The organism is candidate division WOR-3 bacterium, from assembly GCA_039801085.1.
GTDB lineage: Bacteria > Hydrothermota > Tepidihabitantia > Tepidihabitantales > Tepidihabitantaceae > JAOABP01.
This window is the reverse complement of the sequence record JBDRTY010000002.1, coordinates 115,343-230,685: the sequence shown is the minus strand read 5'-3', so window position 1 is coordinate 230,685 and position 115,343 is coordinate 115,343. Positions and strand designations below refer to the sequence as shown.

Annotated in this window: 104 protein-coding genes, 1 tRNA gene, 1 rRNA gene and 1 CRISPR repeat array (2 of these 107 running past the window's edge); of the genes, 44 read left to right on the top strand and 62 right to left on the bottom strand. The window is 56.6% G+C overall.

Annotation, left to right across the window (positions count from 1 at the left end):
• Together ABIK48_05355 and ABIK48_05350 are read right to left on the bottom strand one after the other, a co-directional pair.
• A protein-coding gene (locus tag ABIK48_05355) for a ribokinase (protein MEO0021583.1) crosses the window boundary here: on the bottom strand, positions 1 to 362 show its 5' end (the start). 562 nt of this gene lie to the left of the window's left edge; the window shows 362 of its 924 coding nt (coding positions 1-362); its start codon is at positions 360 to 362; its stop codon lies off the left edge, out of view.
• Between the two features lie 48 nt (positions 363 to 410).
• Positions 411 to 1,406, bottom strand: a complete 996-nt coding sequence (locus ABIK48_05350; protein MEO0021582.1) for a hypothetical protein — start codon at positions 1,404 to 1,406, stop codon at positions 411 to 413.
• Positions 1,407 to 1,646: 240 nt separating this feature from the next.
• On the opposite strand from ABIK48_05350, the gene ABIK48_05345 reads away from it, so the two are divergent.
• Complete coding sequence (locus tag ABIK48_05345) at positions 1,647 to 2,132, top strand: hypothetical protein (protein MEO0021581.1); 486 nt, start codon at positions 1,647 to 1,649, stop codon at positions 2,130 to 2,132.
• Between the two features lie 349 nt (positions 2,133 to 2,481).
• Here ABIK48_05345 and ABIK48_05340 read toward each other — a convergent pair whose 3' ends face one another.
• The 12 genes from ABIK48_05340 to nfi all read right to left on the bottom strand — a co-directional run bounded on the left by ABIK48_05340 (position 2,482) and on the right by nfi (position 14,140).
• Complete coding sequence (locus ABIK48_05340; protein ID MEO0021580.1) at positions 2,482 to 3,207, bottom strand: tetratricopeptide repeat protein; 726 nt, start codon at positions 3,205 to 3,207, stop codon at positions 2,482 to 2,484.
• Complete coding sequence (locus tag ABIK48_05335; GenBank protein MEO0021579.1) at positions 3,204 to 5,024, bottom strand: BatD family protein; 1,821 nt, start codon at positions 5,022 to 5,024, stop codon at positions 3,204 to 3,206. The genes ABIK48_05340 and ABIK48_05335 overlap by 4 nt, the downstream gene beginning before the upstream one ends.
• A gap of 2 nt (positions 5,025 to 5,026) precedes the next feature.
• A complete protein-coding gene (locus tag ABIK48_05330) occupies positions 5,027 to 5,692 on the bottom strand; it encodes a tetratricopeptide repeat protein (GenBank protein MEO0021578.1) in 666 nt (221 codons plus the stop codon).
• Positions 5,689 to 6,690 (bottom strand): VWA domain-containing protein, encoded by a 1,002-nt coding sequence (locus ABIK48_05325; protein ID MEO0021577.1) that lies wholly within the window; start codon positions 6,688 to 6,690, stop codon positions 5,689 to 5,691. The genes ABIK48_05330 and ABIK48_05325 overlap by 4 nt, the downstream gene beginning before the upstream one ends.
• Positions 6,687 to 7,667 carry a VWA domain-containing protein gene (locus ABIK48_05320; protein MEO0021576.1) on the bottom strand — a complete coding sequence of 327 codons (981 nt, stop codon included), beginning with the start codon at positions 7,665 to 7,667 and terminating at the stop codon, positions 6,687 to 6,689. Before ABIK48_05320 ends, ABIK48_05325 begins: the two co-directional genes overlap by 4 nt.
• On the bottom strand, positions 7,664 to 8,614 hold the full coding sequence (locus tag ABIK48_05315) for a hypothetical protein (GenBank protein MEO0021575.1): 951 nt from the start codon (positions 8,612 to 8,614) through the stop codon (positions 7,664 to 7,666). Before ABIK48_05315 ends, ABIK48_05320 begins: the two co-directional genes overlap by 4 nt.
• Complete coding sequence (locus ABIK48_05310; protein MEO0021574.1) at positions 8,614 to 9,516, bottom strand: DUF58 domain-containing protein; 903 nt, start codon at positions 9,514 to 9,516, stop codon at positions 8,614 to 8,616. Before ABIK48_05310 ends, ABIK48_05315 begins: the two co-directional genes overlap by 1 nt.
• 32 nt (positions 9,517 to 9,548) lie before the next feature.
• Positions 9,549 to 10,538, bottom strand: a complete 990-nt coding sequence (locus ABIK48_05305; GenBank protein MEO0021573.1) for a MoxR family ATPase — start codon at positions 10,536 to 10,538, stop codon at positions 9,549 to 9,551.
• Between the two features lie 176 nt (positions 10,539 to 10,714).
• A complete protein-coding gene (locus ABIK48_05300; protein ID MEO0021572.1) occupies positions 10,715 to 11,137 on the bottom strand; it encodes a hypothetical protein in 423 nt (140 codons plus the stop codon).
• A gap of 60 nt (positions 11,138 to 11,197) precedes the next feature.
• A complete protein-coding gene (locus tag ABIK48_05295; GenBank protein ID MEO0021571.1) occupies positions 11,198 to 11,782 on the bottom strand; it encodes a hypothetical protein in 585 nt (194 codons plus the stop codon).
• 12 nt (positions 11,783 to 11,794) lie between these two features.
• Complete coding sequence (locus tag ABIK48_05290) at positions 11,795 to 13,408, bottom strand: DNA methyltransferase (GenBank protein ID MEO0021570.1); 1,614 nt, start codon at positions 13,406 to 13,408, stop codon at positions 11,795 to 11,797.
• A 36-nt stretch (positions 13,409 to 13,444) separates the two neighbouring features.
• Positions 13,445 to 14,140, bottom strand: coding sequence for a deoxyribonuclease V (gene nfi, locus ABIK48_05285; GenBank protein MEO0021569.1), 696 nt, complete (start codon positions 14,138 to 14,140; stop codon positions 13,445 to 13,447).
• A gap of 416 nt (positions 14,141 to 14,556) precedes the next feature.
• Between nfi and ABIK48_05280 the strand changes: the two genes are divergently transcribed.
• Positions 14,557 to 15,138 carry a MarC family protein gene (locus ABIK48_05280; protein MEO0021568.1) on the top strand — a complete coding sequence of 194 codons (582 nt, stop codon included), beginning with the start codon at positions 14,557 to 14,559 and terminating at the stop codon, positions 15,136 to 15,138.
• Positions 15,139 to 15,170: 32 nt separating this feature from the next.
• Here ABIK48_05280 and ABIK48_05275 read toward each other — a convergent pair whose 3' ends face one another.
• Entirely contained in the window at positions 15,171 to 17,909 is a 2,739-nt protein-coding gene (locus ABIK48_05275) for a T9SS type A sorting domain-containing protein (GenBank protein ID MEO0021567.1), read from the bottom strand.
• Positions 17,910 to 18,030: 121 nt separating this feature from the next.
• Here ABIK48_05275 and ABIK48_05270 point away from each other — a divergent pair, with 121 nt between their 5' ends.
• The 15 genes from ABIK48_05270 to ABIK48_05200 are packed head-to-tail and all read left to right on the top strand — an operon-like array spanning position 18,031 to position 31,981.
• The gene (locus ABIK48_05270; protein ID MEO0021566.1) at positions 18,031 to 18,720 is read left to right on the top strand and encodes a hypothetical protein; all 690 of its coding nucleotides are present in this window, start codon (positions 18,031 to 18,033) and stop codon (positions 18,718 to 18,720) included.
• 9 nt (positions 18,721 to 18,729) lie between these two features.
• On the top strand, positions 18,730 to 19,206 hold the full coding sequence (locus ABIK48_05265) for a cyclic nucleotide-binding domain-containing protein (protein MEO0021565.1): 477 nt from the start codon (positions 18,730 to 18,732) through the stop codon (positions 19,204 to 19,206).
• Positions 19,203 to 19,886, top strand: a complete 684-nt coding sequence (cmk, locus tag ABIK48_05260; protein MEO0021564.1) for a (d)CMP kinase — start codon at positions 19,203 to 19,205, stop codon at positions 19,884 to 19,886. The genes ABIK48_05265 and cmk overlap by 4 nt, the downstream gene beginning before the upstream one ends.
• A gap of 1 nt (position 19,887) precedes the next feature.
• Positions 19,888 to 20,532 (top strand): lysophospholipid acyltransferase family protein, encoded by a 645-nt coding sequence (locus tag ABIK48_05255; GenBank protein ID MEO0021563.1) that lies wholly within the window; start codon positions 19,888 to 19,890, stop codon positions 20,530 to 20,532.
• Position 20,533: 1 nt separating this feature from the next.
• Positions 20,534 to 21,379 (top strand): 4-hydroxy-3-methylbut-2-enyl diphosphate reductase, encoded by an 846-nt coding sequence (gene ispH, locus ABIK48_05250; protein ID MEO0021562.1) that lies wholly within the window; start codon positions 20,534 to 20,536, stop codon positions 21,377 to 21,379.
• Complete coding sequence (gene rpsA, locus ABIK48_05245; protein MEO0021561.1) at positions 21,372 to 23,054, top strand: 30S ribosomal protein S1; 1,683 nt, start codon at positions 21,372 to 21,374, stop codon at positions 23,052 to 23,054. Before ispH ends, rpsA begins: the two co-directional genes overlap by 8 nt.
• Positions 23,055 to 23,060: 6 nt before the next feature.
• Complete coding sequence (locus tag ABIK48_05240; GenBank protein MEO0021560.1) at positions 23,061 to 24,302, top strand: radical SAM protein; 1,242 nt, start codon at positions 23,061 to 23,063, stop codon at positions 24,300 to 24,302.
• A 42-nt stretch (positions 24,303 to 24,344) separates the two neighbouring features.
• Entirely contained in the window at positions 24,345 to 25,307 is a 963-nt protein-coding gene (locus tag ABIK48_05235) for an OmpH family outer membrane protein (GenBank protein ID MEO0021559.1), read from the top strand.
• Entirely contained in the window at positions 25,308 to 25,955 is a 648-nt protein-coding gene (locus ABIK48_05230; protein ID MEO0021558.1) for a UDP-3-O-(3-hydroxymyristoyl)glucosamine N-acyltransferase, read from the top strand. It abuts the gene before it with no gap.
• Positions 25,952 to 26,713, top strand: coding sequence for a UDP-3-O-acyl-N-acetylglucosamine deacetylase (locus tag ABIK48_05225; GenBank protein MEO0021557.1), 762 nt, complete (start codon positions 25,952 to 25,954; stop codon positions 26,711 to 26,713). The genes ABIK48_05230 and ABIK48_05225 overlap by 4 nt, the downstream gene beginning before the upstream one ends.
• Positions 26,710 to 27,132, top strand: coding sequence for a 3-hydroxyacyl-ACP dehydratase FabZ (gene fabZ / locus ABIK48_05220; protein MEO0021556.1), 423 nt, complete (start codon positions 26,710 to 26,712; stop codon positions 27,130 to 27,132). Before ABIK48_05225 ends, fabZ begins: the two co-directional genes overlap by 4 nt.
• Complete coding sequence (lpxA, locus tag ABIK48_05215) at positions 27,099 to 27,878, top strand: acyl-ACP--UDP-N-acetylglucosamine O-acyltransferase (GenBank protein MEO0021555.1); 780 nt, start codon at positions 27,099 to 27,101, stop codon at positions 27,876 to 27,878. Before fabZ ends, lpxA begins: the two co-directional genes overlap by 34 nt.
• Positions 27,875 to 29,176, top strand: a complete 1,302-nt coding sequence (locus ABIK48_05210) for a folylpolyglutamate synthase/dihydrofolate synthase family protein (protein MEO0021554.1) — start codon at positions 27,875 to 27,877, stop codon at positions 29,174 to 29,176. Before lpxA ends, ABIK48_05210 begins: the two co-directional genes overlap by 4 nt.
• Positions 29,177 to 29,232: 56 nt before the next feature.
• Complete coding sequence (locus ABIK48_05205; GenBank protein ID MEO0021553.1) at positions 29,233 to 30,618, top strand: hypothetical protein; 1,386 nt, start codon at positions 29,233 to 29,235, stop codon at positions 30,616 to 30,618.
• The gene (locus tag ABIK48_05200) at positions 30,605 to 31,981 is read left to right on the top strand and encodes an MFS transporter (GenBank protein MEO0021552.1); all 1,377 of its coding nucleotides are present in this window, start codon (positions 30,605 to 30,607) and stop codon (positions 31,979 to 31,981) included. Before ABIK48_05205 ends, ABIK48_05200 begins: the two co-directional genes overlap by 14 nt.
• Positions 31,982 to 31,985: 4 nt before the next feature.
• Here ABIK48_05200 and ABIK48_05195 read toward each other — a convergent pair whose 3' ends face one another.
• A complete protein-coding gene (locus tag ABIK48_05195) occupies positions 31,986 to 33,245 on the bottom strand; it encodes an ABC transporter permease (protein MEO0021551.1) in 1,260 nt (419 codons plus the stop codon).
• Entirely contained in the window at positions 33,242 to 33,964 is a 723-nt protein-coding gene (locus ABIK48_05190; protein ID MEO0021550.1) for an ABC transporter ATP-binding protein, read from the bottom strand. The genes ABIK48_05195 and ABIK48_05190 overlap by 4 nt, the downstream gene beginning before the upstream one ends.
• Positions 33,965 to 34,599: 635 nt before the next feature.
• Here ABIK48_05190 and ABIK48_05185 point away from each other — a divergent pair.
• On the top strand, positions 34,600 to 36,564 hold the full coding sequence (locus ABIK48_05185) for a tetratricopeptide repeat protein (GenBank protein MEO0021549.1): 1,965 nt from the start codon (positions 34,600 to 34,602) through the stop codon (positions 36,562 to 36,564).
• Between the two features lie 13 nt (positions 36,565 to 36,577).
• On the opposite strand, the gene ABIK48_05180 is transcribed toward ABIK48_05185, so the two are convergent.
• Both ABIK48_05180 and ABIK48_05175 read right to left on the bottom strand, forming a co-directional pair.
• Positions 36,578 to 36,958 (bottom strand): hypothetical protein, encoded by a 381-nt coding sequence (locus ABIK48_05180; GenBank protein MEO0021548.1) that lies wholly within the window; start codon positions 36,956 to 36,958, stop codon positions 36,578 to 36,580.
• Between the two features lie 99 nt (positions 36,959 to 37,057).
• Positions 37,058 to 37,195 (bottom strand): hypothetical protein, encoded by a 138-nt coding sequence (locus ABIK48_05175; protein ID MEO0021547.1) that lies wholly within the window; start codon positions 37,193 to 37,195, stop codon positions 37,058 to 37,060.
• A gap of 25 nt (positions 37,196 to 37,220) precedes the next feature.
• Between ABIK48_05175 and ABIK48_05170 the strand changes: the two genes are divergently transcribed.
• The 5 genes from ABIK48_05170 to ABIK48_05150 all read left to right on the top strand — a co-directional run bounded on the left by ABIK48_05170 (position 37,221) and on the right by ABIK48_05150 (position 41,469).
• Positions 37,221 to 37,294, top strand: a tRNA-Val gene (locus tag ABIK48_05170).
• Positions 37,295 to 37,435: 141 nt separating this feature from the next.
• Positions 37,436 to 37,732 (top strand): co-chaperone GroES, encoded by a 297-nt coding sequence (groES, locus tag ABIK48_05165; GenBank protein ID MEO0021546.1) that lies wholly within the window; start codon positions 37,436 to 37,438, stop codon positions 37,730 to 37,732.
• A 12-nt stretch (positions 37,733 to 37,744) separates the two neighbouring features.
• Positions 37,745 to 39,388: a chaperonin GroEL gene (gene groL / locus ABIK48_05160; protein MEO0021545.1), complete on the top strand. Its 1,644-nt coding sequence runs from the start codon at positions 37,745 to 37,747 to the stop codon at positions 39,386 to 39,388.
• Between the two features lie 71 nt (positions 39,389 to 39,459).
• Positions 39,460 to 39,732 carry a zinc ribbon domain-containing protein gene (locus tag ABIK48_05155; protein MEO0021544.1) on the top strand — a complete coding sequence of 91 codons (273 nt, stop codon included), beginning with the start codon at positions 39,460 to 39,462 and terminating at the stop codon, positions 39,730 to 39,732.
• Positions 39,733 to 39,933: 201 nt separating this feature from the next.
• Positions 39,934 to 41,469, top strand: a 16S ribosomal RNA gene (locus ABIK48_05150).
• 118 nt (positions 41,470 to 41,587) lie between these two features.
• On the opposite strand, the gene rsmG is transcribed toward ABIK48_05150, so the two are convergent.
• Genes rsmG through ABIK48_05135 form a run of 3 tightly spaced genes read right to left on the bottom strand, consistent with a single transcriptional unit; the run spans position 41,588 to position 44,131 of the window.
• Positions 41,588 to 42,268, bottom strand: coding sequence for a 16S rRNA (guanine(527)-N(7))-methyltransferase RsmG (gene rsmG, locus ABIK48_05145; GenBank protein MEO0021543.1), 681 nt, complete (start codon positions 42,266 to 42,268; stop codon positions 41,588 to 41,590).
• Complete coding sequence (locus ABIK48_05140; protein ID MEO0021542.1) at positions 42,265 to 43,224, bottom strand: HD domain-containing protein; 960 nt, start codon at positions 43,222 to 43,224, stop codon at positions 42,265 to 42,267. The genes rsmG and ABIK48_05140 overlap by 4 nt, the downstream gene beginning before the upstream one ends.
• Before the next feature lie 7 nt (positions 43,225 to 43,231).
• Positions 43,232 to 44,131 (bottom strand): PorV/PorQ family protein, encoded by a 900-nt coding sequence (locus ABIK48_05135; GenBank protein MEO0021541.1) that lies wholly within the window; start codon positions 44,129 to 44,131, stop codon positions 43,232 to 43,234.
• Positions 44,132 to 44,248: 117 nt separating this feature from the next.
• Here ABIK48_05135 and ABIK48_05130 point away from each other — a divergent pair, with 117 nt between their 5' ends.
• The 7 genes from ABIK48_05130 (at position 44,249) to ABIK48_05100 (ending at position 52,502) form a co-directional block, all read left to right on the top strand.
• Positions 44,249 to 45,265 (top strand): V-type ATPase subunit, encoded by a 1,017-nt coding sequence (locus ABIK48_05130; GenBank protein MEO0021540.1) that lies wholly within the window; start codon positions 44,249 to 44,251, stop codon positions 45,263 to 45,265.
• Positions 45,255 to 45,629: a V-type ATP synthase subunit F gene (locus ABIK48_05125; GenBank protein ID MEO0021539.1), complete on the top strand. Its 375-nt coding sequence runs from the start codon at positions 45,255 to 45,257 to the stop codon at positions 45,627 to 45,629. Before ABIK48_05130 ends, ABIK48_05125 begins: the two co-directional genes overlap by 11 nt.
• Complete coding sequence (locus tag ABIK48_05120) at positions 45,622 to 47,412, top strand: V-type ATP synthase subunit A (protein ID MEO0021538.1); 1,791 nt, start codon at positions 45,622 to 45,624, stop codon at positions 47,410 to 47,412. The genes ABIK48_05125 and ABIK48_05120 overlap by 8 nt, the downstream gene beginning before the upstream one ends.
• A complete protein-coding gene (locus tag ABIK48_05115) occupies positions 47,409 to 48,779 on the top strand; it encodes a V-type ATP synthase subunit B (protein ID MEO0021537.1) in 1,371 nt (456 codons plus the stop codon). Before ABIK48_05120 ends, ABIK48_05115 begins: the two co-directional genes overlap by 4 nt.
• Positions 48,780 to 48,862: 83 nt before the next feature.
• Entirely contained in the window at positions 48,863 to 51,070 is a 2,208-nt protein-coding gene (locus tag ABIK48_05110) for a PAS domain S-box protein (protein MEO0021536.1), read from the top strand.
• Between the two features lie 273 nt (positions 51,071 to 51,343).
• Positions 51,344 to 51,922 carry a hypothetical protein gene (locus ABIK48_05105; GenBank protein ID MEO0021535.1) on the top strand — a complete coding sequence of 193 codons (579 nt, stop codon included), beginning with the start codon at positions 51,344 to 51,346 and terminating at the stop codon, positions 51,920 to 51,922.
• The gene (locus tag ABIK48_05100; GenBank protein MEO0021534.1) at positions 51,870 to 52,502 is read left to right on the top strand and encodes a hypothetical protein; all 633 of its coding nucleotides are present in this window, start codon (positions 51,870 to 51,872) and stop codon (positions 52,500 to 52,502) included. The genes ABIK48_05105 and ABIK48_05100 overlap by 53 nt, the downstream gene beginning before the upstream one ends.
• A gap of 2 nt (positions 52,503 to 52,504) precedes the next feature.
• On the opposite strand, the gene guaA is transcribed toward ABIK48_05100, so the two are convergent.
• The 16 genes from guaA to aspS all read right to left on the bottom strand — a co-directional run bounded on the left by guaA (position 52,505) and on the right by aspS (position 69,521).
• Positions 52,505 to 54,031 carry a glutamine-hydrolyzing GMP synthase gene (gene guaA, locus ABIK48_05095; GenBank protein ID MEO0021533.1) on the bottom strand — a complete coding sequence of 509 codons (1,527 nt, stop codon included), beginning with the start codon at positions 54,029 to 54,031 and terminating at the stop codon, positions 52,505 to 52,507.
• A gap of 1 nt (position 54,032) precedes the next feature.
• Positions 54,033 to 54,452: a hypothetical protein gene (locus ABIK48_05090; protein ID MEO0021532.1), complete on the bottom strand. Its 420-nt coding sequence runs from the start codon at positions 54,450 to 54,452 to the stop codon at positions 54,033 to 54,035.
• A 21-nt stretch (positions 54,453 to 54,473) separates the two neighbouring features.
• Positions 54,474 to 56,972 carry a leucine--tRNA ligase gene (gene leuS / locus ABIK48_05085; GenBank protein MEO0021531.1) on the bottom strand — a complete coding sequence of 833 codons (2,499 nt, stop codon included), beginning with the start codon at positions 56,970 to 56,972 and terminating at the stop codon, positions 54,474 to 54,476.
• Positions 56,973 to 57,006: 34 nt separating this feature from the next.
• Positions 57,007 to 58,047 (bottom strand): hypothetical protein, encoded by a 1,041-nt coding sequence (locus ABIK48_05080; protein ID MEO0021530.1) that lies wholly within the window; start codon positions 58,045 to 58,047, stop codon positions 57,007 to 57,009.
• A gap of 16 nt (positions 58,048 to 58,063) precedes the next feature.
• Entirely contained in the window at positions 58,064 to 58,792 is a 729-nt protein-coding gene (locus ABIK48_05075; GenBank protein ID MEO0021529.1) for a lysophospholipid acyltransferase family protein, read from the bottom strand.
• 46 nt (positions 58,793 to 58,838) lie between these two features.
• A complete protein-coding gene (locus ABIK48_05070; GenBank protein ID MEO0021528.1) occupies positions 58,839 to 60,125 on the bottom strand; it encodes an ABC transporter permease in 1,287 nt (428 codons plus the stop codon).
• Complete coding sequence (locus ABIK48_05065) at positions 60,085 to 60,768, bottom strand: ABC transporter ATP-binding protein (GenBank protein ID MEO0021527.1); 684 nt, start codon at positions 60,766 to 60,768, stop codon at positions 60,085 to 60,087. The genes ABIK48_05070 and ABIK48_05065 overlap by 41 nt, the downstream gene beginning before the upstream one ends.
• 30 nt (positions 60,769 to 60,798) lie before the next feature.
• Positions 60,799 to 61,902, bottom strand: a complete 1,104-nt coding sequence (locus ABIK48_05060) for an efflux RND transporter periplasmic adaptor subunit (protein ID MEO0021526.1) — start codon at positions 61,900 to 61,902, stop codon at positions 60,799 to 60,801.
• A 13-nt stretch (positions 61,903 to 61,915) separates the two neighbouring features.
• A complete protein-coding gene (locus ABIK48_05055; protein MEO0021525.1) occupies positions 61,916 to 63,184 on the bottom strand; it encodes a TolC family protein in 1,269 nt (422 codons plus the stop codon).
• Positions 63,185 to 63,189: 5 nt separating this feature from the next.
• Entirely contained in the window at positions 63,190 to 63,948 is a 759-nt protein-coding gene (locus tag ABIK48_05050; protein ID MEO0021524.1) for a Yip1 family protein, read from the bottom strand.
• Positions 63,949 to 63,951: 3 nt separating this feature from the next.
• Positions 63,952 to 65,331, bottom strand: a complete 1,380-nt coding sequence (locus tag ABIK48_05045) for a PQQ-binding-like beta-propeller repeat protein (protein MEO0021523.1) — start codon at positions 65,329 to 65,331, stop codon at positions 63,952 to 63,954.
• Positions 65,332 to 65,389: 58 nt separating this feature from the next.
• Entirely contained in the window at positions 65,390 to 66,298 is a 909-nt protein-coding gene (ribF, locus tag ABIK48_05040) for a riboflavin biosynthesis protein RibF (GenBank protein ID MEO0021522.1), read from the bottom strand.
• Positions 66,288 to 67,166, bottom strand: a complete 879-nt coding sequence (gene truB / locus ABIK48_05035) for a tRNA pseudouridine(55) synthase TruB (protein ID MEO0021521.1) — start codon at positions 67,164 to 67,166, stop codon at positions 66,288 to 66,290. The genes ribF and truB overlap by 11 nt, the downstream gene beginning before the upstream one ends.
• Positions 67,167 to 67,186: 20 nt before the next feature.
• Positions 67,187 to 67,552, bottom strand: a complete 366-nt coding sequence (gene rbfA / locus ABIK48_05030; GenBank protein ID MEO0021520.1) for a 30S ribosome-binding factor RbfA — start codon at positions 67,550 to 67,552, stop codon at positions 67,187 to 67,189.
• A gap of 29 nt (positions 67,553 to 67,581) precedes the next feature.
• A complete protein-coding gene (locus tag ABIK48_05025; protein MEO0021519.1) occupies positions 67,582 to 67,959 on the bottom strand; it encodes a carbonic anhydrase in 378 nt (125 codons plus the stop codon).
• A gap of 257 nt (positions 67,960 to 68,216) precedes the next feature.
• Positions 68,217 to 69,521, bottom strand: coding sequence for an aspartate--tRNA(Asn) ligase (aspS, locus tag ABIK48_05020; protein MEO0021518.1), 1,305 nt, complete (start codon positions 69,519 to 69,521; stop codon positions 68,217 to 68,219).
• 91 nt (positions 69,522 to 69,612) lie between these two features.
• On the opposite strand from aspS, the gene ABIK48_05015 reads away from it, so the two are divergent.
• Positions 69,613 to 72,624, top strand: coding sequence for a YCF48-related protein (locus ABIK48_05015; protein MEO0021517.1), 3,012 nt, complete (start codon positions 69,613 to 69,615; stop codon positions 72,622 to 72,624).
• Here ABIK48_05015 and ABIK48_05010 read toward each other — a convergent pair whose 3' ends face one another.
• Positions 72,625 to 73,269, bottom strand: a complete 645-nt coding sequence (locus ABIK48_05010; protein MEO0021516.1) for a queuosine precursor transporter — start codon at positions 73,267 to 73,269, stop codon at positions 72,625 to 72,627.
• A gap of 83 nt (positions 73,270 to 73,352) precedes the next feature.
• On the opposite strand from ABIK48_05010, the gene hslU reads away from it, so the two are divergent.
• Genes hslU through ABIK48_04990 form a run of 4 tightly spaced genes read left to right on the top strand, consistent with a single transcriptional unit; the run spans position 73,353 to position 77,315 of the window.
• Complete coding sequence (gene hslU / locus ABIK48_05005; protein MEO0021515.1) at positions 73,353 to 74,720, top strand: ATP-dependent protease ATPase subunit HslU; 1,368 nt, start codon at positions 73,353 to 73,355, stop codon at positions 74,718 to 74,720.
• Between the two features lie 2 nt (positions 74,721 to 74,722).
• A complete protein-coding gene (gene argF, locus ABIK48_05000) occupies positions 74,723 to 75,649 on the top strand; it encodes an ornithine carbamoyltransferase (GenBank protein MEO0021514.1) in 927 nt (308 codons plus the stop codon).
• Positions 75,642 to 76,562 (top strand): thioredoxin-disulfide reductase, encoded by a 921-nt coding sequence (gene trxB / locus ABIK48_04995; GenBank protein ID MEO0021513.1) that lies wholly within the window; start codon positions 75,642 to 75,644, stop codon positions 76,560 to 76,562. The genes argF and trxB overlap by 8 nt, the downstream gene beginning before the upstream one ends.
• Before the next feature lie 45 nt (positions 76,563 to 76,607).
• Positions 76,608 to 77,315, top strand: coding sequence for an anaerobic ribonucleoside-triphosphate reductase activating protein (locus ABIK48_04990; protein ID MEO0021512.1), 708 nt, complete (start codon positions 76,608 to 76,610; stop codon positions 77,313 to 77,315).
• Here the strand turns inward: ABIK48_04990 and lipB are convergent.
• From lipB to ABIK48_04940, 10 genes are all read right to left on the bottom strand, one after another.
• Complete coding sequence (gene lipB, locus ABIK48_04985) at positions 77,243 to 77,965, bottom strand: lipoyl(octanoyl) transferase LipB (protein ID MEO0021511.1); 723 nt, start codon at positions 77,963 to 77,965, stop codon at positions 77,243 to 77,245. The two genes, ABIK48_04990 and lipB, sit on opposite strands and share 73 nt — an antisense overlap.
• A 10-nt stretch (positions 77,966 to 77,975) precedes the next feature.
• Complete coding sequence (gene lpdA / locus ABIK48_04980; GenBank protein MEO0021510.1) at positions 77,976 to 79,382, bottom strand: dihydrolipoyl dehydrogenase; 1,407 nt, start codon at positions 79,380 to 79,382, stop codon at positions 77,976 to 77,978.
• Positions 79,376 to 80,527: an acyl-CoA dehydrogenase family protein gene (locus ABIK48_04975; GenBank protein MEO0021509.1), complete on the bottom strand. Its 1,152-nt coding sequence runs from the start codon at positions 80,525 to 80,527 to the stop codon at positions 79,376 to 79,378. The genes lpdA and ABIK48_04975 overlap by 7 nt, the downstream gene beginning before the upstream one ends.
• A complete protein-coding gene (locus ABIK48_04970; GenBank protein ID MEO0021508.1) occupies positions 80,527 to 81,015 on the bottom strand; it encodes a low molecular weight phosphotyrosine protein phosphatase in 489 nt (162 codons plus the stop codon). The genes ABIK48_04975 and ABIK48_04970 overlap by 1 nt, the downstream gene beginning before the upstream one ends.
• 8 nt (positions 81,016 to 81,023) lie before the next feature.
• Positions 81,024 to 82,301, bottom strand: coding sequence for a phosphoribosylamine--glycine ligase (gene purD / locus ABIK48_04965; protein ID MEO0021507.1), 1,278 nt, complete (start codon positions 82,299 to 82,301; stop codon positions 81,024 to 81,026).
• Between the two features lie 149 nt (positions 82,302 to 82,450).
• Positions 82,451 to 84,583: a PQQ-binding-like beta-propeller repeat protein gene (locus tag ABIK48_04960; protein MEO0021506.1), complete on the bottom strand. Its 2,133-nt coding sequence runs from the start codon at positions 84,581 to 84,583 to the stop codon at positions 82,451 to 82,453.
• Positions 84,584 to 84,611: 28 nt separating this feature from the next.
• Positions 84,612 to 85,904 (bottom strand): peptidylprolyl isomerase, encoded by a 1,293-nt coding sequence (locus ABIK48_04955; protein ID MEO0021505.1) that lies wholly within the window; start codon positions 85,902 to 85,904, stop codon positions 84,612 to 84,614.
• 32 nt (positions 85,905 to 85,936) lie between these two features.
• Complete coding sequence (locus ABIK48_04950) at positions 85,937 to 86,776, bottom strand: peptidyl-prolyl cis-trans isomerase (GenBank protein ID MEO0021504.1); 840 nt, start codon at positions 86,774 to 86,776, stop codon at positions 85,937 to 85,939.
• A complete protein-coding gene (locus tag ABIK48_04945; GenBank protein MEO0021503.1) occupies positions 86,776 to 88,119 on the bottom strand; it encodes a peptidylprolyl isomerase in 1,344 nt (447 codons plus the stop codon). Before ABIK48_04945 ends, ABIK48_04950 begins: the two co-directional genes overlap by 1 nt.
• Before the next feature lie 126 nt (positions 88,120 to 88,245).
• Positions 88,246 to 90,141 (bottom strand): M1 family metallopeptidase, encoded by a 1,896-nt coding sequence (locus ABIK48_04940; GenBank protein ID MEO0021502.1) that lies wholly within the window; start codon positions 90,139 to 90,141, stop codon positions 88,246 to 88,248.
• Between the two features lie 162 nt (positions 90,142 to 90,303).
• Here ABIK48_04940 and ABIK48_04935 point away from each other — a divergent pair, with 162 nt between their 5' ends.
• Positions 90,304 to 91,662 carry a metallophosphoesterase gene (locus ABIK48_04935; GenBank protein ID MEO0021501.1) on the top strand — a complete coding sequence of 453 codons (1,359 nt, stop codon included), beginning with the start codon at positions 90,304 to 90,306 and terminating at the stop codon, positions 91,660 to 91,662.
• An 11-nt stretch (positions 91,663 to 91,673) separates the two neighbouring features.
• Here the strand turns inward: ABIK48_04935 and ABIK48_04930 are convergent, their stop codons facing one another.
• Positions 91,674 to 92,663, bottom strand: coding sequence for an aspartate-semialdehyde dehydrogenase (locus ABIK48_04930; protein MEO0021500.1), 990 nt, complete (start codon positions 92,661 to 92,663; stop codon positions 91,674 to 91,676).
• A 100-nt stretch (positions 92,664 to 92,763) separates the two neighbouring features.
• On the opposite strand from ABIK48_04930, the gene chrA reads away from it, so the two are divergent.
• Both chrA and ABIK48_04920 read left to right on the top strand, forming a co-directional pair.
• Complete coding sequence (gene chrA, locus ABIK48_04925) at positions 92,764 to 93,903, top strand: chromate efflux transporter (protein ID MEO0021499.1); 1,140 nt, start codon at positions 92,764 to 92,766, stop codon at positions 93,901 to 93,903.
• 31 nt (positions 93,904 to 93,934) lie between these two features.
• The gene (locus ABIK48_04920) at positions 93,935 to 97,732 is read left to right on the top strand and encodes a C25 family cysteine peptidase (protein ID MEO0021498.1); all 3,798 of its coding nucleotides are present in this window, start codon (positions 93,935 to 93,937) and stop codon (positions 97,730 to 97,732) included.
• On the opposite strand, the gene ABIK48_04915 is transcribed toward ABIK48_04920, so the two are convergent.
• The 4 genes from ABIK48_04915 to ABIK48_04900 are packed head-to-tail and all read right to left on the bottom strand — an operon-like array spanning position 97,729 to position 101,559.
• The gene (locus tag ABIK48_04915; GenBank protein ID MEO0021497.1) at positions 97,729 to 98,982 is read right to left on the bottom strand and encodes an ATP-binding protein; all 1,254 of its coding nucleotides are present in this window, start codon (positions 98,980 to 98,982) and stop codon (positions 97,729 to 97,731) included. The two genes, ABIK48_04920 and ABIK48_04915, sit on opposite strands and share 4 nt — an antisense overlap.
• A 1-nt stretch (position 98,983) precedes the next feature.
• Positions 98,984 to 99,976: a dTDP-glucose 4,6-dehydratase gene (gene rfbB / locus ABIK48_04910; GenBank protein ID MEO0021496.1), complete on the bottom strand. Its 993-nt coding sequence runs from the start codon at positions 99,974 to 99,976 to the stop codon at positions 98,984 to 98,986.
• 12 nt (positions 99,977 to 99,988) lie between these two features.
• Positions 99,989 to 100,480: a dTDP-4-dehydrorhamnose 3,5-epimerase family protein gene (locus ABIK48_04905; protein ID MEO0021495.1), complete on the bottom strand. Its 492-nt coding sequence runs from the start codon at positions 100,478 to 100,480 to the stop codon at positions 99,989 to 99,991.
• Positions 100,477 to 101,559, bottom strand: coding sequence for a glucose-1-phosphate thymidylyltransferase (locus ABIK48_04900; protein MEO0021494.1), 1,083 nt, complete (start codon positions 101,557 to 101,559; stop codon positions 100,477 to 100,479). Before ABIK48_04900 ends, ABIK48_04905 begins: the two co-directional genes overlap by 4 nt.
• 89 nt (positions 101,560 to 101,648) lie before the next feature.
• Between ABIK48_04900 and ABIK48_04895 the strand changes: the two genes are divergently transcribed.
• The 4 genes from ABIK48_04895 (at position 101,649) to ABIK48_04880 (ending at position 104,694) form a co-directional block, all read left to right on the top strand.
• Positions 101,649 to 101,870 carry a zinc ribbon domain-containing protein gene (locus ABIK48_04895; GenBank protein ID MEO0021493.1) on the top strand — a complete coding sequence of 74 codons (222 nt, stop codon included), beginning with the start codon at positions 101,649 to 101,651 and terminating at the stop codon, positions 101,868 to 101,870.
• An 11-nt stretch (positions 101,871 to 101,881) separates the two neighbouring features.
• Positions 101,882 to 102,178, top strand: coding sequence for an HU family DNA-binding protein (locus ABIK48_04890; GenBank protein ID MEO0021492.1), 297 nt, complete (start codon positions 101,882 to 101,884; stop codon positions 102,176 to 102,178).
• 233 nt (positions 102,179 to 102,411) lie between these two features.
• Positions 102,412 to 103,725 (top strand): exopolysaccharide biosynthesis polyprenyl glycosylphosphotransferase, encoded by a 1,314-nt coding sequence (locus tag ABIK48_04885; GenBank protein ID MEO0021491.1) that lies wholly within the window; start codon positions 102,412 to 102,414, stop codon positions 103,723 to 103,725.
• Positions 103,726 to 103,782: 57 nt separating this feature from the next.
• Positions 103,783 to 104,694 carry a hypothetical protein gene (locus tag ABIK48_04880; GenBank protein MEO0021490.1) on the top strand — a complete coding sequence of 304 codons (912 nt, stop codon included), beginning with the start codon at positions 103,783 to 103,785 and terminating at the stop codon, positions 104,692 to 104,694.
• Positions 104,695 to 104,857: 163 nt separating this feature from the next.
• Here the strand turns inward: ABIK48_04880 and ABIK48_04875 are convergent, their stop codons facing one another.
• The gene (locus ABIK48_04875) at positions 104,858 to 105,475 is read right to left on the bottom strand and encodes a hypothetical protein (GenBank protein ID MEO0021489.1); all 618 of its coding nucleotides are present in this window, start codon (positions 105,473 to 105,475) and stop codon (positions 104,858 to 104,860) included.
• A gap of 433 nt (positions 105,476 to 105,908) precedes the next feature.
• Here ABIK48_04875 and ABIK48_04870 point away from each other — a divergent pair, with 433 nt between their 5' ends.
• Positions 105,909 to 106,505 carry a type IV toxin-antitoxin system AbiEi family antitoxin domain-containing protein gene (locus tag ABIK48_04870; GenBank protein ID MEO0021488.1) on the top strand — a complete coding sequence of 199 codons (597 nt, stop codon included), beginning with the start codon at positions 105,909 to 105,911 and terminating at the stop codon, positions 106,503 to 106,505.
• Entirely contained in the window at positions 106,493 to 107,161 is a 669-nt protein-coding gene (locus ABIK48_04865) for a nucleotidyl transferase AbiEii/AbiGii toxin family protein (GenBank protein MEO0021487.1), read from the top strand. The genes ABIK48_04870 and ABIK48_04865 overlap by 13 nt, the downstream gene beginning before the upstream one ends.
• A gap of 53 nt (positions 107,162 to 107,214) precedes the next feature.
• On the opposite strand, the gene ABIK48_04860 is transcribed toward ABIK48_04865, so the two are convergent.
• The 7 genes from ABIK48_04860 to cas5b all read right to left on the bottom strand — a co-directional run.
• Positions 107,215 to 107,343 carry a hypothetical protein gene (locus ABIK48_04860; protein ID MEO0021486.1) on the bottom strand — a complete coding sequence of 43 codons (129 nt, stop codon included), beginning with the start codon at positions 107,341 to 107,343 and terminating at the stop codon, positions 107,215 to 107,217.
• Positions 107,344 to 107,646: 303 nt separating this feature from the next.
• A CRISPR array of direct repeats spans positions 107,647 to 109,729; the repeat unit is 37 nt; unit sequence GTTTCAATCCTTGTTTTGCTGGAAGTGGTGTCATAAC.
• Positions 109,730 to 109,900: 171 nt separating this feature from the next.
• Complete coding sequence (cas4, locus tag ABIK48_04855; protein MEO0021485.1) at positions 109,901 to 110,524, bottom strand: CRISPR-associated protein Cas4; 624 nt, start codon at positions 110,522 to 110,524, stop codon at positions 109,901 to 109,903.
• Positions 110,521 to 110,823 carry a CRISPR-associated endonuclease Cas2 gene (gene cas2, locus ABIK48_04850; protein ID MEO0021484.1) on the bottom strand — a complete coding sequence of 101 codons (303 nt, stop codon included), beginning with the start codon at positions 110,821 to 110,823 and terminating at the stop codon, positions 110,521 to 110,523. The genes cas4 and cas2 overlap by 4 nt, the downstream gene beginning before the upstream one ends.
• Positions 110,810 to 111,796, bottom strand: a complete 987-nt coding sequence (gene cas1 / locus ABIK48_04845; GenBank protein MEO0021483.1) for a CRISPR-associated endonuclease Cas1 — start codon at positions 111,794 to 111,796, stop codon at positions 110,810 to 110,812. The genes cas2 and cas1 overlap by 14 nt, the downstream gene beginning before the upstream one ends.
• On the bottom strand, positions 111,797 to 112,459 hold the full coding sequence (locus ABIK48_04840; GenBank protein MEO0021482.1) for a CRISPR-associated endonuclease Cas6: 663 nt from the start codon (positions 112,457 to 112,459) through the stop codon (positions 111,797 to 111,799).
• Between the two features lie 10 nt (positions 112,460 to 112,469).
• Positions 112,470 to 114,815: a CRISPR-associated helicase Cas3' gene (cas3, locus tag ABIK48_04835; protein ID MEO0021481.1), complete on the bottom strand. Its 2,346-nt coding sequence runs from the start codon at positions 114,813 to 114,815 to the stop codon at positions 112,470 to 112,472.
• Positions 114,760 to 115,343 carry the 3' portion of a type I-B CRISPR-associated protein Cas5b gene (gene cas5b, locus ABIK48_04830; GenBank protein MEO0021480.1) on the bottom strand. The gene runs 151 nt beyond the window's last position, so 584 of the gene's 735 nt are visible here — the last part of the coding sequence; its start codon lies beyond the right edge, outside the window; the stop codon is at positions 114,760 to 114,762. Before cas5b ends, cas3 begins: the two co-directional genes overlap by 56 nt.

Genomic DNA, 115,343 nt, shown 5'->3' with positions numbered 1-115,343 from the left:
ATCCGCATATTCGCTCTGCCAATCCCGATGATCGCATTCTGACCCGAGTCATCAATAATCGGACAGGCAACACCGGTCCCAGCCTCCTTATCCTGCAGAATGAAATCAGCTTTCATCCCCTCTTCCGTCAGTTTCTGGAAAAACAGTTCAGCAAAATAGTCCTTTCCCACCCTGCCCACCATCGTAACCTCCGCACCCAGCCGGTGACAGGCGAGCGCCTGATTAAACCCCTTGCCCCCCAGAAACAGTCCGAACTCCTTTCCGGGCATTGACTCGCCCGGCCTGGGCAGGCGCTCCACCCGGAACACCAGATCCGTCATCAGTGAGCCGACAACGCAGATCTTCGGTTTTGCCGACTTCATGGAATGAAAATTCTAACCGCCAAATTCCCGACCGTCAAAATCTGCGGTTCAACCACCCAGATTCTGAAAGTAGAATATAAAGAAAACCACCGCCCAGATGCACACCCCGACCATCAGCAGCACCGCAATCAGACCCAGCAGACCGACGAGCACCCGCACCACACCACCCGCCCGGATGTACATGATCCGGGAAAGCACCGGCTCCGGCTCCTCAGGAGCAAACCCCGCACCCTGCTTGACCGCAGTTACCACCTCATCCGCCCGGCCCAGGATGGTAACTGGTTGCTCAATAACCGGCTGCACCGCGCCACACTTCGGGCAGTCGGGAAACCGTTCCCGAAACACACCCTCGAACGCCCAGCCGGAAATAAGCACCTTACCCTCATCTATCACCTCAAGAAAAAAGGGCTCGGGCAGTTCAATCCGGACCGGTACCAGCTCCTCCCGGCAGCGCACACACCGCCACTCCCGCCGGATTCGCACCTCATCACCTGCCGCCTCCTTTACCTCTTCAGAAAGCACCGCCTCAGGAAAAAGAAAAACCAGCTGTCTTGCCCCGCTGCTGTCCGTCCCCAGCCCGATTGTCAGCCAGACCTGTGCCAGAACCGGCTCATCACTCCTGATCTGCCGGGTCCGGCGCCTTTTCTCCTCACCACTCAGAAGCTCCCTTCTGCGCCTGACCCGGCGTGCCACATCCTGCTCATATTTTCTTCTCGTCTCCTGATAAAGCCGGCGCTGGTCCAGGATCTGCTTCAGCTCACCCTCCTGCTCCCGGTTTTTCGGCTCCAGCCATTCCCAGAAAAGTCTGATACTGTGCAGCGCACCCCGGTCAAAAAAAAGCACCACGGGCCAGGCAAAAAAATAGAGCGGGACCCGGACCGCAGTAAAGGCTAAATCCAGAAGCAGCTCATCCGGATTGTGAAACTCACCCCAGACAAAAAACAGACTGAGATGATACAACACGGTGATGAAAAAGCCGATGACAAACCAGGCATACATGATCGGCAGGACAAACCGGACCAGCTGCACTGCAGCTTCATTCATCTCTTTCTCCCTTCCGGACAAACCCGTTTCCGCTCCACCATATTAATCCGGAACCTGAACAAGTCAAAACCCGGACACCGCAACCCCTTCCCGCACCGCACTCACCACCCTTAACCCCACGGTCAGGGGAACTGCCCGGGGTATATGGTTTCAAGGGGTGCAATTGCGCAGGTCTATGAAAATTTTAAACTTATAAAATCGGATAAATCTGCCATATCTGTTGCCAGCTGCAGCTCCCTGGTGCTCTTCGCCACGGAAGAAGAAAGTCTGTATATGGTCGATATTGCCAATCCCAACCAGCCACAGGTAGTGGGCGTGTTGCGCACGAGGGGAGTTGCTTTGGCGATCGCGGCCCAGGAGAGCTTCGCTTATATCGGCACCGATGACGGTGTTCTTCAGATTATCAGTATCGCCGATCCTGCCAACCCGCAGCCGGTCGGCTTATGTGAACTACCGGACTGGGGCTATTCGCTTACAGTCCGGGAGGGGTATGCCTGTATTGCAGCAGGCGAATTCGGACTTGCAATAATTGACATCTCCAACCCCCAGAAACCGGAAATGGTCAGCCACCTGCCGACGCCAAACTGGGCGGTTGGAGTAACCCTGGCTGGCAATTATGCCTATCTGACTGATGCAGACTGGCTGATGCTGGATGTTATTGATATCTCCAGCCCTGAATATCCACAGGAGGCGGGCTGGTATGATTATGAGATGGAAACGACCTAGGGCGAACCTACCGCCTTCACAGTTGCCACGAGCAACGGCTGTGCCCTGCTTGCTGCGGGTGAACAGGGTCTGCGTATCGTTCAGTTCTACGGCGGTCCCGGGGTTGAAGAACAGACCGCGCTGTCGCCGGGCCGTCAGATTGCACCCGGCGTAACCATCACCCGCAATCTGCTCTATCTCCGCTCCACCGGACCGGCATCACTCCTTGACATCACCGGCAGGAAGGTGATGGAACTCCTGCCCGGGGTAAACAGCATCCGGGAATTGGTACCCGGTATCTATTTTGTCTGGCAGGAATCAGCTGCGAACAGAGCCGGTAAAATTGTAATTACCAGATAGCTTTTACCGCCTACTGAAATACCCGCTCCAGCGCCGAACGCTCAATCCAGCCGCCGAGTCCACCCGGAATCTGAACCAGCACCCACTCAGGTCTGTGCTCAACAATCCTCACCTCCAGCCCGTCATGGACCGCTGCAATCTCCCGGTATTCACCACCCGGACCGGCACGGAGGACCGCCTCCGGCACCACCACGACCGCCAGATTGCGGTCGGTTGCCCCGCGCCAGTACAGCACCGAGCCCAGACCGAAAAGAAACAGCACCGTCAGCACCAGCCCGATAATCAGGAGTGCGGACCGGTGCCAGAGAAAATAGCCGGCAAGAAAGAGTGCACTCAGAAAGAAACTGAATGCGGTAAGAATTCTGGTAATCGGCGGGTTGAACAGGGTAAAAATGGTCCGGAACAACCGTGACCATACTCCTTCCGGAGCGGGATTTTTGTCCACCCGGAACTGCCGGGCAAAGTTGAGGTTATAGTTGATATCCGGATCCCGGGGCGCCATACGCCAGGCACGGAGATAGTCGGCGACCGCCAGTCCGATCCGGTTTGCCCGGAAATGGGCATTACCGCGGTTATAGTAAACCGTTGGCGACTGAACGCCCAGCAGCGTTGAGTCGTAAAGCCGGATCGCCTCATCATAACTGCCTGCCTCATAAGCCGCGTTTGCCCGCAAAAAACAGTCTGAAACCCACCCCGGCTGGGCCAGGAGAATAAGAATGAAAACCAGACTGCTCATCTGCCACCTGCCACTGAAAATCTGCCCAGCAGTTTTTCCGCCTGACTCAGCAGTGCAGCCGGGTCACACGCCACCGCCCCGGGTGAAAACCGGGCGATCTCACACCGATTAATCAGCTCAAGAATTTCTTTTACCAGCTCCGGATCAACCCCCAACCGGTTCATCTCGGCCTGGAGCTCAGCGCCGGTGAGCGCACCGGCTTCGATATTGGTCCGGTCACCGATGAAACCCAGCACCGCCTGACGGAGCAGACCGTAAAAATCGTCAAGCCGTTTTTCCCGCAGCGCCCGCTGTGCCAGCTTCAGCCGCTGCCGCGCCTGCCGGAACGCCCGGCTCTTGCGGGCATAACCGGTGTCCAGCTGAAGCCGGCGCTGGTGTCTTCCCAGAATCACCCCGCCAATCAGCAGCAGCAGCCCGAGCGGATAAAGAATGAACTCCAGCCCGGCAGCCCGTTCCCACCCTGCTGACCGGACCAGCCGGTCCCTGATGTGCCGGATATCCGAACCGATGACTCGCAGACCGGGGCTGGCGGTCTCCACCGGTCCCGATTTTGCCGGCACATCGGTGGCAACAAACTCCAGTGCCGGTGTCTTTTTAACATAGTAACTGCCGGTCCTGGGATCAAAAAAGCCCAGTTCAATCTCCGGAATCCGGTATCGGCCATCGGCGGTGGGCAGAACCGGATAAACAAACTTCCGGGAACCGGAAAGTCTGCCACCGGCATAACTGAAATTATCCTTGGTCTCCGGGGTCAGGATTTTCAAACCCGGCACCGAAGGCAGAACCGGTGCGGTAAGCAGTCCGAGATTACCAGTTCCATTGACCGTAATCGTCAGCGTTACCGGTTCACCGCCGGTTGAACGGTCGGTGCTAAGACTGGCACTGACCTCAAACGAACCGACCCCGCCCGTAAACGAAGCGGGTTTGCCCGATTCCGGGAGGGGCTTGACGGTAATCTTCAACTGCTCGGATGCGACACTGAACGGTCTTGCCCGGCCAAAGAAAAAACCGCCGGTAACCATCTGACCCTCAAGCTTCATTGGACCGACCCGCAGTTCTCCGGACTGGGTTGGGAACAGTGCGGTCTTTCTCAGCACTGCTGCATAATAGGCTCTGCCCCGGACCGTCCGCTGTTCGTATCTCAATTCCTGTGCCTGATAGATGTCATCCGCCCAGAAGCCGGTCAGGGTTGGTGTCTCCTTGAGATTCAGGCGGGCAAGCTCACCGGTGGTGTAGAGTGTCCAGGTGACCGTTACCTGCTCCCCCTGATAAACCGAGGTCCGGTCCGCTGCGGCAGCAAGGAAAACATCATCTCCGCCCGCCGGCTCCGGCTCGGGCTCCTCAAACAGGTCAAACGGACTGGGGGGAATCGGACGCTGGGGCTGGGTTCGGGTTTGAGCCCGGGTGGCAGACTTCACCACCGTAATTCTGATCGGCTCGGTAGTATATTCAGTATTATCATAGACCATCCGGCACGGTCCGATGGTCAACTCTCCCAGTTTTCTGGGCACGAGCGTATAGACAAAGCTGATTGCGGTCTGCTGCTGAACCCGGCCATTGATGATCGAAATGCTGGTGGACTGGGACTGGGAAACACCGAGATTGTCAAAATCCTTAAGCTCCGGCAGTTGCGGTCGCGGGACCCGGCTGATGTTTACCCCGGACACCGTCAGTGTCAGCTCAAAGGGCTCGCCCAGCCCGACCGTCGTCCGGTCAACACTGGCGCTGAAACTGATCTCTCCTGCCTGGATTAGACCGGCAAGCAGTATTAATGCCGACAGCGCAGTCAGCCGTCTTTTGAACTCAAAACCGCTCATTTCTACCAGTCCTTTTCCACCTGTCTCTGTCTCCTTGCCCGGCGCGCCTGTTTCTGCGCCTCCCTTTCCTTTTGTTGAACCGCCTGCAGGATCCGCTCCGCCTGCTCACGGTCGAGCTGACCGCCGGACCGGGCTTGAGGCTGAGATTGCGCTTTTTGATCTGTCTGGTTCTGAGCCGACTGCTGCGGTTTTTGTCTGTCCTGCCCGGACTTCTGCTGCTGGGCTGAATCGGGTTGCGGACTCTGCTGTTGCCGTTTCTTCAGACAAAACTCCAAATTCTCCTTAGCCTGACGGTCTCCTGGATTGGCAAGCAGTGCCTGCTTGTAGGCATTTATCGCCCCGTCCAGCTGTCCGGCGCGGTAAAGGACATTACCCAGATTGTAAAACGCCTGTGCCCGTGCCTTGGGGTTTCTACTGACCGTTGCCAGCGAAAGCTCGGAAACTGCCTCCGAATAGCGGTTAAGCCGGTAATAGGTGTTGCCCAGATTGTAATGAATTCCCAGGTTGTCCGGTTCCAGCACCTCCGCCTGCTGGTAAACTGCGAGCGCCTCCTCAAACTTCTGCCGGTGGTAAAGGCTGTTCCCCCTGCGCACCAGACTCCGGACATCGGCGGCGGTCAGCACCGATACCGGGAATATCAACAGCAAAAGTCCGAATCTCCGCTTCATAACCTTCTGAAATCAATTTTCCTTTCCGGCAGGACCAGGGCAAGAAAAAGCATAATCATTCCCGCCAGCAGAAAACCCTGATAGCGCTCCACATAACCGCGGAACTCACCTCCACCCAGCTCCTCCTTCTCCAGCCGGTCCAGCTCTGCCCGCAGCCGCTCCGGCGAAAACCCCTCAAGCCGGAAGAACCGGCCGCCGGTTGCCTGAGCAATAAGAATCAGCTTCCGCTCATCCATCCGGGAAATCACCACATTTCCGCCTGCATCCTTCTTGTAGGTCACTCCCGTTCCCTCTGACTCCGGAATCGGTGCCCCTTCAGGCGTGCTGATCGCCACAGGATAAATCCGGATACCCTGCTCCTTTGCCACCATCACCGCCTGTTCGGTAGTTCTGCCCAGGTCCTCGCCATCGGTGACGAGAACCAGCGCCCTGGTCGCAGCATTGGGATCAAACAGCTCCTGAGCAACCCCAATTGCCCTGCCGAAATCGGTGCCCGGCACCGGCATCAGCTCCGGGCTGATGATATCAAGAAACAGCTTCGCCGCCTCCAGGTCGGTGGTCAGGGGACAGAGGGCATGGGCATCGCCGGCAAAGGCGACGATCCCCACCGCGTTGCCCGCAAGCTCATCAATGAGCGCCGACAGCTCCGCCTTTGCCCGTGCCAGTCGGCTCGGCTTGACATCCTCAGCAAGCATCGACTTGGAGGCATCAAGTGCAATTACAACCGCAATCCCTCTGCCTTTGAACATCTGCAGCCGCTCACCCCAGCGCGGCCGGGCAAGGGCAACGGTCAGCAGGACGAGTGCCAGAAGAAAGAGGCCATAACGCGCCACCACCACCGGCAGGATGCGCTCGGTGTGCAGCCGCTGGATCAGCACCGGTTCCAGCACCAGCCGGAGCCGCCGCTCCTGCCGGTACCGGACAAGTAACCACAGCAACACCAGAACCACCGGTGCAGCCAGAAACCACAGATAACCCGGCAGCGCCCAGTTGATCACGCCAGCCTCCGGAAAATCAGCATGCTCCCCACCGCACCGGCAAGCAGACTTACCAGCGCCCATAACAGCGGCCTGTGTGCCAGCTCCTGATAAATCGTCCAGCGCCGGGTCTTGAAGGTACTCGGTTCCAGCCGGTCAATTTCGTCATAAATCTGCTTCAGCGCCTGCGGGTCGGTGGCAAGAAAGAACTTTCCGCCGGTAATCTCGGCGATCTTCTGCAAAGTCTCGGTATCCAGATCCACCTCCACCTGCACAAACCGGCGCCCGAAGATCGGGTCGTCAACCGGAAACGGCACCGGACCCTTGCTGCCCACGCCGATCGTGTAAACCTTGATGCCCAGTGCCGCTGCGGTCTGAGCTGCGGTCAGCGGGTCAATGTCGCCGGTATTGTTTACCCCGTCGGTCAGAAGGATTATCACCTTCTCCTTCGCCTTGGAATCCTTAAGCCGGGCAACGGCACTGGCAAGCCCCATGCCGATTGCCGTCCCATCCTCCAGCATTCCGAAATGCAGCCGGTCAATGATCTCGGTGACAATCCTGTGGTCAAGCGTGAGTGGACACTGAGTCAGGCTGGTCGCCGAAAAGACAACCAGCCCGATCCGGTCTCCCTGCCGCTTGTCGACAAACTCCTTTGCCCGCTCCTTGGCAACGGCAAGCCGGTCGCCCGGGGCAAAGTCCATTGCCTGCATCGAACCGGAGATATCCAGACAGAGCATGATGTCAATCCCGCGGGTCTCCAGCTCCTCAAACTGCCGGCCCTTCTGGGGGCGCGCAAGCGCAACCGTCCCGAAAACGAGCGCCAGCGAATAGAGAACAAGGGGAAGACGGCTAAGCGCCCGTTCCCAGGACGCCGGTTCCGGCACCAGCCCGATGTCACTGTAGCGCAGCGCCGGCCGCCGCCGCCTCAGTTCCCACCACCACAGCAGCGGCACCAGCAACAGCAGGGCAAAGTATCCCGGGCTGGCAAAATGCATCATTTTGCCTCCGCTGCCGGGCTCGCCGTTTCCGGAGCCGGCTTGGTCAGTTCCACCAGCTCCCGCGCCCGATTGACCACTGAAGCAGGCTCGGCGGGCAGATACTTGGCATACTTCACGAGATCTGCGTCCAGAAAGAAGGTGGCGAATCGCTCGCTGACCGCTACCTTCCGGCTCTTCAGTTCCCGCACAATTTCGGTGCTGGTCTGGTCAACCGCCGGAAATTCAAACCGGCGGGTGAGATAGCGCTTGACAATCTCCGAAACGGTATAATACAGCCGCTTGACCTGACCGGCACTCAGCCAATCATCAACCGGCAGGCTGGCAAGTGCCGCCAGCGCCTCCTCCCAGGGAGGAAGAGTTGGCGCCAGCGCCTGCTGCCGACACCGGTGCCGCTGCCACAACCGCCAGCCGAAGTAACCGGCAAGCCCGGCACCGGCAAGCCCCAGTGCAATCCACAGCGGTATCAGATTGGGGAAGGTAACCTGGGGCTTCAAATCATTGATGTCCTGCATCTGTTCTGAAATCAGACTCCGCACCGTTAGTGGAATGGACTCCGAAGCTGCCAGATAGCTCCGGTTCTGCTGCTGATAGCCGACCAGAAATGGCGCCAGCTTCCTTTCTCCAATCATAAAAACCGCCAGCGTCAGATCATAGACATCAACTGCCGTATCACCGCGGTACTGGATATGATGCTTTTGTTCCAGCACCACCACCTCATCCGGGTCTGCCGGCAGGGGCGGTGAGACCGCAATCGTGCGGGGATGATACACCCGCAGTCTCAGCCTGATATGATCACCAACCGTCAGCACCCGGGGCTTTCTTACCAGTTGCCACTCCACCCGCACCGGACCCTTTTCGACCAGTTGCGGACCTGCGGGTGCTGAGTCAGCAAACAGCGAATCCGACGGCATCTGAGCCAGAATCAGAAGCACCGCCACCAGCACCATCAGCGATATCTCCTCGCCCGCTCCTGAAAGAACCGGTGCAGCACCGGCGTAAACTCCTCGCCGGTCCTGAGCTGAATCCAGTCCACACCGAAGCGCTGAAACAGTCTTGCCATCGCCTCACGCCGCTTCTGAATCTGCGCGCTTACATACTGCCGGGTCCGAATGCTCGCCGTATTTACCAGCAGCTGTCTGCCGGTCTCAGCATCTTCAAACTCCACGAGCCCCAGCTGCGGCAGTTCCTCTTCAGCCCGGTCGTTGATGCTGATTGTAATCAGATCATGCCTCCGGCTTACCACCCCGAGCGGCTTTTCAATCCGCTCCGGACTGAACCCCGGACCGAGCAGATCCGAAATCAGAAAAACAATCGCCCGGCGCTTGAGGATATGCATGACAAAATTGAGTGCGGTTATTGGTTCAGTTCCGAGTCCGGTCGGCTCAAAATACAGTATATCCCGGACAAGCCGCAGGACATGAAACCTCCCCTTTGCCGGGGGCACAAAGCGCTCAATCCGGTCGGTGAAGAACACCAGTCCGACCTTGTCGTTGTTCCGGATGGCGGAAAAGGCAAGGGTGGCACCAACAAGTGCCGCCTGCTCCAGTTTGAACTGTCCCCGAGTCCCGAAACGGTTTGAACCTGAGGCATCAACCAGCAGCAGCACCAGCAGCTCCCGCTCCTCGGCAAACTGCTTGACAAACGGCCTGCCGAACCTTGCGGTCAGACTCCAGTCAATCGTGCGCACATCATCACCTGGCAGATATTCCCGGACATCGGCAAACTCCACACCCCGGCCCTTGAAACTGGAACGGTAATCACCGGCAAAGATGGTATTAACCAGTCGCTTGGTCCGGATCTCAACCTGCCGGATTCTGCTCAGCTCAACCCGCGCACCTGTCCGGTTCATCGCTCGCAGTACTCACAAATTAAGTCTTCTTTCTACGGGACCTCAACGCCTTCCAGCACCCGCCGGATGATATCATCAGCGGTCAGCTCCTCTGCCTCCGCCTCATAGGTCAGGATGATCCGGTGGCGCAGGACATCATAAGCCAGCTCCTTGATGTCCTCGGGAATGACAAAACCGCGCCGTTTGAGGAATGCCAGCGCCCGCGCTGCGGTCAGGAGATAGATTGACGCCCGGGGTGAAGCTCCATAACGGATCAATGATGCCAGATCAGCAAGGTTGTGCTCCTTCGGAAAACGGGTGGCAAAGACCAGATTCAGGATGTAATCCTTGATCTTCTCATCCACATAAATCTTGGTGCACAGCTCCCGGGCGCGGAGAATGGTCGGAAGATCAACCACCGGTGCGGTCTTCGGCTCTGCTCCCTTTGTCATCCGCTCAACAATCTGCTTTTCCTCCTCCTTTGTCGGGTAACCAACTTTCAGCTTCAGCAGAAACCGGTCCGCCTGAGCTTCGGGCAGGGGATAGGTTCCTTCCTGCTCAATCGGGTTCTGGGTTGCGAGCACGAGAAACGGCTCTTCAAGTTTGAAGGTCTGTTCGCCGATCGTTACCTGCCGTTCCTGCATCGCCTCGAGGAGTGCGCTCTGGACCTTCGGCGGTGCCCGGTTGATCTCATCTGCAAGCACAAAATTGGCAAACACCGGACCTTTGCGGGCGGTAAACTCGCCGGTGCGCTGATTGTAAATCTGGGTGCCGATGATATCGGCCGGCAGCAGGTCCGGTGTAAACTGAATCCGCTGAAACCGGGCGCTGATTGCGCCCGCCAGACTTTTGACCGCATAGGTCTTGGCAAGACCCGGCACACCCTCAATCAGGATATGCCCGTTTGCCAAGAGCCCGACCAAGAGCCTCTCTACGAGATACTTCTGACCGACGATCACCTTGCCGATTTCCGCGGTCAGCGTCTGGACAAACAGACTCTCCCGCTCGATCTCTTCGTGAATTCGTCTGATGTCGTCCTTCAATTCATCCATAGTCTGCTCCTTTTTGAGAAATTATCCAACCCTCGAAAAACAAAATGTTATATCTATAATAAATAGACTAATTCAAATCCGCTAAGGTTGCAAGGAAAACAGGGGTTTAGTCAACCAGCGTAAACCACCCGTCTGTCTTTTCGCTTTGATCCCCGATTTGCCGCTTACTACAACCGCAGCAATTTCTGCTCATAATCCAATACAGCAAATTTCCTGCCCTTCTTCACCACCTTATGCCCCTCATTTTCCAAGAATTTCTTTTGCGCCTCTGCTCCGCCCGGATATTTCTCGTTAATCACTCCTCCCTGTTTCAGTGTCCGCCAGTAAGGGGTAAAATCCCGCTTGCCTTCTTTTGCCATCTCATCAGCCGCGCGGGCAGCAATAGCGGCAAAGATACCGGTGGTAATCGGACAGCCGATGGTTGCCTTATGCCTCTTTGCCAGAATTTCCCGAATCTGATTAATAGTGATGAGCCTGCCTTTCGGCACCATCCTCATAATCTCATCAACCTCAATCGGCGCCGGAATCACTACCGTATCACCCGGCTTTGTCCCCCATTTTCCCGCCATCTTCGGCGTAATTTCAACCACCTTAGGCAAATCCTTACTATTCCTTAATTTCTCCTGCCAGGACCTCCGCATATTCAGCATTTACGCCAGTCGGGGAGCTACATCGATATTAGCTTTAAGCAGTGCCTCAACCGGATGCGTACCATTCATAATATCACAGAGCAAAGCAATCGCCAAGTGACTCCCTTTCCTGCTTGGAAGGAGATTAATTCCCTGCTTTTCACAAATAATGTCCAGCTCCTCCTGTTTTCTTGCCGGGCGTCCGGTAAAATTCAAGTCTTCCTGCTCTAAAATCCAGTTCAGTGCGTGAAGGACATATTCTAGGGGATATCCAGGCAGTCCGTAACAGTCATGTTGGTATTTAGTAATCACTTCTCTTACATCCTTGCCGGCCCATACTTCAATTATCGCATCAAGGAGTTTTCTTGCGCGACTCTGATCGGCGCAAATTTTGCCATATAAGTCAATCGCAAAGTGGGCATGTTTGGGAGTCATCGACCTTGAAGGTTGAACCTGAAAAATTACTTTAACCTTGAAATCTCGCTCTGACTTTGAATCATCGGTCTTAATCAGATACCAACCGTTAGAAAGAGTAATTACTTCTCTAATCTTTTTCCGGAAACGGCCTCTACCCCAGAAATCGCCAACTCTGGGTTCATGTATCACTATCGCCTCCTTCTATTTTACATCATATATCAGCAGGTATTGGTGCACAATTTCAAGCTCTGCACTATCAGATTTCGGACTCGTTTCGTCTTGATTACTAGCGACAACAATAACAATTTCCTTTAACCACAATCGCTGATTTTTCTTAAGTAAGCTAATGATGTTTTTAGCCATTGGTTCGATGTAACCCGTAACCCTGACGTCTTTCACTTGAATAACTAGATAACCATCAGGTGCTATATGCGGTAATTGCTGATCAACAACCGCCTCTATCGTTTTCATATACTGTTCAACTTCTACCCTGGACTCAGGTCGCTGGAGTGAATTCGCCTTGATAAACAGCAACCCGGCACTTTTCTTAACCTTCAATTCCGAAAAGGTGGAATTACTAGGGAGAGGATTAATATAGACAGTCAGCCGGACTTTACCTTTCCCATAACGCTTAAATACATTTTCATTCAGTTGCTCCTCCAACACTTTTTCCTGAAAAGTCCATACTGTGCTGACCTCAAGTTCATTAACTTTAGCAACGGGGAACTTTCTGTGCGTCCAGTCATATGAGGAAATAGCAGCTGAACGGGCTTCTCGCATTACTGCTGGAAAAGATCCCTGAACTTTCTCGAAAATCGGCAAGTACTCATGTGCCAACAGCAGGAAATTATATTGCACGCTCTTATCATACCAGAAACCGGTAGTTTTACAGTTGTGCTGGCGCTTAATCACCAGCTCCCTCAATCTGAATCCGGCTTTCTGGAAAACATCGATTGTCTGAAATCCCAGCGGCAGAATGTGTTTTTTTCTTCTGGTATCACCAATTAAAATCGCACATTTACCACCAGGCTTGAGCACCCGGTAGCTCTCCCGGGCAACTTTCCCGATTTCTAAAAGAAATTCATCGATATCCAAGTTTGATAGGTCACCATCGATGTCCGAACCATACTTTATAATCCCCGCATAAGGAGGATGAGCGCAAATAAGGTCTACGCTCTCGTCAGACATCCAGCCCAGATTTCTGGCATCACCTGCTCGAACCTCGGGCTCAAAAGCCGATATTTTGTCAGAAAACAAATTTGAAGGTAGACTGAAATCAAGGTGTTGTTTAGTAAGCGCAACGCATGCCGGATTGATATCTATCGCTATACATCTTCTGCCAAGAAGCTTAGCTTCAACTGCTGTCGTTCCGCTCCCAGCAAAATAGTCCAGTACCAAATCCCCCGGCTTTGAGTATTTCAAGATTACATTTCTCGGTATATAAGGCGACCAGTTACCCCGGTATTTACCATTATGTGTTGCCCAATTTCCTCGCTGTTTGAAACTCCAAACTGTTGTTGTTTCCTCTTTAAAATCTTTAGGTTCCAAGCACTTTATCGACTTTTGTACTTGCACTAATCCGGAAATATTCAACCCGTAGGATTCGAGGATAATTTTTTCAAGCTGACGCAAATTAATCCCGAAGCGCTGGCCTAATTCAGCATCTGAAGCCCCAGATGTCCTTGCTTTTAATATTATCCTTTTGAATGACTCATATCCGTGATTATTAATGATGTGCTTGCCCAGTCCATTATAAACCGTATTTTGACAAATAGAACATCTCTGCGCTTGCCTCTTATTTGCCGGATGTGCCATACCAAAATATACTAATAGCTTTCGGGTCACTGTCAATCACTTTTCTGGATTTTTAATGCAACCTACTGAGTCCTTGACAGTTGATCGCGCCCTGATGTGCGCCTGGCGGAGCGGTTCGGGTATCCGGTATTTGCTCACACAGCGCAGGATAATCTTGCCTGCCATCTTTACGCTGACTCTGTGTCCTGGTGAGACAAAGACCGGCCGGGTGTTATCCTTTGTCCGCAGAACCAGCCCGACCGCATTACCCACGCGGTCCCGGATGAAACTGAACGCCCCTTTATGCCTTTCCGGCTCCTCATAAAATCCAAAAAGATGGGATTTGGCACAGCCGATCGCCGGCCTGTCAAGAAGGACACCAAGATGGCTCGCAATTCCCAGCCGCCGTGGATGGGCGATCCCCTGACCGTCAAAGAGAAAAACATCCGGCTCGGTTTTTAACCTCCTGATCGCCATCAGCAGGACCGGACCCTCACGGAAGGAAAGAAATCCCGGAACATAGGGAAATTCAGCCCTGCCCGCACAAATCACCTGTTCCACAACCGTAAACAATCTCAGATCAAAGACCACAACCGCAGCCACCAGTCTCTCTCCATTCTTCTCATACGCCACGTCACCACCGGCAACCAGCCTGATATCACGCTCATCAGTAAAATTATCCTCCAGTATCAGCTGATGTACCAGACAGTACTGAATATCATTAAATACATAATTAACATAATTACTACACATCACTAGAAAAAAAATAACAGTTTCCTTGAGATAATAATTATTTAGATGTCACTGTTACGTGATATGTCCCGTCCGACTGTCTAGGCTCTAACCTGTAGACAGTAATGTCGATTTCATTCCATGCTTTGCTAGCAGCCAAAAGTGCTTTTGCCAAATGAAAAGCTTGATCTCTAGACAATTTAATACCTATTGTCTGAAGATCCTGAATTTGCTTTTTAGTACGAGCTGAGGGATAAACTTTAAGACATCTGAGATTGGCGTTTATCCCTAAACTTTTAACTGATTTCCTAGGCACAGCTAAAACCTCCTTTTATTTTTAATTTTATAATAATCTACCCTTCTTGTCTTGTCAATTCATTGTGTTATATATGACATGACTTGAACTTCAGATTGCGTATGATAATCTAACCTACACGATGGTCTATACCCTGCTCCAGCTGATTATTCTCTTTTTTGTCATCTTTGACCCGCTTCTGAGCTTTGTGGTGTTCTTCGGGGCAACTGCGGACATGACTCCGCAGGAAAAGCGCAGAACCGCAATTCTGGCGGTCAGCGTTGCCATCGGGATCTCTCTGCTCTGCCTGGTATTTGGCGCGGGCATTCTGAAGCTTTTCAATACAAATATCAACGACTTCAAAATTGCCGGCGGTATCATCCTCGGCATCCTCGGCATCCAGATGTCCCTGGGCCAGGCCGGGTCGGAACGGGTGATGGGCACAAAGAAATCGGCGAAGGCGATCGCCTCGCTCATCGCCACCCCGCTTCTGACCGGTCCGGCATCAATCACCGCCATAATTATCAGCGTCCATGACTATGGAAGACTGCTTACCGCGCTCGCCATTCTGATTGTCCTGCTGGTTACGCTCGCTATCTTCCTGCAGGCACCACGCATCACCCGCTTCACCGGCGAGACCGCGCTCCAGGTAGTCTCCACCCTGATGGGACTGATCACCCTCTCCTGGGGTATAATGTTCATCAAGGAAGGGCTCGGCGTCTGAAACCCTGCCCTGCGCCCGGTTTCTTACGGCGTTTACCTCAACAGTGTAAACCGCTGCCTTAACTTTATCCCGGAACCGCTCAGTTTCAGAAAATAGACACCGGCATTCAGGTCCCGGAGATCAAAATTCATTCTTGCCGTGCCAGCATTCCGCTCACCTGTGTGCACCACCCGCACCTGTCTGCCTGCAGCATCCAGCAGTTCCAGCCGGAACCGTCCGGTCTGAGGCAATTTCACCTCCAGCTCCAGCCGATTGCGCACCGGATTGCCGAGCAGGCGCAGTTCAGTCCGCGCGGACCTGCCCTCCGGTCTTTCGGCAACTCCAACCGGATTCCAGAACGCACCCAGCGCCTTGTTGGTGAAATAATCCGCTACATAGCCGTCAAATGTAAGCAGCAACTGGCCCGAGCCGGTTGTAATATCGGAAAGGTAGCGATCATACGGCTGGTTGATCAGCTCAATCCCCTGCGGGTCCAGAACCCGCCCATTCAAATCAACCCGGGCACCAAAGATATCCATGTTTTCCTGATTGTAGTAATCACGCCAGACAACCAACCAGAACGGTCTGTAATACTCAACCCGGGGATAGAACTGATCATACTCATTACTGGAAATGGCAATACCATCCGGATCCAGCACATCGCCATCTGCGGTCACCCGGGCTGCGTAAACATCATAATTACCGCTCCGGCTATCAGTCCACACCACAAAGTAGCCACCATTGCCGGAAACCACATCCGGAAATAACTGATAATCTTCCGCAGTGCTGACTGGAATCCCCTCCGGATCCAGTATCTCACCATCGGAAGTAATGCGGGCACCGTAGATGTCGGCACTGCCGGTTGTATCCCGTTCATCCTGCCAGACAACAAGCAGAGTTTCAGCACCGGTAGTAACCGCAGGATAACTCTGCCAGCCGTCAAAACCGGCAATTGCCTCCATTCCCAGCACATTTCCATCCGGTGTCACCCGCACCCCATAGATGTCATGCTTATCTTCGACCCAGTCGTGAAGCTCATAGACCACCAGATAATTTTCACCGTTGAAACCCGACTGGGGATGATACTTGTAATACTCATCAACTGCAACCGGAATTCCGTCCGGGTCCAGCACCTCACCATTAGTGCTCACCCGTGCCCCATAAATATCCTGAGAGCCGTTCCGCTCATCAACCCAGACTACAAGAAAGTTGGTTCCGTCAAAGGCTATTGCCGGTGAATACTGATACTGCCAGCCGGTGGCGATCGGAATGTCCTCGGGATCAAGAATCTGCCCCTGAGGTGTCACCCGCGCACCGTAAATATCCCCATCATCTCCGTTCCGGTAATCCTCCCAGACCACCAGATAATTGGTGCCGTCAAAGGCAGCCACCGGTGCATACTGGGTCGGACTGATAATTCCCCAGGAAATTAGAACCCCATCCGGGTCAAGCACCTGACCACTTGTATCAACTCGCGCACCGTAGATGTCCGGTCCCTCATAATTCCGGAAATCAGACCAGACCGCAAGGTATCTGCCACCGCCGAAAACCACCGCCGGCAGCACCTGGTCGTATTCGGGCTCTGCCGAAACCGGGATACCGGCACTGTCCAGCACCACACCACCAGTGCTCACCCGGGTTCCATAAATATCCGCCTGCCAGCCGGAACGGTAGTCCAGCCAGGTAACAAGGTAGTTGGTGCCGTCAAACGCCACTGCCGGATAAACACTCAAATAATCACTCAATCTGATACCCTGCGGGTCCAGAATTGTGCCATCAGGCTGAATGCGCGCACCGTAAACCCGGTAATCCTCAACCGCCTCCCGATCATCAAACCAGACAACAAGATAGTTAGTACCGTCAAATCCAACCCGGGGCAACGCCTGGTCATTATTTTCCGCTGAAATAATAAAACCCGAACTGTCCAGCACCACACCGTCGGTGCTCATCCGGGTACCATAGACATCGTAATACAGATCGCCATCCCGGTCATCTGAAAAGACAAAAAGGTAATTGGTGCCGTCAAACGCCAGACCGTGATAGATAATCTGGTCATAGGGCTGAGTATTAACCGGAATTCCGTCCGGGTCCAGCACCTCACCACCGGTGCTCACCCGTGCCGCATAAATATCCGACTCCCAGTTGCCACTCCGCAAATCACTCCAGGCAACCAGGTACCTTGTCCCGTCAAAGAGCACCGCTGGTAACGTCTGCATCTCCGGTGCGGTGGAGATCGGAATCCCGTCCGGGTCCAGCACCTGGCCCTGAGGTGTCACCCGAGCACCGTAAATATCCGGATCAGAATTGCGCCAGTCGGTCCAGACCACCAGATAATTTGCGCCGTCAAATGCCACTGCCGGATACTCTCCGCCCCAGGAGCCGAATGATATCTGAATCGGCGTCGTGTCGATCATCACCCCGTCAGGCCGGATGCGGGCACCCGAAATCTCTCCCTGCTCGTAATCCATCCAGACGACAAAGAAGTTTGTACCATCAAAGGCGACATCGGCAAAATCCTCTTCCCCGGGACCGGGGCCTAGGACAACCGTGGTATCAAAGGGAAATTCCTGGAGCTGAAATTTCCGGATCCGACTGTAAACCGCCCCCACTGATGTTACTCTGCTTGGCTTTTGTGCAAACCATTTCTCCTTCCAGAACCGGACTGAATTCAAACCGCTTTGTTTCAGCTGATGCCGTGGACGGAATGGCGGACGCCTGTCACGCGCCGGTAACGCCCGGGTTGAACCCAGTGTCAGGCTGACCCAGATAACAGCTAAAATCAGTCGCTTCACCTTGCACCTCCACAACAAAGATAATCTGCTTTAGGGCTCAGTCAATACGATCTCATTGGGACACGACCGCCTTCCTCCGCAACGGCTTGACTTGGGCTCAAGTTTGACTTATGCTCATCTGATGAAACTGCTGCTGATCACTCTGAGTCTTGTTGTCCCGGCTGGTGCCATTCTTTACCACATTGACAGCCCGGTGCCAATCTCTCTTACTCACGGTGAATACTATGCCGGACTTCGCCTATGGGGCGAGGGCGGAGTTCTCGCCCGGTTCGGTGTCGGACTGTTTGACCGGCTGACGATGGGCATGTCCTACAGCGCCAACCACATCATCGGCGGCAGCACGCCGGAGTTATCAAGGCCAAGACCGGAACTGTTCGCCCGGGTGGCAATTTTCCGGGAGGCGGGCTATGTGCCGGACCTGACATTCGGATTTGAAAGCCAGGGGTATGACTACTGTGACAATGAGGAATTCACCGTCCGCGAGAAGGGAGTTTATCTTGCCCTCGGTAAAACGATTGAAGCCAGCCGTACCTATGCCGAACTCGGCGTCAACTGGTGGCGCGGGTTTAACGGCTTCATCGTCCTGAATCAGCTGCTCCCCGGTAATGTTGAGCTCATTGCCGAATATGACCCGGCGCTGAATGATTTGCCGCCGGATAACCGCTGGCGCGGTGGCTGGCTCAATTTCGGCATCGCCTGGACCTTTCAGGAACGGGTCCGTTTGGGACTGGCACTGCGGGACCTGCTTGGAAACAGTGACGCTACCCGGCGCAACCGGGTATTTGACCTCTCCATCAACGAGCATTTCTAAGGAGGGAAAATGGACATCAAGGAGTTTCTGAAAACGATTGAAGGTTTTGAACGGTTGGAAGACAGCGAACTGGAACGGTTTGCCCGGCTCGGAAAGCTGAAATCTGCCCGTGCTGGTGAACCGGTTGATGTTCAGGGTCAGCCGGCAGACCGGTTCTACATCCTCGTCTCTGGAAGGCTGGCGGTTATTCTCACCCTTGACTTCGGTGTTGCCCAGCAGACCTATCAGATTATGACGCTGGGACCGGGACAGATGTTTGCCTGGTCCGGACTGGTTGGTAACCAGCACTACACCGCCGGCTCCCGAACGCTGACCGACTGTACCTTTCTGGAGTTTGAGGTCACCGAACTGGAAAGGCTTTTTGACCAGGACCCCCGGCTCGGCTATGTGCTCATGCGGCTTGTTGCCCGGACGATCGCCTCGCGCCTGCGCCACATCCAGCTGCAGCTTGCCCAGCAGTTTGCCCTCCGGGAATCAACCGAGTGAAAAAAAACTCTGCCGGCTTCATTATTGCCATTGATGGTCCTGCAGGTGCCGGCAAGTCTACCACCGCCCGGCTCGTTGCCCAGCGACTGGGCTTCTTTCATCTTGATACCGGTGCGATGTACCGGGCAATCACGCTGAAAATCATCGAGGCGGGAATCCGGCTCACCAACCGCCGCCAGCTCCAGCAACTGCTGGACAGCACCCAGCTGGACCTGAAATGGAAAAATGACCGGCTGCAGGTCCTGCTGGATAAACGGGATGTTACTGAAGCCATCCGGCAGCCAGCGGTGAGCGCGCTCGTCTCACCGGTGTCCGCGATCCGCTCGGTGCGGGAAAAACTGGTTGCCGAACAGCGCCGGCTGGCAGCAGGTAGAAATGTCGTCTGCGAAGGCCGGGACATCGGTAGTGTAGTTTTCCCGCATGCCCAGCTCAAGATCTATCTTGACTGTGATCTGAAAGAGCGGGCGCGGCGTCGGCTGGCAGAACTGAAGGGAAAGGCAAATCTGGAACAGGTACGGAAAAATCTCGCCGAGCGTGACCGGATTGACTCCCGCCGGCGGCACAGTCCGCTGCGCCGGGTCCGGGATGCAATTCTCATTGACACCACCCACCTCACAATTGAAGAACAGGTGGCGCTCGTCTGCGCCCTTGCCCGGCGTCGGCTGGCAGACCCGGACTGAAATGAAACTCCGCTGGCGGCTCGCCTGGAGTCTCACCTACCCGCTTGCCCGGCTGCTGCTGCGCCTCCGGGTCTCAGGCCGGGAAAACCTCCGTATGGTAAGAGATCGCGGTGTAATAATTGCCGCCAATCACACCTCCAACTTCGATCCGCTCATACTCGGCTGGGCTGCCGCCCGGGAAATCTTCTTTCTCGCCAAGGAGGAGCTGTTCCGTTACCGCCCCTTCGCCTGGCTCATCTCCAGCTGGAATGCCATTCCGGTCCGGCGGGGCGGAATGGACCTTACCGCCCTCCGGCGCTGTTCGCAACTGCTCCGGCACCGCCAGGCACTGGTGCTCTTTCCGGAGGGTACCCGCAGTCGCAGCGGCAAACTGGGCAGTTTCAAACCCGGGGTGGCAATGCTGGCGGTCCGGAACTCGGTGCCGGTTATCCCCTGTTACATTGCGGGAGTTGACAAGTCCTTCATTTCCTGGTGCGTGGACCGGGACTTCGTCCGGCAGGGGCTGCGCACCCGTCCCCGGCAGTGTGTACCGATCACGGTGCAGTTTGGTCCACCCGTAATGCCCGAAGGATTTGCCAACACCCGGACCGGTTATGAACAGCTCACCCGGGAAATCCTGGCACGGGTCCAAACACTGGCAGGCTGAAATGCCCCGCATCCTGATCGCCCGGCCGACCGGTTTCTGTTTCGGTGTCGAGCGGGCACTGCGGCTGGCAAGAAACGCATTAAGAAAATACCCCAGAGTCTGGACCTATGGCGAACTGGTCCATAACCCTGATGTCCTGCGCGAACTGAAAAACGAGGGCATCAGAATCGCTGCCCGCATCAGTGCGGTCCGGGATGGTGCCATTATCATCCGCGCCCATGGCTGCCCGCCGGAAGTGCTGACGCAATGCCGGGCTCGGGGACTGGAAATCATCGACGCCACCTGCCCCTATGTACGCCGGGTTCAGCAGGTGGCGCGCCAGCTGGCAGCGGAAGGCTATCAGGTGGTGGTTGTGGGCGAACGCAACCATCCCGAGGTCCGGGCGATCCTTGCTGCTGCCGCTCCCCGGGCGTCCGTCTATTCCCCCGCACGCCGGTACCCGAAGTCGGGCAGAATCGGCGTCGTTGCCCAGACGACCATCGGCCGGGACCGGCTCAAGGCAGCAGTTGCCAACCTGCTTGATTTTGGTTATACTGAAATCCGGGTCTTCAACACCATCTGTGCTGAAGTGACCGCCCGGCAGGCGGCAGCGGTCCGGCTTGCCAAGCGGGTCGAGGCGGTAGTCGTGGTTGGCGGTAGAAACAGTGCCAATACCACCCGCCTGGCGGAGATTATCCAGCCGCACTGCCGCCGGGTTGTGCATATCACCGGCCCGGCAGAAATCGATCCTGCTGAGTGGCAGGGGTTCTGCCGGATCGGGATCGCTGCGGGTGCGTCAACTCCGGCAAAGGTGGTGGCAGAAGTTGCCCGAATTTTAAGAATGTCAGGAGGACGAAAAGATGAATAATTACCAGTCAAACCCGGCTCCGGATACCGGAGAACCCAACTCGCTTTACGACACCTCTTTCCCCAGTTATCGCGAGGGAGAAATTGTCACCGGCACGATCATCAAGCGGGTGCAGAATGCGGTGCTGGTGGACATCGGTCTGAAGGCGGAAGGAATTCTGCCGCTCGAGGAGTTCCGCAATCCCGATGAGGCGGTCGAAGGCAGAAAGATTCAGGTCTATATTGACGCTTTGGAAAACAAGGATGGATTCCCGGTCCTTTCCAAGAAAAAGGCCGACTTCCAGCTCGCCTGGGAGATCATCAAACAGAAGTCAGAAAGCGGTGAACCGGTGAAGGCGGTTGTGCTGCGCCGGGTCAAGGGCGGTCTGGCAGTGGATGTGTTCGGGCTCGACGCCTTTCTGCCCGGCTCGCAGGTTGACCTCCGGCCCGTTCCCAATCTCGATGCCCTGGTTAACCAGGAACTGGAGGTTAAAATCCTCTCCGTGAACTGGCACAAGAAAAATATCGTCGTTTCCCGCCGGGCACTGCTTGAGGAACGGCAGGAGGCGCTGCGCCGGGAACTCCTGCAGCGGATCCAGGTTGGCGACATCATTGAAGGAACGGTCAAGACCGTAACCGAATTCGGTGCCTTCATTGACATCGGCGGAGTTGACGCCCTGCTTCACATCTCCGATCTTGCCTGGGTCAAGGTAGTTCATCCCAGTGAAGTGGTGCAGCCGGGCGAAAAACTGAAGGTCAAGGTCCTCTCCGCTGACACCAATACCGGCCGGATTACCGTCGGCTTGAAACAGCTGACCCCGCACCCCTGGGAAAAGGTGGAGGAGAAGTATCCGATCGGCTCGCGCGTCCGGGGCCGGGTCACCACGCTCGCCGAATACGGTGCATTTGTGGAACTGGAAAAGGGAATTGAGGGACTGATTCATATCTCGGAAATGTCCTGGACCAAATCCATCCACCACCCGGCACAGCTGCTCTCGGTTGACCAGGAGGTGGAAGCGGTGGTACTTAACATTGACAAAGAGAACCGGCGGATTTCCCTCGGGCTCAAGCAGACTCAGCCTGACCCCTGGTCGCTGATTGATGAACGCTACAAGGTCGGCCAGCGGGTAACCGGCAAGGTCAAGTCGCTCAAGGATTTCGGGGCATTTGTCGAACTGGAGGAGGGAATTGAGGGGCTGATTCATAATCAGGACATCTCCTGGACCAAGCGCATCAAACACCCGCGCGAGGAGCTGCGCAAGGGCCAGGTCGTGGAGACAATCATTCTGGAAATTGACAAGGAAAACCGGAAGATCTCCCTGGGATTAAAGCAGACTCAGGAGGACCCGTTCTACAAGCTCAGCCAGGAGCTGAAGGAAGGGGATATTGTCCGGGCGCGGATTGTGGACATCCCGAAACCCGGGCTGGTGGTCGCCCTGAATTACGGAATTGAGGGGTTTGTGCCCTTGAGTCAGCTCGCCCGGGGTGGCGGTAAGAAGGTCCGGGAAAACTACCAGATCGGCGAGGAGCTGGAACTGAAGGTTTTGAGAATCGACCTCAACAACCGGCGCGTCGCTCTGAGCGAGAAAGCGCTCCAGCCCAAGCCGGAAGAAAAAGAGGAAGAGGAACTGCCGCCGGAACGGCCCCTAGACCGGTTTACACTTGAGGATCACCTCCGGGACTTCAAGGATTTTTAACCACCCGTGACCGCTGTGCCCTTCGCCACTGAACCGGGGCGCACCGCCTGTATCGCCACGGTCGGCTGCCGGCTCAATCAGGCGGAAAGCGACCTGCTGCGCGGCTGGCTGCAGACGCAGGGCTTCCGGCTCGTCAATGACTCCGGAGCGACTCCCGATCTCTGCTTTGTCAATACCTGCGCGGTAACCGCCAATGCGGAGAAAAGTTCGCTGGCGCTCATCCGTTCGGTCTGCAGTCTCAACCCGAAACCCCGGGTGATTGTGTTCGGCTGTCTGCCGGTGCGGGCGCCCGAACTCCTGAAAAACATTCCCGGAATTGACGAAATCTGGACCGCGGAGGAGAAAAAAAGCCGGCTGGAAGACACTCTGCCGGCACCGGTCCGGAGTCGTGCCCTGCTCAAGGTTCAGGACGGTTGCGACCGGACCTGCTCCTTCTGCATCGTCCGCCAGCTGCGTGGCGCGCCGGCAGCCGTGCAGCCGGAAAAGGTGCTCAGCCAGTTTCAGCATCTGCGCCAGTCCGGATATCAGGAGATTGTCCTCACCGGGCTGAACCTTGGCCGGTATGAAAGCGGAAACTGCAACCTTGCCCGGCTGCTCCAGCTGCTCCTGGCGCAACCGGGACGGTTCCGGCTCCGGCTCGCCTCAATTGAACCGGATCTGTTTACCGATGAACTGCTGACGGTGATCGCCGATCCCCGCATCTGCAGTCACTTCCACATTCCCCTCCAGAGTGGTGACGACCGGCTGCTTGCGGCAATGGACCGGCGCTACCGGACCGCCGATTATGCCCGGCTCATTAACAAAATCCTTCAGGTAAAACCCGATGCCTGCATCGGCGCGGATGTGATCGTCGGTTATCCGGGCGAGGACGAACTGTCATTTACCCGCACTCTGAACTTTCTGAACTCCCTGCCGCTTCATTACCTGCATGTTTTCCCCTATTCTCCCCGGCCCGGGACCAGGGCGTTTGAACTCGGCGATCCGGTCCCGAAACCGGTGAAGCAGCACCGGGTGCAACTGCTCCGTCACTGGTCAGACCGGCGGCGTCAGGCATATGCCCGCCGGTTTATCAGCACGGTCCGGGAGGCGGTGCTTGAACCCGACGGCCGGGCACTCACTGACAATTATCTCCGGCTTACCTGTGAACCGCTCCCCGCTGAAATACCCGCAGGCAGACTGGTCCGGCTCGTGCTGAAACCGGATGAAGACCGGCTGGCAGGGACAGTAATTGATGCCGGCTCCGGCTAACGAGAGCAGAAGAAGTTATGATATAAACAGGGAGGAACGGCTATGAACGCCAAGGGACTGATTCTGTTCCGGGCACTCCTGCTCCTGCTGACACTCACCGCCCTTGCCGGTGCCCGGGAGTACAAGATCGGCTACATTGACTCCGACCGGCTCCTTGCCCGCTACGAGGCGGCAAGCGAGGCAAAAAAACAGCTCAATGATGCTATTGCCAAATTTCAGGCAAAGGCAGAATCACTCCGGACCGAATACGAACAGGCAAAGGAGGAGTACGAATCCCAGCAGCTCACCCTTTCTGAAGAAGGCAAGCGGGCAAAACTGGCTGAGGTGGAATCAAGAAAGAAACGGTATGACAGCTACCTGAATGAGATTTACGGTCCCCAGGGGAAAATAGAACAGAAAAATCAGGAGCTGCTGGCGCCGATCGTCACCCGAATTGACTCGGCGGTGCGCAAGATCGCCCAGATTGAAGGGTTCGCCCTGGTCCTGGATGCCACCAAGGCGGGAATTGTCTACGGTGAAACCGGACTGGATCTGACCGAACTGGTGCTTGAGGAGCTCAACCGGGAGTATGTCCCGCTGCCCGCCACAATCACCCGGAGGCGGGTCTTTGTCATTGCTCCAGTCTACGAGGCGACGGATGAGGCGCAGCGGGAACGGCTGGGCACCCGGATCCGGCAGTTCGCCGGCGCCCTGCTCAAGGACAAAACGCAGGTGGAAATCATCCCGGACGCCAAGGTTGATCAGACGGTCCAGAACCGGGGCTATGCGGGTATGCAGATCACCCAGGACCAGGCGCTGGATGTTGCCCGGGCGCTCAATGCCGACTACTGCATCTTCGGCGAATGCTCCAAACGGGAGCGGAAAATCCAGTTCAAACTCTCACTCCTTGAAGTCAGCACCGGCATGCTGCTCCGCACCCAGGAGGGTGAAGCCGACCGGATTGAGGCGCTCCGGGAAAAGGTCAGCGGTGTCATCCAGATTCTCTATTCCGCCCTCACACCCTAAGTGCACCCTGAAGCGCACCCCCACTCCTGGATTGACCCGCACGCAAAAATTGACCCGAGTGCTGTCATCAGCCTGTTTGTCTACATTGACGCCGGGGTTGAAATTGGTGCCGGTTGTTTCATCGGTCCGAATGTCACCATCCTCGGCAGAACGGTGATCGGCAGAAATGTCCGGATCGGACCGGGCACAGTCATCGGCTGGCACGGATTCGGGTATGAACAGCGCGCTGGCAGATACCACCTTCTGGAGCATGAGGGTGAGGTGATCATTGAGGATGAGGTTGAGATCGGACCGCTGGTCTCAATTGCCCGGGCAAAGACCGGCAGACAGACCCGGATCGGCAGAGGCACAAAGATTGATGCTCTGGTCCACATCGGCCACAATGTCCGGATCGGCGAAAACTGCATTATCACCGCCCAGAGCGGTATCGCCGGCAGTGCCCGGCTGGAAGATGGAGTAATTATTGCCGGCCAGTCCGGAATCCGGGACCACATCACCATCGGCGCAGGCAGCGTCATCTATGCCAAATCCGCAGTCTTCCGCTCCCTGCCGCCGGGCAGTCATTACTGGGGAATTCCGGCCCGGCCGCTCCGCCAGATGCAGCGCTTCTGGGCACGGCTCTGGCACCAGTTTGGAGAAAACCATTGACGATCAGAAAAAGGATTACCATCCACGGCTGGAACCGGCAGGGCCGGCCGGTCCGGCTCGAGCTCGCTCCCGCACCTGCCGGCTCTGGCATTGTCTTCAACTCCCAAGTCCGGGCCGACATCCGGCACGCCCGGGTGGAAAATCATACCACCGCCTTCGCTCACAATTCCTGCCGGATCGCACTCGTTGAACACCTGCTTGCCGCCTGCACCGGACTGGGTATCACCGACCTCAACATTACCCTTGACCGCGGTGAACCGCCCTTTGCTGACGGCAGCAGCCTCCTTTTTGCCCGGCGCCTGCAACAGGCCGGTATCACCGGCAGCAGCAAGCCCTTTTATCTCACCGGACCGGTTGCGGTGGCAGATGGAGGAGGTATTCTCATCGCTCTGCCCGCTCCGCGCCTGAAGATCAGCTGTCTCATTGACTATCCCCAGACCGGTCCCCAGTTCTTCTCCGCTCTTATCACCCCCGGCCGCTTCCTCCGAGAGATCGCACCGGCTCGGACCTTCGGACCGGCAGATACCGGACTCCAGCCGCTTTTGGAACGTTTGCCCTTCCGGATAAAAATGGTTGCCGGCTGGCTTTTTCCGGCAAAACCCCGCTTTGATACCGAACCCTGCCGGCACAAGATTCTGGACCTGCTCGGTGATCTGGCGCTCCTGGGCAGACCGCTCCGGGCAGAAATTTTCGCCTACAATCCGAATCACCGGCTGAACCTGAAACTGGTTTGGAAATTAAAAAAGGAGGCATTTTGAACCCGTCGATTGATGTCAAACAGTATCTTCCCCACCGGGAGCCGTTTCTCTTCATTGACCGGGTGGTCCGGTTTGACGGTCAGGAGATTGAATGCGCCCGGACCGTCCGGCAGGAGGAGTTCTACTTTCCGGGCCACTTTCCCGGCAATCCGGTCCTGCCCGGCGTCCTGATGGTGGAGGCGATCGCCCAGGCGGGCATCCTGCTTGTTTTGCTCCAGCAGCCTGAACTCAGGGGGAAAACCCCGCTCTTTGCCGGCATCGAGCAGGTGCGTTTTCGGCGCATCGTCCGGCCCGGGGAACAGCTGCGGATCATCGCCCGGCTCGTTTCGGCAAAGGCCGGCGTGTTCAAGTTTGAAGGCAGGGTCCTCGTCGGTGAAGAACTCGCATGCAGTGCAACAGTCACCGGTGCGGTCCGCTGATCCATCCGACCGCCATCATCAGCCCTCAGGCACGGCTGGCGCCCGATTGTGAAATCGGACCCTTCTGTGTCCTTGAGGGAAGAGTCGCCATCGGCGCCCGCACCCGGCTCAAAACCGGCGTGGTCATCGGCGGTGAGCCGATGGACCGGAAGTATCAGGGAGAAGCCACCGCGGTCATCATCGGCAGTGACAACATTCTGTTTGAATATGCGACCGTGCACCGGGCAACCGGACCGGACAGCATCACCCGCATCAGTGACCGCAACTTCATCATGAGCTATGTCCACATCGCCCACAACTGCCAGCTCGGCTCCGACTGTGTCCTGACCAGTGGTGTCCTGCTCGGCGGCCATGTGGAGATTGAGGATGGCGTCAACCTCGGCGGCGGCACCGGTGTCCATCAGTTCTGCCGGATCGGCCGACTGGCGATGGTCGGTGCCCACTCCTATGTCAACCAGGACATCCCGCCCTTCATGCTTGCTGCCGGCAACCCCTGCCGGATATTGGGCATCAACCGCACCGGACTGGAGCGTGCCGGCTTCAGCCCGGAAAAGATCGCCCTGATCACCGATGCCTTCCGGCTCCTCTTCCGCTCCGGTCTGCTCTTTGACACCGCCCTCAACCGGATTGAAACCGAACTTCTGCCCGGACCGGCAGAGGCGGAAATCCGGCACCTGCTGGAATTTTGCCGGAATTCAAAACGGGGAATTCTGCTCAAAAGTTCACCTGATCAGGAGGGACAATGAACTACCAAAACGCGCTTGAGTTTCTGGACGCACTTGTCAACTACGAGCGCAAACCCCGACCGCGCGACCGGTTCAAGCTCGATGCGCACCGCAACCTGCTTGCGCTTGCCGGCAATCCGCAGGACCGGCTCAAAAATGTCATCCTGATCGCCGGCACCAAGGGCAAGGGCTCGGTCGCCTATATGATTGAGGCGGGCCTGCGCGCCTGCGGACTCAGAACCGGGCTTTTTATTTCGCCCCATCTCCTCTCGGTCCGGGAACGGATTCAGCTCAACGGCAGCTGGATCACCCGGGCTGAGTTCGCCCGGCTGATAACAAAATTCCAGCCGCTGGTCAAGAAACAGCCGGTCTCCTACTTTGAACTGCTGACCGCCGCCGCCCTTGACCTGTTTGCCCGGCGCGGGCTTGACTATCCGGTGATTGAGGTCGGACTCGGCGGCAGGCTGGACGCCACCAACCTCAGCCACCCGGAAATCTCGGTCATCACCCGGATCGGCTATGACCACCTCAGGGTGCTCGGCAGTACGCTCGCCAAAATCGCCCGGGAAAAGGCGGGCATCATGCGCCCGGGAAAACCGGTGATCATCGCCCCGCAAATGCCCGAGGCAAAAAAAGAACTGCTGGCGCAGGCAGAAAAGACCGGTGCCCGGCCCGTGCTCGTCGAGGAACACTCCCGCTACTGGGATGAATCCACCGACCTCACCGGCACCGCCTTTTCCGCCTTCACCGAACTGGGTGCGGGCAGGATTCAGCTCCGACTTCTGGGCAGACACCAGATTGAAAACTGCCTCACCGCCCTCACCACCCTCGGCATCCTCGCCCGCAATGACCCGCGGATCAGATTTGAGCCGGTCCTTCAGGGCTTAAGCAAACTGGTTATTCCCGGCAGGTGCCAGCTCATTGAACAGAACCCGCCCCTGCTGGTTGACACCTGCCACAACCCCGAATCCGGACAGGCGCTTGCCCGGGTCCTGCGCGACTGCTTCCGGGAAAAGGTAATTCTGGTCTACGGCTCGCTCCGCAACAAACTGGTCAGGCGGACGCTCGAACCGGTTGCACCCTATGTGGACTATGCAATTACGGTTGCGCCCGAATCACCCCGCGCCCTTGCTCCGGCACTGCTCAAGGGCATCCTCACCCGGCTCAAGGTCCCGGCCGAGACTGCGCCCGACATCCCGGCTGCGCTTGCCCGTGTCCGTGAACTGGCGATCGGCCGAATGCCGATTGTGGTTGCCGGCTCCTTCTACCTCGCCGGCGCGGTCCTGGCACAGCTGCAGCAGAAAGAGCCCGGCGGCTAAAAAAAATAACCCGTCATTTCCTTGACAATCTGATTAATCAAGCCAGTCTATTACCGATGGCGCACTCCCGGATTAGCGTTGGTCTTGTCATTACCATTTTTTCATTCTGTCCGGCGGTGGAGTGGGACAGCCTGGTCCGGCTCACGAGCCATCCGGCGGTGCAGGTGCCCGGACTGAGCTATCAGAAAAGCATTGCGGTTGACCCGCAGGGAAATATCTTCGTCTTCTGGCTGGACAGCCGTGCCGGTTTCCGGCAGATCTGGTATCGCCTTTATGAAGCCGGAAGCGGAATCTGGCTCCCCGAGTCTCAGCTCACCCGGTTTGACATCAACCTCAATCTGCCGACCGCCGGTGCCGACCCTGCGGGCAATATCCACCTCCTCTGGCACCTTGACGCCCAGAACTATCCTCAGCTGCGCGGTATCTGGTACAAGCGGTTTGACGCTGCCACCAGCCGGTGGCTTGCCGAAACCCTGGTCGCTTTCGCACCCCTGCCCTATAATCTCAAGTATCCGGCGGTTGCGGTCCAGCCGGTTACCGGTGCACTGCATATTGTCTACTACGGCAATCCGGATACCGGCGGTGTCCCGCAGGTGTTTCACAAGGAGTATCAGCCCAGCACCGGCTGGCTGCCGGCAGAGCAGATAACCGCCTATCCCGCGGATCACCGGGATGCGTCAGTAGCGGTGGACAGCGGTGGTAATCTGTGTGTTGTCTGGCTGGGAAGGGATCTGGGCAGCTTTAGTGATCAGGTGCTGTGCCGGCGCCGGATCGGCGGCGTCTGGCAGGAGATTGAGCAGGTGTCAGAGCTTGCCGGCGGTCTTGCCCAGTATTCACCGGCAGTAACCGCCGGCGGTAACAACTGGTGGCATATCGTCTGGCAGGGGTATGATGCGAACTCTCCCTATTATCAGATCTGCTACCGGTGCCGGCGCCCGCCGGGATGGAGTGAAATCACCGCTGTCAGCGGTTATGTCCAGTTTAATCAGGAATCACCATCAATCGCCCATCTCTTTAACAACCGGTGCGCTGCGGTCTGGTGCGGGAAAACCGCCGGCTCACCGGACCACAAACAGCTGCTCTTTGCCCTCCAGGAGTCTGCGGGTGTCTGGACCGGACCACAGCAGCTCACCGGTCTGACGACCCACGAGGTGAAACAGCCGGTGCTCGTAACCTGGGACCGGACCCTGCACATTCTCTTTGCTGCGGACAGCGCCGGCAACACCGACCTGTTTTACCTTGGCGGCAGACTGCCCGCCACCGGTGTCAACCAGCCCGAGCGCCAGCAACCTGTCCGGATTGTTAACATCGGTGCATACCCTGCCCTTGTCGGTTTCACCCCTGCCGGCACCCGGGTCCGAATCAACCGCACCGGTGTCTATCTCATCCCGGACCATCGCTTTCGTTTCCAGAAGGTTGTGGTCATCAGTGGCAGTAACTGAATCCCGGGTCCGGGTTTTAACTCTGGTTGCCACGAGCATCAGCTCATTTGTCACCCCGTTTATGAGCTCATCAATCAACATCGCCCTGCCTGCAATCGGCAAGGACCTCGGTCTGGATGCGATCACCCTGGGCTGGCTGCCCACTGCCGCACTTCTAAGTTCAGCAATCCTCTTGCTCCCCTTCGGCCGGCTTGCGGACATCTATCACCGGCGGACAATCTTCAACCTCGGTCTTGGGACCTATACGCTCGCCTCGCTCGGTGCGACGCTTGCGCCTTCGGGCACGCTGCTGCTGATCTGCCGGCTTCTGCAGGGCATTGCGGGCGCAATGATATTTGCCACCGGTATCGCCATCCTCACCGCGGTCTATCCGCGGGAAAGAAGGGGCTGGGCACTGGGCATCAACACCGCAGTTACCTATCTCGGCCTTTCGCTCGGACCCTTTCTCGGCGGTATCATCACCCGGTATCTGGGCTGGCGCATGGTGTTCGGCATCAATCTGCCCTTCAGCCTTGCCGCCCTGCTGATGAGCCCGGCAATCCCCGACTCCGCATCCGGCAGTGCTGCGAAATTTGACCTCACCGGTGCTGTGATTTATGCCGCCGGTGTCCTGGGACTGCTTTTCGGTCTGACCCGGATTCCGGACCGCACCGCCATCATTCTGAGCATCGCCGGCGCCTTCAGCCTGCTGGCATTCCTGTTCTGGGAAAGACGGACCGCCAGCCCACTCCTGAACCTTCAGCTGTTGCGCACCAACCGGACCTTCACCTTCTCCAATCTTGCCGCACTCATCAATTACGCTGCAACCGCTGCGGTCGGATTTCTGCTCAGCCTCTATCTCCAGTATCTCCGGCAGATTGATGTCCAGACCGCAGGCATGATTCTGGTCTGCCAGCCGGTGGTCATGGCGCTCTTCTCGCCCCTGACCGGCAGGCTTGCGGACCGGCACGAACCACGCCTGCTCGCCTCGGTCGGCATGGGACTGACAACTCTCGGGCTCGGACTTTTTGCCCTGCTCGGTCCGGACACACCGCTCGGGCTGATAATCTCTGCTTTACTGGTTCTGGGCTTCGGCTTTGCCCTGTTCTCCGCACCCAACACCAGTGCGGTCATGGGTTCCCTCGCTCCGGCAGACTACAGCACCGGCTCGGCCATCCTTGCCACCATGCGCCTGCTCGGTCAGAGCCTTTCTCTCGGGCTGGCGATGATGCTGCTGGGCATCTTTGTCGGTCCGGTAAAACTGCAACCCGGCAATGCACCCGGTCTTCTGCCTGTGTTCCGTCTGGGCTTTGCCCTTTTCAGTCTGCTCTGTTTTCTGGGAATTTTCGCCTCGCTTGCCCGCGGTCCGGGCAGAAACCGTTAACCCTTTACCGCCGCCTGAGCCGCAGCCGGGCAGTCAGAACCCGCTCCCCCTGGAAAAACCAGGCGGCAAGGAGCACCAGAATCACCGCAAACAGCCCGGTATAAACGATGCCGAAGATGATCAGCCGGTAATTGCCGAAGATCAGCGCCTGCGGCACGAGAAATGGATAGGAAAAGGGGATCGCCAGCACCAGCAGCCGCAGGGGCAGGGAAAGGGTGCTGATGTCAAACATCAGGACAAAGAAATAGGGGATCAGGCAGAGCATCATCAGCGGGGTGATGTTTGCCTGCGCACTCTTGGCATCCTCGGAGAAAACCGCCAGCAGGGTCGCCAGTGCCAGCGCCGCCATGATCGCCAGAAACAGCGTAATCCCGAGCACAACCACCCCTTCAGTTGTCAGGCTCAGCCCCAGCCCGCTGATCCCGGCTGATGGCACCTCGGTCCTGCCTTCAGCAAAGCCGGTGGTGTAATACCCCATCGCCAGCATGAAGACCGCGGAAATGACCACCGCCGCAATCGCCGCCCCGAGCATCTTGCCGGCAACAATCAGCACCCGGCTCACCGGCACGGTCAAAAGCGTCTCCAGGGTCTTGTTCTCCTTCTCCTGACCGATTGAGGCAGCAATCATCTGACTTGCATAGATGATGACCAAAAGCAGAATGATCGGCACCAGAAAGGTCTGACCGAGCAGAAGCCCCTGCGCCTGCTCTGGACTGCCCGGTGCCACCCTGCCTTTGAGCACCACATACTCCTGCTTCCGCAGCGGATGCTGGACCGCCTCCGGCTCCAGCCCGCCTGCAAGCCGTTCAATCTGCTGCCGGGCAAGGACCGAATCCAGCCGGGCAAGCGCGGTCTTCACCTTTGCCCCGCGCATCGTCTGGCCGAAGGAGAGCCCGCGCAGGGGTGTATACACCTCAAGCCCAACCGGCTCAAACCGCTCCAGCCGGACATCCGCACTCTCCGGCACCCGGACCAGCGCCACCCAGTTTCCGCTTTTCTGAATCAGCGCCGAATCGAGCGGTCCGGAAAACCGGTGTGCGGTCAACCCGCTCTGCCCGAGCAGCCGGACAATCAGATCGGATACCGGACCCGAATCAGCGCTGACCACCAGCACCGGCTGCGGTGCCTCTGCCCGCTTCCGCTCACCGCGCAGCATCCTGCCGATAAAGAGAAACAGCACCAGCACCGCCACAAACGGCACAAGCATCCGCACCGTCAGCAGCTCCTGCATCTCCTTCCAGACCAGTGTCCCGAGAAACCTCATCCTGCCGCCTTGAGAAAAACCTGCTCCAGATTTTCCGCCCCGAACTGTGCCTTCAGTTCCGCGGGTGAGCCGGTGGCGATCAGCCTGCCCTGCCGGATGATACCCACCCGGTCGGAAAGAAACTCCACCTCCAGCATATTGTGCGAGGAGAGCAGCACGGTCGTGCCCGAGCGGGCGAAATCCCGGATGATCTTCCGGACCTCGGTCGCATTCTCCACATCCAGACCTGAGGTCGGCTCATCCAGAATCGCCAGCTTCGGTCCGCTCATCAGCGCCCGGGCTAAAAGCAGTTTTCTTGCCATCCCCTTGGAATAGGTCCGCACCCGGTCTTTGATCCTTGTGCCCAGACCGGCGATCTCCATTCCCCGCTCCACGAGCCGGTCCCGCTCCACCGTATCGCCGGAATAGAATGTTGCCATGAACCGCAGATACTCCAGTCCGGAGAGGTTTCTGTATGCCCCGGCATCCTCCGGCAGATAGGAAATCAGCCTCCGGACCGCCTGCGCCTCCCGGACCACATCATTGCCGAAGACCGCAACCGTGCCCGAGCTGGGCAGAAGCAGGGTGGCAACGACCCGCAGGGTGGTGGTCTTGCCCGAACCGTTCGGTCCGATCAGCCCGAAGATCTCACCGGGCCGGACCGTGAAGGAAAGGTTGTCAACTGCGGTCAGCGCGCCGAACCGGCGCACCAGACTCCGCACTTCAACCGCAAACTCCATTCCCAAGTTTAACAATTAAAACCCGCACCCGCAAGCTGTGCCGTAAAAACCCGAGCTCAATTTAACCGGTCATTATGACCTGCCGGTATTCTCCATCCGGAATTCCTTGTTCACTTCGCACCCTTCCGTCATTTAGGGCGAAGCACAGCCGGCTCGAAGAATCGCTTTTGCCGGGCAAAATGAATACCGAGAAGCGATTTCTCTACTCCGCTCCGCCTCCGGCTTCGCTCCGGTCGCAATGACCGGATGTTGGCAGTGCTCCGGTTAAGATGGCCTTAATCTTACGGCCGTGCCGTGCTCTTCCTTGCTGTCATTCCGAGCGAGGCGTAAGCCGAGTCGAGGAATCCCTTTTGCAATGCAAAATGAATACAGAGGAGCGATTTCTCGACTCCGCCCATTCGGGGCGTCGCTCGAAATGACAAGAGATAAAAAAGGTGCCGGGAGAAATGACTACTAAAAAGAGGTGCTGACCGCTGCACTCGAAATCACAGATGCAAAGCCTCAGGATCTGTTTAAAGTGAAGCGGTAACAAACCGCTGATGTCAGCAGGAGCTCGCCGGAAAACTGATGATAAAAACCTTTCCTTTTTCTGCGGATATTGACAGCACCCCTCCTGAAAATATGATATCCCAACTGTGAATTTTGAATTCCAGTCGCTGAAGGAAAGTATAGCCACAACGCTGAGAAGCGGTATTTACAGCATTGAAAAACTCGGCAGTGCCCTTGGTCTGGACCAGCCCTTTGTTGAAAATTTTTTTAAAATTGTTGTGCCGGCAGCGACTGCCGGTCAACCGCTGTTTCTGGGCACAATCTGGCTTGTTTACTCCTTCTTTGAACAGTGCAAAAAATCAAAAATCAGCCTTGAACAGAAAAATTTGGATCAACTGAAACAGGAGTTTGAACAATACACTCAGGACTATAACAAGCTGACTGAAAAATGGAAATCCTACATTACCGCCTGCGGGCTGAAACCGCTGACCTCAGTTCTGAGCACAATTGACCGGAGCCGGGCAGAAACAGACAAACAGCAGTTCTGCTCCGGTTTCAAGCCCACCTGGAATGTCATTATTGATAATTTTGACATCAGACGGGCGCTGAAAGATAAAATTCTGGATACCATCAAAAAGGGTAAAAACATCCTCCTCCTGGGGAACAGCGGTTCGGGAAAGTCGGTCCTGATGATGCGTCTCGCTTATGACCTTTTTCAGCAGGAGTACTGTCCCTTTATCAGCGACGGCAAAATCGATGCTCAGAAGGCGCTCCACTATCTGCAGGAGCCGGAGTTCAACGGTCAGAAGAAACTGGTTTTCATTGATAATGTCGCACTTTATAAGGATGAGGTTGTAAGCCTGATCAACAACATCCATACTCAAAGCCTTGATATCCCTCTGATACTGGTGGAACAGACCGCTGTCTGGGAGGTTAATGTTCGGGAAAATCTCGCTCCATATAATTTTGAAAAATTTGAGCTCCAGCTGACTGAGAGCGAAGCCGGGGATTATATTAAGAGGTTTCGCGGCAAGCCGGAAATGGTTGCCCTTGCGCAGGGTATATTCCCGATGCTTGTGATGCTCGTCAGCACCGGCAAAGCTTCATTTGATAAGGCGGTTGATGACTTCTGGAATCCGCTCACACCCCAACAGCAGGAGCTGATGACCCCGCTCCTGATTGTCAACCGATATGGTTTAGATTATCCCGAGGACATTTTCACTGAACTTTATGACAATGAGGTAAATCTGGCAGAACTGGAGAGGAAGCGGGTGATCAGCCGGAGCCAAAACCGGATTTCCACCTGGCACCCATTCATATCTCGAAAAATAATAACCGACCGGCTGAGGCTCAGCAACCAAACCATCCGTAATCATCTTGGAAAAATTGCAAAGGCATCAAACCTGAACTCCAGCCACACCGAATTCCTTTTTTCGCTGGCAACCGCAGTTCTGATTGAACATTCTTCAGGACCGGTTAAAGACAAAAATCTTGTTGATGCAGAAATACAAATGCTTACCCGGGCAATCGAGCTCAAGCCCGATTACGCCGATGCCTACACCAACCGCGGAGTGGCCTATGCAGATCAGGGCAAGCTGGACACAGCAATCCAGGACTTCTCCAAGGCAATCAAGCTCAAACCCGACGACCCCAAAGCATATAACAACCGCGGAAACGCCTATGCAAAAAAGGGCGAGCTGGACACAGCAATCCAGGACTACTCCAAGACAATCAAGCTCAAACCCGACGACCCCAAAGCATATAACAACCGCGGAAACGCCTATTACCAAAAGGGCGAGCTGGACACAGCAATCCAGGACTTCTCCGAGGCAATCAAGCTCAAACCCGACGACCCCGAAGCATATAACAACCGCGGAGCCACCTATTACCTGAAGGGCGAGCTGGACACAGCAATCCAGGACTACTCAACGGCAATCAAGCTCAAGCCCGACTACCCCAAAGCCTATTTCAACCGCGGAAACGCCTATGAAGATCAGGGCAAGCTGGAGCAGGCAGTCCGGGACTGGCAGAAGGCTATAGAGCTTGAGCCGGAGCTGCTGGCCGAGGAGATAATCAAGAAGATTAAGCGGTTTCAGCGGTCAGGGGAATAAAACCCGTCTGCTCTCACCCGATTTCACTCCGCAGTAATTTTTCCAGCCTCTCCAGCAGTTCCGGGTCCAGACCCCGGACCGTCCATTTGTAGCGCCGGATCTGAATCTCGGTTGCGAGGTCCTGGTCCCGCCGGGTGCGATACAGCTTTTCCAGCTCCAGGGCAAAGGAGTAATACAGCCGCCGGGCTGGAGGCGCCACCCCTGCCTGTCCGGTAAGCTCACAGACCAGCCGGTAAATCCGGTCCGCCTTTATCGCATACAGGTAGTAGTTTGCCACCATCCTGGACCTCTGCCGGGCAAAATGCAGGGCGATATCGTCCGGGTCCTGCCGTTTGAGGTAGTTGAGCACCTGCTGTTCAACCCGGCTGATGCCGGGTGCATTCCGTTTTTTCATACTTTTCCTCCTTTCGTTCTCCATCCAGTTAGAGCCTTAAATCCGCCCGGATTTCACCGTTAATCTGCCTGTTTATCCAAGTTATATTTTATCATATATTTACATAATCACACCCCCGAAATCCCTGCCCTGCCCGCAGTTCCCCCCACCGCGGGCAGGAGTCTGTCCGCCCCGGTTTCTGTCTGCCGAGTCCGGTGTCAGTCCGGCACAAACCGGCTGAAGGGTTTGACATTCCACCTTTTCTCCGCTATGATTTAGCCAAGGGCGATTAGCTCAGTTGGCGAGAGCGCCTCCCTTACAAGGAGGAGGTCACCTGTTCAATTCAGGTATCGCCCATTTTCTGTTTTTAAGGCGAAAACTGAAACCTTTTGAATTTCTCTGCTGTCTAATGAAAAGTAGGGGGTCGGGATGGGAGTGCGAGGTGTTTGAAAAGGCATAATTTACAATATCAGGTGCAAATTCTAAAAAGGAGGAGTGATGAAGATTAAACCATTACAGGATCGAATCCTCGTAGAACGGGTTGAAGAGGAAGTAAAGAAGGGCGGGATTATCATCCCGGATACCGCCAAGGAGAAACCCCAGCAGGGTAAGGTGATTGCGGTCGGACCGGGCCGAATCGACGACAAGGGCAACCGGATTCCGATGGAGGTGAAGAAGGGTGACTACATCCTGTTCGGCAAGTATTCCGGGAACGAGATCCGGATCGGTGATGAGGAGTATCTGATCATGCGCGAGGACGATGTCCTGGCGATCATTGAGAAGGAAAACAAATAAGGAGGAGCGAAAATGCCAGCAAAGCAGTTGAAATTTGAAGAGGATGCCCGAAGGGCGATTCTGCGCGGTGCGGAACAGCTTGCCCATGCGGTCAAGGTGACCCTTGGTCCGCGCGGCCACAATGTCCTGATTGACAAGAAGTGGGGTGCGCCGACCGTGACCAAGGACGGCGTTACCGTCGCCAAGGAGATTGAGCTTGAGGACAAGTTTGAAAACATGGGCGCCCAGATGATCAAGGAGGTGGCGTCCAAGACCTCAGATATTGCCGGTGACGGCACCACCACCGCCACGGTTCTTGCCGAGGCGATCTATCGCGAGGGACTGAAGAATGTTACCGCCGGTGCCAATGCGATGGCACTGAAGCGGGGCATTGACAAGGCGGTGGAAGCGGCGGTTGCCGAACTCAAGCGCATCTCCAAGAAGACCGCAGGCCGCGAGGAGATCGAGCAGGTTGCCACCATCTCCGCCAACAATGACAAGGAGATCGGCAAGCTGATCGCCGATGCGATGGAGAAGGTGGGCAAGGAGGGCGTGATCACGGTTGAGGAGGCAAAGTCGGTTGAGACCACGCTTGAGGTCGTTGAGGGTATGCAGTTTGACCGCGGCTACCTCTCGCCCTACTTTGCGCTTGAACCGGGCACCACCTCACCCCAGAACCAGAAGATGGAGGCGATCCTTGAGGATGCCTTTGTCCTGCTCTATGAGAAGAAGATCTCCTCAATGCGCGACCTGCTGCCAATCCTGGAGAAGGTCGCCCAGCGCGGCAAGCCGATCCTGGTGATTGCGGAAGAGGTTGAGGGTGAGGCGCTCGCCGGCCTGGTGGTCAACCACATCAAGGGCACGCTCCGCTGCTGTGCGGTCAAGGCACCGGGCTACGGTGACCGGCGCCGGGCGATGATGGAGGATATCGCCATCCTCACCGGTGGCAGACTGATCTCCGAGGACCTGGGTATCAAGCTGGAGAATGTCCAGATTTCCGATCTCGGCATCGCCAAGCGGGTGGTGATCGACAAGGAGAATACCACCATCGTTGAGGGTGCGGGCAAGAAGGCGGACATTCAGGCACGGATTGAGCAGATCCGCAAGCAGATTGAGGAGACCAAGTCCGACTACGACCGGGAGAAACTGCAGGAACGGCTGGCGAAGCTTGCCGGCGGTGTGGCGGTGATCAATGTCGGTGCCGCAACCGAGGTGGAGATGAAGAATAAGAAGGCGCTGGTTGAGGACGCCCTGCACGCCACCCGGGCGGCGGTGGAAGAGGGTGTGGTCCCGGGCGGTGGCGTGGCACTGGTGCGCTGCATCCCGGCGCTGGAGAAGCTGAAGGTTGAGGGTGATGAGCAGATTGGCGTCAACATCGTCAAGCGGGCGCTGGAGGAGCCGATCCGTCAGCTCGCCCAGAATGCCGGAGTTGACGGCTCGATCGTGTTCAACCGCGTCAAGGAGGAGAAGGGCAGTTTCGGCTTCAACTGCGAGACCCTGGAATACGGCGACATGTTCGAGATGGGCATCATCGACCCGACCAAGGTCACCCGGGTTGCGCTCCAGAATGCGGCGAGCGTTGCCGGACTGATGATCACCACCGAGTGCGCGATTACCGAACTGCCGGAAAAGGAAAAGACCCCGCCGACTCCGGGCGGCTACGGCGGTGAGTATTAATCACACCTCCGGACCGGAGCGCCCCGCTGCGGGCGCTCCGGTCTTTAAGAAGGTGAAAGGAAGCGCCTGATATGCCAACCTACGAATATCACTGCAAGCGCTGCGGACACCGCTTCAGCCAGTTTCAGCGCATCACCGAACCGCCGGTGAAGAAATGCCCCAAGTGCGGGAAAAACGGCAAAGTGGAACGGCTGATCTCCGGCGGCTCGGGCCTGATCTTCAAGGGCTCAGGCTTCTACATTACCGATTACGCCCGCAAGTCCGGTGCGGATAAGGGCGGAGAAAAATCGGGTTCAGAAGGTTCTGCCAGAAAAGAGGGGAAAAAGGAAAATCAGACCCCATAAACTCTGGTTGAGAAAATTTACCGCAAGAAATTTGTAAGTTATGAATTCATTGAAAGATAGAATTCCAGAAATCGGATTAAAATCCTGCTTGACAAAGGGTTTCGGGCAATTATAATATAGTTACAGAGATATCGTTCTTTGATAATTCGGATGTAACCCAAGCGTGCTCGGGTTGTGCCAATCAATTCCTGACAAGCTTTTCGCTTGAAGGGTTTGATCCTGGCCCAGGACTAGCGCTGGCGGTGTGTCTTAGACATGCAAGTCGAGCGGGGCACAGTGTGGTAGCAATACCGTGCTGTGCTTAGCGGCGAACGGGTGAGTAATACAAGGGTAACCATCCCCGGGGAGGAGCATAACCCGCCGAAAGGCGGGCTAATTCTCCATATTCTGTCGGGAAGGCATCTTCCTGACAGGAAAGGTGCCGCAAGGTGCCGCCCTGGGACGGGCCCTTGGCCTATCAGCTTGATGGCGGGGTAAAAGCCCACCATGGCTGAGACGGGTAGCTGGCGTGAGAGCGTGACCAGCCACAGGGGAACTGCGACACGGTCCCCACTCCTACGGGAGGCAGCAGTCTAGAAATTTGGGCAATGGGCGAAAGCCTGACCCAGCGACACCGCGTGGAGGATGAAGTCCTTCGGGATGTAAACTCCTGTCAGGGGGAACGAAGCCCCTTGACAACAAGGGGTGACGGTACCCCCAGAGGAAGCCCCGGCTAACTACGTGCCAGCAGCCGCGGTAATACGTAGGGGGCAAGCGCTGTCCGGATTCACTGGGTGTAAAGGGTGTGTAGGCGGGCTGGCGTGTCGATGGTGAAAGCCCTCCGCTCAACGGAGGAACTGCTGTCGAAACTACCAGCCTTGAGGACGGGAGAGGGAGCCGGAACTTCCGGTGTAGCGGTAAAATGCGTGGATATCGGAAGGAACGCCGATGGCGAAGGCAGGCTCCTGGAACGTTCCTGACGCTGAAACACGAAAGCTAGGGGAGCAAACAGGATTAGATACCCTGGTAGTCCTAGCCGTAAACGATGCACACTGGGCGTGCCCGGTTTCGGGCGTGCCGCAGCTAACGCGCTAAGTGTGCCACCTGGGGACTACGGCCGCAAGGTTGAAACTCAAAGGAATTGACGGGGACCCGCACAAGCGGTGGAGGATGTGGTTTAATTCGATGCTACGCGAAGAACCTTACCTGGGTTTGACATGCCGGTGGTAGTGACCCGAAAGGGAAGCGACCCGGGATTTTCTCGGGAGCCGGCACAGGTGCTGCATGGCTGTCGTCAGCTCGTGCCGTGAGGTGTATGGTTAAGTCCCACAACGAGCGCAACCCCTGCCCTTAGTTGCCAACCCGCGAGGGTGCACTCTAAGGGGACTGCCTCCGTTAAGGAGGAGGAAGGTGGGGATGACGTCAAGTCAGCATGGCCTTTATGCCCAGGGCTACACACGTCCTACAGTGGCCGTTACAATGGGTTGCGACGTCGCGAGGCGGAGCTAATCCCATAAAAGCGGCCATGGTTCGGATTGCAGGCTGCAACTCGCCTGCATGAAGATGGAATCGCTAGTAATCGCAGATCAGCATGCTGCGGTGAATACGTTCCCGGGTCTTGTACACACCGCCCGTCACGCCATGGGAGCCGGCAATACCTGAAGTCCCTCTTTACGAGGGCCCAAGGTAGGGCTGGTGACTGGGGCGAAGTCGTAACAAGGTAGCCGTACGGGAACGTGCGGCTGGATCACCTCCTTTCTACGAGTTTCGCACAACCCGGGCACGCTTATTGATGTTACATCCGGTACCGATCTTTGAAAAGTGAAGGCCGCGGGGTGGGGCCTTCATCTTTTTTTATTGGGGTTTCTGAATCGCCTTATGCCGGGCGCACCAGGAACACCAGCTGCCGCTCAATACCGGTAAAAGGAAGACGCACCGTCTCAACCCGGTCGAGCTTCAGCTTCAGTCGCTCGAGGAGCCGGGCGTTTCTTTTCAGTTCCGCCTCCCAGCCCGCCGATTTGTAAAGAATCATAATTCCCCCGGGCTTGAGATGGCGGACCGAATGACGCAGGGTCAGCTTCAACTCGCCGGTCAGCCGGCTTAAAATCACATCGCAGTCCAGCGGTGGCAGGCTCTCAGCACGGGCACAGAACAGCCGGATATTTTTGAGTTCCAGCCCGGCGGTCACCTGCACGAGAAACCGGCACTTCTTCTGCACCGATTCGATCAGCAAAACGGTCAGGTCCTGCCGGACTATCGCCAGCGGTACTCCGGGCAGTCCGGCACCGGTGCCGATATCGGCGCAGACCCGAGCCTCGGGGATGAACCGGGAAACCGCCAGGGAGTCAATGATGTGATAGCTGAAGATCCGGCTGGTGTCTCTGCGGGAAATCAGGTTGATCTTTTCATTTTCCGCTGTGAGTTCTGCCTGATAACGGACCAGCAGGCTGAACTGTTCCCGGTTGAGGCTCACCCCCAGCTGCCGGCAGGCAGGAGCAAAGGTCTGATAATCAGGCAGCCGGAGAAGCGGTGATTCCGGCGCGGGGGCAGATGTCACTGAACCTTGTCCGGCGGCTCGCCGATGTAAATATCAGTTTCGAGGTAGTCGTTGAATTCAGTCCACCGCACCCCGGAATTTTTTTCAATTGCCGAGCGGAAGATCGCCAGCCGGGAATCCAGATAGTCCAGAAAGAAGACGAGAAAGGCTTCGGGAAACTTTGGCGTCTTGGGCGCCCCGAATTCATGCTCGCCGTGATGGGCAAGAATGATATGCAGAACCTGCTTTTCCAGCTCGGACGGAAAGCCCGCAATCGTGCGGATTTTGTCCGCCACCAGCTGATAACCGAGCACAATATGCCCGAGGAGCTTGCCCTCGTCGGTATGTTCAATCGCCTGCCCGGCGGTATATTCACGGACCTTCCCGATGTCGTGCAGGATGCAGCCGGTGAGGAGCAAATCCCGGTCAATTTCCGGATAGACCTCAGGCAGCTGGACCGCCAGCCGGCACATCATCACCGTATGCTCCAGAAGTCCGCCGAGCCAGGCATGGTGCACCCGGACCGCTGCCGGTGCCTGAACAAACTGTTCAGCAAAACGGGCATCATCAAAGAATGCCTTAAGCAGCTGCTGGAGCCAGGGGTTCTGAATTCGGGCGATATAACCCTTGAGTTCGCTCATCAGCTCAGCGGGGTTGAACCTGGACACCGGGATGAAATCCGCCTTGGACACCTGAACCGGCTCCACCGGATAGACCGCACTGACCGTCAGCTGCAGTTTCCCCTGGTAGTCGCCGACCCGGCCCTGAACATGGCAGAAACTGCCCTCGGCGATGTAGGTAATTCCGTCCTCAATCTTATCCCACATGATTGCTGACATGGCACCGGTCCGGTCCCGGATTTCAAAGGTCAGAAACTGCCCGCCATCACGGCGGTCCTTGATGTCCCGGCGTGAGCACCAGAACACATCGTTAACCAGCGTCCCCGGTTTCAGATCCTTGACAAACTGACGCTTCATCGGAGATTTACAGGCTGAACCCGAGGCTCAGCCGGTGCGAAAAACCGAGGACCCCCATCGGCAAGAAGGAATAGTCAATCTGATAGCGGTCATAACGGATACCGAGCCCGGCACCAAAGCCGGCAAGCAGTCCGCCGAGCGTACCGTCATTCCAGTCACTGCCGCGGGAATCGTAGCCGGCACGCAGAACAATGTAACTGCCTGCCCAGCCTTCCACCCCGCCGCCGAAGCGGAAGCGGTCAGCTCTTGATTTATGAACGCCGAACCCGAGGCTGAGTGCCGGCACCGGCTGCCAGACCGCACCGAGCGCAAGATCCAGCGGGAGCGGATCCCGGTAGTCACCGAAGGGCTTGATCTGGAGTCCGAGGTTACTGACCCCGGCACCGATTGACAGATGGTAATCCGGGAGATGGTACACCGCCCCGGCATCGCCCGCAACCCCGACACTGAAGAAGGTATCAATACTGCCGTAGAGCCCGTTCAGAGACAGCCCGAAATCAATTCGGTCCGCAACGGTCTGCGCCCCGGCAATCTTCAGGCTGGCAAACGACACCCCGAATGTACCCAGCTCCTCTCCCTGCTCATTGGTCCGCTTCATCGTCCCGGAGTTCAGGTAATAGAAACCGGCACCAAAACCGCGCCCCGGGGCAACGAGCTGGCGGTAGGCAGCCGAACCCGCATTCACCCCTGCCGGATAGTTCATGTAGCTGAACTGCGCCTCCGGCGCAGTGCTGACCAAGATTTGCGCCGGATTGTAATAAAATGCAAACGCACCGCTTCCTGCTGCCGGATTGAAACTGCCGATGACCGCTTCCCGGGCGGTCGGCGGAATGAGCAGAAAATCAAAGGTTGCCGTTCCCGTTGCCGGGGACGCGCTGATCAACCCGAGCATGATGAAAATACCCATCATTAAAGGTTAAACCGGATCACCGCTGATGTCAAGTTAAGCCCGACCGTGGAGAGGCTGGCAGGAAAGGCTTACTGTTATTGACTCACATTTATAGTGGTTTATATTTATAATCTTGTGAGTCTGTCTTCGGATTCAATCGCACGCAGATACCCGATCAGCACGTTCCGCTGGAGCGAGAACGCTGCCTATTCATTCGGCATCGGCAGGATGAAGGCACGCGAGCCGCTCTTTTTTGACCGCAGCTTCTATAAACGGCTGCTATCAGTTCCCACCGCCCAGGATTTCCTCCGGGAACTTTCCGAAACCCGTTATGCCGAATTCATCGACCGAAACGGGCTGAACAACCCGGCTCAGATCTTTTCCCGGGCAGAGGAGGCGGCTCTGCAGTTCACCCTCGAATATGTCCCGGAGGAGTGGCTGCGGACGGTTCTGATCCTGCCGGTAGCGGTCCTGCGCATCAAGGTGAGCCTGAAGCGACAGCTGGGAGCAGACGAAACACAAATTACCCCACCGGAGTTATTTACCCGCCTGGAGCTGCCGCGGCGGTTGAAAAGCTGGCTTGCGACCCACGGACGCACCGCACTGGAGCGGGCAGAACATAATGGGAATCCGGGATTTGTTGATCTCTATCTTGACCAGCAAGAAATTGAGCTGGCACTGGACTGCTGCCAGCAGCGGGATTTTGCCTGGCATTATTACCGGCTGGCGGCGGACCTGCTTAACCTGAAGATACTACTGCGGTTGCGGTTGATGCCGGAGGTGCCGGAAACCCCGCCCTCTCTTCTGGTAGGGGGAGGCGGTCTGGCATTGGCAGAACTGGCGGCACTGGTCGGCGCTGAAGATGAGGTTTGGACACGGCGGTTCAGGGGAACGGTTTTTGAGGAGCTGGTCCAGCGAGGGCTGGAGGTGAAGATCAACCGCGGGTGGTTTGCCCTCGTGGAACAGAGAGCCCGGCGTCTCCTGGTGGAATTTGTAAATCGAGCGCGCTATGTGGCACTGGGGTATGAACCGGTATTCCGTTTCTACCGGCTCTGGGAGAATGAAATTACGAATCTCCGTCTGATTTACGGTGCGAAGGTAACAGGATTACCCGCCACCGTGGCTGAGGAGCTGGTTGTTTATGCCGACTGAAATTTCCCGGATCGCAGTCGTGGGTCCGGAGGATGTGGTAATGGGAATGGGAGCGGTAGGCGTGGATGTTTTTGCGGTGCAGGAGGGGGATGCGCGCAGCAGGGTGGAAGAGCTGATCCGGGCCGGTTATCAGGTGATTTTCTATACCGATAATCTGGCAGGCGCACTCAAGGATGTGGTTAAAAGGTTTTCGCAGGATGCCCTGCCGTGCATCGTGGCACTGCCATTTTCGGGATTGAAGGATGAGTTCGATCCCCTGGTTCGAGCAGTCACCCGGGCGGTGGGCGCCAATCTGCTCGGTCCGGACAAGGACCGAACCGGCAGAGCCGGGGGAGACATTCCGAAGGAGGAAAGGTATGAGTGAAAATCAGGAAAAGCGGACGCAGTCGGAAGTCGGGACGATCGTCAAGGTATCAGGACCGCTGGTGGTCGCAAAGGGCATGGCGGGCTCAAAGATGTTTGACATGGTACGGGTTTCGGAGCAGAGACTGCTGGGAGAAATAATCGGGCTCGCCGGTGATGAAGCGGCGATTCAGGTTTATGAAGAGACTGCGGGTATCGGACCGGGCGAGCCGGTTTTCCCGAGTCATGAACCGCTCTCGGTGGAACTGGGTCCGGGGCTGATCGAAAGCATCTATGACGGCGTGCAGCGACCTCTCGATGTCGTGCGGAGCGTTGCCGGTGATTTTATCAGCCGGGGTGTGGAGGTCCCGGGTTTGAACCGGGACCGGAAATGGTATTTCAAGCCGGTTGTAAAAGCCGGCTCTGAAGTTGAGCCGGGGGATGTGATCGGCGAAGTTGAGGAAACCACTCTGATCAGACATCGCATCATGGTGCCGCCGGGTGTGGGCGGAGAACTGATAGAAATCCGGGAAGGGGAGTGGAAAATCAGCGATACGGTAGCGGTCCTGCGGACACGGGACCGGACAGTTAATCTGACCATGATGCAGCGCTGGCCGGTGCGGGTCCCCAGACCGGTAAAGGAACGGCTGGCACCGAATATGCCCCTCTTAACCGGACAGCGGGTGATTGACAGTTTCTTTCCGGTGGCAAAGGGTGGTACTGCATGTGTGCCCGGACCGTTCGGTTCCGGCAAGACCGTGATTCAGCATCAGCTGGCGAAGTGGGCGGATGCGGATGTGGTCATTTTTGTCGGCTGCGGCGAACGGGGAAATGAGATGACTGATGTTCTCCTTGAGTTTCCCAAACTTGAAGACCCGAGAAGCGGAGAACCGCTTATGAAACGGACGGTTCTGATCGCCAATACTTCCAATATGCCGGTAGCGGCGCGGGAGGCTTCGGTTTATACTGCGGTCACGATTGGCGAGTATTTCCGGGATATGGGCTATGCAGTGGCGCTGCAGGCAGACTCAACCTCCCGCTGGGCAGAGGCAATGCGCGAGATCTCAGGCCGGCTGGAGGAGATGCCGGGCGAAGAGGGTTATCCGGCATATCTGGCAGGACGGATCGCCGAATTTTATGAGCGGGCAGGACGGGTCCGCTGTCTCGGACGGTATCAGGGCAAGGAGCAGGAGGGGAGCCTGACCGTTATCGGCTCGGTCTCGCCGCCGGGTGGCGATCTTAATGACCCGGTTGTCCAAGCAACGCTGCGGGTGGTAAAGGTTTTCTGGTCGCTGGAGGATAAGCTGGCGTTTGCCCGCCATTTCCCGGCAATTTCCTGGCTCCGCTCCTATTCGCTGTATGCGGAATCACTTGCTCCGGTAATGGACCGGCTGGCGGGTGCGGGGTATGGAGCGAACTGCCGCGAGGCACTCGCACTATTGCAGCGGGAGGCAGAACTGGAGGAGGTGGTGCGACTGGTGGGCAAGGATACGCTGGGCGGAAACGAACGACTGATTCTTGAGGCCGCCCGGTCAATCCGGGAAGATTTTCTCCATCAGAATGCGTTTGATCCGGTAGACAGTTTCAGTTCCCTGAAAAAACAGGCGCTGATCCTGGAAATGATCCTCCGGTTTTATCACGGTGCCCGGCAGGCACTGGAACGGGGCGATGACATTAACCGGGTTGAAAGGCTGCCGGTCCGGGAGAAAATCGCCCGGATGAAGTTTCTGGAAGAATCGGAGCTGGAGACCCGCTTTAAAGAAATTGAAGCTGAGCTCGAAGCCGAGCTAAGGGGGGCGGTATGATTAAAGAGTACCGGAGTGTGAGTTCGGTTTCCGGACCACTGCTCGTTGTTGAAGGCGTAAGCGGGGTGAAGTATGCCGAGCTGGTGGAAATCAGACTGCCATCAGGGGAAAGACGCCGCGGCCAGGTTCTGGAGGTGAACCGCGACCGGGCGCTGGTGCAGGTATTTGAGGGAACAAGAGGAATTGATGTGCCGAAGGCTGGGGTGCGGTTTCTGGGCCGGGGTATTGAACTGGCGGTTTCCGAGGAAATGCTGGGACGGGTTTTTGACGGCTTGGGTGCGCCGCGCGATGGTGGGCCACCGATCATTCCGAAACAGCGGCTCGATATCAACGGCGCACCAATTAACCCCTGCGCCCGCGAGTACCCGAATGAATTTATTCAAACCGGTATCTCGGCGATCGACGGACTGAATACCCTCGTCCGCGGTCAGAAACTGCCGATTTTCTCCGGCACCGGTCTGCCCCATAACCGGCTGGCAGCCCAGATCGCCCGTCAGGCAAAAGTACTGGGGAAAGAGGAAAAGTTTGCAGTTGTATTTGCAGCAATGGGCATCACCTTTGAGGAGGCGCAGTTCTTCATTGATGACTTTACCCGCTCCGGTGCATTATCCAGAACCGTACTGTTTCTGAATCTCGCCGATGAACCGGCAATCGAACGGATCGCCACACCCCGGACCGCTCTCACCTGCGCCGAGTATCTGGCATTTGAGCTGGGAATGCATGTTCTGGTAATTCTCACTGATATGACCAATTACTGTGAGGCGCTGCGGGAAATTTCTGCCGCCCGGAAGGAGGTGCCGGGCCGACGGGGGTATCCGGGTTATCTTTACACCGATCTGGCATCAATTTATGAGCGCTGCGGCCGGATCAAGGGCCGGAGCGGTTCAATTACGATGATCCCGATTCTCACCATGCCCGAAGATGACAAGACCCATCCCATCCCCGATTTAACCGGTTATATCACTGAGGGACAGATTATCCTTTCCCGGGCAATGCATCTGAAGAACATCGCACCGCCCATCGATGTCCTGCCTTCCCTCTCCCGGCTGAAGGATAAGGGAATCGGCGCCGGCAAGACGCGTGAGGATCATGCGGATCTGTTCAATCAGCTCTACGCCTGCTATGCCCGGGGCAAGGAAGCGGAGGAGCTGCAGGTAATTCTGGGCGAAGCAGCGCTGACCGAGATGGACCGGAGGTATATCGAATTTGCCCGGACTTTCGAACGGCGCTATATCGCCCAGGGGGAGTATGAAGACCGCTCAATTGAGACGACACTGAATCTCGGCTGGGAGCTTCTGTCGGCGTTCCCGAAGTCAGAACTCAAACGGGTCCGGCCGGCACTGCTGGAAAAGTACTACCCGGAGTAACCGGCACACTGCCTGAATTCCCCGACTAACTTTTATTGACAAAACCACCGGTCAGCATACTATTTGAACGGGAGTCTTGGTTGATGCCCGAACGGAAGAAAAAAAGATCCCGGGGACTGATCTTTAAAAACATCAGTATCCAGCCCGGTGATATTATCATCACGCTGGACCTCGCGGGCAGAATTGTTGAGGTTAATGAGGAGACACACCGGACACTGGGGTTGAGCAGGGAGGAACTGCTGGGCATGCCCTGGAGCGGTCTGTTCCCGGATTCGGGCCTGAATGTTAAAACGGTTCTGGCGGGTCGGGATTTTGCGAATGGCTTTGAATTCATCCGAAAGGACGGCATCAGTATGAGTCTTTATTTCTTTGCTACCGTCGGACTGGATGAATCAGGCACTCCGGCCGGTATCGTCTGCATCGGCCGGGATGTGACACCATTCTGGCAGCCGACTGAGAAGGCACTGCAGGTGGAAAGAAAGTACCAGGCGGTCTTACGGCTGTCAAAGGATGCCATCGTTGTTCTCTCCACCCGCGGCCAGATTCAGGAGGCAAACGCCGCGGCCGCCGCCATCACCGGCCTGAACATGGAACAGCTGCTCAATCAACCCGTAGACCGGTTTATCCATCCCGAAGAGCGCCTTACCCTCGCCCGCTTCGGGCGCCGGTTATTACGCAAAGGCAGCGGTGAAATCACCCTGCATATTCTGGATCACCAGGGAAGGGAGAGGACCTTACAGGTGAAGGCGGAACTGCTGCCCTCCCCGACTGAGCAGCTGATCTACGCGCTCTGCCGTGATGTTACCGCGGAACTTGAGCTGCGGGCGGAAGTCAGAAAGCACGCACTGCTGGTGGAAAAACTTTTTGACGCCGAATCCGCCGCCATATTTCTGGAAAAGATGGATGGCACCGTCATCCGGATCAACCGTGCCGCCCCCCGCCTGTTCCGACTGCCGGAATCTGAAATTACCGGCAGACGCCTGCGTGACATTGTCCCTGCCGATGTTGCGGTAATTCTGCCCCAGATGCGCACCGCCATTCTGGATAAGCGGCAGTTTCAGGCGGAAATCTACACCCGGCGCCGGGACGGCCGGCCGCTCTGGCTGCTTTTGAGCAACGCCCTGGTGGAGCTTGAGGACGAAACGCTGATCCTTACGATCGCTCGTGATATCACCGAAGAAAAGCAGGCGCTGTTGGAACTCCGGGAGAATGAAGCCCGGCTCCGGCTTCTGCTCAACCAGGTTCCGGCGCTGATCTGGACGACCGACACCAGACTCACATGCACCTCGGCAATCGGTTCCGGTATCCACAGCCTGACAACTCAACCGGGAACTTTTGTCGGCAGCCGGGTGACCGCCATTTTCGGCAACCGGCCGGATATCGACAACCTGCTTGAGCGGGCGCTCCAAGGGGAATCGGTGCAGTTTGAATTTATCCAGGGCGAACAATATTATCTCGCCCTGGTGGAACCGCTGCGCGGGCTGGACGGCGAGCTGCTGGGCACTGTAGGTCTGGCCCATGATGTTACCGATTACCGGATAATTGAGCGCCAGCTCAAGGAAAGCCTGAATAACTATCAGACCCTGATTGACATCGCTCCGATAACAATTGCAGTCCACCAGCAGGGCAGAATCGTCATGATCAACCGCACCGGTGCCCGCATGCTCGGCTACGATGAACCGGCAGAACTGCTCGGTATGAGCGTAGTTGAATTTGTCCATCCCGACGACTGGCCGCTTGCGGTCAAACGGATCCGCACCGCCCTCGAAAAGGGAACGAGCAACCCGCCGGTCAGGGAAAGGCTCAGACGCCGTGATGGCAGTTACATTTTAGTTGAGGTTCGGAACGCACCCCTCACTTGGCAGGGGCAGCCGGCAATCATGGTGGTCGCTCAGGATTTAAGCGAACGGGAAAAACTCAGCCGTCAGGTCCAGGAGATGCTCTCGCACACCCGGGCAATCCTGGAATACTCACCCCATGGCATCGCTGCCGAGCATGAGGGCAGAATTGTTTACGCCAATCCGAGATTTGCCGAGCTGTTCGGCTATGAGCTCAATGAGGTGATCGGCAAACCGGTAGTGGAGCTGGTTGCCGAATCGGAGCGGGAACGGATTACCGGATATCTCCAGGCGCGGAAGGAGGGCAAACCGGCACCCAATGAGTATCAGTTTGACGGGCTGATGCGGGATGGCACGATTCGCCGCCTGCAGATCAAAGTCACCACCTATCGCATCAATGAACAGCTGATTGTCCTTGGCTTTGTGACCCCAGCTGACAAAGGACCAGGGTAACTGCCCCGCAAGCCGCCAGTATCTTAAAGATCATTCGCCAGCAGAAACCGATACCCTGCCGGGAACTGCCACCCCGGTTGCGGACAGTTCAAACCGGCATCATTTCATAACTTTCGGCGTAGCTCTAACTTGCCAAAAACGGCCATTGTGAGCCGGTGTAAAAATGTGAAATCTGGCACTTCGTATGACTCTAATTTATTGGGGAAATCAGAACTTTGCCGGCTCAAACAGCTCGCTGCTTGACTTTTGACTGTAACCGGCTATTTATTTACTGTGAACCGCCACCTGCTGGTTTTCCTGGTGCTTTTAACCTCCCTTGCCGGTGTCTGCGACCGTCTGCCCGAACGTCAATGGGAACGGGGTGCATTTGAGCCGATCGGCGGCAAACCCTACGAACTGCCTGCCGGACTTGAGCTCCGGTATATTACCGGTGCCGACTCGGAGATCCCGAGTTCGTTTCTGCCCCTTGAGCTTTCGGTGCTTAATAACACCACCCGGCGCATCCCGGTTATCATGCCGGCAGGTCTGGTTTTTTCGCCCAACAGCCCGGAGTATCAGTATATGATGCTTTTACAGCAGTTTTCCTTCTCGGTGCCGCCGGAGCAGGACACAACCGTTCTTTTACCGACCTATTGTGCGAACGAAAACCTAGACGAACCGGATGATGAATCCTTTTATGAAATTGCGATTCAGGTCTGGGAGCGGGAGCTGAATGAGCTTTTTGAACTCCTGAAAGACAAGCACCTTGATTACGAAGAGGCGGTAGAGCTGGCACAGGAGGCGTTGTTTGAAATCACCGATGGCGAAGGGCTTACCGACTCAACCCGGGTTAAGCTTCAAAACCTCCCCTGACCGAAACATGTCCGCAACCGCCGCTGCATCCCGCCGGCTGATTCTCGCTCTCATCCTGCTGTTTACTGCCTGCGACGAACTCCTGATCCCGACCGACTTTGAACCCACCGGCAGTCCCTTCAGCCTCAATCCCGGAATTACACTCATCGCCATCGCTGGTGACCGGCATCATTTCAGTCCTAATGGACTCTACTCGCTGGCACTTGTTGCCCGGGCGAACAACTCTGCCTATGCGTCTGACACTCTGCCCGGAGGTCTGCTCTTTACCTCCAGCAGGAACTCCACTCAGCACATGATTATGCTTAAGGACCATCCGGTCACCTTCAGCACCAATAACACCACCGTCGTACTCGGGGTCTTCTGCTGTAACCGACGCCGGCTCATTCCGGCAGAAAGCGATACCTTCACCCTCGGTCCCCTGACTGATAATCCGGAACTGCGGCAGCTGGCGGAAATGGTCCGGCACAAGCGGATCAGCGAAAACCTGGGCATGGTCCAGCGGGCGGTCTGGATGGTTACCGACTCCACCGGACTGACTCAGGCATATATTGACTCAATCCGCGCCCTGCCGGACGAATAGCATCATTCCCATTCAATTGTTGCCGGCGGTTTGGATGAAATATCATAAACAACCCGGTTAACACCGCGGACCTCATTAGTGATCCGCCGGGCGATCCGGGCAAGCAGCTCCTCAGGCAATCGTGCCCAGTCGGCGGTCATGGCGTCGGTTGAGGTCACTGCCCGCAGTGCCACCACATGCTCATAGGTCCGCTCATCACCCATCACTCCGACCGACCGCACCGGCAGCAGTACCGCCAGCGCCTGCCAGACCCGATGATACCAGCCGGATCTCTTCAGCTCGCTGATGAAAATATGATCCGCCTGGCGTACCATTTCCAGCCGCTCCGGAGTAATCCTGCCAATGATCCGCACCGCCAGACCCGGACCGGGAAAGGGATGACGGTTGAGAATGGAACCGGGAATCCCCAGCGCCTGCCCCAGCTTCCGCACCTCATCCTTGAACAGCTCCTTGAGCGGTTCAATCAGTTCAAACCTGAGGTCTGCGGGCAGACCACCGACATTGTGATGGGTCTTGATCGTGGCTGACGGACCGCCCCGGGCGGAGCGGGATTCAATCAAATCCGGATACAGCGTCCCCTGAGCCAGAAACCGGATTCCACCCACCTCTTCTGCCACCGCTTCAAAAACCCGGATGAATTCCCGGCCAATGATCCGGCGCTTCCGTTCCGGAGCAACGACACCCTCCAGACTGCTCAGAAATTGCCTCCGGGCATCAAACACGCGCACCGGCAGAAACTTTTTAAGCATTCTGGGCACCGCCTCCGCCTCTCCAAGGCGCAACAACCCCGTGTCCACAAACACCGCAATCAGCCGGCGGCCGAGCACACGATAGAGCAGAACCGCCATTACCGTTGAATCCACTCCGCCCGAAACCGCACACAGCACCCGCTCCCGGCCCACCTGCTGGCGGATTAATGCACTCTGCTCCTCAATAAAGTTTTTCATCGTCCAGCTGCGCCGGCACCCGCAGATTTTGAACAGAAAATTCGCCAGGATATCTTTCCCCAGCGGTGTATGCTCAACTTCGGGATGAAACTGCACCCCGTAAATCTGCCGGCTTTCGTCCGCCATCGCTGCCACAGCGCCCGAGCTGGTATCGCCCAGCGCTGCGAAACCAGCGGGCAGCCGGCGCACTGAATCACCATGACTCATCCAGACCGGAAAACTGGCGGGCAAACCATCAAAGAGCGGTGACCGCCGGCTCCGGACAAACCGGCTGGGTCCGTATTCCCGCAGCTCGGACCCGATTCTGCCGCCAAGCAGCTGGGCGGTCACCTGCATCCCGTAGCAGATCCCCAGGATCGGGACCCCCAGACGAAAAATTCCCGGATCCGGCTTGGGTGCCCGGTGATCGCTGACGCTTGCCGGACCGCCGGAAAGAATAAGCCCGCGTGCACCCCTTGATAAAATTTCTGAAGGGGCAACATTGAAGGATACAATTTCGGCGTAGACCCCGAGCTCGCGGACCCGCCGGCAGATCAGCTGGGTATACTGCGAGCCGAAGTCAAGGATTAAAATCCGGTCCAAACTACTTCACCGGTCTTGGTTCGGGGAGAGTATCAGAAACCAGAAGTTCGCAGATCCCGCTTGCCCGACCGTAAATCATGATACACTTGCGGTAAAGATCATTGGCACTCTTTTTGGTCCTTGCCTGGCGCCACTGTTCCACTGCCAGCTTCAGCTCCCGGATTTTATCCTCAAGCACCGCCAGCTCCCGCTCCCGGATTATCCGTTCAGTTAAAGGTGCGCTGGCAATCCGGCTGCGGACCCCTTTTGCCTGCCTTTCCAGCTCCTCAATCCGAGTGATATAGGCCCGGATCGAATCGGTTCCCGCCTCAAAATCGGGCAGGACATCAACCTGCTGGCGCCGTGCCTGAGCAAAGTAAAATATCAGATAGCCCAGCAGTACTCCGCCGAGCAGCACCAGCACCAGAAATATCCCTCTCATCATTACCTCCTTCTATAACGACTATCCCGACCGCCTCTTCACTACGATATTCACCAGCCGGTCCGGCACATAGATGAACCGGTCCACCTCATCCCCCTGAATGTAATTCATAACCGCCGGACTGGCAAACACTGCTGACCGCACCTCAGCCTCTGAGCTTCCCCGCTTCACCATAACCCTTGCCCGCAGCTTCCCGTTAATCTGAACCGGTATCTCAATGGTATCAAATACCAGAAATTGCTCGTCATATGCCGGTATCCGCTCATTGAAAATTGAACCCCGGTCCGGATGGAACCAGTGCCACAGCTCCTCGGCAAGGTGGGGCGCAAATGGCGCCAGCAGATAGATAAACCGCTTCAGGGCAAAGCCGAAAACCGGCGACCGGCGCTCTGAAAAACTGTAGAGCCGGTTGAGAAACTCCATCAGCGCACTGATTGCGGTATTAAACTGAAACGCCTCTGCATCCTTAAGCACCTTCTGATGGGTCTGATTGAGATAGATATACAGCTCCCGCTCCTCATCAGAAAACTCCGCCGGTTCGAGCCTCTCGGGAATTGCCGCCGGATCAAAAACACCCGACTCCCGGCACTCCTCATACAACCGCCAAACCCGGGCAAGAAACCGCTTCACCCCGGTTACCAGTTCGTTCGTCCACTCCATCGGCTTTTCCGGTGGTGCGGCAAAAAGCACCGCCAGCCGGGCACAGTCGGCACCATGCTCCTCAACGAAGGGACCGACCCACACCCCGTGCTTTTTCGAGGAGGACATCGTTTTGCCCTCAAGTGAAACCATCCCCTGCGTCCTCAGCACCCGGCACGGCTCCCGCACCGAGAGCATCCCCATATCTGCCAGCACCCGGGTAAAGAAGCGGAAGAAAATCAGATGGCCGCAGGCATGCTCAATCCCGCCGATATACTCATCAATCGGCAGCCACTTGTCTGCCTTCTCCCGGGCAAACGGCAGCCGGTCGTTACGGGGATCGGTGTAGCGCAGGTGGTACCAGGAGGAATCAACAAAGGTGTCCATCGTATCCGGATCGCGCTGCGCCGGGCCACCGCATTTCGGACAGGTGGTATTGATAAACTCCTCCACTCCGGCAAGCACCGACTTTCCCTTAGGCTTGTAATCCTTCACCTCCGGTGGCAGCAGCACCGGCAACTGCTCATCCGGCACCGGCACGATCCCGCAATGCTCACAGTGAATCATCGGAATCGGCGTCCCCCAGTAACGCTGCCGGGAAATGAGCCAGTCTTTGAGCCGGTACTGCACCTTCCGCCGGCCCAGCCCGTGCCGCTCCAGATACTCAATCACCCGCTCAATTCCCTCCTCAGACCAGAGCCCGTCAAACTGCCCGGAATTCACCATCACGCCCGGCTCGGTATAGGCGGCGGTCATACGCGCCGGGTCCAGCCTTTCTCCCTTGGGCTCAATCACCACCCTGATTGGCAGCCCGTATTTACGGGCAAACTCAAAATCCCGCTGATCATGTGCCGGCACCGCCATCACCATTCCGGTTCCATAACCTGCCAGCACAAAATCGGCAATGTATACCGGCACCCTTTCCCGGGTCAGCGGATTAACGGCATACCTGCCGGTAAAAACCCCCTCCTTCTGCCGGTCCGCGGCGATACGGACAAACTCCGGCTCCAATAGCACCCGCTCACAAAACTCCCGCACCGCTCCTTCCTGCGCTGTCCCCTTGGCAATCGTCTCCGCCAGCGGTGCATCTGGTGCCAGCGCCAGGAAAGTAACTCCGTAAAGCGTATCGGGTCTGGTGGTAAAAACCGGAACCTTCGTCCCGTCTTCCAGCTCAAAATCAACCTCCACCCCTTCGGACCGGCCGATCCAGTTCCGCTGCATCGTCCGCACACTCTCCGGCCAGCCGGTAAGCTCGTCAATACCCTTCAGCAACTCCTCGGCGTACTGCGTAATCCGGAAAAACCACTGGGTCAGCTTCTTCTTCTCGATCGGAGTCGCACAGCTTGAACGGTAACACCGCCCCTCAACCACCTGCTCATTTGCCAGAACAGTCTGACAGCGCGGGCACCAGTTGACATAAGCCTCTTTCCGGTATGCCAGCCCCCGCTCATAAAACCGGATAAACAGCCACTGATTCCAGCGGTAATACTCGGGCAGACAGGTTGTCACCTCCCGGTCCCAGTCATACCCGATTCCCAGAAGCTTCAGATTCCGCTTGCACAGATTGATCGAATCAAAGGTCCACACCCACGGCGGAATGTTGTGTTCAATTGCCGCATTCTCTGCCGGCAGTCCGAAGGCATCCCAGCCGAACGGATGCAGTACATCATAACCCTGCATCTTCCGCAGCCGGCAGATACAGTCGCCGATCGTATAATTTCGCGCATGACCCATATGCATATCGCCGGAGGGATAAAGAAACATCACCAGGACATAATACTTGTTTTTCGGGTCGGAGCTGGTCTTGAAAACCCCTTTCTCCTCCCAGAACAGCTGCCAGCGCCTTTCAATCTCCCGTACCGGATAATCGCTCATGACCATTCACCTCCTGAAAACAAAATTTTTCATATTCTCATCACCGGGATCTTCCAACCACACCGCCCCCGGTCTGTTTTACCCGCGAACCGCAGCACCGCACCGTCCACAGATCCAGCATGGCAAAAACCTCCCGGTTCCCAAGCAGCAGACCGAGATCCACCCGGAAAAGCTCCTCCAGCGCCCGGTCGATCTCCTCCAGCTGCCACTTGTGCGGCGCATTTCGGGGGCACCGCCAGAGGCGTGTCGGTGCCATTTCCCCCCGTTTCACCGCCAGCAGATCAAGCAGCGCCGGTGCCAGCCAGCCGATTATCTTCTTCGGCTCCTCACCCAGCGCCTCCAGCCGGCGCAAGGTGCTCAGCGCCGCTGCGGGGCGCCGATCCAGACACTGCCAGACATAATCCCGCAATTCAAACACCCGGGTGGAACTGGCATACTGGCGGATACAGTCAACCGTAACCCTTACCTGACGCCCCGGTTCTCCGGCAGGATTGAGGGCGGTTTTCAGCTTCTCAAGCTCACCCTTCAGCAGCACCGGATCCTCTCCGGCAATCGCAACCAGCATCATACTTGCCTCCCGACCCAGTTCCAGCCCCAACCCCCTTGCCCAGCGCTGAACCTGTATCAGGAGCGCATCGGCGTGTGCCCCTTCCGCAGCAATCACCCACTGCGCCAAACCGGCCTCTCGGAACATCCGTTGCAGCTCCCGGACTTTACTCTGCTCCCCGCTGCCGATTACGACCACCGTTACGGAATCCGGCACCACCTTTAACCCGGTACAGAACTCTTCAAGCAATCTGCTTCCTAACAGCTCCAGATGCCGGACCACCACCAGCCGGCGCCGGGCGGCAACCGGCGGCTGATGCAACCGCTGCAAAAACACCGGCAGCGCCAGCCCCTCGGACCGGCCCAGCTCGCCGGCATTCACACTCTCATAATCAAAAGCCTCCAGCCCGGGAGCCAGCACCCTCTTTTTAAGCTCCTCAATTACCTCATCACTTGCTGTCAGATCCGCGCCGAGAAAAATATAAACCGGCCGCACCCGGCCCTGTCTGATTTCGCTTAAAACTTCTGCCGGCATAACCATCAATTTTAATTCAATTTCGGCGGTGGTCAACCTCCAGCCACTGGCGGTTATACTTTCTCTCCAGCTCCCGAAACTGATCCAGCATCAGCCGGTTGATCCGCTCAATCTCGCGCTTCAGCTCCGCATCGCTCACTCTTCCGTGGCACCGGGGAAATATCGGCTCGCCAACCGCCAGAATGATATTCCGGTTCAGCAGATTCCCGACTACCGAAAAAAACCCCTCCCAGGCTTCATTCAGCCACGGTTTGGAATAGGGAACCGGCCCCTTCTTCAACCCACTTACATAAACGGGCAGGACCGGAACACCGGCGCGCACCGCCAGCCAGGCAGTTCCGTTATAGACCTTCTCAATCCGTCCCTGCCGATTCAGCTCCCCCTCGGGATAGATGCCGATTGTCTTCCCCTGCTTCAGCAGCTGAATACTCCGGCGCAGACTTGCCACATTATCCTCACCGCCGCCCTTATTCACCGGCATGGTGTCACACAGATTCCGCATCCAGAATCCGACAAACCGGGACCGGAACCACCTTGCCCAGGCGAGAAAAAAGATCCTTGTTCTCAATCCGATCTGAATCACAATTGAGTCGGCACCGGTCAGATGATTTGCCGCCACAATCAGCCCGCTGCGCATCGGCAAAGCAATCTTGTCCCGGCCCAGGACCTGCACCCGGATCAGAAGCCCGTAAATTTTCAGCAGCAGATCTTTAATTCTGAACCACAGCCAGCGACTCAACTCCATAACTGCCCGCAGTAATTTTAGGGGGAAAAATCGGCTCGGTCAAGGACTACTCATACCGCAGCGCCTGAATCGGATCCAGCCTTGCAGCCCGCGAAGCCGGATAAATGCCGAAAAAGATTCCCACCACGGCGGAAAACCCGAACCCGAGCACAATCGTCCATACCGGCGCAGCGGCACGCAGATGCACGGTCAGCTCCACGACCTTCGCAATTCCCAGCCCGAGCGCAATGCCAATCACACCACCGGTCAGGGCGAGCAGTACCGACTCAAAAAGGAACTGATAAAGAATATCACCGGTTGTTGCGCCCAGTGCCTTGCGCAGTCCGATCTCCCGGGTCCGCTCGGCAACTGCCACCAGCATGATATTCATTATCCCGATACCGCCCACCAGCAGGGAAATTGCCGCTACCGCAATCATCACGATAAATGCCACCCGCGTGATATTCCGGTAGATTGTGCGCAGCGTCTCCTGAGTATTAATTCCGAAATCATCCGGCTGATCATACTTCAACCCGTGGCGCCGGCGCATCAGCTCCCGCACCTGATCAATCACCCGTTCCAGTGCCACCCCCGGCTTCGGCACAACCATGATACTCAACGCATGCGCAAACTCGCCCCATCCGGGCTGGGCGCGAAAACTCTTCTCAAAAGTGGCTAAGGGGATGAAAATCACATTGTCCTGGGTCTGTCCCAGAAAACTGCCTTTCCGGGTCAGCGTGCCAATCACCGTAAATTTCTTCCCCTCAATCAGCAGTTCCTTACCGATCGGCTCCTCATCCGGAAACAGATTATCAACCACATAACCGCCGATTACACACACCGCTCGCTTCCGCATGCTGTCATCAGCACTGATAAACCGCCCTGACTCGATTCCGTAATTGGCAACCTCGGCGTAAACCGGAGTCACCCCTGACAGCTCCAGATTGGTCGCCTTCCGGTTCCGGTAATTCAGCCGGGAGATCACCCGGCTCCGCAGCGGTGCCACCACCGCCACGCCGGACAGCCGGCCGATTGCCACCGCATCCTCAAGGGTCAAATCGGGCCGGCGGGAAACCTCATCCCAGTCAATCTGCCCCACACCCCAGGACACCTTCTGCAGATAGATCACATTTGACCCCAGCGAGGAGATCTGCCGCTCCACCTCATAGTTCATCCCCTGAATCAGCGAAACGATCGCAATCACCGTCATTACGCCGATAATGATCCCCAGGGTGGTCAGAAAGGACCGCAGCCGGTTCGCCTGAAATGTCCCCAGCGCCAGTTTGACAATCTCCCAGAACCGCATCAACACCTCACCCTGAACGCCGGGGCTCATCGGCAACGATCTCGCCATCCCGCAGCCGGACAATCCGCCGGCAGTGTTCCGCGATCCCGGGATCATGGGTCACAATGACCACAGTCTTCCCCTCCTCTGCCAGCCGGTCAAAGAGCCTCATGATCTCAGCACCGGTGCGGGAATCCAGATTACCCGTCGGCTCATCGGCAAGGATTACCTCGGGTTCATTTGCCAGCGCGCGGGCGATCGCCACCCGCTGCATCTCGCCGCCGGAAAGCTCATTAGGCTTGTGCCGCAGCCGGTCACCCAGACCGACCAGCTCCAGCAGTTCAGTGGCACGTTTAATTCGTGCCCGTCGTCTGATCCCGGCATAAAGCATCGGCAGTTCCACATTGGCGAGCGCCGAGAGCCGGGGCAGGAGATTAAAACTCTGAAACACAAATCCGAATGCCCGGTTCCTCAGCCGTGCCAGCTCCCGGTCATTGAACCGGGCGGTATCATCGCCGTCAAAGAAATAGCTTCCCGCATCCGGTGTATCCAGACACCCCAGGATATGCATCAGGGTTGACTTCCCTGAACCGGATGGTCCCATCAGCGCCACATACTCACCCCGGCTGATCTCCAGACTGATTCCGTTCAGCGCCCGCACCACCGTTTTCCCCAGTGAATAGGACTTGAAAACACCCTGCAGCCGGATCAGCAACTTCCTCCCTCAGCCTCCAACCCGTCGCTACTCATCATCTGCAACCGGCTCCGGTCTGATCCGGGTGCCGTCATTAAGCCGGCTCAGCACCTTGTAGGGTCCGACGACGACCTCATCACCCGCATTCAAACCTTCAATGATCTCCACTTCGGTATCAGATGCCTGACCGGTCTTCACCGGTGTTAACACCGCCTTGCCGTTACGCACCACAAACACCGTCTCGCCCTCCCGATTCCCTACTTGGCGCCTGCCGACCGCCTGCACCGGCACCACCAAGACCGAATCCCGCTGAGCGGTCGTGATCTCCGCATGCACAGTCATTCCCGGCTTCAGCTGAGGCACCGCACTGTCCAGCGTTATCTCCACCTCAAAATTAACCGCATTGCCTTCAGTACCGAGCAGACTGACCACCGGCATATATCCCACCCTGGTCACCACACCGGTAAAACTGGTATCGGGCAGGGCATCTACCCGCACCCGTGCCGTCTGCCCGGTTGCAACCCGCACCACATCGGTCTCATCCACCTTGATCAGCGCCTGCATCCGGGAGAGGTCCGCCAGTACCAAAAGGACCGTCCCGGGCGTATTCATCGTGCCGATCACCACCGTTTCGCCCTCCTTGATATTCAGCTGGACCACCCTTCCCGAAATCGGGGCACAGATCACCGTCTTGTCAAACTGATCCCGCGCCTGCTGAAACTGGGCTTGGGCAACCTCATATGCGGTTCTGGATGCCTCAAACTCCTCCCGGGCAACCAGCCCCCTGGCATACAGGCTTTCCATCCGCTGGTGGCGGGACTGTGCCTGCTCATACTGGGCACGGGCAATTTCCATCTGCGCCTCAATACTCTGCCGGTCCAGCTCCACCAGTGTGTCCCCGCGGTGCACCCATTCGCCTTCTCGCACCCGCAGCCGTTTCACCACCCCCATCACCTGTGCCTGCAGATTCACCTGGGCTGCTGCCCGCAGCTCGCCGGTTCCACTGACCACGGAAACGATTGTCCCGTACTTTACCCTCTTCACCTCACAGCTCACCCCGCCCTCCTGCCGGGAACGGTTAAGCACCAACAGCACCGCCAGCAGGGCTAAAACACCGATTATAATCAGGACCACCCTTAAACCCTTGCTCATCCCGCCTCCTGTCTCAATTCCCGGCCTTCTCGCCGGTCCGGCTCAAACCCATCAGATATCCCAGCTGTGCCGACTGCAGATATACATCGCACCGTGCCGCACTGGCGCCTGCCTCTGCCTGTGCCAGCCCGGCCTCCACCTCCAGCAGCTCACTCAGTCCGAGCGCACCCAGCTGGAACTGAGACCGGGCAAGCTCGTAAAGCTCACGGTGCAGCCGGAGATTATCCACTGCCTGCCGGTACCGCTGCCGGGCTTCCTGATAACCGGCAATTGCGCTCTCAGTGGCGCTGTGCAGCTCCAGCCGGGCACGGACCAGTGCTGCCCGACTGCGCCGGGCTGAAATCAGCGCCTCGCCCGCATTCAGCACAAAGCCGACAATATCCGCCACCGGCAGCGAAATTGCAATCCCGTCATTTTTCACCGCACCCTCCTGCCACTGCCGGTAACCTGCGGGCGGAACTGTATCAGCATAACGGAAACTGCGGAACAGACTCACCGTCGGCAGTACCCGCAAGAACGCCGCAACCAGATTCAGCACCGCTACCCGGTTCAGCTTCCGGCTCATCCTGACTCCGGGGTTATAGCGCTCAATCTGTCTTCGCACCTGCTCAGGCTCAATTTCCGGCACTGCTGAATCCAGTTCCTCGGTGGGCACAATTATCTGTCCGGGCCTGAGCCCGACCGCCGCAATCAGCCCGTTCATTGCTTCCGCAGACCCCTTCCGGGCGCTCAGCCGGTTGAGCTCAGCCTGCTGGTAAAACGCCTGACTACGCAAAAGCTCAATCCGGGACACCTGCCCCAGCCGGAACTTCTCCTCAACCAGACGGTAAACCGCCTCGGCTTGCGCGCATGCCTTCTCAGCGGCTGCGAGCATACTCCGGGCACGGATCAGATTCAGATAACCGCTGGTGACGGTCAGGACCAGACGGGCAGACTGCTCTCGTGCCGATTCCGAATGGTAACCGGCGTTGATAATCCCGCTGATCACACCGCCGAATACCACCGGGTCAAAAACCGTCTGACTGACGGTAACCTCCTCCTCCCAGACCCGACCCGATTCCCCTTTCAATTCCGAAACGGCAACCGAACCCCTGGGCATAATACCAGCCGCGCCCCTGCCAGCTGCCAGCACCGCTGATTTACGCTCCGCTTCTGCCTCCACTGCCAGCGGACTGTTTCTGAGTGCCAGCGCCAGTGTCCGCTCCAGGTTCAGATACAGCGTCTCCCCGGGCAGAATGACTGAGATCACCAGACCGGTTAAACAAACTGCTGAAATTACCATCGACGCTATTCCGGCAGCGCCAGCCCGCCGGAAAGTGTGAAGAGGAGTGCCAGGATGACAATATAAACCAGCCAGATGCTGAAAACCGCAAACCAGGACCGCCGTCCCGGCAGATTGAAAACAACCTTCATTCCCAGACCGATCAGCACCAGCTCCCACACAGTGAAGATATCGACCGCGGACAAAAACCCCCGGACAAACACCGGACCCGCGGGCAGAACAAGGCTCAAACTGGTATTGACTGCCAGCCTGCCGGTAGCAAACATCAGAAGCCCGTGCACCACTGCACCCGCGATCCGCACCAGCGCCGCATTGGCGGTCACCGCCAGCATCCGGCCAAAACTGGTGGCTCCGCCCAGCAGCGGCATAATCAGATTCAGGAGTGCGGTAAAAATCAACAGCTGAATCAGCGACCACACCACCGCGGGCAGACTGCGCACCAGAAACCGCAGAAACAGCGCCGGCCAGGAGGAACGCTCATAGGCTTCCACCTCCTGCCGTGATGTCCCCTCAATCCGCTCCAGTGCCGGACCCCGCTGATCCGACGGCATCCTCCCCTTTTCCACCTGTTCATCAATATACCTCTTCACCCGCTCCATCCGGGATTCAATGGAATCGATCAGCACCCGCCGCGGCAGGAGCGAACTGCTCAGTGTGCCGAGCAGTAACGGCACAAGCAGCGCGAGCACCAGCGGCAGCGACCATTCAGGCTTAGCGGTGAGCTCCCGGAACCTTACTGTCGGTGACCAGAACAGCTTCAGCATCTATTACCTCCCCTTCCGGACGGTAACCCTGCCCCGGTGCTGGGCATCACCCCGGTATTGCGCCCAGACTGTGTTTGCCGGCGGTGCATCGCCATGAAATGCATAAATTCCGCCATCCCAGGAACCGACATAGACCGTTCCATCCTGTCCGATCGCCGGCGACGAACTGTAGTAGAGCTCCTTATCACCGCCGGCAACTTCGGCGGTAAAGAATATCCTTCCCTCCCGGGTAAATGCGTAAAGCACCCCGTCATCGGAAAGCAGATAAACTGTCCCCTGCGCGCTGACCGCCGGTGTCGCACAGATACCATCACCGGTCTCATACACGACCCGGATCGTTTTCCCCGGCTCCTTCACACACAGATAGTATCCATCGGTACCGAGATACATCCTGCCTTCAGGGTCAAACACCACCTCGGTCCGGATCTCATCCTCATCCGGCACCGGTGCCCGCCAGACCATCCTGCCATCTCTTCCCAGACAGTACACATACCCGTCAAAACTCCCGCAGTACACCAGCCCCTGCCCGTCCACCACCGGTCCGGCAAAGAAATAGGCGTTATCCGGTGTGCCGAACGCCCAGCGCCGCTTTCCCTTCGGAGTAAAGCAGTAAATGGAGTCGGCGCTCACATAGATATTGCCATCCGGTCCGAGCGTCGGTGCCCCGGCCGCCTCATCACCGAGCTGGACCTGCCAGCGGATTCTGCCCTTTGCGTCCACGCTCACCAGCCTGCCCTTGTCCGTGGTCAGGTAGAGATTTTGGTCCTGCCCGATGGCAGGCGGGGTCCAAAGCTCATCCCCCAGATTTACCGACCATTTAAGTTTGCCCAGTGTATCCAGACAGTAGAGGCAGGAGTCCAGCGCCGGCACATAAACCAGTCCCTGCTCCACCGTTGCACCTGCATAAACCGGCTGCCGGACCTGAAAAGTCCAGCGCAGCTCACCCGCGGAGTTGAACGAATAAACTGTGCCCGACTCATCTCCGAGATAAACATTACCGTTCTCATCCAGTGCCGGTGCACCTACTACCGGTTCCAGCGTCGGCGCAAACCACTTCAAAAGCGAAGGCACCACCTCAACCGCAACAGGTCTGCTCCACTCCGAAGAAATGCCCAGCCGGTCGCGGAGCATCACCCGCAACTGATAGGTGCCGGGCTGGCGATAGCGGTGGTAACGGTAAACCTCGGTGCGCGAATTCACCGGCTCGGTCCAGTCCAGGGTCTCGCCATCGCCCCAGTCAATCCGGTACTGGACCGGCAGACTGACATTCTCCGGCGGCAGAATCGCCAGTTCCAGCTCCTGAGCTGTGTCCACCCGCATCGGGCACACCAGCGAATCTGGTGGCAGAACGGTCAGAATTAAAATCAGGCTCAAACTGCTCATATCACAATCTTAAGTCTGCAGGGTTGATTGTCAACAACTTGGGACAGTCAAACCCGGGTTACTGCTCCCGTTCCAGCACCTGTCTGATTTTAACAATATCGGCAGCAATCTGTGCCCGGAGTGCTGCCGGATCAGGAAACTTCTGCTCGGGCCGGATGCGCTCCACCAGCCGGACCGTCACCGGTGTGCCGGCAGCCACCTCACCCTGAAAATCAAGAAGATGGACCTCAACCGTTCTGCCGGTGCCGCCGAATGTCGGCTTGAACCCGATGTTCACCGCACCGGAAAACCTCCTGCCCCCGAACTCGGCACAGCCGGCATAGACACCCTCTGCCGGCAGCAGCTTGTCTGGGCTCACCGGTTCAACATTGACTGTGGGAAAACCCAGTTTTCTGCCGGTGCCGGTTCCGCGCACCACCCGGCCCAGGATCCCGTACCGCCTGCCCAGCAGTTCGTTGGCAAGCCGGATATGACCCAGCACCAGATGCTCCCGGATTCGGGTGGAGCGGACCGGAGCACCAAGATGCACCACCTCGGGAATGATCTTCAGCGGAATTGAATACCGAGCCAGAATTTCCCCGAGCAGCCGGACATCACCCCGGGCATGCTGACCGAACCGGTGATCCGCACCGATGACCACACCAGCCGGTTTCAGCGGTTTGACAATCTCCTCGAGCACAAACTCCTCGGGCGCAAGGTTCCGTATCCGTTCGTTAAAACCGATCACATGGACATAATCAACCCCGAGCTCAGCCAGCACCAGCTTTTTCTCCTCAAGCGGTGTCAGCAGATAGGGAAACTCCGGATGCAGCAGCTGCGCCGGATGGGGCTCAAAGGTCACCAGCCCGGAACGGGCGTTCCGGGTCTGCGCCTCCTCCTGGACCGCCTGGATGATTGCCCGATGGCCGAGGTGCACGCCGTCAAATCCACCGATGGTCAGAACCAGCCCGCCACTTCTATCCGGCATAGACAATCCTTTCCGGAATCAGCACCCCGGCCCGGCACTTCACCAGCGCCAGAAAATCCCGCTTTCGGGTGACCGCCACTAGCAGTCCGGTATCAGCCGGCATTGCCTCATTCCAGACCGGCCGTTTTCCCATAAGCAGCTGCTCGGCAATCTCCGGACCGACCTCCAGCCTGGGCAGATGGCTGAGCGCCTGCTCAACCGGCACAAGCAGGCTGGCGAGCTCAGCACCACCCGGCACCTGCTCCAGATTCAGACTGTCCTTCAGCATAAAATTGCCGACCCTGGTCCGCACCAGCCGGGAAAGGGTAGCTGCTGACCCCAGCGCCCGGCCGATGTCCCGTGCCAGCGCCCGCACATAGGTGCCGGAAGAAACCCGGACCGCAATCCGGGCAACCGGCGGCTCCCAGGCTGAAAGCCGGATATCATAAATATTAACCCGGCGTGTCCTTTTTTCAACCGGCATACCCGCCCGGGCCCGGCGGTAAAGCGGAACACCCGCCTGCTTCAGCGCTGAGTAGTCCGGTGGCACCTGCCAGAGCTCGCCCTGAAAATTGTCCTGGAGAAACCTGCTCAGCTCCTCGGCACTGATTGCCGGCACCGGCGCCTCCCGTATTACTCTGCCGGTAACATCATCCGTATCAGTTTCGATCCCGAAGGTAATTTCTGCCTCATACTCCTTCTCCAGCGCCATCAGCACCCGGCTGATTTTCGTTGCCTCGTTAACCAGCACCAGCAGGACCCCGGATGCCATCGGGTCCAGCGTGCCCGCATGGCCAATCCGCTTCGACTCAAGCACCGGTTTCAACCGTCTGATTACATCATAAGAAGAAATTCCGGCCGGCTTGTTGATATTCAGCACCCCGCGCACACCGCTACCACCCTGACCGGCTATTTATTTTCTTCATCTTCCGGCTCTGGCTCTTCCATCTCATCCAGCAGCCGGTTGATCCGCTGCTCCTGCGCCAGCACCTCATCCAGCGCAAAATGCAGTTCAGGCAGAAACTTCATCTTCAGACGCCGGCTCAGCTGATAACGGATGAACCCCCGGGCATGCTCCAGATGAGCAAGCGAGCGCTGCCGCTCTGCCTCATCACCCATCACCGAAAAATAGACGGTGGCATTCCGCAGATCCCTTGACAGTGAACATCTGGTCACAGTGACAAACCCAACCCCCGGGTCCGAGATCTGCTTCAGGATGATCTCCGCAACAATATCCCGGATCGCATCCGCCACCCTGCGCTCCCGATACCGCATACTTTATGCTAAACCTTCCGGCACAAAGGTCAACCTTCAACCTGCCACTGCTCATTCACCCACAGCCCGACAACTCTGACCCCGAGCCCCCAGGACTCCACCCGCCGGATCGCCCGCTCCAGCTGACGGCGCTGGGTCTGCTCATCAACCGGATTTCCCGCACAGTCATGGTGGGCAATAATGGCAACCAGTCTGGAGCCGTGCCGTTCAACCGAGATCTTCACCCGGCGCCGGATCGAACCCAGCAGCACCCGGTTTCTGCCCTCGGCAAGAATCTTCACCGGACCGGGCTCAGTGATATTATCAACATAATCAGCACCGGTATCCGCCTTCAGCCAGGCAATCACCGGCAACTGCACCCTGCCATCCATACAGTTAATTGCGGTCACAAACCGTGACTCTGCCACACGCTCCTCCTTTAAAAGGAATGGAAACAGTATACCGGCAATTCTGAAATGTCAAAAACGGACGCAGATTCAACCCGGACCCGAACCGAAACCAGACCCGAAAAGCCCGCAACCACCGCTCAGCACCCGCACCAGCGGTATAGGGAACTGCCCCCCAGACAGGACAAAAAGGGGTCCAATTCTCCAACACATTGAAATTTTTCAGCTTATAAAAACGGACCGCAGCGGGCATTTCTAAGTTATTAAAACGAAAGGTTTTATGGTGTCAGGCGGAAACGGTCGCGTGGAAACAGGCTTGCCTCCCGGACATTGGCAAGGCCCAGAAACTGCTGGGTCAGACGCTCGGCGCCGATCGCCAGTCCGCCGTGCGGTGGCACCGCATATTTGAAGATCTCAAGATAAAACTCAAAACTTTCCGGATTCATTCCGAACCGCCGGATGTTTTCCACGAGCATATGGTAATCGTGAATCCGCTGGGAGCCGGTGGTCACCTCCAGACCCCGGAACAGCAGATCAAAACCGAAGGTATACTCTGGATCATCCGGGTCCCAGAGGGTATAGAACGGCCGGGTCCGGCGCGGATAATGGGTAATAAATATGAACTCCGAATTGTGGACCTTCTGGGCATAGTCACACAGCTGGCGTTCCGCCTCCGGGTCGAGATCATGCATATTGCTCACATCCCGGTTGTAATCCCGCTTTAAGACCTCCAGCGCATCCCGGAAATGGAGATAGGGGATGGAGCTGATCTCGGGCAGCCGGGCTTCAAGCAGCTTCAGCTCCTCCGCGCAGTTTTCTGCCAGATTTTTTAACAGCTCCTTCAAGAACCGCTCCTCAAGCCGGGTCACATCCAGAAATGAGTCAATGAACCCCATCTCGTAATCCAGGGACAGATACTCATTGATGTGCCGGGAGGTGGCGTGGTCCTCAGCCCGGTAGACAAAACCGACCTCAAAAACCCGCTCATAACCCGCACCGACCAGCATCTGCTTGTAGAACTGCGGACTCTGGGCAAGATAAGCCTTCTGCTCAAAATACTGGATCGGAAACAGTGCGGTTCCGCCCTCGGTCCCGGCAGCGATGATCTTGGAGGTGTGCACCTCCAGAAACCCCTCCCGGCGCAGAAACTCCTGAAAGGTCCGCACGATCTCCGCCTGAACCCGGAAGACCGCACCGATCTCGGGATTGCGCAGGGCAAACGCCCGGTGATCTAAAATCATATCCAGCTTCAGATTCAGCTTCTTCTTTGACCGGCTGACCTCAAACGGCAGTGGTGCCACCGGTGCGACCAGCACCCGGATTGACTCCAGCTCCAGCTCACACCCCTGCCGCGCCTGCGGCTCGGGCTTCACCCGGCCCACGAGCTCAACAATTGACTCCCGCTCAATCCGGTCCAGACCGAACCGCTCCGGCTCACCGGTAACCGCCTGCGTCACTCCAGTGCGGTCGCGCAAAAGCACAAATGAGATTTTGCCCAGCTGGCGGATGTGATGCACCCAGCCCAGAAGCCGGACCTGCTCACCGATATGATTTGGCAGCTCCCGTGCCAGTGTCCGTTCCATACCCATCAATTTACCGATACCGGCGCCCGAGTCAAGAAACAGAGCGGGTATCAGTGTTTGACCCGGTCCGGATTCCGCCTATCATACAGCGATGCGCCGGTTTCTCTTCTTCGGAATAGTTGCCATTTTCTGCTTCCCCAGCAGCGGATTTTCTGCTCAGCCCGGTCCGGATGAACTGATCAAGGGAATGACGCTGATCCGGACCTCTGCCCGGTATTCCTACGACTCCCCTGCTGCCGAAACTGCCCTGGTGCAGATGAGGTTCAGCACCGGAATCAACTGGGTGGTGATTCAGCCGGTCTGGTGGATGACCGACACCGGCAAAAGCGAGATCTTCTGGCTGCCGGACAGCTCACCGTCTGACCGTGAAATCAGCCATATCATCCGCCTTGCCCGCAACCTCGGCATCAGGGTCTTTCTCAAGCCCCAGCTGCGCTGTCGCTCCGGGGTCAGCCCGCTTTTTCACAACCCGCCTGATACCCTCTGGTTCACCGCCTATCGCCGGTTCATTCTCCACTATGCCGAAATCGGGCTCAGAACCGGCTGTGAACTTTTCGCCATCGGCGCCGGACTGGACCGGACCACAGACGAAACCTGGGAAAGGGCTGAATGGCACCGGACAATCGCTCAGGTCCGGAAAGTTTTCAGAAAAGCCAGCCAGCCTCCAGCCCTGACCTATGGTGCGGACTGGCGCACCTGGCGCCAGATTCCGTTCTGGCAATCTCTTGATTATATCGGCATCAACGCCTTCTTCCCCCTGACTGCCGATGAACCGCCTTATCCGCCGCCTGAATTTCCGCCGGGTTCGGTTGACGGGCTCGCCTGGTTCTGGAAGCACAAATATCTTCCCGAGATTGAAAACTTCCTCAGCGGTCTTGACCAGCCCCGGCCGGTGCTTTTTACTGAAATCGGCTACCGGAGTATTGACCGCTGTTACCTGCAACCGGAAAATGATACCCAGAGCGGAAACTATGACCCGGTTGCCCAGCGCAACTCCTATATCGCCGCCTATCATGCGCTGGCGGGCAGACCCTGGTTTGCCGGCTGGTGCTTTTATGCCTGGCAGACCGACACCGGTGATGGCGGTGCGGGTAATACCGGTTATACCCCGCACAACAAAAAGGCGCAGGAGGTAATGAGAAAATTCAACGCCACCCTTGCCACCCACAGGGGGTTCTGTTTTCCCACCACCTATGATTCAACCTATTTTTACTCCCGGACCTTTCCGGCGCTGGACTCACTTGCCGGAATCGGTGCCAACTGGGTGGCAGTAAACTCCCGCTGGCTGATGCGGGACACCGGACCGGGCTGGAGCTATCTGAAACCGCTCTTCGGTGAATCACCTGCCGACAGTTCAATCCGGCTGGTCATTGATTACGCTCATGCCCGCGGTCTGAATGTGGCACTCAGCTGTTATCTTGCCTGCTCCACCCGGACATGGTGCGGTCGGCATAACCCCCAGTCCGATACCGCCTGGTTTTGGGCAGAATCGGTTTACGCCACCCATTGTGCAAGACTGGCAGAAGAAAAAGGGGTGGAGATGCTCACCATCGGTCTGGAAATCAATCAGACCCTGGACTCGCCTGAGGAAGCACAGCTCTGGCGCACGAAGGTCATCCCGGCGGTGCGCGCCTGCTATTCCGGACCGCTCGCCTACGGTGCCTCCTGGAGCCCGGTAAATGATTACTTCTGGGACGGGATTGACATCTGTGGTATCCATCCCTACTTTCCACTCGTGGAGACAACCGCCTATCCGGGCCGGTATCCGGATGACACCGCAATCACCCAGCAGCCGGACCTGGAGCAGATCCGGCGGAGAAGCCCGCGCTCCTGGGAGCGGTTGCGGATTCCTCAGTTAAATGAGCTTTATCAGCGGATTCACCGGCCGATCCTGTTCACCGAGATCGGCTACCGCAGTCTGGACAGCGCCGCCCTGGGCACTCCGGACACCTCCCATGCCTGGCATTCCGTCCGCCACCGGCTTACCACCAGAAGGCTGAATGCGGTCTGCTTTCCGGTTGACACGATGAACGGTTATATCGCCGGTGATTCAGGTATCATTCTCAAAACAACCGACAGCGGCAGAAACTGGAACTTATGCCCCTCCGGCACAAACAGGACAGTTTATGCGCTCAGCTTTCCCGCCCGGGATACCGGTTATGCAGTGGGCGAGTCGGGGGTAATCCTGAAGACAGTTGACGGCTTTGCCCGCATTCAACCGCTTTGGACCGGCACAAATACAACCCTCTATTCGGTCTGTTTTCCGGCTGATACCCGCACCGGCTATGTCGTCGGAGCTAACGGCACAATCCTGAAAACCACTGATGGCGGCAAAAGCTGGGAAAGAAAATTCTGCCTTTTACCCTCAGGCGAAACCCTCCAGCTGCAGCTGCGCGCAATCGATTTTGCCGGCAGACAGACCGGCTATATTGCGGGTGAACAGGGGACGATCCTCAAGACCACTGACGGTGGCAACTCCTGGCACCGGCTGGACTGCCCGGTAACGGTCCGGCTCAATGCGGTTGACTTGCTGACCCCGGATACCGGCTTCATCGTCGGTGATCAGGCGATAATGCTTCACACTACTGACGGTGGTGCCCGCTGGGAGGTTGCGCAGTTTCGTACCGGCTCCTGGGATTTGCTCTCGGTTTCGGTTCCGGAATACGACTCCGCCCGGTTTGCCTGCGGGACCGGCGGACTGATTCTCCGTGCCGGCTCTGCCTGGCAGTTTAACGGCAGTGTCCAGTACTCCAATGTTTATCTGCCCCTGCGCTCAATTCAGATCCGGCTGGTGAACCGGCAGGGGTATTATGACCTTGTCGGCTTTGCGGTTGGCGACTCGGGCACGATCCTCAAAACCTCAACCGGCGGCAGGATGCGGGTGGACTTCAATGAGCAGGCAAACTGCTATGAGGCTGCGTTCCGGGCGTTCTGGCGCAACCCGGAGCAACTTGAGCCCCTGCCCTGGTTTTACGGCTTCCACTTCTGGAAATGGGAAACCGACCCGGCACCGATGGACATTGAGCATGAACTGGTGATTGACGACTATACTCCGCAGGGTAAAAGGGCGGCGCAAATTGTCCACCACTGGTTCAGCCGGTAATCACCCTGCCCGCCGCTCCCGCACCAGATAAATCATCGGCAGGGAAACGAGCGTGACCACCCCTTTGAGAATCACATTTGCCCAGAAGATGCTCACCACAACCGCAAACGGCATCCTGCCGATAAAGGCAAGGGAGCAGAACAGCGCCGAATCGAGCGGCACGCTGACACTGTTGGACACCAGCACCCGCAGCCACTGGTGCCGCATCCCCATCCGGTTGACCCAGAGCTGATAGACTTCACCGTCAACCAGCTCCGACGCCACCTCCGCAATAATTGATGCAATCACAATCCGCCACACCGGTGACAGCACCATCCCGAACTCCAGTTGAGGTCCGACCTGCAGATCCGGCGGCAGCCGGGCAACCAGCCAGAACAGACCGGCCATCACGAGATTAATCACACCGGCGGCGACAATCACCCGCCGCGCCACCCTGATGCCCGCGGTCTTGTGCACCAGATCCCGCAGGGTAAAGGTGAAGGGGTAGATCAGTGTGCCGGCATCAATGCTGAAGCCGAAAAGATAGACAATCCGCAGGCTGGCGATGTCGGAAAGGATCTGGGCAGCGATATAGGCGGCGGTCACGAGCGCCACCCCGGCAAGCGCCCGCTCAGTCCGGAACTGACTCTCTGCGGTCTGGGTCAACCGGTTAAATTAAATGCCGGACAGCAGATGTCAACCTCTTTCAGCCCCTTGACATTATCTCCAACTCCGCTATCCTGAATATGATGGATATCATTTCGCCGGAAGAAGGTCTGAGCGGTGAACTGATTCCGGTCACACCGGAGCGGGCGCTCACCCCGAGCCAGATTGTTGCCGAACTGGACCGCTACATCATTGGTCAGGAGAAGGCAAAGAAGGCGGTGGCGATCGCCCTGCGCAACCGCTGGCGCCGGAGCCGGATTCCGGACCGGCTGCGGGATGAGATTCTGCCCAACAACATCATCCTGATCGGACCGACCGGCGTCGGCAAGACCGAGATCGCCCGACGTCTCGCCCGGCTCGCTCAGGCACCGTTTGTCAAGGTTGAAGCCTCCAAGTTCACCGAGGTCGGCTATGTCGGCCGGGATGTCGACTCGATGATCCGGGACCTGATGGAGATCGGGGTCAATATGGTCAGGGCGGAGAAGACTCGAGAGGTGCAGGCACGGGCTGAGGCGCTTGCTGAGGAGAAGCTGCTGAAACTGCTCCTCGGCGAGGAGGGGTTCCGTTCACCGGAAGCCCGGCACCGGCTTCGGGAGAAACTGCGCGCCGGTGAGCTGGACAGCCAGCTGGTCGAGATTAAAACCACCAGCCAGCAGTTTCCCTTTCCTGATGCCCTTGCCCAGCTCGGCGGTGAAGAGATTCTGATTCAGCTCCAGGACATCCTCGGTCCGGCGATGCCCAAACAGACCCGCCGGCGCAAACTGACCGTTGCCGAAGCCCGGCGCGTGCTGACTCAGGAGGAGGCACAGAAGCTGATTGATATGGAGGAGGTGATCAGCGAGGCGAAGACCCGGGTGGAGCAGAGCGGGATTGTGTTTATTGATGAGATTGACAAGGTGGTCAGCGCCACACCCTCGCCGAGCGGTCCGGATGTGTCGCGCGAAGGGGTGCAGCGTGACCTCCTGCCGGTGGTTGAGGGTTCAAGCGTCCTGACCAAATACGGCATGATCCGGACCGACCACATCCTCTTCATCGCCGCCGGCGCCTTTCACAAGGTCAAGCCCGCAGACATGATCCCGGAACTGCAGGGCAGGTTTCCAATCCGGGTTGAGCTTTCATCCCTGACCGCCCGGGACTTTGTCCGGATTCTGACCGAACCGGAAAACGCCCTGATCAAGCAGTATACCGCCCTGCTGGCGACCGAAGGGGTGAAGCTGACCTTCACCCGTGAGGCGATCCGCAGCATCGCCGAGATCGCCTTTCAGGTGAACTCCGAGACCGAAAACATCGGCGCCCGGCGTCTGCACACGGTGATGACCACCCTGCTTGAGGACATCCTCTTCGCCCTGCCGGACAAAAAGACCGAACGGGTGCGGATCACCGCCGGCTATGTTGAGCGCAAGCTCAAGGACATAGTTGCCAACCGGGATCTGAGCCGGTATATTTTATAATTATGAAAAAGGATCTGACCTCAATTGCCGATTTAAGTAAACAGGAGATTCTGGACCTGCTGCACGAAGCAGGTGCACTCAAGGCGGAGATCAGCCGTCAGGGGATTATTCCCATCGCCCGGGGCAAGATGGGTGTCCTGATCTTTGAAAAGCCCAGCCTGCGCACCCGGGTCACCTTTGAGCGGGCGCTCCATCAGCTCGGTGCAACCAGCACCTATCTCAGCCCCGCGGATGTCGGCCTCGGGGTCCGGGAGAGCGTCCCGGATGTCGCCCGTAACCTCTCCCGCTGGGTGAACTGCATCATCGCCCGGGTGTTTGAGCATGAGAAGATCACCCAGCTCGCCGAAAACGCCACCATTCCGGTCATCAACGCCTTAAGCGATCTCGAACACCCCTGCCAGATTCTCGCCGACCTGCTGACGATTGTTGACCACCGCGGTTCGCTCGACAACGTCACCGTCGCCTGGACCGGTGACGGCAACAATGTCTGTCACTCGCTGATGCTTGCTGCCGCCACGGTCGGCTTCAACCTCAATGTTGCCACGCCCAAGGGGTTTGAACCCGCACCTGCCATCACTGAGCAGACAAGAAAACTTTCTGAAAAGAGCGGGGCGAAAATCCGTCTTACCTACGACCCGTGTGAAGCGGTTACCGGGGCTGATTTCATCTACACCGATGTCTGGGCATCAATGGGACAGGAGAACGAAGCAGAACAGCGGCGTCAGATCTTTAGGCCCTATCAGGTGAATCGCCAGCTGCTCTCCCGGGCAAAGCCCGAAACCAAGGTCCTGCACTGTCTGCCTGCACACCGGGGCGAGGAGATCACCGACGAGGTCCTGGACGGACCGCAGTCGGTCGTGCTTGATCAGGCGGAAAACCGGCTCCACATCCAGCGGGCGATTCTCGCCCGGCTGCTGAAAAATGGCTGATCCCGAAATCCTGATCGTCGGTGCCGGTCCTGCCGGACTGACCGCGGGCATCTATGCTGCCCGCGCAGGCCATTCCACCCTCATTCTGGAAAAGGAGCTGGTCGGCGGTCAGATGAACAAGACCGCCACGGTGGAGAACTATCCCGGCTTTGCCCAGCCGGTCAATACCCTAGAACTGGTCCAGAACATGGATGCCCAGGCGCGCCGGTTCGGCTGTGCGATCGAAACCGGCGAAGCCACAAGCCTGAAACTCAACGGCACCCAGATTGAGCTCGAAACCACAATCGGGACAATTCGGCCTCAGGCACTCATCATCTGCGCCGGCACCGAACCCCGGAAACTGGGACTGGAAATGGAAACTGAGCTCACTGGCAGAGGCATATCCTACTGTGCGATCTGCGACGGTCCGCTCTACAAGGACCGGGAGGTAGCGGTGGTCGGCGGCGGAGACTCGGCGCTGGAGGAGGCGGACTACCTGACCCGCTTCTGCTCCCGGGTTCATCTGATTCACCGCCGGGACCAGTTCCGGGCGGCAAAGATTGTTGAGGAGCGGGTCCGGAGTAACCCGAAGATTGTCCTCCACCTTTCCCGGGTGGTGAGCCGGATTCACGGCACCCGCCAGCTTGAGGGGCTGACCCTGACCGACCTCAAGACCGGCACCAGCATTGACCTGCCGGTTGCCGGGCTGTTCATCTATGTCGGGCTGATCCCCGGCACCGGCTGGTGTCAGGGTGCGATTCTGCTGGATGAGGCGGGTTTCATCATCACCGATGAAAAAATGCAGACCGCTACCCCGGGCATCTTTGCCGCCGGCGACATCCGGAAGAAGACCGTCCGGCAGATTGCGACCGCGGTCGGAGACGGTGCCATTGCCGCCCAGTCCGCTCACGAATTTCTCAGCCACAGCCGGTAATCCTTAACCCTTTGACTTCGGACAGCAGTCTTTTATCATTGGGCAATGCGCATCGTCGGGTTTGTTCCGACCTCAATGATTGACTGGGACGGAAAGATCACCGCTGTTCTGTTTACCGGCGGTTGCAATTTTCACTGTCCGTTCTGTCACAACGGTCCGGTCGCTGATGATGACCCGGCACTGCCCTCCCTTCCGCTTGAGGAAATCATGATGAACCTCGAAAACCGGCTGGGCTGGCTCGACGGTGTCGTCATTACCGGCGGCGAACCGCTGATGCATCCGGAGATCTTTGAACTCTGCGCCACCCTCAAACGGCTGAATCTGAAGATCAAACTCGACACCAACGGCTCCTTTCCCTATCCGCTCAAGCGGGCACTGGCGCTCGGACTGGTCGATGCGGTGGCAATGGACATCAAGGCACCGCTCAACGAACGCTATGCCGAAGCAGTCGGCAGAAGCCTGCCCAGCCTTGCCCACCTCCGGCGCACGATCCGGCTCCTGATTGAATCAGGAATTGAGTATGAATTCCGGCTTACTCTGGTCCCCGGATTGATCAACCCCGAAGACATCCCGCAGATCGGAGTCGCCCTGCGTTCCGCAAGAACCGCAGTTCTGCAGCAGTTTGTGCCGGAAAACGCCCGTGCCGCCGGATACCGCCAGAAACAGCCCTATTCGCTCGCTCAGGCGGAGGCGATGCGCTCCGAGCTGGCAAAATTTGTCAGTGAGGTCAGACTCCGGGGCAGATTTGTCTGAAACCTCAGACCGAAAACCTGCTCAAATCCGCTGATTACCGCCTTGACCACCTGATTTCTGCTCACCGTCTGCCCCAGTTCAATTTCCATTGAGGTCATGATCCAGCTGCTCAGCCCGCAGGGGTTGATCAGCTCAAATCCGCTCAGATCGCTGCCGATATTCAGGGCAAACCCGTGAAAGGTCACCCCTTCCTGAACCGCTATCCCGAGCGAGGCGATCTTTTTCTCACCCGCCCACACGCCGACAAGTTTCGGTCTGGTTTCCGCCCTGATCCCGAACTCCGCCAGCGCCCGAATCAGGGCTGACTCCACCAGCTCGACAAACCGGCGCACACCCAAGAGTCCGCTTTCCAGTTTAAAAATCGGATAGCCGAGCAGCTGTCCCGGACCGTGATAGGTGATGTCCCCGCCCCGCTCAACCTGATACACCCTGATTCCCCGGCGCTCAAGTTCGGATTCAGTTGCAAGCAGGTTGCGCCGGTCCGCCCTTCTGCCTAATGTAATTACCGGCGGATGCTCACAGAGGATCAGACTGTCCTCAATCTCATTTTTAACCCGCAGTTCCCAGACCAGCCGCTGCAGCGCCACCGCGGCTTCGTAATCAATCCGGTCCAGTAAAATCAGATTAGCGGCCCGCACCCCTTTTACCATCCCGCAGGCGCTAACGGTTCAGAATGTGCACCGCCCGGCTGAGTAGTGCCTCGCCTGCTTCAAAAACAAGTTCGCTCATCGTTGGATGGGGATGAATCACCCGGCCCAGCTCCTCAGCGGTCAGCCCCAGCTCCACCGCCACCGCCACCTCGGCAATCAGCACATCCGCCTGAGGCGTCAGAATGCTCGCTCCCAGTATTCTGCCGGTCTTCTCATCCGCAATCATTTTACACATTCCTTCTGCCCGGCCGAGTGTAAGCGACCTCCCGACCGCACTCGCCGGCACCCGGCTCATCCGCACCTTTATTCTCTGCCGCTCCGCCTCCGCCGGTGTCAGACCGACACTTGCGAACTCCGGATCAGTATAAACCACCATGGGCACTGCCCGCGGTCGAACCGGTTTCCGGGCACCGGTCAACAGCTCCGCAAGCAGAATCCCCTCATACATCGCCTTGTGGGCAAGCAGCGGACCGCCCCGGACATCGCCGATCGCATATATTCCTTCAACACCGGTCTGGAGGTGGTTATCGGTCCGGATAAATCCCCGTTCATCCAGTTCAAGACCAAGCCGTTCCAATCCGATACCTCCGCTCAGGGGTTTTCTGCCCACCGCCACCAGAATCCGTTCCGCGGTCAGTTCCGCCATTCTCTCTCCGCTCTCCCAGCAGACCCGGGCGACACCACCTTCCGCCTCAGCACAGCTCAACCCCTTGACACCGAGCCGGAATTCAATCCCTTCCCGCTCCATCTGCCGCTGGAGCATCACCGCCAGCTCCCGGTCCGTTCCGGGCAGAATCTGATCACATACCTCCAGCACCGTCACCTTCACTCCGAACCGGTTAAAGATTGTAGCAAACTCCAGTCCGACCGCACCGGCGCCGACAATTATCATGGTTTTCGGCAGTTCCACGAGATTGAGCGCACTGTTGGAATCGATGATATTCCGGTGATTAACCTCCAGCCCGGCCAGGACCGCCGGCTCCGAACCGGTAGCGATGACAATCTGTTCAGCCGTAATTTCCAATCCATCATCGGCAGCGACCTCAACCGTCCTTTCGTCCTTGAGCTGTGCCTTTCCCCGCACCAGCTCGACGCCGTTACCTTTGAAGAGGAACTCGATGCCCCGTGCCAGCCGTTCCACGATCCGGTTCTTCCATGAACCCAGACTGACGAGGTCAATCCGGGGTGGATCAAAACTGATGCCCATCACGCGAGCCTCTGCGGCATTACGAATTACACCCGCCGCATGCAGCAGTGCCTTTACCGGAATACAGCCCCGATTAAGACACACCCCGCCGACCCGTGACTGCTCAACCACCACCACCTTCCGACCCTGGTGCGCCAGCCGGATCGCCGCGACATAGCCGGCAGGACCGGCACCGACGATGACCACATCCGCCGCTTGCCGCTTCACCACAGCGTCCCCTTGATCAGCTCTGATGCAATTACCAGCCGCTGAATCTGATTGGTTCCTTCATAAATCTGGGTAATCTTCGCATCCCGCATCATCTTCTCCACCGGATAATCCTTCATGTAACCATAGCCACCAAGAATCTGCACTGCATCGGTGGTAACCCGCATGGCGGTATCAGATGCCATCACCTTTGCCATCGCTGCCAGCCCGGAAATATTCTTGACCCCGGCATCGGCCGCCCGGGCCGCCTCGTAAACCAGTGCCCGTGATGCTTCAATCTGGATTGCCATATCCGCCAGCATCATCTGCACCGCCTGGAAGGAAACAATCGGCTGGTCAAACTGAATTCTGGTCTTGGCATACTCCAGCGCCTCATCGAGGGCACCCTGAGCAATTCCCAGTGCCTGTGCTCCGACCCCGGGCCGGGTCCGATCAAAGGTGCGCATCGTATGGAGAAATCCCAGCCCCTCCTTGCCCCCGAGCAGATTTTCCGCCGGTACCCGGCAGTCCTGAAACACCAGCTCTGCAGTTTTGGAACACCGGATGCCCATCTTGTCTTCGATCTTGCCGAATGTAAACCCCGGCGTGCCATCCTCAACAATAAAGGCAGAAAGCCCCCGCGCACCCCGGCTGGGATCGGTTGAGGCGATAACCGTGTAAATCTTGGCAACACTGCCGTTGGTGATGAACTGCTTGGTTCCGTTCAGGACATAGTAATCCCCTTCCCGCCGGGCACGCGTCTTGACATTGCTTGCATCTGAACCCGCCTGTGCCTCGGTAATGGCAAATGCCGCCAGCTCGCCGGCAGCCAGCCGGGGAAGATACCTTCTTTTCTGCTCCTCGGTGCCGGCAAGAATAATCGGAAATGTGCCCAGCCCGCACGCCGCATAGCACAGCGCCACCGCCCCGTCAATTCTTGACAGCTCCTCCACCACCAGACACATCTCCAGGATTCCGCCCCCGAAACCGCCGTATTCCTCCGGAATATAAATTCCCATCAACCCCAGTTCCGCCATCTCCTGCATCAGCTGGTGCGGAAACTCACCCGTCCGGTCCAGTTCCGCCCGAACCGGCTTGATCTTCTCCACCGCAAATTTCCTTGCCAGTTCCTTGATTTCCTTCTGAGTATCAGTAAAAAAATACTCCATCAGTCCACTCCTTTCTGTAACTTGCTTCTGACCTCCTGGACAACCTTCAACACCCCGGCTCTCATCAGGAGCGCAATCTGCCGGTAATATATGATATCCTGACCCATTGGATCAGGAATCTCCAGCTCCTGGTCCGGATATCCGCCCAGAAACTTCACCTTCGGCGTTACTGCTGGTGCCAGCCGGGAAATCCAGTCACTGTGCCGGCGCTCCATTACGAGAATCAGATCCGCCCATCCCAGTAGCCCCGGATCTACGGTCTTTGCCCGGTGACTGCTGAGTTCCAACCCCATCTCTGCCGCTACCTGCTGAACCGCCGGCGACGCCGGCATTCCGGTGATCGCTGCAATGCCGGCAGACTCAACCCGGACCGGAAAACCGGCAAGCTCATGGCGGAGCATTGCTGCTGCCAGCGGACTCCGGCAGGAATTACCCGTGCAGACTACCAGAATATTGAAAAATTTCGGCGCCGCCTGTTGCTCATCCATCTGGAATTCTATCTCTCGGCAATGTGCCGAAGCCCCCGGAAACCGATATCATGCCGGTATTGCATCCCGGAGAAATGGATTCGTCCGACCCCATAATACGCCCGCTGCCGGGCTTCGGGCAAACTCCGCCCGAGACCGGTGACCGCCAGTACCCGGCCGCCACTGGTCACGAGCCGGCCGTTCTCCATTCTGGTGCCCGCATGAAAGACCAGGAGGTTTTCCCCATCCTCAACCTCACCCGAGATCGGCAGCCCTTTTTCATATCTGCCCGGATACCCAGGACTCGCCAGCACTACACACAGCGCCCAAAGAGTGGATCGGAGGTAATCCCCCGAAGCTGCGTCCAGCGAAGCCTCAGCACACTGCCGGCATATCTCGGCAAAATCGCCCTCAAACAACGGCAGAATCACCTGGGCCTCCGGGTCTCCGAGCCGGCAGTTGAACTCCAGAACCTTGGGCCCGTCATCCGTCAGCATCAGCCCCGCATAGATCGCTCCCCGGTAATCAATACCCTCCTGAGCAAAACACTTCAGCAGGGGCTCAAACACCATCTCGACAATCTGCCGGAAAACTTCTTCTGTTACCACCGGAACCGGCGCATAGGCACCCATCCCGCCGGTATTGGGTCCCTCATCATTATCAAGCAGGCGCTTGTGATCCTGGGAAGGGATCATAAACCGCACCCGTTTTCCATCACACAGTCCGATAATCGAAACCTCTTCCCCGGTAAGATACTCCTCAATTACGACCGTTCTTCCCGCCGCTCCCAGCCGGTCCTCGCGCATATACCCCGAGAGCACTTGCTGTGCCTGCTCAAAACTCCTGGCAATCTCTACTCCTTTACCTCCAGCCAGTCCGCTCGCCTTGATCACCACCGGCAGTCTCCTGCCGCTGAGAAACCGGACTGCCCGTTCATAATCGTCGAACACCTCAAACTGCGCCGTGGGAATCCGGTAACGGAGCATCAGCCGTTTGGCAAACGATTTATCCCCCTCCAGCTGTGCTGCCGCTGACTTCGGACCGAAAACTTTCAAACCCTGCTTCTCCAGCTCGTCAGCCAGACCGGCAACCAGCGGTGCCTCGGGTCCTACAATCGTCAGATCAATTTTCTGTCGCCGGGCGAAATTCACCAGCGCCGGGATATTCAACGGTTCAATATCTACACATTCTACCAGCCGGGCAATTCCTGCGTTTCCCGGCGCACAATAGACCCGATGTCCGTGCCGGCTCACTGCCCAGACAATCGCATGCTCACGTCCGCCACCGCCAACTACCAGAATTTTCATAATATCTTTTTCAATTTAACGCTGATACCCCAAATGTCAAACCCTTTCATAAATATTATATTAATATGCTCTTGAGTATCACCTCATTTAAGCCTTTATAAAAAGGCAGGGGCGTAAGGAATACGCCCCTGCGGTGATTCACCCTGATTTTAGCGTCGCCACTGACTGCCGAACTTGCCGGTATGACGCACATCGTGCCGGAACATCGGCCAGTCACCAGGCATCAGCGTTCCCTGTGGTCTGCCGGCGATGGCATAAATGCCGCCGTTTTCGGTGGTAATGTAAATAATCCCGTAGCGGTCGATCACTGGTGAGGGTAAAATATCAACCAGCAGACGCCGGGGGTGTGGTTTGACACTCCCACCCCGGAGAACAGTCCGGGAGAGCATCGTCTCCCACTGCACCACTCCTGAACCCGCATTAACCGCCACCAGTTTCTCAGTTACCGAATCTACCGGTGAGAGAATATACACCAGACCGTCCGCAGTCAGGGCGGGAGAACCGGTAAGGGAAGCATTCGCCTGCACGAGACAGCGCCATTCCAAGCCGCCACTTGCATTGACCTTGTAAAGATAACCGTTATTACATCCGAAATAGATATTACCGCTCTGATCGATTACCGGTGAAGAGAGGATGTCGTTCATCGTATCACTGACATGGTAACGCCACGAAAATCCGCCGCTGGCTGAAAGTGCAATCAGGTCCCCCTGATCCGTCCCGAAATAGATATTACCCTGATTATCAACCGCTGGTGAGGAAGTAACACTCGCATCCGCAAAATAGCGCCACGACAGCGCCCCATCGGCAGTCAGACAGTACACATACCCGGAGTCGTCAATAACCACGACCCGGCCATCAGGCATCACCGCCGGCGAAGAATACACCTCCTCACTCAACGGATAACTCCAGACGACCGAACATCCCGTGCCATTATCCTGAAGTTTGTAAATCTGCTTTCCGATCCCGGCAACATAGATGAAATTTCCGTCCAGTGCTACTGAGGCGTTAACCGGTTCGCTGCCCAGCGTCTCGGGAAAAGCCCATTTCAGATTACCGCTTGCACTGAATGCCATCAGCTTCCCATTCTCATTTCCGATATAGACCGTGCCGTCTGTGCCCACTGCTGGCGATGCACAGAACTCCTCCCAGGTTCCATCACCAGTCTGGATGAAAAGCGTCTCTGCCTGATAGGCGTCAAAGGCAAAAATCCGGGCATCGGTCCCCCCCACTATCACCGCTGGTCTCATTTCTCTGCCGGTGTTGACCGCGCCCAAGGCGGGGGAGGAAACAAATTCATCAATCATCACCTGCCAGAGAACATTCCCCTCATTTACCACCTCAAAAACCTTGGGCGCCGAAGTATCGGAATCCAGCCCCAGTGAATCCTGTGCCACCGCCCGGACATAATAGGTTCCCGGCTGGCTGAAACGGATTGAATCCATTCCCCAGTGACCGCTCGGTCCCAGTGGCGTCCAGCTGGAAACCGTGCCGTCGCTGAAGATAAACCGGTAGCGCACCTTGTCACCCTGCGGGTCCGCTGCGCTGGCATAGAACCGGTAATAGGGACCATTCGCCACTCCCCGTGCCGGGCCCCTGACCACCGGCAGATAGGGGGCGGTGTTCTCCTGCATTGCATAAAACTGCTTTACCGGTGAAGTATCGGACATCAGCCCCTCTTGGTCCCATGCAACACACCGGATATTTTTGAAACCGCGGTAAAAATATCTCACCGAATCAACCACCGTATCACCTGAACCAACCAGCGGGCTCACCAGTCCGGTCTGCCCCTCATCCCAGAGAAATTTGATCTTCACTGAATCTCCGTCCGGATCAACCGCAACCGCCCTGAATACCTGCCACTCACCAACCCAGCCTGAATCCGGTCCCACCGGTGCCCCGACAACCGGAGCCCGGTTTGCCCCGAACCTTACCTCCACCTGCAGCGTATCTGACCACTCCGGACTGAAATCGCCTTTTTCATCCTTTGCCCGCACCCGTACCGCATAAATCCCTTCACTGCTCCAGCTGTGGCTGACAAAAACGGTATCACCTGACCGTTTCAACCCCGTGGTGTCGGCGCTGCCGTCTGCCCAGTCCCAGATGTACAATACCCGATCCTTATTCGGGTCGGTTGCCACACTGCGATAAACTCCACTATCCCCGGGACTGAGAACCACCGGGCCCGCCGGCTTTGCGGGAATTGATGGCGGTTTGTTCCGGCAGCCGGCGCCGGCGATAATCATTCCAGCCAGTATGATAATTACTCCCAGTTTTTTTACCATATTACCTCCTTTTCTCGCTTACTGAGATTTATTCATCTCTTTTAATCTCCACAAAAATTTCCCGCCGGATACGGTCAAGGTAACTTCTCAGCCGGCGGCTGAACTCCTGCTGGTACAGATAGTTCCGGATTTCATCCTGCATTTCTCCGAGCGTGAGCAGTCGCTCCGGCTGCTTCTCAATTACCCTGATAATGTGAAATCCGTGCTCAGAAAGAACCGGCTCGCTGATATCACCGGTATTTAGCTGCGCCAGAACCCGGTCGAACGGTGGCATCAAACCTTCAAGAAAAAACTCACCCAGATACCCGCCCTCCTTTGATGTTTCCGGATCATCAGAATAAATCCGTGCCAATGAATCAAATGGTACTCCGCTCAATGCGTAACTGCGAACTGTATTGGCTCTCCTGCGGGCACGAACCGTGTCCGCCCGTGTTAAGGGCACCTTGAAGAATATCCCCCGAAATCGCACCTGCCCGCTGCGAACTGCCTCCTTCTGTAAAATCCAGTAACCGGCTCTTCCCCGGACCGGAGGGGACAGCTGTCCCTCTTTTAACTGGGTTAACACCAGCTGAAACTCCGGCGCCAGTTCGCTCAAATTGCGCCACCCCCAGTCTCCACCCCGGTCCCGAGTTACCGCATCCTCGCTGAAAGAACGGGCAAGGGTTGCAAAGTCGCCCCCGCGGGCAAGCAGCTCCAGTACCTCCCAGGCACGCGTGCGAACAGCACTCTCAACTGAATCTGAGGGCTTGATCATAATCAGGATATGCGCCAGCTTCACCCTGCCGGGAACCCGGGCAATCGAATCCCGGTGCTCGTTGTAAAATCGTTCCACTTCAGTCGGGGAAATGTAAATCTGGATAAGTCCGGCCTTCTCCAGGAGACGTCTGGAAAGCAGATTGCGCCGGACCTCATCGGTAATCCGTTCCTTCAGCCGGCGCTCGGTCACCCCCTCCGCCTCCAGCGCCGCCTGATAATCCGCCTCACTCTCAAAGCGCTCTTTGATTGCGTTCAACTGCTCGTTAACCGTCTGCAGCAGCTCCTCACGACTGACCTCAATCGACTCCCGCTGTGCCTGCTGCGAAAGCAATGCCTCATCAATCAGCCGGTTCAGTGCCTCTGCCCGCACGGATGAATCTGGAGCAATGGTGTCGCCGGTCATCAGACGGAAGTAAACTGTCAGCTCCTGAACTTCACTCTCCAGAATCGGTCTGTCACCGACAACCGCAGCGATCCGGTCCGCCGTTCCTCCTGCTGCTAGTCCGACGAGCGCGACAAATAGCCAGCCCGCTATCCCATACCTGCTGGCAGCCTTTCGCTTCATGGCACCGTCCTGCTGTCTAACACATTTCCCGACTAACGACGGTACTCCTCCGGCTTAAGTACCACCTTCGCCCGCGAACGCAGGCTGGTTAACAGACTGTCAAGGACCTGCCGCCGCCGCTGTTCCTTGAGCCCTTCGGAAATATACATCTGAATCATCTCGTTCAGGGCAGGGTTTTCGTTCAATGTCTTTTTCTCCACCACCTTGACAATCTGATAACCCATCTGGGTCGTCAGGACGGGCGAAATTTCCCCCGGCTTCAGACTGAAAATCATTTCCTCATCGGCCAGACTCCAGCCCAGCGATAACGCTACACCTCTGGTCGGATACCCCGGCACATTGATAACCGAGGTGTCCATCGATCTTTCCCGTGCCAGCCGTAAGAAATCAGCGCCTGCTTTCAACTCCGCAAGGGTCTGCTCTGCGTAGCTCGAATCCGGCAGTACCATCAGCTGCATCTTCAACCCGGTTCCGAATTCACTCTTGTGCTGTTGAAAGTATTCCAGTACTTCGCCGGGAGCCGGCTCGGCACTCTCGGCAATCTGCCCTGCCAGTTCTGATGCCAGATACATCCTCTCCATCCAGGCAAGTCCGGAGAGCACCTTCTCATCCTTCAGCATCCCGCGCCGCACCGCCTCCTGCGCTAAAAGTGACACGGTGACCATCCGATCGAGAATTTTCGGCAGGTTCTGCTGATTTACCTCGGCGCGCAACTGTTCCGCCGCGTAGTCGACCTGAGGCACAGTCAGCCGATCGTTGTTAACCGTTCCCACAACCTTGCCCTTGGGCTGTTCCAGCCCTGCCGGTGCCTGATTGCACCCCAGCGTAAAGATAAAAACTCCTGCCAGCAGGTATTTACCCGAGATCTTCATTATTTTTTCTCCTTTTCTGATTTCAGGCGGTGAATCACCGCCTTTATTTTCTTTTCGTCGAGCTTTATCCGGCTCCGGGAACGCAACTCCTGCCGATACTCCTGCCACCGGCGTTCCTGCCGCTCCAGAAAGAGATTATTCCGAATCAGTGGCGCCACCGCATCCAGCTCTCCCGGATACCGGTCCCGGTGGGCTTCATAAAACTGCCGCACCTCTTCATCACTGACGGTAATTCTGCTGGTAATCACCCGGCTGTAAAGTGATTCGTATAGCAGCTTCCGGCGCAGCCGGTTCAACTGGTCCGCTACTCGGGGCGCACGATCCAGACCGCGATTTAATCCATCCTCGAACATCAGATCATCCTCAATTGCCCTTTTAATCGCATAGGTCCGCACCGCAGTATCCAGACCGGGAGGGAACTGCCGGGCAATATGAAGCAATCTTCCCACCTTCACATACTTGCTCGAATCCCGCACCGCCACCCAGATCTCCTGCTCGGCTTCGGTAATCGAATCAACCGGCTTGTGAAAAATCCGCAGTCCTGCCGGATTATATATCAGCCGCTGTCGCAATCGCTGAACATACTCGTTTGCCGCCTGCCGGCGCCGGGATATCTTTATCTGCTCTGCCAGCTGCTGCTTCGATTCATTAAAAGGAGGCGGAGGCGGCGCAACCGGCCGGCGGTCCAAAAGCTGAACAATCTGATAACTCGAATCAAAAAATACCGGTCTGGTCCACTCCCCGGTCTTTAACCCCAGGACTGCACTGCGCAACGGCTCCTCAATGAAATACTCCTGGATATATCCCAGATCGCCGCCGCGTCCCCGACTCGGGTGAATTGAGTATTTGACCGCCAGCGACTCAAAACTGGCGCCGGCAGTCAACTCCTGATAAATCTTCTCGGCGGTATCCGGACTCCGGACCGCAATTACCCGGCAGCGCACCTCATATCTCAGCAGATCATAAACCCGCCGGAGTTCCTGTTCAGTAACCGGTCTGGTCTTCTCCTCAATATCCGCAAACAGCTCATAAATCACCAGCCCCTTCTTCTCCAGTTCCAGCGGGAAGGCAACTATCGAATCTAGCCCCAACCGCTCCGCCTCCTGAACCATCAACTCGTTATCTATCAACCCCTCCAGCGCCTGATAGACCGCAGCTGATTCGTTTCCGGGCTCATACGATTTGGGAATTACCGCCATCAGCTGCTCAACGCTGATCGGTACATCATTAACTGATGCAACTGCCGGATTCTTACCGCCCCGGCAGACACAAAACTGCATCACGAATGCCAGTATCATTGCACTCCGTATTCCCATGATCATCACTGATCTAAATCTTTTCATCCTCCCAAACCCTTAACCCTGCCTTCCCAAGTCGGCCTCGGAACAAACCCGGATAAGGATACATTCCTCACTCTTGAATAACATTATTCTTTCCGGTTGCAAAGTCAATCCCGCACCCGCGTTCGCTCAGTTCAGCACAACAACTTTCAACCGCTCCACCTGCTTACAAAAAACCGTTCGGACATAGTAAACACCGTTCGGAACCGCCAGCCATACCGTTCGCATCCGCTCATTCTGTTCCCGGCTGAAGGTGCCAATGCGCCTCCCCCCACAGTCAAATAGCTCAATAATATCTGGTGCCCCTCCGTAACATTCCAGCCGTATCCCTTTTCGGCTCGGATTGTTAATTATCCTGACCATCCCCTGATTAATCTTTACTTCTCCCGCCAACTCTTCAACCCCAACCTGACTCACATAGCAGCTGTCAAGAATCCAGTTATCTGGGTCCGGTGTAATCCCGACCGGCTCCCGTAACATCCTGAATCGCGCGGTGTAAACCGAATCCTGAACATCCGCCTGCACCCTGATACTTTCCCCGAGGCAATTAACCTGCAGGGGAAACGGAATTACAAACACCTGCCGGGAATTAGTATCATTCTGTTGAACAACTCTCACTGCCACATCCCATGAATCCCCGGACCGCTCCTTGCTCCAGAAGAGTCGAAACTTCGGATACCCCCGATCATAAACCCACTCATCAAAAAACTGCCTCAGGTCCCTGCCGGTCTCCCGTTCTACTATCCGCCGGAAAATTTCAGTCGTCGCTGTCCCGTAACGGAATGAATCGGCGTAGGACCGCAATGCCCGGAAGAAAACCCCCGGCTGTTCCCATGCGGTGTCTCCGCAGACAAACTGTAACATCCTCAATACCCAGGAGCCCTTGCAGTAAATTATTCCGTAATTGTAAATCTCACTCCAGGGCGGATTATAGATCGGGAAATCCCGGCTTCGATGCTGAGTAAAATACTGCCGCGCCTTGCCGGCAATGTAATTCTGGAAATAGCTTCTGCCATTCAGGTGTCCCATGTAAAGGCATTCCGCCCAGGAAGCAAACCCCTCATTCAGCCACACATCCGCATATTCCTGATGGGTCACCATATCACCCCACCACATATGGGACAGCTCATGACAGATGATCGCCTCGCCCCCGCCGCCGATGTAACTCGGATGGAGCATCACCTGCGTCTGATGCTCCATTCCGCCCCAAGGAAACCCGTAATAACCCGGGACGAGCCCGAAACGCTCAAACGGATATGCCCCAAACCGGTCTGGTGCGGAGAAGTAACGCATCATATCGGGCACGAACCGGTAGCCGGTCCGGGTCGCAGCCGAATCCCTGGGCCACATGAAATAAACCAGCGGCACGGTATCGCCATTCAGGGTAGTAACAACCGTATCCCACCGGGCAAACCTTGATGCTGAAAATGTCATCAGATAGGTTGCAATCGGATAGGGATGGCGCCACCACCAGACCCTTTTACCGCCCGGCACGACCGTTACCGAATCCAGCATTCCGTTCGCACACCCCTGAAATGTATCCGGAAGGATAAGGTTAATCGCACAGCCCTGCTCCGCCTTATCCGCCGGCCAGTCCCAGCAGGCAAACCAGTAATGATTATCCCGCGGACAGCCGCAGGTCATCGCATGGGCATGGAGCACGGTTGGCGGCTGGGCAAAGAAAAATCCGATCTGGGGAGCGGTTGGCTCCCGGTGAAAGAATATGTCAACCACTGTTGACTCTCCCCGGGGGAGCGGCTGGGAAAGCCAGATGCGCAACACACCGGGTGCGGTATCAAACTGCACCGCCAACCCCTGATGTTTTACTGAATCACATACCAGCCCGGCAAAATCCAGCGTAAAACTGTCCAGCAGGCTGACATTACTCTTTATTTCCACCTGCTCGTGACAGCGGTAACCCGCATCGCTCATCGTCAGCTCAATATCCAGCCGGTAATGTCGCACATCAAATGAGTGGGAGCCAAGAGGTGTCGGGATGAGTGCCTGCCGGGGAACCGGGTGCAAAAACACAGGCTCAGACTGTGCTGGAACAAGTAAAGTCATCAGTAACAGCCACATTTTTTATCTCCTGTTTTTCAAACTATACTCAAATTAGAGCCGGATTGCAAATGCACCTGTTTGAAAGCACATCCTTGCCCCCTCTCAATGACTGGTTAAAATATTAGGATGAACATGAAAATGGTGGTTGCAGTTGCTTTGTATACCCTGTTACAGTCGTCAGTTTTGGCCCGTTTTCTGAAATCTCCTTACATCCAGAGTCTTACCGATTCTTCCGTCGTCATCTGCTGGGAACAGCTGGCGCCAACACCGGGACGCATTGACTACGGACTTACCCCTCAACTTGAGTTTACCAAATATGACACAAGCACTGTTGGTCTGCACCTGGTTCATCTTTCTCAACTTCTCTCGGACACAGTTTACTATTACCGGATAGTCACTCCGACTGACACATCGCCGGTCTGCAGATTCCGCACCCTGTCGATCAGCCGGCATGCGCTCCGCCTCTTGGTCTATGGCGACTCGCGCACCGACAGCACCGCGCACCAGGCAGTAGTGAACCGCATGCTCACCCTTAATCCGTTGCCCGCGATCCTTGTGAACACCGGTGATCTGACCGAAAACGGTTCTGACTCCTGCTATCAGATTTTCTTCAATATTACTGCGGGCCTCCTTTGCCAGACCTGCCTCTTTCCGGTCTTGGGAAATCATGACATCCGTAACATCGACAACTACTTCCGTTTCTTCGTTCTGCCCGGTAACGAACGCTACTACTCCTTCCGTTATGGTATCTGCATCTTCATCATGCTTGACAACTATTCGGAAATCCAGCCCGGGAGTGCTCAATATGAATGGCTGATACAGACTCTTCAGAGTGCTCAGCATGACACCACTGTCCGGCATAAATTTGTCATTCTGCACGAACCTCCTTATACCACCAATCAGGCCCATCCCGGCAATGAAGAGGTTCAGCGTTACCTGTGCCCGCTGTTTGAGCAGTTTCAGGTAACCGCGATATTTTCCGGTCATATCCACGCCTACGAGCATTCACTGATAAATGGTATCCACTATTTTACCACCGGCGGTGGCGGCGCACCGCTCCACACCCGCTGGTATGAACCGGCACCCTGGACGGTCTACCGGGAGGCAGTGTATCAATTCATGCTTGTCGATGTCAATGGTGATACTGTAATTACTTATGGTATCAGAGCTGATGGCACCGAATTCGACACTACTCTTATTTTCCAGCCTCAGGGCGTTAACGGCGCTGATCGTGAAAATTACTTTCGACCGGAATTGCAGGTGTCCAGTCCCGGTACCGGCGTTATCAGAATGAACCTTTTATCAGTCACGCCGGCGGTAATTTCAATTTATGATCTCCTCGGCCGAAAAAGAGCGGAATTTAACCACCCCTCAACCCCTTCCGGGCTCAACACCATTACCTGGCATGCTCCCGGCCCGGGCTGTTATTTCCTGATATTGAAAACGCCCGCTCACACCCGATACCGGCGTCTGACGGTCTTCTGATCCGTTCCTGGTTACTTATCCAGCAACTGCTCGGCAATCTGCAGGGCATTGGTCGCTGCCCCCTTGCGCAGATTGTCCGTGCAGATCCAGAGACTTAGATCATATTCGGTTGCACCCTGCCGCACCCGGCTGACATACACATCATTTTTGTTTCTGCACTGCACCGGTGTCGCCAGCTCGCTGTCCGCCTTCAGCACGAGGCCAGGGGCTTTGTTCAGAACATCCCTTGCCTCTGCCGGATCAACCCGGCGCTCAAACCTGCAGGTTACCGCCAAAGAATGCCCGACCGCAACCGGTACCCGCACGCAGGTTGAATTGACTTTCAATTCCGGCAGACCCAGAATCTTTCTGCTCTCGAGCACGGTCTTCTTCTCCTCACTGCTCACTCCTTGCTCATCAATACTGCCGATTGCGGGAATAACATTGTCGGCAATCTGACAGACAAACGGACTCCCGCCAGTATCCGGGTTCTGCCTCAGGGCAACAAACTCGGTCTCATAGAAAAACTGCTCCAGTGCTGCCCGGCCTGCCCCGGAAACCGACTGGTATGTAGCAAGAAAAACCTCCTTCAATCCGAACTGCTGATGCAGAGGATACAACACCACCACCAGTGGAATCGTGGTGCAGTTCGGGTTCGCAATGATATTCTTATGTCCCTTTAACGCCTCCGGATTCACCTCCGGCACAACCAGCGGCACATCCGGCACAAGCCGGAACTCGCTTGATTTATCAATCACCGGACAGAATCTTGCTACTTCCGGCACGAACTCCCGGGCAAGTTCATTCTCCAGGCAGAAAAAGGCAATCTCAAGACCTTCAAACTCCTCAGCCGTGACCTCCCTGACCTCAATCTCCCGGTCGCGGAACCGGATTATGCTCCCGGCACTGCGCTTTGAGGCAAAAAGGCGCAGATCGGTAATTTCGTAATCGGAAGCCTCGAGCAGCCGGAGCAGGGTTTCGCCTACCAGACCGGTAGCACCCGCAATGCCGATCTTCTTCATTAATATTACAATAAATTCCCTGCCTCCTTTTGTCAATTCTGAACCCAGTCCCGCCATCCGAGTGTTTTGACTTCATCAGTGCCAGAATCTAAAATAACCGGTGCGCCCTGCAGTCCCACTGCGCCAGCTGGCGCTGGTATTCCTCAAAATCGGCGCGTTCGGTTTCGGCGGCGGTGCCGGGATGCTGGCGCTGATCCGCCAGGAGGTTGTAGAAAAACGGCGCTGGCTTGATGATACGGAGCTGGCAACTGCGGTAGCAATGGGGCAGATGCTGCCCGGTCCGTTTGTCTCCAATTATGCAGAATACATCGGCTATCGTCTTGCCGGCATTCCGGGCATGGTGGTCAGCACCGTCGGTCTGCTTCTCCCGGGGTTTGTGCTCATTCTGCTTCTGGGTATTGCCTATTACCGTTATGGCAGTCTGCCAATCGTTCAGAAGGCATTTACCGGGATTCAGCCGGTAGTTGCCGGGATCCTCGCCTGGGCAACATGGACAATCGGACGCACCAATATCCGCAGCTGGCGGTCAGCACTGCTTGCCCTGATCTCAGCGGTCGCCCTGCTCTTCGGCGGCGACATTCTCCTGGTGGTCCTCGGCTGCGGTCTTTTGGCTATTTTCATTTCGGGAAAGCCGGCTCATTCGTCCCGGACCCTGCTCCTACTGCCCCTGCCGTATCTGATCACCGGCAGTCAGACACGCCCGGCGCTGCCCCAACTTTTCCGTCAGGCAGGGGAACTGGCACTGGTATTCTTCAAGATGGGCACGGTCATCTTCGGCGGCGGCTTTGCTGCCATTCCCTTTCTCCAGCACGAGGTGGTAGAACTGCGCGGCTGGCTCACTGCCCGCGAGTTCATTGATGCGGTGGCAATGGGGCAGATGACACCGGGCCCGGTTGCACTCATGGCAACCTTCATCGGCTACCGCGTCCTTGGAATTCCGGGCGCCCTGATTGCAACGCTGGGCACATTTCTCCCTTCCGCCCTGATGCTCTTCGGTCTGATTAAAGGTTACGATAAAATCAGAAACAATTCGCTGATCCGCTCATTTCTTGCCGGGGTTCTGCCGGCAATTGTCGGCATGCTCTTTGCCTCAACCGTTTTTATCGCCCGCAGTTCCTTTACCGGATTAATCTCTGTGACAACCGCCCTGCTCACGCTTCTGCTCCTGCTCCGCTTCTCAGTTCTGCAGCCGGTCTGGCTGATTATCGGCGGGGCGCTGCTGGGCCTGATTTCCTCTTGATTTATCCCGGATAATAGTCTAAAATTCATCGATGACCGCATCCCTTTTGTTTGTCTTTTTTTTAACACTCGCCGGTAACACGAATCTGCGGCTGATCGAATCCGACGCCCGCCACCTTGTGCTTGAATTCAATCCCGAGTCGGTGTTCATCGCACCAGACCGCAATGCGGTAACCGTCCCCGGAACCGTTCCTGTCGTAAAACCCGGTGAACCTGATCTGCCCGGGTTGAGAATTCTGCTCGGCTGTCCTCAAACCGGGGCGATCCGGCTCAGCACCGAGATTGAAAACCTGCAGGAATTTTCCGATGTCACCGTTCCGCCCGCCCCCGCACTCAGTGAAAAGCAGACAGCGACCTCTGCGGTCTTCACTCAGGACCGGTTCTTTCCTGAAAACTGGGCAGAAATTGAGACGGTGGAAACCATTCGCAACATCCGCGTCGCCCGGCTCCGCCTCAACCCGCTCCGCTTCAACCCCATTCGGAAAAAACTCCGCACTGCCCGGCTGCGTGTAATCATCAACTTCACCGAACCGCCGAAGGATAATTATGCTCCGGATCCGCTCGATTCTCTTCTGAGCACCACTATGATTAACGGCTCTCAGGCGATAAACTGGAAACTCCCGCTTGCCCCTGACTCAATAAACTTCTTTACCCGTTTCAGTCAGTGGTACCAGGTCCGGACCGAAACCACCGGCATCTACCGCCTGACCTACACCCAGCTCAGAAATGCCGGCATCGAGCCCGCAACCATTGACCCCCGCACCATTCACCTCTTCACCCTCGGACCCCATCCGCTTAACGGACCATATCCGGACACCATGATTGAACTCCCGATACTGGTGCCGGGTGAAACCGATGGCAGATTTGACCCGCAGGACCATATCATCTTCTATGCCCAGTCGCCGTCATGGTGGAACGACTCGCTGACCCGCTGGAGGGAAAATTACTATACCCGCTACCAGACCTTCTGGCTCACCTGGGGTGGTGATAACGGCAGAAGAATGGAGGCAATTGCGGTCGGAGCGGAAGCACCGGTGAATCGTGCCCGCACCCGGGTCCGGCTGGAACAGGACCTGCTCTGTCCGGCACGGGGCGGTCTGCTCTGGCTCTGGGAGCGCTATACAACCGCCGGCGAACCCTATCACTGTCAGCTCATCCTTCCCGGGCGCGACACCATTAAAAGTCTTGCCGTCCGCTTTTATGGCAAGAGTGAACAGCCGACCGCATATCGGGCGCTCATCCGTCTTAACGGGGAACTGCTGGATACCGTGGCGATCATTGCCCAGAGCCGCGGCTGTCCGCCCAATACCTTTGTGTTTGAAAGTCTGCCCGGTCCTGCCGCCGCCTCCAGCCGGACCATTGACACCCTGACGGTGGAACTGCTCAGTGCGGGCGATGTCTATCTTGACTACATTGAAGTCGATTACCTCACCCGGCTGGAACTCAGCGCCCAGAATCCGGAACTCACATTTTACACCACCGCCCCGGTCCAGCTCAGTGTCGCCGGCGTCGATCCGGCAACCATGATCCTTGACATCACTGACCCCTGGCAACCCCGGTGCTTCACCGGCATCACCGGTAACACCGCTTCCCTGCTCCTCACCGCTTCCATCAACCGCATCTTTGCCGCCCGCGCCACTGCCTTCCGCGCACCTCAACTCCAGCGGCGCAACCCTGGCAACCTCCGTCTTCCGGAAGAAACCGCTGACTACTACATCATTGCTCCGGACCAGTTTCTGGCTCCTGCCCGGCTCCTGGCGGATTACCGCAGCGGGAAAATACCCGGCATTGCCAACGGCCGGGCACGGGCGGTTGCCCTCAGCCAGATTTACGATGACTACGCCTTCGGTATGGAGGAGCCGGGGGCAATCAAGGCATTCCTGCGGGCAAAGCGCCCCGCCTACGGACTGCTCCTCGGCGATGCCACCTATGACTACAAAGACAATCTCAAACTCAACCCGCCGCCCGGTGTGCCCGCCTATGAGATCGGCTTTGACCTTGATTACGAAGTTTACAACGAATATGTCCGGGCGCTTGATGCCTGGTATGCCGACTTTGACGGCGAAGGGTCGGGCCCGGACATGATCCTCGCCCGTTTCACCGCCCGCACCCCGCAGCAGGTCCGCCAGTTTCTGGAAAAGCTCCGCCGGTATGAGACCCAGCAGCCTGATCTCTGGACCCGGCGCTTCCTCCTGCTGGCGGATGATGAATTTCTCGGTGATGTCAGCAAACCCGAATCATTCGCACATCTCTATAACTGTGAGAACATTGCCGCCCTCATCGGCGAACGGCTGGACATCGAAAAACTTTACCTCACGGAATACAAACTTGAAGGTCCCAATTCCAAACCCCGTGCCGGTACTGAACTCATCCGCCTGCTCAATCAGGGCACACTCCTCTGGTGCTATTTCGGTCATGGTGCCGGCTTCCAGCTGGCACACGAGCGGGTGTTTCATATTGACGATGTCCCCCGGGTCCGCAACGCCACCCGTCTGCCGGTCGCCTTCTTCGGCTCCTGCGGAGTCGGCAGATTTGAAGACACCCGCTACGAATCAATTGCGGAAGAGCTGGTGCGCAGTGGTGAAGGCTGTATCGCCACGATGGGTGCATCAAAGGCGACCTACTCCGGCGGTAATGAGGGCTTTGCCCGGATCTTTTTCTCCAAACTGCTGGAAAATCCGGCTCAGCCCATCGGCGCCGCCTTCTATCCTGCCTGGCTCACCTACAACCTCTATATCCTCTTCGGCGACCCGACCCTGCGCATCCACCTGCCCGCTGCCACCGGCACCATTGCGGTTAATCCGGAAACCCTGAACCCCGGTGCTGTGGTCAGCTGGTCCACAGCATCGGAAATGAGCGGATGGTTTGCTCTCCGCGCCACCGAAGCCTGGCGCCACCGTTTCTACCGTTCAACGGTTGGCAGCGCCAGCTATGATCTGCCCGCTGGGGAAGTCTTCCGGCTGACCGGAAGATTCCGGGATTCAATTACCGGCACATTTATCGTCCCCCGGCTTGATTTTCCGGACACGGTGGTTGTGGACAACGGCTGGTACGCCCGGCTGCGCAACACCTGCCGGCTCACCGGTCTGGTCTGGAACGACACAATCCTCAGGGCGCTGATCTCCGACTCCCTCTACCTGAGCCCGGACCCGGTCCAGATTGCCGATTCCCAGCCACCCGAGATTTTGCTCTCTGCCGACAATAACCTGCTCCGTCCTGGTGACACGACCCGGGTGCCGCGCCGCTTCCGCCTCAGCGGCAGACTCACCGACCCGGCAGGGCTCCTTTTAATTCCGAATCTGGAAAAAAGCCTCAGTCTGTTTATCAACGACCGCACCCGCCGGGTGGAACTTGCCGACCTGTTCCGCTACGACGATCAGCGGGGCAACTCCGGCACCTTCTCCCTGCCGGTTGAACTGGACCAGCCGCTGGACTCGCTTGTCCTGACCGCCACCGACAACTGCCTGAACACCCGCACCGCGGTCTATTTTCTGAAAACCGATCTTAGGGAAGAGCTCCGGCTCGACTCCTGTCTTGTCTACCCCAATCCGGTTGCGCGCCGGGCATACTTCACCTTCATCCTCTCCCGGCCTGCGACCGTAACAGTTAAAATTTACACCATCGCCGGCAGACTGGTGCGCATTCTCGGTCCGGTCGAATGCCCCTTCGGCTACAACCAGATTGAATGGGACGGGCTGGACCGCGATGGCAGTCCGCTTGCCAACGGCATCTATCTCTACAAGATTGACGCCCGGGCTGGTGACCTCTCCGGTGCCACGCTCCAGATCCGCTCCACCACCTATCGGGACAAATTCATCGTCCGCAACTAACCTTCCGCCGGATAATACCTTGCCGCTCTGCCCCTGCCCCTCAGCACCAGCCGTCCCTTCTTCACCAGTCCGGCAAGCACATAGCCCGCCTGATGGGGTGAAACCCGCAGCAAAGTCCGGACAATCTCATTGGTGACGAACCGCTCCTCAGCCCGGCCCGGCAGTTCCTGCAGATAGTTCAGAATTGCGGTCTCCGCATAAGCCAGCTCTGCCCGGTGAAACGGCAGATAACTCAGCGAACGGCGCAGCTGGGCATATACCATCTTGGACAGCCGGTAAACCCGGCCCTTCTTCTCCCCGAACTGCTCCAGCAGCCCGCGGTTGACCATTGAATTCAGCACCTCATACGCCTCCCGCTCGGACCGGCAGATAATCCGGCGCGCCTCCGAGGCATCCACCTCCCGGTTCCGCTTCAGCCAGTTCAGAATCAGCAGGTCCGGCAGTCTCAGCTCCCTGCCCTCCTGCTGACAGCGGACGACAAACCGGGCAAAGGTCTCATCCAGCCTGCCCTCAGCACGGTCAGAACGGATGGTCACCCGCACGAAGTCTGCGCCCGCCTCATAATTGGGCGGTTCCTTCCCGTAGGACAAAAGAACCTGAAACATCCGCTTTACCCCCATCCCCGCCCGTTCCACCAGCCCGATCCGCTGCAGAATCTGTGCCAAGAGCGGGTTGCGGCTGATCGGCTCATGGCCCACGATATTTTCTGAGGACACATCGGACACAAACCCGCCCGGCGATGAAATTTCCAGCCGGTCCGGATACAGCCGGACATAGACCGGACTCAGGATTGAATAATCACGATGGGTAAATGCGTTCAGCAGTGCCTCCCGGCAGACCTCAACCGGATAGTCGGGAATTTCAAAGTGGAACAGCCCGATCTTCAAGGTGTAAATTCGGTTGTGCGGCTCGATCGCCTGCCACAGCTCATCAATCAGCGCCAGCAGCGGCTTTCCGGACTCAACCCGGCGCTCGTATTCCACATCATTCTTCATCTGCAGGAAGATCACACCATGACCCGGCACCAGCCGGTGCAACTCCTCCTCCCGGCCGCAGAGCAGCAGTCCGGCAACGGTCAGTTTCCCCTCCGGACCAATCGCCCCGATACGGGTCAGCAGTTCCTCCGGGCTCTGGGCACACTCCTGAATCCGGGCGCTGACAATCCGGCGCAAGCGTTCAACCTCAATCGGGTCCACCGCCTCAATACCGGATTCCAGGACCCTGGCGGTAAAATCATCTGCCGTCACCATATCAACTCCAGAACCCCTTTGATTCCCGCACCAGCTTCAGCTTCAGCGCCTTCCACCAGCTCGTCCGCTCCTGATACCAGCGCACCGTCTGCATCAGCCCGGTCTCAAAATCAACCTTCGGCTCCCAGCCCAGCTGCCGGATCTTGTTTGTATCCAGCGCATACCGGAAGTCATGGCCGGGCCGGTCGGGCACAAACTCAATCTCCTCCTCACCCTTGCCCAGCAGTGCCGCAATCCGGCGCACCACATCAATGTTTCTCCGCTCCGCACCCGCCCCCACATTGTAAACCTCACCCGGCACTCCCCGCAGCAGCACCAGCTCAATCGCCCGCACCGTGTCCTCAACATAGATCCAGTCCCGCACATTCTCCCCCTGGCCGTAGACCGGCACCTTTTTGCCCTCAAGCAGATTGGTTATTGCCAGCGGAATCAGCTTCTCCGGATACTGATAGGGTCCGTAGTTGTTTGAGGGCCGGACGATGTTGACCGGCACACCCCAGGTGCGGAATGCTGCCAGCACCAGAAGATCCGCTGCTGCCTTGGAGGCGGAATAGGGGGAACGGGGCTGAAGCGGTGACTCCTCGGTCCAGCGTCCCTCAGCGCCCAGTGAACCGTAAACCTCATCCGTCGAAATCTGGATAAACCGGCTCAACCGCTTTTCCCGGCAGACATCCACAAGCACCTGTGTGCCAACGATATTGGTCCGGATAAAAACCGCCGGCTCAACAATTGAGCGGTCAACATGGGTTTCAGCGGCAAAATTAATGACCGCACTGCAGCCCCGGACTGCGGTATGCACCGTCTGCGGCTCCTCAATCCGGCCGTGAATGAACTTGTAACGCAGTTCACCCGCCACCTCCGCCAGATTTGCCGGATTACCTGCATAGGTCAGCGCATCCAGGTTCACCACCTCCCAGTCCGGATGGGCTTTGAGAACATAGCGGATAAAATTGGACCCGATAAATCCACACCCGCCGGTTACCAGAATCTTCATCCCTTTCTCCTTTCAGATCCGGAACGGACTGTCCGAACAGCCCTCATAGCGAACCTCATCCACCTCCTCACCGCCGCCTGCACCGCGGTAAAGCCGGTCCGGAAAATTCAGCACCCTGCCCGCAACATTTCCGATATTCTTATATCCGTGCACCACTCCGGGCGGCACCAGCAGTATCCCCGGACTGCCTTCGCCCAGCTTCAGCTCAATCCGCCTGCCGGCAGTGACCGAGCCCGCACGGTTGTCCCAGAGCACCACCAGAAAATCGGACGGACCGGCAAAGACAAAAAGGTCGGTCTGATACCGGTGCTCATGGGGTCCGCGCACCACGCCCGGCAGGGTTTCGGAAACATAACCCATCACCGGCTGATGCACCGGACCCGCACCGCCGTCAAACCAGTCCTGCCGGAAAACCTCTGCGAGCCAGCCCCGGCGGTCGGAATGCACCACCAGCGGTGCCAGCCACACCCCTGAAATCTCCAGCTCCTGAAACCGGGGTCTCACAGCTCCACCTCGCTGGAATCGGAAAGGAGCAGTTTCGGACTGGCACCGGACTGACCACTGGCTCGGACCCGCACCTCCCTGCCCAGCAGGCTCTCGCTCATCCTCCGCACGCCGGAGATCACACACCGTTCCAGAATCACCGAATGCTCAATCTCGGAACCGGAAATCTCACATCCGGCACCGACCGAAACAAAAGGACCGATCCGGGAGTGATCAATCCTGCACCCTGCGCCGATGACCACCGGACCCGAGAGCTCGCAGTTGCTCAGCCGGGCGCCCGCCTCAATCCGCACCGGACCGGTAATCCGGCAGTTGGCAACCGTGCCTGAAATCTCCTCCTGGCCCAGACTCGCCAGCACCTGCCGGTTCGCCGCCAGCAGGTCATCCTTCTTGCCAGTATCCAGCCACCAGCCCGCCAGCACAATCGGCAGTACCCTCCTGCCCTGCTCAATCAGCCCCTGAATCGCCTCGGTGATCTCCAGCTCCCCGCGGGCGGAAAACTTAAGCTGTTCAATCACCTGATGAATCACCGGGGAGAAGATATAAACTCCGACCAGCGCCAGGCTGGATGGCGGCTCTGCCGGCTTCTCCACCAGCCGGACCACCGTTCCGTTCTTCAGCTCTGCCACTCCGAACCGCCGCGGGTCGCTGACCTCCTTGAGCATGATCACCGCATCCGCACCGCCGGACGAAAAAAGTGTCAGCCCGGGTGCAAGCCCGTCCTGAAGCAGATTGTCGCCCAGATACATCACAAACGGCGCCTCCCCCAGAAAATCCCGGCTCACCTTTACCGCATGTGCCAGGCCGAGCGGTTCATCCTGGCGGATATAGGTCACCCGGAAGTTCCAGCGCCGGCCATCACCGACAAACTCCTGAATCTGCGCCCCGGTCTCAGGGGAAACCACAATCCCGACCTCCTCCAGCCCGGCAACCATCAGATGCTCAAGCACATAGGAAAGAATCGGCCGGTTTGCCACCGGCACCAGCTGTTTGGGAATCGTCCAGGTCAGGGGCCTGAGCCTTGTCCCCCTGCCACCGCACAGCACCAGCGCCCGCATCAGCATATCTTTATTATCCACCCGCTGTCAATGACTGTCAAGCAAAACTCCTGAAACCGCCCTGATCCGCACCTGCTTGACATTCCCAAGTCAAAATACTATAATTAGTTATGCCGATCAGAGAATTTATCTGCTGCTCCTGTGGTCATCAGTTTGAGGAGCTGATTCTGAGCGCGCGCGATGAGAAGAACCTCGTCTGTCCCAAATGCGGCAGTCACAAACTCAACCGCTGTTTCTCGGTGTTCGGTGTCTCTGGAGCAGAGAAAAAGGTTAAAACCACCGGCTCGAGCTGCAGCCACTGTTCCAGTCACAACTGCAGCTCCTGCGGTTAAGGAGGAAAATTATGACAATTAAAAAGGCGGATCTGGTTGAAACCATTGCCCGACAGATGGCACCCGCAGTTACCAAGCGGGATGTTGCCCGGATTGTCCAGCTGTTCATCGATGAACTCTGCCGGGCACTCCAGGAGGGCAACCGGGTGGAAATTCGCGGGTTCGGCGTGCTGGCAACCAAGGTGCGTAAACCCAAGCTCGCCCGCAACCCCAAGACCAAGGCACCGGTCACCGTGCCCCCGCGCCGGGTGCCGGTATTCAAGGCTTCGCGCCTGCTTAAAGCCAGTCTGGGCCAGGTTCAGCAATAAAAAGGAGCGGAAATAATGCCCTGTGGCAGAAAACGGAAACTGCGCAAGGTCAAACGGCACAAGTTCAAGAAAAGACGCAAGGCACTGCGCCACAAGAAGAAAATCCGGTAATTCCGGGCGCTGATCCGCGCTGAAACTGTTTTCTGTCCGGCTCCGGACCCGGCTGAAAACCCTTATTGAAAAAGGTCGGGCATTGACTTGACCTGTCCGCTCAATAAACTGAAAACTGCACCATGAATTCCAGCGGGAAAGCCGCACCCGAATCGACGCCGAACAGCGCGGTGGTTGTTGCCCTGGAACTGCTGTTTCTCCTGCTCATTATCGCCACCCTGCGCCTGGTCTTCTCGCCGAGCTCCACCGGCGCCACCACCGTGGTCATGGTCTGGATTCTGCTCACCCTTGCCTCCTATCTGGTCGGCGAGTTTGAATCTGCCACCCGGATCAACTACGGTCTGACCACCCGCACTCAGGCGGCATTCGCCCTTACCTTCGTTGCCTACGGTATCGTCCACCACCTCTGGTCCTGGTGCGAAGAGCTTACCATCGCCTTCTGGCTCGCCTTCTGGACCTACCTCACCTTCATTGCCCCGCTTGTTGGGATTCTGATCCGCCGGCTGTTTCCCCAGCCGGTTCTGCTCGTCACCGACTTCAACCAGGACAAAAGGGAACTCCTCCGCTGGTGGGGTCTGGACTGTGCCGAAACCATCCCGATTGACGCCCTGCCGGAATGGCTCCACGAGAACGCCGAACCGGTGGGCAGGGTCAGCCGCTTTCAGCTGATCGTGGTTGACACCACCGACCTGCGCACCGAACAGCTGGTTTCCACCCTTGCCCCCCGCTACTTCATCGACTTCATCGGCATCCGTGCCTTCCGGATGTCCGCCTACCTGCTCGGACCCCATCCCCGTCTGCTCGGACCTTTTGCCCACGAAGGCATCGCCCGGCGGCTCAAACGCCTGATCGACATCTTCATCTCCGCAACCGCCCTGCTGGTGCTTGCCCCGCTCATGCTCCTCATCGCCCTGCTGATCAAGCTCACCAGTCCGGGTCCGGTCTTCTACCGCCATCGCCGGCTCGGCAGAAACATGCGCCCGTTTGCAGTCCTCAAATTCCGCACCATGTTTGTTGATGCCGACCGCCGGCTCGAACAGATCCTCGCCAGCGATCCGGAGAAACGGGCAGAATTTGAAAAGACCTTCAAACTCAAAAACGACCCCCGGGTCACCTCAATCGGCAGAATTCTGCGCCGCACCTCGCTCGATGAACTGCCCCAGCTCCTCAATGTCCTTGCCGGCGAGATGTCGCTCGTCGGGCCCAGGCCGATCGTGGAAAAGGAGATCCAGTACTATCAGGACTACTCCCTGCTCCTCTTCCGCGTCCCGCCGGGCCTGACCGGTCTCTGGCAGGTCTCGGGCAGAACCGACACCACCTACGAAGAACGGGTGAAACTGGACACCCGCTATGTCCGCGAATGGACCCTCTGGGGCGACCTGCTCATCATCCTCAGAACCATCCCGGCGGTGCTTGCCCGCAAAGGTGCCTACTGAAACCGGAACCGCTTGACTTCTCCTGCCCGCGGGTAAATAATTATCCTGCAAAAAACCATGATTTTGGAACCGCCTGACCTGATTGCCCTGCGCCTTGCCGAAACCCGGCACTACCTGTTTGACCATCCGGACCTCAGCAATGCCGGCTTCACCATCCAGACCTACCGCGCCCGGCTCGCCCGGCTCAGTGAAACCGGACTCCTCCGCGCCCTCCACCTCACCCTGGTTGTCCCGCCCCTTGCCGGTGGCAACTGGGCATGGGCTGCCCTGCTCGGCAGAGCCCAAGCCCCGTATGAAACCGCCCATCAGCTCACCAGCCGGCTCCCCTTTGTCAGCGAAATCCTGTTCAACGCCTGCTTCCCGGCAAACATCGGACCCAACCTCGCCCTGCTCTTCTTCTCCCGGGATTTGGAAAACGAGACCCGCTTCATCCAGAACCTTCCCGGACTCCGGGAACTGGAGGTTTTCAAAATCCGGGAATACTCCTATCCGGTCTCCCTGCCCCTCTCCGGCGAGGAAAAGGCGTTCATCCGCTTCTTGATGCAGAACCCGGATGCGGATGCCCAGACCATCTCCGCCCACTTCGGCCAGAGTGAAAACTGGGTCCGGGCAAAACTGGACCGGCTCCTCTGGACCGAAGAAAACCGCTCCGGAATCTTCCGCATCCAGCCCGCAATTGACTGGTCAAAAGCGGAAAACTTCGGCCATTTCCACTTCCTCCTGCAAACCGGGCACCGGCCTGAAGAGATTGCCCGGCTCACCGCAGAAAACGGCTTTCAACTGGTGATGTCCGGCAGACCGCTCTCGGGCAGATACCTGAGCCTTGAGGCTGATATCTGGGGCATCCCCGACCTCCTCAACCGGATCGACCTCCTTGAACAGCTCAACGGAGTCCGGGTTGCCGCAATCCTCTACAACCAGGAAGTGGTCATCAACACCGCCTGGGTGGAAAAACTGCTCGGCACCTGAAACCCCACCCTCGGGGGAACTGCCCCCGGACCGGCACGACGAGGGGTCCTAAATCATAACTATTTGCAAAAATGCAACTTAAAAAACAACTGACTTCAGGATGTTAAAAAAATCCTTCCACCAGGGCTCTAATTAATAAAATGGGCAGAAAACCGGCAACAGCCTAACGGACCCTGAAGAAAACCCTGCCCTCAGCCACCAGATTACCGCTCTTCTGCAGCGCCAGCGCCTCCATCGCCGATCCCGGCACCCGCACCCCGGCAAAAGTGAAAATTCCGCCCAACTCCCGCAGCCTCGAAACCCGGGCATAGGCTGAACCCAGCCGCTCCGGTTCAAAGACGCCCAGCTCCTGAATTCTGTCCTCAATTTCGCCCTCAATTCCCTCCTCAACCCACAGCAACTGCATTGAATTTCCATCACTTATCACTATACCCTGCTGTCTGAAATCCCCGGCAGTCTCTGCCATTATTTCCCGGAACCGCTCCCACGAACCCCACTCCTCACCGGGACAGGGCACAAACAGCACCGGCTCATGCACCGCTTCACAAGGTGCCTTATACTCATTCACCCACACCCCGTCCAGCTCAATATGGCGCAAACCCAGCCTGAAAACCTGCCACTTCATCCGCTCCAACAGAAAAAACTCATCTGCCGGGGTCCGGTCCTTGGCTGCACCCACAACTGCAAACCCCGCTTTAGTATAGGGGTAAATCCGCTCAATCCCGGGCTCATACAGCCGGTTCAATACCCGGTATTTACCGGTTCCACTCCGCTCTGCCATTATACCTCCTTTAATATACCTGCACTATATTATGACATTTTTGCCCCCTTTTGTTTGATGCCAGTTGCAAAACCCGCCCATTCCAGCCTGACCGCACCCTGTTATGCTGTCATTCCGAGCGGAGCGTCAGCGGAGCCGAGGAATCCCTTCAACCGATCTCTCCACTCCGTCCCTTACCGGTCATTCCGAGCGGAGCGAAGCGCAGTCGAGGAATCCCTCTTAATCCGCTAAAAGGGAAAGCGATTTCTCCGCTCCGCCCTTCGGGCTCTGGTCGAAATGACCTTCTCTTCTGTCATTCCGAGCGGAGCGAAGCGGAGTCGAGGAATCCCTTTTTCCCACCGGTCATTCCGAGCGCAGTCGAGGAATCCCTCTTTATATCATCTATTGACACCGGCTTCCAGATACATATAATTAACAAAATTGTTAACTGTCTATGCCTGAAGCACCAGAACCCCTCCTTGTCCGGCTCAGCCGTCAGCCCTTCTTCACGATTGAGGACCTGCGTCAGCTTACCGGAGTCAACCCCGCATCGGCCCGGGTCCTTGCCACCCGCTACTGCCGGCAGGGGATATTCCTGCGTCTGAAACGGGGTATCTACACCCTGAGTCATAACTGGGAACGGCTCTCCACCGAAGAACGGTTCCGGATTGCCAATTTCCTCCAGGTTCCCTCCTACATATCATTCCAGACCGCGCTCAGCTTCTATCAGCTCACCACTCAACTCCAGCGCGACTGGTTTGAAAGTGCGGTCCGGAAAAGAACCGCCCGGTATGAAATCCGGGGCGTCAGCTTTGTCTACTACCGCCTGGCACCCGGCTACTTCTCCGGATTTGTCCGGCAGAACGGCATCTTCATCGCCACCCCGGAAAAGGCGCTCCTTGATGCCCTCTACCTCCATTCCCTCGGCAGATACCGGCTTGACCTCAGCGCCCTGGAAACCGGAAGGATCAACTGGCAGTTGCTGCACCGCCTCAGCCGGAACTATCCGCTCAAAACCCGTCAGCTCATCAACCGCCTATGCAGGAGCTGATCCAGCAGGAAAGGTTTGAAATTGAACTCCTGGACCGGCTCAACAGCCTACGCCTGCTTCCGTCCCTCATCTTCACCGGCGGCACGATGCTCCGTCTCTGCTACGGACTGGAGCGCTTCTCAGTGGACCTGGACTTCTGGGTGCTCAGGCGCCAGCCCTATGCCCGCCTGTTTGACCGCCTGCGGGATTATCTGGGACAGTTCTACACCCTGACCGATGCCCAGAACAAATTCCACACCCTCCTTTTCGAAATCAGGTCGCCCGCATATCCGCGCCGGCTCAAGATTGAAATCCGCAAACAGCCGAAAAGGGTTGGCACCGAGCTGGCAATCGCCTACAGCCGCTTTGCCACCACGCAGGTCCTGGTCCGGGTGCCCCGGCTGCCGGAACTGATGGACGCCAAAATTACCGCATTTCTGGAACGGCATGAAATCCGGGATGTTTATGACATTGAGTTTCTGCTCCGGCGCGGTGTGCCCCTGCCGGATGCGTCCGCAACCCTGAACCGCCTCCTCCGGGGTATTGAACAACTGCCCGCACGCGACTACCGGGTCAAACTCGGCTCACTTCTACCTCAGGACCTCCGTCAATACTACAACCGGGAAAACTTCAAAACCCTCCGTCAGGCGATTGTGGCAAAGCTTCAGGCCGGTTAAACGCACCACCCCTAGAACTGAGCGGTCGCCCGCTCCAGCCGGACCCCTTCAGTTCAACCCGGCACAACCTCCCCTTCCGCCATTCCGTTAGTCTTTTTCCTGTCATCCGGACGCCACTTTTCCCGTCCTTCCGCGCCCCTCCCTTCTGTCATTCCGAGCGTCTTCTTTTCTTTTTCTGTCATTCCGAGCGAGCCGAAGGCGAGTCGAGGAATCCCTCTTAATCCGCAAAAAGGGAAAGCGATTTCTCCGCTCCGCCCTTCGGGCTCTGGTCGAAATGACCTTCCCTTCGGTCATTCCGAGCGGAGCGAAGCGGAGTCGAGGAATCCCTTTTCCCCACCGGTCATTCCGAGCGCAGTCGAGGAACCCTTATCTCAACAGAATGCCCTCCGGCAGAAATCAGAACACCTCCGAACCACCGCCCGCAACTGCCTCAGGCGGACATCACAAAAACGAACAACGGAAAACGGCGCACGGAAGACGGGCTGGTTTCAATCCTTGTTTTGCTGGAAGTGGTGTCATAACCGCATATTCCACACCCAATAGATTCAAATTCTCATCAGTTTCAATCCTTGTTTTGCTGGAAGTGGTGTCATAACCCAAGGTCTGACAACCCTACTGTTTGACCGGACTGATGTTTCAATCCTTGTTTTGCTGGAAGTGGTGTCATAACCCGATGACACCGATGACACCGATGATGTGGGTTTTCGTTTCAATCCTTGTTTTGCTGGAAGTGGTGTCATAACATTTTTACGCACGACAAAGGGGTTGTGTCTCTCAAGTTTCAATCCTTGTTTTGCTGGAAGTGGTGTCATAACCTGGTGAGGTGAGGTATGTTCTGGAAATACAGCCGCCGTTTCAATCCTTGTTTTGCTGGAAGTGGTGTCATAACGGCATGTCCTATGTTCTGCCGGTGCCGACCCGGGAGTTTCAATCCTTGTTTTGCTGGAAGTGGTGTCATAACATGGCGTCAATCAACGAACCGTCGGTATCAAAATGTTTCAATCCTTGTTTTGCTGGAAGTGGTGTCATAACCCTTGACTATGACACCAGAGCAATTTTGAAATTTTGTTTCAATCCTTGTTTTGCTGGAAGTGGTGTCATAACTACCCGCATAGGACTTGACAACCGGCAAAAGTTTGTGTTTCAATCCTTGTTTTGCTGGAAGTGGTGTCATAACCTCGTATCTAACATTTGGGGGTAAAATGTTATAATTAGTTTCAATCCTTGTTTTGCTGGAAGTGGTGTCATAACTATCATATCTTGTTACACCGATTCTATATTTGTAAAGTTTCAATCCTTGTTTTGCTGGAAGTGGTGTCATAACACAATATCCGGACTTCAAAACCGCCCGATTCATCCAAGTTTCAATCCTTGTTTTGCTGGAAGTGGTGTCATAACCTTGACAATTTGAGTATTCATTTTTTCTTCATTAGGGTTTCAATCCTTGTTTTGCTGGAAGTGGTGTCATAACTTATCGGCTGGCACTGGGCGACAAACTTGAACTGAAGTTTCAATCCTTGTTTTGCTGGAAGTGGTGTCATAACCGTCCGATTCCGACATCCAGCCCGGCGGTTTTCAGTAGTTTCAATCCTTGTTTTGCTGGAAGTGGTGTCATAACGTGAAACAACCCAGCCCACCGGTGCGGCGCAGTCCGTTTCAATCCTTGTTTTGCTGGAAGTGGTGTCATAACTTCCAGCGTGTATTCGCCATCAGAATATGTCAAGACCTGTTTCAATCCTTGTTTTGCTGGAAGTGGTGTCATAACTCTGCTGGCGAATGTCTGCACGCTGCCTAATGAAAGTTTCAATCCTTGTTTTGCTGGAAGTGGTGTCATAACGGCGGTGGCAGAGCCCGGGTGAGCCATGAGAAATGCGGTTTCAATCCTTGTTTTGCTGGAAGTGGTGTCATAACTGTCAATATCATCTTTAGCACTTACCCTTTTACCAGTTTCAATCCTTGTTTTGCTGGAAGTGGTGTCATAACCGTTTGTAGTGATATCCTTAACCTGTTTCAGAGAGTTTCAATCCTTGTTTTGCTGGAAGTGGTGTCATAACATTTTTTAGCCGTTTCTCAAATTCAAATTTGCTGAGTTTCAATCCTTGTTTTGCTGGAAGTGGTGTCATAACTGGAAAATGCCAATTCGCTTCTGGAAACGAGCGAAAGTTTCAATCCTTGTTTTGCTGGAAGTGGTGTCATAACGCTTGAAAGTCAGGAAATTTACCGAGATTTGTTTGTTGTTTCAATCCTTGTTTTGCTGGAAGTGGTGTCATAACTTGAGTTCTCTGGTATTAATCCGATAAAACTCTCTGAGTTTCAATCCTTGTTTTGCTGGAAGTGGTGTCATAACGACTATTTGACAAGATTGACAAGAGTGACCAAAAATGTTTCAATCCTTGTTTTGCTGGAAGTGGTGTCATAACAAGATACCGGCTGATTTTCACCTTGACAATTGTAACAGTTTCAATCCTTGTTTTGCTGGAAGTGGTGTCATAACCTGATAGCGTGCAACAGATTTTTGAGCCAAAAAGTTTGTTTCAATCCTTGTTTTGCTGGAAGTGGTGTCATAACAGCACTTTTTTTCTATGGTATGAATTTTCCGGCGGTTTGTCAAATTTCTGTCCGGCTCTTTTTGCTATTTTTGACCCCGCAAAAAGAGCTTTTTTGACCGTTTTTTGCCCGCTTGTGCAGAGTTCCGTCATCACAAGTTCCATAAAATCAGCAACCTGCAACTCCATGCCCTCAGACGCAAATATTTTTGTAACAGCAGTCTATACAGCGGGCAGTGTGCCGGGTCGCCTCCGGATACCTGCCCGTGCTGATAATCCGGAATATCTCATCAATGACACCGGTAATGTGTTCATAGTCCTGCTGCCGGTAAACCACCTCACACAGTTTCGCCCCGCTGCGGACATAGCAGATGTACCCGCGGCTGACCGGCTGCTGGTAGGTCTCGGCAATGAGCATGCCGTAAAGCACCGACTGGTAACGGTGAGTTTTGAAAAGCCATTCCCGGTAATCGGTGTATTTGTAGTCCAGCGGCGCCATCGTGCCATCAGCCAGCGTCAGCACCTCATCAACAATGCCCCGCACCCGCAGCCGGCGCGATGCCAGATAGACGCTCAGCTCCTTTTTGACACAGCCAATCTTCTTCCGCAGATAGTCCGGATTGCGCTTCTCCCGTTCCTGATGGAGCTGTCTGCCCTTCATCACAATGTAGCGGTTCTTCTCGTGCTGGGGAATCTTCAGGCAGTGCATGAAGTAGGTAAAGCGCGGACAAAAGAGGTGTTCAATAATCTCCGAAGGGGTAAGCATCGGCGTGGATTCGTCATCTGCCGGTGATAACTCCAGCAGTTCCTCGCTCATAAAAACAGCGCCTTCACCTCGTCACTTACCAGTTCCGGATCAAACGCCCTGCCCAGTAATCTGACCTTTCTGAAATCCTCCTCACACATCGGGAAAATATAGACCGAATCGGTCTCGGGATCAATGATGTCTTCGCAGATGACCCTGAGCTCCTCAATCTGGGTGCGGTTGAGCCTGCCGAGAAAGGCGCTTTTCTGCACCCGGTAGAGCCCCTTGTTCTTGCAGGCGCGGGCGATGAGGCTGCGAGTCCGGTTACTGGTGATGTCGTAGACCACCCAGACAAGATTAATCTGACTCATCTTCCCTTCCCAGGAGCTGGCTGGCAATCCGGTGGCAGTCAAGCTGAATTATGTCCTGGCGGCGGATGTTTCTGCCCGAGTAGCGCACCGGCTCGTCCAGAAACCGGGTAAAGGCTTCGATCAGCACCGCCCTGCCCTCCTTGTTCAGCAGCATGCCGTTGTGCAGCCGGTCAAAGTACTCCTTTAAAACCTTCCGGGCAGCAAACAGGTTGACCACCACCTCCTCAGCCCAGACCCGGTAGTTCTCAATGATGTCAAAGACCAGCGACTTCTTGTTGTAGTTGTCGGTATGGAGAATGCCGACATAAGGGTCCAGTCCGGCGATGACGCAGGCGCGTTCCACCCGGCTGTAGAGGATACCGTAGGCATAATTGAGCAGGGCGTTGAACTCATCCTTTGCCGGATTGCGCGACCTGCCCTCAAATTTGAACTGCTCGGGCATGAGAAAGGAAAGCGCCTCAAAGTAGATCCTGCCCGCACTACCCTCAATCCCCATAATTGTGCCCCGGCGCTCCTCGACGGTGCCGGTGATTCCCTCAAGACTCTGCCGGCAGTTGCGCAGTTTCTCAATATAGGTGGTGATCTCCGCCGACTTGCGGCTGCGGGTGGTGCGCAGCCGTTCCAGCAGGGCGATCTGACCGTCGAGCTTGCGCCTGACCCAGGCGAGTGCCAGCTCCAGTCCGGCATCAGTCTCCGCAACCCCGAGCTGCCGGCGCCGGATTTCGGTTGTGCTGCCGAACCGGCTGTGCCAGATCCGGGCATAGGGCTCGCCGTATTCGTCAACAAAGACAATGTCAATATTGTTCTCGATCGCCAGCTTGAGCGCATCGGTGGTGATCGTGGCGGCGGTGGCGATGATGATTGAGGAGACCTTCCGGACAGAGATCTCAGTAATCCGGTCCTCACTCCTCACCCGGAACAGCTCGCCGTTTTTCTGGAGAAATGCGCCCCAGGTGTTGATGACCAGATTCATCTACAGCCTGCCGATCGTGCCGAAGCCCCGTGATACCGACTTGCCCAGCCCGAGGAATTCGGGAATCTCAAAGTTGACCCGGAAGTTGCCCAGAAAGCCGAGCATCGGTGTGCCCTTGAGTGTGGTCCGGACCTCGCGGATGTTTTCCAGCTCAGCGGTCAGGGGTGCGGTGACGGTATAGCCGAGCCCTTTGGCAACCGAAAGGATGTTACCGACCAGAATCCGCTCCAGCAGCTCACGCCGTGCCTGCGGACTGCCGGCACAGACATAGTGCTGATAGTTCTGCTCATTCAGCGCCAGCCAGGGGGAGAGGAAGGTGTAGGGCAGAAGCTGAGGTGCGGAACCAAATTCTGCTGAATAACTGAAAAGCGACTTGGTAACTACCTCTTGCCAAGTACTATCAATCACCAGCGCCTGTACTTTCTCAAATATCTTCTTTACTACCTCAACCCCTTCATAAATCCCGATTATTATTATGTCATTGTTAATAACCTTATACTGAATCACCGGATAGCGGTAGAGCAGTCTGCCGTCCGGTAGATGATGGTGAACTACAGGATTATCCCGGAAAAAACTGGCGATGTAACCCCGAACCTTGCGCGCTGCCTCCGGACTCAGTTTGTCATTAATTACCAGCTTGAGCAGCAGCGGTTCGATCTTCATTGTCTCAACCTCATACGATCAATGTCCCGCGCTCGTCCTTGATTATAAACCCGGTATCCGGATGATAGTAATTTCGCAGCTGACTCCGCCGGACATAGCCCAGTTCACCAACCATTTCCGGCAGGTTTGGAATATTGCGCGGAACCGAAATTACATACTGATAAAACAGGGATTTTATCTCCAGAAACCGGCGGTAGCGTTCATACGGATCTTTAGTTTCTTTCAGACGCTGGTAGCATTCCCAGACCTGCTCTGCCTCCTCGTCTTGTTCAATAAATACATCAAATTTATAGGGCTCCTCCTCGATCAGCTGAAAATTGTCAACCGCCGGTGCCTCATCGGTTGAATCGTATTTAAGGGCTGCCACAGCATTCAGGAGCGCTGCGGATTCGTATTGCGACTTGCGGCTCTGGACTTCCAGGTAATAGCGGTCGATTAAATCGTCAAAGTCCTTTTCGGCAATCTGTTCACAGCTTCCGATAAGCTGCTCGGTAATATTAAGCAGGACCGGATCATATATGTAGGTACAGTATTGACGCTGCTTCTCATCTGCCAGTCTGACGATATAGACATCACCCTGACGGGCGGCATTCCGGTTACACCTGCCCGCCGTCTGATTGATTGAATCGAGCGGTGCCAGATCACGCACAACAACATCAAAATCAATATCAACCCCTGCCTCAACCAGCTGTGTGGTAACCGCAATCTGGGGCCTGCCGGCACGGTTTTGTTCCGCCAGTTTCCTGATCCGCTGGAGGCGATCTTTCGGGGTCAAATGAGTTGACAGATATTGACAGCCTGCCACCCCCATTGTCTGCAGTTGTGCATACAACTTCCGGGCAGCGCTGATCGTATTCATAATCAAAAGATAACTGCGATCCGGTTCAAATATCAGCCTGTCAGCCAGTTCCTCGATCGTCTGAATCCGGCTGATGTCAAAATGTAATCGGACACGGTCGAGCACCTTGAAGTACCGCGCCTTGTCATTGATTAATGACCGCACCTCCTGCCGGGCAAAAATCAATGGTTCGGTTGCGGTAACAAAAATAATATTGACATGATATTCAGCCACCAGCCGCTCCAGAAGATGACGGATCAGGCGCCAGTATCGCACCGGAATTGCCTGCACTTCGTCAAGAATAATAACAGAATTGATCAGCCGATGGAATTTCTTGAGTGCGCGGTTGCGGTTGGTAAAGAGCGTATGAAACAGCTGGACAAAGGTGGTGATTACCAGTTCTGAATTCCAGCCCTCGATCAGCATCTGAGACTCGTCAACATCATACTCCCTTTCCCCTCCGCCCTTGCGGTAGTAAATATCGGATAAATGGTGGTGCTTGAGCAGGATATCACTGGCAGGCGTAATTCCGTTTTTCTCAAGAACCGTCTCCAAAACATTGGCATTCTGTTCAATAATGCTCAGATAGGGTAGGGCGTAAATGATCCGCGGCGGATTACCGGTTTGCTCCTGAACTTGCTGCCGGAGCCGGAGCGCAAAGGCAACTGCTGCCAGTGTCTTGCCCAAGCCGGTAGGAAGATTCAGAGAGTAAACACTCGCGCCCATCTCGGGCTTGAAATTGATCACCTCCTGATATGCCGACTCCCGGAGCTGATTCATGGGCGATGACGGAAAGGTAACTGAACGCCGGTAGCCTTCAATGATATTTTCCAGTCGCACCCGGTTCCGGTGGAATACTTGAGGGTATTTGACTACTGCTGCGCTCTTATCTGCATCTATGAGTAAAGAATAAATCAGGTTTAATTTTATGTAATTATTGACATCAGCCGAGTCTTGACGTAACCGTCGCCACGCTCCCCTCATCCGACCGCCGAAATCATCAATCCAGGAACGGATCTGCTCTCTGCTGAGCTCAGCCTTAAGCCCACCATTCTGCAAATGCCGTACTAGCAGCTGAAAGTTCGGTTCCGGTATCGCCTCCAGCTGACATGTGAGCAGTTCCCGGTCTTCATCATCAAACAACAGTTCATCGGCAATATCCCGCAGATCACCATGATGACGGCGGACCGCAATAAACGAAAAAATCGCCTCCCGCTCCGTTGCAATCTCGCTGACAAGATAGTAGGCGCAGAGTGCTGAAAACAGACCATGCTGCGAACGCCGGCTGGGTACCCGGCTGGTGCCGTCCTGCCTCAGATATTCCTGGAAGAAACTGGTTGCCTTGCCCAGATCATGAACCAAGGCATTGATCATGACAACTGGCGCCAGCCACTGACGGAGCGGTTGTGGTTTTTCACCAAGGAACAGCTCCGCCAGTTCCGCAGTCAGTATCAGATGCTGCTCAAGGGGAATCCCCGGATGAGAAAGAAGTCCGGAAGAAGGTAATGAGCTCTCCATTGTTCAGTTGCCAGCATTCCCGCACATTTGCCCGGATCGGCTTACCATCCAGCTCGTAAATCACTTCATCATACCGCTCAACCACCCGGTCAGTATTCATTATCAGCGGTATCTTTTCTTTTATGTATCTTTTCCCCGTTTCCACCACCAGACCATCCGGCACAAGATTGCCCGCAGTTATCGGCGTGCTGATGTCCACCGGTGTCTCCGGCACAACTCGCTGTACCTCAAATTCGTTTCCGAAGCCAAAGTCAGCGAGCAGTTCGCTTAAACCCAGTGCCACTGTGTAAACTGAGCGGTGCTCCATGATCAGCTGCTTCAGATCCTGGTAAATCTGCGCGTCCTGATGGGCAAAATAGATACGATAGCGGGGAGACTTTACAAATTCGGTGCGGATCTGAGTGCGGACTTTGGGTGTCCAGTCCCGCTTGGTATCAATCAGGTTGATGCCCATGCGTATCTTTCTTACCGGGTTGACTATTCTGACCCCGAGCAGGCACTCCGGACCACCGAAGAGTTTCAGATGCT

Excerpts from the sequence above, each read along its gene's own strand:
- groES (MEO0021546.1), top strand. The coding sequence starts at position 37,436 with ATGAAGATTAAACCATTACAGGATCGAATCCTCGTAGAACGGGTTGAA.
- ABIK48_05190 (MEO0021550.1), bottom strand. The coding sequence starts at position 33,964 with ATGGAGTTTGCGGTTGAAGTGCGGAGTCTGGTGCGCCGGTTCGGCGCG.
- ABIK48_04895 (MEO0021493.1), top strand. The coding sequence starts at position 101,649 with ATGCCGATCAGAGAATTTATCTGCTGCTCCTGTGGTCATCAGTTTGAG.
- lipB (MEO0021511.1), bottom strand. The coding sequence starts at position 77,965 with ATGGTAAAAGGGGTGCGGGCCGCTAATCTGATTTTACTGGACCGGATT.
- lpxA (MEO0021555.1), top strand. The coding sequence starts at position 27,099 with ATGCAGTGCAACAGTCACCGGTGCGGTCCGCTGATCCATCCGACCGCC.
- ABIK48_05280 (MEO0021568.1), top strand. The coding sequence starts at position 14,557 with ATGGTCTATACCCTGCTCCAGCTGATTATTCTCTTTTTTGTCATCTTT.
- ABIK48_04990 (MEO0021512.1), top strand. The coding sequence starts at position 76,608 with ATGCGCATCGTCGGGTTTGTTCCGACCTCAATGATTGACTGGGACGGA.
- ABIK48_05125 (MEO0021539.1), top strand. The coding sequence starts at position 45,255 with ATGCCGACTGAAATTTCCCGGATCGCAGTCGTGGGTCCGGAGGATGTG.
- cas3 (MEO0021481.1), bottom strand. The coding sequence starts at position 114,815 with ATGGAGAGCTCATTACCTTCTTCCGGACTTCTTTCTCATCCGGGGATT.
- rfbB (MEO0021496.1), bottom strand. The coding sequence starts at position 99,976 with ATGAAGATTCTGGTAACCGGCGGGTGTGGATTTATCGGGTCCAATTTT.
- cas1 (MEO0021483.1), bottom strand. The coding sequence starts at position 111,796 with ATGAATCTGGTCATCAACACCTGGGGCGCATTTCTCCAGAAAAACGGC.
- ABIK48_04860 (MEO0021486.1), bottom strand. The coding sequence starts at position 107,343 with ATGACAGAAAAAGAAAAGAAGACGCTCGGAATGACAGAAGGGAGGGGC.
- ABIK48_05320 (MEO0021576.1), bottom strand. The coding sequence starts at position 7,667 with ATGATGCATTTTGCCAGCCCGGGATACTTTGCCCTGCTGTTGCTGGTG.
- ABIK48_05090 (MEO0021532.1), bottom strand. The coding sequence starts at position 54,452 with ATGAGAGGGATATTTCTGGTGCTGGTGCTGCTCGGCGGAGTACTGCTG.
- ABIK48_04930 (MEO0021500.1), bottom strand. The coding sequence starts at position 92,663 with ATGAAGAAGATCGGCATTGCGGGTGCTACCGGTCTGGTAGGCGAAACC.
- ABIK48_05120 (MEO0021538.1), top strand. The coding sequence starts at position 45,622 with ATGAGTGAAAATCAGGAAAAGCGGACGCAGTCGGAAGTCGGGACGATC.
- ABIK48_05155 (MEO0021544.1), top strand. The coding sequence starts at position 39,460 with ATGCCAACCTACGAATATCACTGCAAGCGCTGCGGACACCGCTTCAGC.
- ABIK48_04875 (MEO0021489.1), bottom strand. The coding sequence starts at position 105,475 with ATGGCAGAGCGGAGTGGAACCGGTAAATACCGGGTATTGAACCGGCTG.
- nfi (MEO0021569.1), bottom strand. The coding sequence starts at position 14,140 with ATGTGTAGTAATTATGTTAATTATGTATTTAATGATATTCAGTACTGT.
- leuS (MEO0021531.1), bottom strand. The coding sequence starts at position 56,972 with ATGGTCATGAGCGATTATCCGGTACGGGAGATTGAAAGGCGCTGGCAG.
- ABIK48_05330 (MEO0021578.1), bottom strand. The coding sequence starts at position 5,692 with ATGAAGCGGAGATTCGGACTTTTGCTGTTGATATTCCCGGTATCGGTG.
- ABIK48_05255 (MEO0021563.1), top strand. The coding sequence starts at position 19,888 with ATGAAACTCCGCTGGCGGCTCGCCTGGAGTCTCACCTACCCGCTTGCC.
- ABIK48_05290 (MEO0021570.1), bottom strand. The coding sequence starts at position 13,408 with ATGGCACATCCGGCAAATAAGAGGCAAGCGCAGAGATGTTCTATTTGT.
- ABIK48_04880 (MEO0021490.1), top strand. The coding sequence starts at position 103,783 with ATGATTTTGGAACCGCCTGACCTGATTGCCCTGCGCCTTGCCGAAACC.
- ABIK48_04950 (MEO0021504.1), bottom strand. The coding sequence starts at position 86,776 with ATGAAGATCTCGGGTAAATACCTGCTGGCAGGAGTTTTTATCTTTACG.
- ABIK48_05350 (MEO0021582.1), bottom strand. The coding sequence starts at position 1,406 with ATGAATGAAGCTGCAGTGCAGCTGGTCCGGTTTGTCCTGCCGATCATG.
- ABIK48_05050 (MEO0021524.1), bottom strand. The coding sequence starts at position 63,948 with ATGCTGAAGCTGTTCTGGTCACCGACAGTAAGGTTCCGGGAGCTCACC.
- ABIK48_05340 (MEO0021580.1), bottom strand. The coding sequence starts at position 3,207 with ATGAGCAGTCTGGTTTTCATTCTTATTCTCCTGGCCCAGCCGGGGTGG.
- cas4 (MEO0021485.1), bottom strand. The coding sequence starts at position 110,524 with ATGAGCGAGGAACTGCTGGAGTTATCACCGGCAGATGACGAATCCACG.
- ABIK48_04865 (MEO0021487.1), top strand. The coding sequence starts at position 106,493 with ATGCAGGAGCTGATCCAGCAGGAAAGGTTTGAAATTGAACTCCTGGAC.
- aspS (MEO0021518.1), bottom strand. The coding sequence starts at position 69,521 with ATGGAACGGACACTGGCACGGGAGCTGCCAAATCATATCGGTGAGCAG.
- hslU (MEO0021515.1), top strand. The coding sequence starts at position 73,353 with ATGGATATCATTTCGCCGGAAGAAGGTCTGAGCGGTGAACTGATTCCG.
- ABIK48_04920 (MEO0021498.1), top strand. The coding sequence starts at position 93,935 with ATGACCGCATCCCTTTTGTTTGTCTTTTTTTTAACACTCGCCGGTAAC.
- rpsA (MEO0021561.1), top strand. The coding sequence starts at position 21,372 with ATGAATAATTACCAGTCAAACCCGGCTCCGGATACCGGAGAACCCAAC.
- ABIK48_04960 (MEO0021506.1), bottom strand. The coding sequence starts at position 84,583 with ATGGTAAAAAAACTGGGAGTAATTATCATACTGGCTGGAATGATTATC.
- rbfA (MEO0021520.1), bottom strand. The coding sequence starts at position 67,552 with ATGCGGTATCGGGAGCGCAGGGTGGCGGATGCGATCCGGGATATTGTT.
- ABIK48_05045 (MEO0021523.1), bottom strand. The coding sequence starts at position 65,331 with ATGAGCAGTTTGAGCCTGATTTTAATTCTGACCGTTCTGCCACCAGAT.
- ABIK48_04840 (MEO0021482.1), bottom strand. The coding sequence starts at position 112,459 with ATGAAGATCGAACCGCTGCTGCTCAAGCTGGTAATTAATGACAAACTG.
- purD (MEO0021507.1), bottom strand. The coding sequence starts at position 82,301 with ATGAAAATTCTGGTAGTTGGCGGTGGCGGACGTGAGCATGCGATTGTC.
- ABIK48_04945 (MEO0021503.1), bottom strand. The coding sequence starts at position 88,119 with ATGAAAAGATTTAGATCAGTGATGATCATGGGAATACGGAGTGCAATG.
- cas2 (MEO0021484.1), bottom strand. The coding sequence starts at position 110,823 with ATGAGTCAGATTAATCTTGTCTGGGTGGTCTACGACATCACCAGTAAC.
- ABIK48_04970 (MEO0021508.1), bottom strand. The coding sequence starts at position 81,015 with ATGGATGAGCAACAGGCGGCGCCGAAATTTTTCAATATTCTGGTAGTC.
- ABIK48_04915 (MEO0021497.1), bottom strand. The coding sequence starts at position 98,982 with ATGGTGACGGCAGATGATTTTACCGCCAGGGTCCTGGAATCCGGTATT.
- ABIK48_05140 (MEO0021542.1), bottom strand. The coding sequence starts at position 43,224 with ATGAAGCGTCAGTTTGTCAAGGATCTGAAACCGGGGACGCTGGTTAAC.
- ABIK48_04975 (MEO0021509.1), bottom strand. The coding sequence starts at position 80,527 with ATGGAGTATTTTTTTACTGATACTCAGAAGGAAATCAAGGAACTGGCA.
- ispH (MEO0021562.1), top strand. The coding sequence starts at position 20,534 with ATGCCCCGCATCCTGATCGCCCGGCCGACCGGTTTCTGTTTCGGTGTC.
- ABIK48_04955 (MEO0021505.1), bottom strand. The coding sequence starts at position 85,904 with ATGAAGCGAAAGGCTGCCAGCAGGTATGGGATAGCGGGCTGGCTATTT.
- ribF (MEO0021522.1), bottom strand. The coding sequence starts at position 66,298 with ATGCCGGATAGAAGTGGCGGGCTGGTTCTGACCATCGGTGGATTTGAC.
- ABIK48_05055 (MEO0021525.1), bottom strand. The coding sequence starts at position 63,184 with ATGGTAATTTCAGCAGTTTGTTTAACCGGTCTGGTGATCTCAGTCATT.
- ABIK48_05015 (MEO0021517.1), top strand. The coding sequence starts at position 69,613 with ATGCGCCGGTTTCTCTTCTTCGGAATAGTTGCCATTTTCTGCTTCCCC.
- ABIK48_05195 (MEO0021551.1), bottom strand. The coding sequence starts at position 33,245 with ATGAGGTTTCTCGGGACACTGGTCTGGAAGGAGATGCAGGAGCTGCTG.
- ABIK48_05270 (MEO0021566.1), top strand. The coding sequence starts at position 18,031 with ATGAAACTGCTGCTGATCACTCTGAGTCTTGTTGTCCCGGCTGGTGCC.
- ABIK48_05310 (MEO0021574.1), bottom strand. The coding sequence starts at position 9,516 with ATGAACCGGACAGGTGCGCGGGTTGAGCTGAGCAGAATCCGGCAGGTT.
- ABIK48_05205 (MEO0021553.1), top strand. The coding sequence starts at position 29,233 with ATGGCGCACTCCCGGATTAGCGTTGGTCTTGTCATTACCATTTTTTCA.
- ABIK48_05060 (MEO0021526.1), bottom strand. The coding sequence starts at position 61,902 with ATGAGCAAGGGTTTAAGGGTGGTCCTGATTATAATCGGTGTTTTAGCC.
- ABIK48_05115 (MEO0021537.1), top strand. The coding sequence starts at position 47,409 with ATGATTAAAGAGTACCGGAGTGTGAGTTCGGTTTCCGGACCACTGCTC.
- ABIK48_04870 (MEO0021488.1), top strand. The coding sequence starts at position 105,909 with ATGCCTGAAGCACCAGAACCCCTCCTTGTCCGGCTCAGCCGTCAGCCC.
- ABIK48_04935 (MEO0021501.1), top strand. The coding sequence starts at position 90,304 with ATGAACATGAAAATGGTGGTTGCAGTTGCTTTGTATACCCTGTTACAG.
- ABIK48_05100 (MEO0021534.1), top strand. The coding sequence starts at position 51,870 with ATGGCGAAGGGCTTACCGACTCAACCCGGGTTAAGCTTCAAAACCTCC.
- ABIK48_05335 (MEO0021579.1), bottom strand. The coding sequence starts at position 5,024 with ATGAGCGGTTTTGAGTTCAAAAGACGGCTGACTGCGCTGTCGGCATTA.
- groL (MEO0021545.1), top strand. The coding sequence starts at position 37,745 with ATGCCAGCAAAGCAGTTGAAATTTGAAGAGGATGCCCGAAGGGCGATT.
- ABIK48_05235 (MEO0021559.1), top strand. The coding sequence starts at position 24,345 with ATGAACGCCAAGGGACTGATTCTGTTCCGGGCACTCCTGCTCCTGCTG.
- ABIK48_05110 (MEO0021536.1), top strand. The coding sequence starts at position 48,863 with ATGCCCGAACGGAAGAAAAAAAGATCCCGGGGACTGATCTTTAAAAAC.
- ABIK48_05315 (MEO0021575.1), bottom strand. The coding sequence starts at position 8,614 with ATGGTGCTGGTGGCGGTGCTTCTGATTCTGGCTCAGATGCCGTCGGAT.
- ABIK48_04890 (MEO0021492.1), top strand. The coding sequence starts at position 101,882 with ATGACAATTAAAAAGGCGGATCTGGTTGAAACCATTGCCCGACAGATG.
- ABIK48_05180 (MEO0021548.1), bottom strand. The coding sequence starts at position 36,958 with ATGAAAAAACGGAATGCACCCGGCATCAGCCGGGTTGAACAGCAGGTG.
- ABIK48_05075 (MEO0021529.1), bottom strand. The coding sequence starts at position 58,792 with ATGGAGTTGAGTCGCTGGCTGTGGTTCAGAATTAAAGATCTGCTGCTG.
- ABIK48_05210 (MEO0021554.1), top strand. The coding sequence starts at position 27,875 with ATGAACTACCAAAACGCGCTTGAGTTTCTGGACGCACTTGTCAACTAC.
- trxB (MEO0021513.1), top strand. The coding sequence starts at position 75,642 with ATGGCTGATCCCGAAATCCTGATCGTCGGTGCCGGTCCTGCCGGACTG.
- ABIK48_05080 (MEO0021530.1), bottom strand. The coding sequence starts at position 58,047 with ATGCCGGCAGAAGTTTTAAGCGAAATCAGACAGGGCCGGGTGCGGCCG.
- ABIK48_05135 (MEO0021541.1), bottom strand. The coding sequence starts at position 44,131 with ATGGGTATTTTCATCATGCTCGGGTTGATCAGCGCGTCCCCGGCAACG.
- argF (MEO0021514.1), top strand. The coding sequence starts at position 74,723 with ATGAAAAAGGATCTGACCTCAATTGCCGATTTAAGTAAACAGGAGATT.
- ABIK48_04885 (MEO0021491.1), top strand. The coding sequence starts at position 102,412 with ATGAATTCCAGCGGGAAAGCCGCACCCGAATCGACGCCGAACAGCGCG.
- ABIK48_05265 (MEO0021565.1), top strand. The coding sequence starts at position 18,730 with ATGGACATCAAGGAGTTTCTGAAAACGATTGAAGGTTTTGAACGGTTG.
- ABIK48_05070 (MEO0021528.1), bottom strand. The coding sequence starts at position 60,125 with ATGGCGAGATCGTTGCCGATGAGCCCCGGCGTTCAGGGTGAGGTGTTG.